The sequence below is a fragment of the Streptomyces sp. NPDC000594 genome (genome assembly GCF_040299965.1).
GTDB lineage: Bacteria > Actinomycetota > Actinomycetes > Streptomycetales > Streptomycetaceae > Streptomyces.
On sequence record NZ_JBEPCY010000007.1, the window covers coordinates 1 to 115,343 of the forward strand.

82 protein-coding genes and 1 pseudogene (1 of these 83 running past the window's edge) are annotated in these 115,343 nt (G+C 73.3%); 44 read left to right on the plus strand and 39 right to left on the minus strand.

Features of this window, described 5'->3' with window-relative positions; genetic code table 11:
• Positions 1 to 71 precede the first annotated feature (71 nt).
• The 7 genes from ABT354_RS12835 (at position 72) to ABT354_RS12865 (ending at position 11,816) form a co-directional block, all read left to right on the plus strand.
• The gene (locus ABT354_RS12835) at positions 72 to 2,030 is read left to right on the plus strand and encodes a phage tail protein (RefSeq protein WP_351492640.1); all 1,959 of its coding nucleotides are present in this window, start codon (positions 72 to 74) and stop codon (positions 2,028 to 2,030) included.
• A 12-nt stretch (positions 2,031 to 2,042) separates the two neighbouring features.
• Positions 2,043 to 3,404 (plus strand): hypothetical protein, encoded by a 1,362-nt coding sequence (locus ABT354_RS12840; protein WP_351492642.1) that lies wholly within the window; start codon positions 2,043 to 2,045, stop codon positions 3,402 to 3,404.
• Positions 3,405 to 3,406: 2 nt separating this feature from the next.
• Positions 3,407 to 5,437 (plus strand): hypothetical protein, encoded by a 2,031-nt coding sequence (locus ABT354_RS12845; RefSeq protein ID WP_351492644.1) that lies wholly within the window; start codon positions 3,407 to 3,409, stop codon positions 5,435 to 5,437.
• Positions 5,434 to 6,594, plus strand: a complete 1,161-nt coding sequence (locus tag ABT354_RS12850; protein WP_351492646.1) for a hypothetical protein — start codon at positions 5,434 to 5,436, stop codon at positions 6,592 to 6,594. Before ABT354_RS12845 ends, ABT354_RS12850 begins: the two co-directional genes overlap by 4 nt.
• Positions 6,591 to 7,148 carry a hypothetical protein gene (locus ABT354_RS12855; protein ID WP_351492648.1) on the plus strand — a complete coding sequence of 186 codons (558 nt, stop codon included), beginning with the start codon at positions 6,591 to 6,593 and terminating at the stop codon, positions 7,146 to 7,148. The genes ABT354_RS12850 and ABT354_RS12855 overlap by 4 nt, the downstream gene beginning before the upstream one ends.
• Before the next feature lie 20 nt (positions 7,149 to 7,168).
• Positions 7,169 to 9,115 (plus strand): hypothetical protein, encoded by a 1,947-nt coding sequence (locus ABT354_RS12860; RefSeq protein WP_351492650.1) that lies wholly within the window; start codon positions 7,169 to 7,171, stop codon positions 9,113 to 9,115.
• Between the two features lie 562 nt (positions 9,116 to 9,677).
• Complete coding sequence (locus ABT354_RS12865; protein WP_351492652.1) at positions 9,678 to 11,816, plus strand: ATP-binding protein; 2,139 nt, start codon at positions 9,678 to 9,680, stop codon at positions 11,814 to 11,816.
• A gap of 21 nt (positions 11,817 to 11,837) precedes the next feature.
• Here the strand turns inward: ABT354_RS12865 and ABT354_RS12870 are convergent, their stop codons facing one another.
• Complete coding sequence (locus ABT354_RS12870) at positions 11,838 to 12,776, minus strand: WD40 repeat domain-containing protein (RefSeq protein ID WP_351492654.1); 939 nt, start codon at positions 12,774 to 12,776, stop codon at positions 11,838 to 11,840.
• Positions 12,776 to 16,426 (minus strand): hypothetical protein, encoded by a 3,651-nt coding sequence (locus tag ABT354_RS12875; RefSeq protein ID WP_351492656.1) that lies wholly within the window; start codon positions 16,424 to 16,426, stop codon positions 12,776 to 12,778. Before ABT354_RS12875 ends, ABT354_RS12870 begins: the two co-directional genes overlap by 1 nt.
• Before the next feature lie 283 nt (positions 16,427 to 16,709).
• Here ABT354_RS12875 and ABT354_RS12880 point away from each other — a divergent pair, with 283 nt between their 5' ends.
• The gene (locus ABT354_RS12880; RefSeq protein WP_351492658.1) at positions 16,710 to 16,973 is read left to right on the plus strand and encodes a DUF6225 family protein; all 264 of its coding nucleotides are present in this window, start codon (positions 16,710 to 16,712) and stop codon (positions 16,971 to 16,973) included.
• Positions 16,974 to 17,108: 135 nt separating this feature from the next.
• Here ABT354_RS12880 and ABT354_RS12885 read toward each other — a convergent pair whose 3' ends face one another.
• Positions 17,109 to 18,311, minus strand: a complete 1,203-nt coding sequence (locus tag ABT354_RS12885) for a cytochrome P450 (protein WP_351492660.1) — start codon at positions 18,309 to 18,311, stop codon at positions 17,109 to 17,111.
• A 231-nt stretch (positions 18,312 to 18,542) separates the two neighbouring features.
• Between ABT354_RS12885 and ABT354_RS12890 the strand changes: the two genes are divergently transcribed.
• Complete coding sequence (locus ABT354_RS12890) at positions 18,543 to 20,453, plus strand: ABC transporter ATP-binding protein (protein WP_351492662.1); 1,911 nt, start codon at positions 18,543 to 18,545, stop codon at positions 20,451 to 20,453.
• Positions 20,454 to 20,581: 128 nt separating this feature from the next.
• Here ABT354_RS12890 and ABT354_RS12895 read toward each other — a convergent pair whose 3' ends face one another.
• The 3 genes from ABT354_RS12895 to ABT354_RS12905 form a co-directional block, all read right to left on the minus strand.
• The gene (locus ABT354_RS12895; protein WP_351492664.1) at positions 20,582 to 21,628 is read right to left on the minus strand and encodes a hypothetical protein; all 1,047 of its coding nucleotides are present in this window, start codon (positions 21,626 to 21,628) and stop codon (positions 20,582 to 20,584) included.
• 238 nt (positions 21,629 to 21,866) lie between these two features.
• Complete coding sequence (locus tag ABT354_RS12900; protein ID WP_351492666.1) at positions 21,867 to 22,874, minus strand: terpene synthase family protein; 1,008 nt, start codon at positions 22,872 to 22,874, stop codon at positions 21,867 to 21,869.
• A 60-nt stretch (positions 22,875 to 22,934) separates the two neighbouring features.
• A complete protein-coding gene (locus tag ABT354_RS12905) occupies positions 22,935 to 24,143 on the minus strand; it encodes a polyprenyl synthetase family protein (protein ID WP_351492668.1) in 1,209 nt (402 codons plus the stop codon).
• A gap of 408 nt (positions 24,144 to 24,551) precedes the next feature.
• On the opposite strand from ABT354_RS12905, the gene ABT354_RS12910 reads away from it, so the two are divergent.
• Entirely contained in the window at positions 24,552 to 25,343 is a 792-nt protein-coding gene (locus ABT354_RS12910) for an SAM-dependent methyltransferase (protein WP_351492670.1), read from the plus strand.
• 121 nt (positions 25,344 to 25,464) lie between these two features.
• Here the strand turns inward: ABT354_RS12910 and ABT354_RS12915 are convergent, their stop codons facing one another.
• Positions 25,465 to 25,932 carry a hypothetical protein gene (locus ABT354_RS12915; RefSeq protein ID WP_351492672.1) on the minus strand — a complete coding sequence of 156 codons (468 nt, stop codon included), beginning with the start codon at positions 25,930 to 25,932 and terminating at the stop codon, positions 25,465 to 25,467.
• A gap of 238 nt (positions 25,933 to 26,170) precedes the next feature.
• Entirely contained in the window at positions 26,171 to 28,807 is a 2,637-nt protein-coding gene (locus ABT354_RS12920; protein WP_351492674.1) for a hypothetical protein, read from the minus strand.
• 226 nt (positions 28,808 to 29,033) lie between these two features.
• On the opposite strand from ABT354_RS12920, the gene ABT354_RS12925 reads away from it, so the two are divergent.
• Positions 29,034 to 29,225 carry a hypothetical protein gene (locus ABT354_RS12925; protein WP_351492676.1) on the plus strand — a complete coding sequence of 64 codons (192 nt, stop codon included), beginning with the start codon at positions 29,034 to 29,036 and terminating at the stop codon, positions 29,223 to 29,225.
• A 148-nt stretch (positions 29,226 to 29,373) separates the two neighbouring features.
• Here the strand turns inward: ABT354_RS12925 and ABT354_RS12930 are convergent, their stop codons facing one another.
• Entirely contained in the window at positions 29,374 to 29,859 is a 486-nt protein-coding gene (locus tag ABT354_RS12930) for a hypothetical protein (RefSeq protein ID WP_351492678.1), read from the minus strand.
• A 248-nt stretch (positions 29,860 to 30,107) separates the two neighbouring features.
• Positions 30,108 to 31,154: a chymotrypsin family serine protease gene (locus tag ABT354_RS12935; protein WP_351492680.1), complete on the minus strand. Its 1,047-nt coding sequence runs from the start codon at positions 31,152 to 31,154 to the stop codon at positions 30,108 to 30,110.
• A gap of 345 nt (positions 31,155 to 31,499) precedes the next feature.
• On the opposite strand from ABT354_RS12935, the gene ABT354_RS12940 reads away from it, so the two are divergent.
• On the plus strand, positions 31,500 to 32,678 hold the full coding sequence (locus ABT354_RS12940) for a DUF418 domain-containing protein (RefSeq protein ID WP_351492682.1): 1,179 nt from the start codon (positions 31,500 to 31,502) through the stop codon (positions 32,676 to 32,678).
• 77 nt (positions 32,679 to 32,755) lie between these two features.
• On the opposite strand, the gene ABT354_RS12945 is transcribed toward ABT354_RS12940, so the two are convergent.
• The 3 genes from ABT354_RS12945 to ABT354_RS12955 form a co-directional block, all read right to left on the minus strand.
• Positions 32,756 to 35,719 (minus strand): NACHT domain-containing protein, encoded by a 2,964-nt coding sequence (locus ABT354_RS12945; protein WP_351492683.1) that lies wholly within the window; start codon positions 35,717 to 35,719, stop codon positions 32,756 to 32,758.
• Positions 35,720 to 35,898: 179 nt separating this feature from the next.
• Positions 35,899 to 36,480 carry a DoxX family protein gene (locus ABT354_RS12950; protein WP_351492685.1) on the minus strand — a complete coding sequence of 194 codons (582 nt, stop codon included), beginning with the start codon at positions 36,478 to 36,480 and terminating at the stop codon, positions 35,899 to 35,901.
• A 922-nt stretch (positions 36,481 to 37,402) separates the two neighbouring features.
• The gene (locus ABT354_RS12955; protein ID WP_351492687.1) at positions 37,403 to 37,936 is read right to left on the minus strand and encodes a hypothetical protein; all 534 of its coding nucleotides are present in this window, start codon (positions 37,934 to 37,936) and stop codon (positions 37,403 to 37,405) included.
• 358 nt (positions 37,937 to 38,294) lie between these two features.
• On the opposite strand from ABT354_RS12955, the gene ABT354_RS12960 reads away from it, so the two are divergent.
• On the plus strand, positions 38,295 to 39,185 hold the full coding sequence (locus ABT354_RS12960; protein WP_351492689.1) for an SGNH/GDSL hydrolase family protein: 891 nt from the start codon (positions 38,295 to 38,297) through the stop codon (positions 39,183 to 39,185).
• Between the two features lie 100 nt (positions 39,186 to 39,285).
• Here the strand turns inward: ABT354_RS12960 and ABT354_RS12965 are convergent, their stop codons facing one another.
• Both ABT354_RS12965 and ABT354_RS12970 read right to left on the minus strand, forming a co-directional pair.
• A complete protein-coding gene (locus ABT354_RS12965) occupies positions 39,286 to 40,047 on the minus strand; it encodes a hypothetical protein (RefSeq protein ID WP_351492691.1) in 762 nt (253 codons plus the stop codon).
• Between the two features lie 260 nt (positions 40,048 to 40,307).
• Positions 40,308 to 42,734 carry an ATP-binding cassette domain-containing protein gene (locus ABT354_RS12970; protein WP_351492693.1) on the minus strand — a complete coding sequence of 809 codons (2,427 nt, stop codon included), beginning with the start codon at positions 42,732 to 42,734 and terminating at the stop codon, positions 40,308 to 40,310.
• Positions 42,735 to 43,070: 336 nt separating this feature from the next.
• On the opposite strand from ABT354_RS12970, the gene ABT354_RS12975 reads away from it, so the two are divergent.
• Positions 43,071 to 45,416: a chitinase C-terminal domain-containing protein gene (locus ABT354_RS12975; RefSeq protein WP_351492695.1), complete on the plus strand. Its 2,346-nt coding sequence runs from the start codon at positions 43,071 to 43,073 to the stop codon at positions 45,414 to 45,416.
• 254 nt (positions 45,417 to 45,670) lie between these two features.
• Positions 45,671 to 46,912, plus strand: coding sequence for an alpha/beta hydrolase family protein (locus tag ABT354_RS12980; RefSeq protein WP_351492697.1), 1,242 nt, complete (start codon positions 45,671 to 45,673; stop codon positions 46,910 to 46,912).
• A 140-nt stretch (positions 46,913 to 47,052) separates the two neighbouring features.
• On the opposite strand, the gene ABT354_RS12985 is transcribed toward ABT354_RS12980, so the two are convergent.
• Both ABT354_RS12985 and ABT354_RS12990 read right to left on the minus strand, forming a co-directional pair.
• Positions 47,053 to 48,000, minus strand: coding sequence for an N-acetyltransferase (locus tag ABT354_RS12985; protein ID WP_351492699.1), 948 nt, complete (start codon positions 47,998 to 48,000; stop codon positions 47,053 to 47,055).
• A 140-nt stretch (positions 48,001 to 48,140) separates the two neighbouring features.
• On the minus strand, positions 48,141 to 49,310 hold the full coding sequence (locus ABT354_RS12990; RefSeq protein ID WP_351492701.1) for an alpha/beta hydrolase: 1,170 nt from the start codon (positions 49,308 to 49,310) through the stop codon (positions 48,141 to 48,143).
• A 352-nt stretch (positions 49,311 to 49,662) separates the two neighbouring features.
• Here ABT354_RS12990 and ABT354_RS12995 point away from each other — a divergent pair, with 352 nt between their 5' ends.
• Positions 49,663 to 51,348, plus strand: coding sequence for an ATP-binding cassette domain-containing protein (locus ABT354_RS12995; protein WP_351492704.1), 1,686 nt, complete (start codon positions 49,663 to 49,665; stop codon positions 51,346 to 51,348).
• A 70-nt stretch (positions 51,349 to 51,418) separates the two neighbouring features.
• On the opposite strand, the gene ABT354_RS13000 is transcribed toward ABT354_RS12995, so the two are convergent.
• The 3 genes from ABT354_RS13000 to ABT354_RS13010 all read right to left on the minus strand — a co-directional run bounded on the left by ABT354_RS13000 (position 51,419) and on the right by ABT354_RS13010 (position 56,082).
• On the minus strand, positions 51,419 to 52,873 hold the full coding sequence (locus ABT354_RS13000; protein ID WP_351492706.1) for an aminotransferase class V-fold PLP-dependent enzyme: 1,455 nt from the start codon (positions 52,871 to 52,873) through the stop codon (positions 51,419 to 51,421).
• A 165-nt stretch (positions 52,874 to 53,038) separates the two neighbouring features.
• The gene (locus tag ABT354_RS13005; protein ID WP_351492708.1) at positions 53,039 to 54,388 is read right to left on the minus strand and encodes a cytochrome P450; all 1,350 of its coding nucleotides are present in this window, start codon (positions 54,386 to 54,388) and stop codon (positions 53,039 to 53,041) included.
• Between the two features lie 281 nt (positions 54,389 to 54,669).
• Positions 54,670 to 56,082, minus strand: a complete 1,413-nt coding sequence (locus ABT354_RS13010; RefSeq protein WP_351492710.1) for a cytochrome P450 — start codon at positions 56,080 to 56,082, stop codon at positions 54,670 to 54,672.
• Positions 56,083 to 56,589: 507 nt separating this feature from the next.
• Here ABT354_RS13010 and ABT354_RS13015 point away from each other — a divergent pair.
• Together ABT354_RS13015 and ABT354_RS13020 are read left to right on the plus strand one after the other, a co-directional pair.
• The gene (locus ABT354_RS13015) at positions 56,590 to 57,171 is read left to right on the plus strand and encodes an RNA polymerase sigma factor (RefSeq protein WP_351492712.1); all 582 of its coding nucleotides are present in this window, start codon (positions 56,590 to 56,592) and stop codon (positions 57,169 to 57,171) included.
• Positions 57,168 to 58,184 carry a hypothetical protein gene (locus tag ABT354_RS13020; RefSeq protein WP_351492714.1) on the plus strand — a complete coding sequence of 339 codons (1,017 nt, stop codon included), beginning with the start codon at positions 57,168 to 57,170 and terminating at the stop codon, positions 58,182 to 58,184. The genes ABT354_RS13015 and ABT354_RS13020 overlap by 4 nt, the downstream gene beginning before the upstream one ends.
• A gap of 80 nt (positions 58,185 to 58,264) precedes the next feature.
• Here ABT354_RS13020 and ABT354_RS13025 read toward each other — a convergent pair whose 3' ends face one another.
• On the minus strand, positions 58,265 to 58,858 hold the full coding sequence (locus ABT354_RS13025) for a sigma-70 family RNA polymerase sigma factor (RefSeq protein ID WP_351492716.1): 594 nt from the start codon (positions 58,856 to 58,858) through the stop codon (positions 58,265 to 58,267).
• Between the two features lie 248 nt (positions 58,859 to 59,106).
• On the opposite strand from ABT354_RS13025, the gene ABT354_RS13030 reads away from it, so the two are divergent.
• Together ABT354_RS13030 and ABT354_RS13035 are read left to right on the plus strand one after the other, a co-directional pair.
• A complete protein-coding gene (locus ABT354_RS13030) occupies positions 59,107 to 61,236 on the plus strand; it encodes a carbon starvation CstA family protein (protein ID WP_351492719.1) in 2,130 nt (709 codons plus the stop codon).
• Positions 61,233 to 61,484: a YbdD/YjiX family protein gene (locus ABT354_RS13035; RefSeq protein ID WP_351492721.1), complete on the plus strand. Its 252-nt coding sequence runs from the start codon at positions 61,233 to 61,235 to the stop codon at positions 61,482 to 61,484. Before ABT354_RS13030 ends, ABT354_RS13035 begins: the two co-directional genes overlap by 4 nt.
• A gap of 337 nt (positions 61,485 to 61,821) precedes the next feature.
• Here ABT354_RS13035 and tgmB read toward each other — a convergent pair whose 3' ends face one another.
• The 8 genes from tgmB to ABT354_RS13075 form a co-directional block, all read right to left on the minus strand.
• A complete protein-coding gene (tgmB, locus tag ABT354_RS13040; RefSeq protein ID WP_351492724.1) occupies positions 61,822 to 62,757 on the minus strand; it encodes an ATP-grasp ribosomal peptide maturase in 936 nt (311 codons plus the stop codon).
• A gap of 13 nt (positions 62,758 to 62,770) precedes the next feature.
• The gene (gene tgmA, locus ABT354_RS13045) at positions 62,771 to 62,962 is read right to left on the minus strand and encodes a putative ATP-grasp-modified RiPP (protein ID WP_351492726.1); all 192 of its coding nucleotides are present in this window, start codon (positions 62,960 to 62,962) and stop codon (positions 62,771 to 62,773) included.
• 912 nt (positions 62,963 to 63,874) lie between these two features.
• The gene (locus tag ABT354_RS13050) at positions 63,875 to 64,858 is read right to left on the minus strand and encodes a phosphotransferase enzyme family protein (RefSeq protein WP_351492728.1); all 984 of its coding nucleotides are present in this window, start codon (positions 64,856 to 64,858) and stop codon (positions 63,875 to 63,877) included.
• An 11-nt stretch (positions 64,859 to 64,869) separates the two neighbouring features.
• Entirely contained in the window at positions 64,870 to 65,592 is a 723-nt protein-coding gene (locus tag ABT354_RS13055) for a YoaK family protein (protein WP_351492730.1), read from the minus strand.
• 81 nt (positions 65,593 to 65,673) lie between these two features.
• Positions 65,674 to 67,005, minus strand: coding sequence for a type III PLP-dependent enzyme (locus ABT354_RS13060; protein WP_351492732.1), 1,332 nt, complete (start codon positions 67,003 to 67,005; stop codon positions 65,674 to 65,676).
• Positions 67,002 to 68,753 (minus strand): IucA/IucC family protein, encoded by a 1,752-nt coding sequence (locus tag ABT354_RS13065; RefSeq protein WP_351492734.1) that lies wholly within the window; start codon positions 68,751 to 68,753, stop codon positions 67,002 to 67,004. Before ABT354_RS13065 ends, ABT354_RS13060 begins: the two co-directional genes overlap by 4 nt.
• On the minus strand, positions 68,750 to 70,498 hold the full coding sequence (locus ABT354_RS13070; RefSeq protein WP_502983407.1) for an IucA/IucC family protein: 1,749 nt from the start codon (positions 70,496 to 70,498) through the stop codon (positions 68,750 to 68,752). The genes ABT354_RS13065 and ABT354_RS13070 overlap by 4 nt, the downstream gene beginning before the upstream one ends.
• Positions 70,499 to 70,569: 71 nt before the next feature.
• Entirely contained in the window at positions 70,570 to 71,763 is a 1,194-nt protein-coding gene (locus ABT354_RS13075) for an ATP-grasp domain-containing protein (protein WP_351492736.1), read from the minus strand.
• 405 nt (positions 71,764 to 72,168) lie between these two features.
• Between ABT354_RS13075 and ABT354_RS13080 the strand changes: the two genes are divergently transcribed.
• The 4 genes from ABT354_RS13080 (at position 72,169) to ABT354_RS13095 (ending at position 75,624) form a co-directional block, all read left to right on the plus strand.
• Positions 72,169 to 73,029: a (2Fe-2S)-binding protein gene (locus ABT354_RS13080; RefSeq protein ID WP_351492738.1), complete on the plus strand. Its 861-nt coding sequence runs from the start codon at positions 72,169 to 72,171 to the stop codon at positions 73,027 to 73,029.
• 24 nt (positions 73,030 to 73,053) lie between these two features.
• Positions 73,054 to 74,244, plus strand: coding sequence for a cation:proton antiporter (locus tag ABT354_RS13085; protein WP_351492740.1), 1,191 nt, complete (start codon positions 73,054 to 73,056; stop codon positions 74,242 to 74,244).
• 182 nt (positions 74,245 to 74,426) lie between these two features.
• Positions 74,427 to 74,672: a DUF6296 family protein gene (locus ABT354_RS13090; protein ID WP_351492742.1), complete on the plus strand. Its 246-nt coding sequence runs from the start codon at positions 74,427 to 74,429 to the stop codon at positions 74,670 to 74,672.
• Between the two features lie 220 nt (positions 74,673 to 74,892).
• On the plus strand, positions 74,893 to 75,624 hold the full coding sequence (locus ABT354_RS13095; protein ID WP_351492744.1) for a DUF2470 domain-containing protein: 732 nt from the start codon (positions 74,893 to 74,895) through the stop codon (positions 75,622 to 75,624).
• Between the two features lie 124 nt (positions 75,625 to 75,748).
• Here the strand turns inward: ABT354_RS13095 and ABT354_RS13100 are convergent, their stop codons facing one another.
• On the minus strand, positions 75,749 to 76,198 hold the full coding sequence (locus tag ABT354_RS13100) for an SPW repeat protein (RefSeq protein WP_351492746.1): 450 nt from the start codon (positions 76,196 to 76,198) through the stop codon (positions 75,749 to 75,751).
• A 348-nt stretch (positions 76,199 to 76,546) separates the two neighbouring features.
• Between ABT354_RS13100 and ABT354_RS13105 the strand changes: the two genes are divergently transcribed.
• Positions 76,547 to 77,401 (plus strand): hypothetical protein, encoded by an 855-nt coding sequence (locus tag ABT354_RS13105; protein ID WP_351492748.1) that lies wholly within the window; start codon positions 76,547 to 76,549, stop codon positions 77,399 to 77,401.
• Positions 77,402 to 77,505: 104 nt separating this feature from the next.
• On the opposite strand, the gene ABT354_RS13110 is transcribed toward ABT354_RS13105, so the two are convergent.
• Positions 77,506 to 78,717: an MFS transporter gene (locus ABT354_RS13110; protein ID WP_351492751.1), complete on the minus strand. Its 1,212-nt coding sequence runs from the start codon at positions 78,715 to 78,717 to the stop codon at positions 77,506 to 77,508.
• A gap of 313 nt (positions 78,718 to 79,030) precedes the next feature.
• Here ABT354_RS13110 and ABT354_RS13115 point away from each other — a divergent pair, with 313 nt between their 5' ends.
• Together ABT354_RS13115 and ABT354_RS13120 are read left to right on the plus strand one after the other, a co-directional pair.
• Positions 79,031 to 79,543: an SRPBCC family protein gene (locus ABT354_RS13115; protein WP_351492753.1), complete on the plus strand. Its 513-nt coding sequence runs from the start codon at positions 79,031 to 79,033 to the stop codon at positions 79,541 to 79,543.
• Between the two features lie 108 nt (positions 79,544 to 79,651).
• Positions 79,652 to 81,727, plus strand: a complete 2,076-nt coding sequence (locus ABT354_RS13120; RefSeq protein ID WP_351492756.1) for an ATP-binding protein — start codon at positions 79,652 to 79,654, stop codon at positions 81,725 to 81,727.
• 148 nt (positions 81,728 to 81,875) lie between these two features.
• Here ABT354_RS13120 and ABT354_RS13125 read toward each other — a convergent pair whose 3' ends face one another.
• Both ABT354_RS13125 and ABT354_RS13130 read right to left on the minus strand, forming a co-directional pair.
• Positions 81,876 to 82,790 (minus strand): LysR family transcriptional regulator, encoded by a 915-nt coding sequence (locus ABT354_RS13125; RefSeq protein ID WP_351492758.1) that lies wholly within the window; start codon positions 82,788 to 82,790, stop codon positions 81,876 to 81,878.
• A gap of 103 nt (positions 82,791 to 82,893) precedes the next feature.
• Complete coding sequence (locus tag ABT354_RS13130) at positions 82,894 to 83,184, minus strand: hypothetical protein (protein WP_351492761.1); 291 nt, start codon at positions 83,182 to 83,184, stop codon at positions 82,894 to 82,896.
• Positions 83,185 to 83,592: 408 nt separating this feature from the next.
• Here ABT354_RS13130 and tdh point away from each other — a divergent pair, with 408 nt between their 5' ends.
• Both tdh and ABT354_RS13140 read left to right on the plus strand, forming a co-directional pair.
• The gene (gene tdh, locus ABT354_RS13135; RefSeq protein WP_351492763.1) at positions 83,593 to 84,621 is read left to right on the plus strand and encodes an L-threonine 3-dehydrogenase; all 1,029 of its coding nucleotides are present in this window, start codon (positions 83,593 to 83,595) and stop codon (positions 84,619 to 84,621) included.
• 66 nt (positions 84,622 to 84,687) lie between these two features.
• Positions 84,688 to 85,869: a glycine C-acetyltransferase gene (locus ABT354_RS13140; protein ID WP_351492765.1), complete on the plus strand. Its 1,182-nt coding sequence runs from the start codon at positions 84,688 to 84,690 to the stop codon at positions 85,867 to 85,869.
• A gap of 233 nt (positions 85,870 to 86,102) precedes the next feature.
• Here the strand turns inward: ABT354_RS13140 and ABT354_RS13145 are convergent, their stop codons facing one another.
• Positions 86,103 to 87,308 (minus strand): DUF6397 family protein, encoded by a 1,206-nt coding sequence (locus ABT354_RS13145; protein WP_351492767.1) that lies wholly within the window; start codon positions 87,306 to 87,308, stop codon positions 86,103 to 86,105.
• Between the two features lie 182 nt (positions 87,309 to 87,490).
• Positions 87,491 to 87,895, minus strand: a complete 405-nt coding sequence (locus ABT354_RS13150; protein ID WP_351492770.1) for a roadblock/LC7 domain-containing protein — start codon at positions 87,893 to 87,895, stop codon at positions 87,491 to 87,493.
• Positions 87,896 to 88,176: 281 nt separating this feature from the next.
• On the opposite strand from ABT354_RS13150, the gene ABT354_RS13155 reads away from it, so the two are divergent.
• Positions 88,177 to 88,755: a GNAT family N-acetyltransferase gene (locus ABT354_RS13155; protein WP_351492772.1), complete on the plus strand. Its 579-nt coding sequence runs from the start codon at positions 88,177 to 88,179 to the stop codon at positions 88,753 to 88,755.
• A 244-nt stretch (positions 88,756 to 88,999) separates the two neighbouring features.
• Entirely contained in the window at positions 89,000 to 89,800 is an 801-nt protein-coding gene (locus ABT354_RS13160) for a hypothetical protein (RefSeq protein WP_351493175.1), read from the plus strand.
• A gap of 49 nt (positions 89,801 to 89,849) precedes the next feature.
• Here ABT354_RS13160 and ABT354_RS13165 read toward each other — a convergent pair whose 3' ends face one another.
• On the minus strand, positions 89,850 to 90,032 hold the full coding sequence (locus tag ABT354_RS13165) for a tail-anchor membrane protein (RefSeq protein WP_351492775.1): 183 nt from the start codon (positions 90,030 to 90,032) through the stop codon (positions 89,850 to 89,852).
• A 242-nt stretch (positions 90,033 to 90,274) separates the two neighbouring features.
• Between ABT354_RS13165 and ABT354_RS13170 the strand changes: the two genes are divergently transcribed.
• From ABT354_RS13170 to exaC, 9 genes are all read left to right on the plus strand, one after another.
• On the plus strand, positions 90,275 to 93,304 hold the full coding sequence (locus tag ABT354_RS13170) for an SCO1167/SCO6262 family helicase (protein ID WP_351492777.1): 3,030 nt from the start codon (positions 90,275 to 90,277) through the stop codon (positions 93,302 to 93,304).
• Positions 93,301 to 94,692: an SWF or SNF family helicase gene (locus ABT354_RS13175; RefSeq protein WP_351492779.1), complete on the plus strand. Its 1,392-nt coding sequence runs from the start codon at positions 93,301 to 93,303 to the stop codon at positions 94,690 to 94,692. The genes ABT354_RS13170 and ABT354_RS13175 overlap by 4 nt, the downstream gene beginning before the upstream one ends.
• A gap of 351 nt (positions 94,693 to 95,043) precedes the next feature.
• On the plus strand, positions 95,044 to 96,360 hold the full coding sequence (locus ABT354_RS13180; protein WP_351492781.1) for an esterase-like activity of phytase family protein: 1,317 nt from the start codon (positions 95,044 to 95,046) through the stop codon (positions 96,358 to 96,360).
• A gap of 330 nt (positions 96,361 to 96,690) precedes the next feature.
• The gene (locus ABT354_RS13185) at positions 96,691 to 97,305 is read left to right on the plus strand and encodes an N-acetylmuramoyl-L-alanine amidase (protein ID WP_351492783.1); all 615 of its coding nucleotides are present in this window, start codon (positions 96,691 to 96,693) and stop codon (positions 97,303 to 97,305) included.
• Between the two features lie 225 nt (positions 97,306 to 97,530).
• Positions 97,531 to 98,787 carry a GAF domain-containing protein gene (locus tag ABT354_RS13190; protein ID WP_351492785.1) on the plus strand — a complete coding sequence of 419 codons (1,257 nt, stop codon included), beginning with the start codon at positions 97,531 to 97,533 and terminating at the stop codon, positions 98,785 to 98,787.
• 331 nt (positions 98,788 to 99,118) lie between these two features.
• Complete coding sequence (locus ABT354_RS13195; RefSeq protein WP_351492787.1) at positions 99,119 to 100,588, plus strand: aldehyde dehydrogenase family protein; 1,470 nt, start codon at positions 99,119 to 99,121, stop codon at positions 100,586 to 100,588.
• The gene (locus ABT354_RS13200) at positions 100,585 to 102,144 is read left to right on the plus strand and encodes an APC family permease (RefSeq protein WP_351492791.1); all 1,560 of its coding nucleotides are present in this window, start codon (positions 100,585 to 100,587) and stop codon (positions 102,142 to 102,144) included. Before ABT354_RS13195 ends, ABT354_RS13200 begins: the two co-directional genes overlap by 4 nt.
• Positions 102,145 to 102,174: 30 nt before the next feature.
• Positions 102,175 to 103,740 carry a GMC family oxidoreductase gene (locus ABT354_RS13205; RefSeq protein WP_351492793.1) on the plus strand — a complete coding sequence of 522 codons (1,566 nt, stop codon included), beginning with the start codon at positions 102,175 to 102,177 and terminating at the stop codon, positions 103,738 to 103,740.
• 250 nt (positions 103,741 to 103,990) lie between these two features.
• On the plus strand, positions 103,991 to 105,514 hold the full coding sequence (gene exaC, locus ABT354_RS13210) for an acetaldehyde dehydrogenase ExaC (RefSeq protein ID WP_351492795.1): 1,524 nt from the start codon (positions 103,991 to 103,993) through the stop codon (positions 105,512 to 105,514).
• Between the two features lie 368 nt (positions 105,515 to 105,882).
• Here the strand turns inward: exaC and ABT354_RS13215 are convergent, their stop codons facing one another.
• Positions 105,883 to 107,169: a glutaminase gene (locus ABT354_RS13215; RefSeq protein ID WP_351492797.1), complete on the minus strand. Its 1,287-nt coding sequence runs from the start codon at positions 107,167 to 107,169 to the stop codon at positions 105,883 to 105,885.
• A gap of 265 nt (positions 107,170 to 107,434) precedes the next feature.
• Positions 107,435 to 111,298 carry an nSTAND1 domain-containing NTPase gene (locus ABT354_RS13220; protein WP_351492799.1) on the minus strand — a complete coding sequence of 1,288 codons (3,864 nt, stop codon included), beginning with the start codon at positions 111,296 to 111,298 and terminating at the stop codon, positions 107,435 to 107,437.
• A gap of 450 nt (positions 111,299 to 111,748) precedes the next feature.
• Here ABT354_RS13220 and ABT354_RS13225 point away from each other — a divergent pair.
• A pseudogene (locus tag ABT354_RS13225) lies at positions 111,749 to 112,272 on the plus strand (transposase).
• 496 nt (positions 112,273 to 112,768) lie between these two features.
• On the opposite strand, the gene ABT354_RS13230 reads toward ABT354_RS13225, so the two are convergent.
• Entirely contained in the window at positions 112,769 to 113,353 is a 585-nt protein-coding gene (locus ABT354_RS13230; RefSeq protein WP_351492801.1) for a TetR/AcrR family transcriptional regulator, read from the minus strand.
• Positions 113,354 to 113,373: 20 nt separating this feature from the next.
• On the opposite strand from ABT354_RS13230, the gene ABT354_RS13235 reads away from it, so the two are divergent.
• The 3 genes from ABT354_RS13235 to ABT354_RS13240 all read left to right on the plus strand — a co-directional run.
• Positions 113,374 to 114,072 (plus strand): nitroreductase/quinone reductase family protein, encoded by a 699-nt coding sequence (locus ABT354_RS13235; RefSeq protein WP_502983404.1) that lies wholly within the window; start codon positions 113,374 to 113,376, stop codon positions 114,070 to 114,072.
• Between the two features lie 154 nt (positions 114,073 to 114,226).
• Complete coding sequence (locus tag ABT354_RS38050) at positions 114,227 to 114,598, plus strand: DUF8825 domain-containing protein (protein WP_502983408.1); 372 nt, start codon at positions 114,227 to 114,229, stop codon at positions 114,596 to 114,598.
• Positions 114,599 to 114,821: 223 nt separating this feature from the next.
• A protein-coding gene (locus ABT354_RS13240; protein WP_351492803.1) for a hypothetical protein crosses the window boundary here: on the plus strand, positions 114,822 to 115,343 show its 5' portion. It continues 243 nt past the right edge of the window; the window shows 522 of its 765 coding nt (coding positions 1-522); it begins with the start codon at positions 114,822 to 114,824; its stop codon lies off the right edge, out of view.

The window sequence follows — 115,343 nt, forward strand, 5'->3', positions numbered from 1 at the left end:
GTCGGGTGCGGGGGCGCGGCGGCCGGGTTCCGGCGGGTGCCGGGGACGGTCGGCGGGGCGGGAGGGCGGGGATGAGCTGCACACCGGGGCCCGGGACCTTTCGGCTGCTCGACGCGTGGATCGGATGGGACCCCGACACCGGCGGGGATGTGCCGGGGACCCGGGACATCACCGGCTTCGACGACCCCGAGGGGATCCGGCTGGCCCACCGGGACGTACCGGAGGGGCCCACCAGGAGCAGCCTGCTGCCCTGGTTCCCGGACCGGCGGCTGGCCCCCGGGTGCCGGCCCGGCAGCTGGTACTTGCTGGTCCCGGGGCGGAACCCGCGGCTGTTGCGGCGCGACGGCTGCGGCGACTGGCTGCCGGTCTGGCCACCGGAGTGCGGCCCGTCCCCGCTGCGCCGCCCGGTGTCGGTCGCCGCGCGCGGGAACCGGATCGCCGTGGTGGAGCCCGGCCGGGTGCTGGTGTGGGACCGGGCCGGGGAGCGGCTCACCTCGGTCGTCGTCCTCCCGGGTGCCCGCCGGGCGGCCCTCGCCCCCGGGGGCGAACTGCTGGTCGCCCGCCGGGGCCGTACCGATCTGCGCCGCTACGGCCCGGACGGGCGGCCGCGCGGCACGGTGCGCACCGGGGCCACCGGTGAGGTGATCGGCGTCCGGGCGGGCCCGGACGGCACGGTGTGGCTGCTCACCGAGGACCGGTCCCGGCTGTGGCTCCACCGGGGCGGCCGGGGTGGCCCCTTCCACCCCGCCACCGTGGCGGAGTTGGCCGCCGCGCTGCCCCCGAGCACCCTGGTGTCGGCCGGCGCGGACGGCTTCTGTCTGCGGGAGCCTGGCCCGGAGTCCCCCGTCACCTCCTGCTTCACCTGGTGCGGCGCGCCCCGTGCCACCCCGCCGCCCCCGGGCGGCACCTACCCGACCTCGGGGGTGCTGCTGACCCGGCCGATCGACAGCGGGATCGCGCGCTGCCGCTGGCACCGGGTGCGGGTGGAGGCGACGGTGCCACCGGGTACCTCCGTCGCCGTGGAGGTCGTGGTCTCCGAGGACGACCAGTACGAGGAGAGCGACTGGCAGCGGATGCCGCCGGGCCTTCCCGATGTCCTGGTCGACCAGCCCCCGGGCCGCTTCCTGCGGCTGCGGCTGCGGCTTGCGAGCGATGGTTCGGCCACCCCGGTGATCCGCCGGGTGCGGCTGGACTTCCCCCGGGTGACCAGCGCGGATCTTCTGCCGCCCGCCTTCCGGGAGGATCCCGCCGCCGATGACTTCACCGAGCGGTTCCTGTCGCTGTTCGACGCGACCCTGTCCGGTCTCGACCGGACCATCGAGCGGATGCCCGCCCTGCTGGACCCCGACGGGGTCCCGGACCGGGCGCTGCCCTGGCTCGCGGGGCTGCTGGGGCTCGCCTACGAGTCCGGCTGGTCCGCCGCGATCCGCCGGGAGCTGCTGGCCGCCGCGCCGGAGCTGTACCGCCGCCGGGGCACCCCCTGGGCGCTGCGCGAGGCGGTCCGCATCGTGTTCGGGGTCGCGCCGGTGATCGACGAGTCGGCGGCGGACCGGCGCTGGGCGCAGATCCGGGCGGCCGGGGCGCCGGGGGGCGAGGGGCTGGGCACGGTACGGCTGTTCGGCCGGTCGGCCGGCCGGTTCCGGGTGGGTGGTTCGGCCCTGGGCACGGCACCGCTGCGCGCCTTCGGCGACCCGGACGCCGATCCGCTCACCGCGCACGCGTTCCGGTTCCGGCTGCTGCTGCCCGCGGGCTCGGTGGACGAGCGGGCGCTGGCCCGGCTGGTGCGGCGTCAGGCGCCCGCCCACACGGTCGGATCGGTCCGTACCGGCGGTGGCGGATTCGTGGTCGGCCCGCGCTCCACGGTCGGGGTGGACACCGCGTTCGTCCCGCTGCCGCCGCCGGTCCTGGGCGGTGCCCGGCCGCCGCGGCTCAACCGTGACGCGGTGTTGCGGCCGGGACCGCGCGGAACGCGGTGCGGTGTGGGTGTGGGTGTCGTGTCCGCCGTCGGTGTGCACACGTGGATGTCTTGAGAGGACGGGGCGATGAGCGGGAACGAGAGCGGATCGGCGGCGGGTTTCGAGGCTCCGCCACTGCGCAGGCTGCGGTACTTCCACGGCCAGATGCTGGGGGCCCGGGACTTCCAGCGGGAGCAGGACTACCTCCGCGAGAAGCTGAAGCTGCGGATGCGCTGTCTGCTGGGGTACGGGGTGGTGTGCGGGCTGCACGTCCGGCCGGTGCGGCCCCCGGGCGGCGACTGCGCGGACGGCGAGGACACCCCTCCCCCGGTGGAGACCGGGGTGGAGACGGGGGTGGATCCGGCGGCGGAACCCGGGGCCGCCGGGGAGACCGCGGAGACGGCGGACAGCTCCGGCGGCGGTGACGGCGCGGACCGTACCCGGCGCCGGGCGCTGGTGCGGATCACCCCCGGCCTCGCGGTGGACTGCGACGGCCACGAGGTGGTGGTCCGGGACGGCTGCACCATCGACCTCTGGAAGGCGCTGCCGCCGGACGAGCGCGACACGGACACCGTCTGGATCGGCGTCGAGTACGCGGAGCGGCCGGTCGAGCCCACCCGGGCGGTCTACAACGACGGCTGCGCCGAGGCCCCCGACTGCGAGTTCGGCTGGACCGAGGAGTGCTGGACGGTCCGGGTCACCGGCTGTGAGCCGCCCCGCGACCGGCGCTGCGACAGCTGCTGCTCGCGCTGCTCGCACCGGGTGCTGTGGCTGGCCCGGATCGACCGGGTGAACTGGCACCGGCCGGTACGCCCGGAGCAGATCCGGATGGATGTCCGGCGCCCCTTCGGCCGCCGGGTCCCGACGGTGATCACCGGGGTGAACTGGATCCACGGCCACACCTACAGCGTCGAGGAGGCCCGCGCGCTGCTGGGCACCCAGGACGAGAGCGGCGGGCTGGTGGTGCGGTTCTCCGACGGGGTACGGGTGGACACCCTGCGCCCCGGGGTGGTGGAGATGCAGGTGATCGAGGGCGGCGCCGGGCGCTCCGCCTCCACCTGGTACATGGGCGGTGACTTCCGGGAACCCTGCGGGGACGAGGAGGAGTTCACCGACACCTTCCGGTACCGGCAGACCACCCGCGAGACCCTCCAGGACGGCGACCGGGTGCTGATCACGGTCCGTACCGCCTTTCTGCTGGACCGCTGCTGCCATCCGGTCGACGGGACCCATGTCGGCGGGAAGGTGCCGCTGATCGAGGAGGGACACCCGCACGACGGCGCGGCGGACGCGGCGGACGGAGCGGACTCGTCGGACGGGACGGACCCGGCGGGCGGTGGGGGACGGGGCGGCTGTGTGCTGCCGCCGTCCGGTGTCGGCCCCTGGACCTCGGGCTCCGGGGCGGGCGGCGACACGTTCGAGAGCTGGTTCTTCGTGAAGGAGCGCTGATCATGGGAACAGGTTGCGGTTGCGGCTGCGACGGCGCCCCCGCCGGGGGGACGGCGACGGTCCCCGACGGCTCCGGGGCGCTGGGGACCTCCCCCTTCGTCCGGCCCCGCTTCTTCGCCGGTCAGCTGCTGACGGAGGACGATCTCGGGCTGCTGGTCGACTACATGACGGCGAAGAGCCGTCTGCACCACCGTTCGCTGTACGGGCCGGGGGTGGTCCGGGGCCTGGATGTCGCCTGTGACCCCTGCGGCGGCGGCAGTGTCACGGTGACCCCCGGGCACGCGCTGGACTGCGCGGGCCGCGACATCGTGCTGGCGTGCTCGCTGCGGGTCGATGTGCGGGCCCTGGTGCGGGAGCGGCGGATCGCCTCGCTCGGGGTGGACTGCGGCGAGCCGTGCGAGGAGGACGGGGCGCGCCGTTACGGCCTGTATGTGCGGTACGAGGAGCTGCCGGTGGACCCGGTGGCCCCGTACGCGACCGAGGAGCCCTGTCCCTCGCCGGGGTGTGTGCCCTCGCGGGTACGGGAGGGGTTCCGCTTCGTCGTCGGCCCGGAGTGCGCCGAGGACCACGGCCACAACCCGGGCACCCGGCTGCTCGCGGTCCTCGGGGACCGGTCGGCGGCGGAGACCGTCCGGGAGCGGGACCGGCGGCTGGGCCGGTATCTGGACGCGCTGTACACCGCGGTCCTGGCGCCGAACCGGCCCTTCCTCCTCACCGGGGCGGACGCCCAGCGGTACGCGGTGTCCCTGGCCTATCTGCGGGAGCGGACCACGGGCGGCACCCCGCCGCCGGAGCAGGCACGGGAGCTGACCGAGCGGGTCCGGGCGCTGGCGGCGTCGGTGGCCCGGTTCGACACCTATGACCGGGCCGGTCAGGAGGGTCTGGTGCGCGACCATCCGGATCTCTCCTCGGTGGCGGAGGCGCGGACCGTGCTGGGCGCCGTGTGCGACCGGCTCACCGGCACCGACACGGACGCGGTCTGGCCCGAGGCGGCCCGCCGGTCCCTGGCGCGGGCGGTCGTCACCGAGACCCGGGCCCGGCTTGTGCCGGGGCAGGGCGGCGGGGACGCCCCCCTGGAGCTGCGGATGCTGGCCCAGGGGACACCGCTGAGCCATGCGCTGCGGGTGGAGTTCCGGGGCGATCTCACCCTGGTACGGGAGTGGCTGCTGGGCCGCTTCGACCGGACGGCCGCCCTCACCGACTGCGCGCTGCGCGGGGATGTCACCCGGGTGGAGGTCCCCACGCCGCTGCCGCCGCCACCGCCGGGCAGCACCCTGCCCTCGACCGTGGCGGAGCTGCGGGCGCTCGCGGACGCGGCGGCCGATCTGACCTGGGCGGTGCGCCGGTTCGTCACGGGCGCCGCCTGTGCGACGCTGAGCCCGCCGTGCGGGGAGTGCGGGGACACCGATGTGCTGCTGGCCCGCTTCCGGCTGGAGGGCTGCGATGTGGTGGAGATCTGCGGCGCCACCCGGGAGCAGGTCCTGCCCGGCGGCTCCGCGTACGGCGAGTGGCTGCCGAAGCTGCCCCGGCTGAGGGAGCTGGCGCGCCGGCTGTGCTGTGTGCCGGTGCCCCGGTACGAACCGCCGCGGATCCCGCCGGAGGGCCCGGTGGACCGCCCCTATCCGGCCGGGCTGCTGGACCCCTGGGCACGGACCGGGGAGCTGGAGGAGATGCTGGCCCTGCTGCTGACCCCGGCCCCCGGGGAGACGCCGCCGAAGGGGCTGCGGGACCAGTTCTCGCCGCCGGAGCCCGTGGTGTCGGAACTGAGCACCCGGGTGGACGAGCTGACGGCGACCCTGGCGGGGCTGCGGTCCGCCCTGGAGGGGACCCGGCGGGAGCTGGACGAGGCACGGGAGGGGCTGCGGCTGGTGACCCAGCGGGTGCCGCAACGGCTCGGGCCCCGGCTGGAGGCGCTGGAGAAGGCCCCGGGGGCGTCCCCGCAGCCGCCCGCGAAGCCTCCGGTCAAGCCTCCGGTGAAGCGGACGCGCGCGCCCAGGGCCCCGAAGACGCCGAAGGCCGGTGAGACCTCATGACGGGCCCGCTGCGCCCCGCGTTCCACGAGGGCCAGATCCTCGCCGCCGCGGATCTGTCGGCGGCGGTGGCGCACGCCCGGGGGCAGACGGCCCGGCATGCGGCGCAGCTGCACGACTGGGGCATCGCCGAGGGGCTCGGCCTGGTGACCCGGCCCCGTACCGACCCGCTCACCAACGACCGGTTCGTCGAGGTGAGCGTGGCCCCGGGGATCGCGGTCGACGGCACCGGGCGGGAGGTGGTGGTCGCCGCCCCGGTGGTGCTGCGGGAGAGCGACTTCGAGGAGGTCAACGGCGCCGACCGGATCGGCGGCGAGCTGTATCCGGTCTTTCTGACCGCCGCCGATCTGACCCCGGCGGCCGACCCCCGGCCGGATGTCTGCGGCGTCACCGCCGGGCGGACCCGGGTGGAGGAGGGGTACCGGATCGTCTACGGGCGGCTCGGTGACGAGCGTACGGTCGCGGAGCAGGAGCCGCCGCCGATCGGCGCGGACCCGGCCGAGCCGCCCCGGCGCTGGCTGCTGCTGCTCGGCTATGTCCGCTGGGAGAACGGGCACTTCACCGGGGTGGAGACCACGGCGCGCGGGGTCGCTCCGCGCGGTGCCGGGGTCCGTGCGGACACCGTGTCGAGCCGGTCCGGCTCGCTGGCGCTGCGCACCGGCCGGGAGCCGCAGGAGGGCAAACCGGTCCTGACCCTCTCCGGCGAGGATCCACCGAGCCTGGTCTTCGGGCTGTACGGGGGCGCGGGCACGGTCACCGAGCTGATGACGGTGGCGGCCAACGGGAATCTGTCGATCGCGGGCAGTTTCAGCGGGCGGATGTCGGTCGGGAGCACCCTGGTGGCGTCGGGGACGGCGACCGACGGGATGCTGCTGCCGCTGCCTTCGGGGGTCACCCCCGAACAGGTCGCCGACGGGCGGGTGGTGGTGCATGTGCGGCTGACGCCCCGGGTGCCACCGCTGGCCACGGAGGAGACGCTGTACTGCCCGGTGGCGGCGGAGGTGGACGCCGACGGCCGGGTCCGCTGCCGGATCCGGCTGTACACCCCGGCGGGTCCGGAGCGGTTCGCGGATGTGCCGGGGGCGGTGGACTTCCTGGTCCTGGCGACGGTCCCGGCGACGGCCCCGGCGGCCCGGGCGGCGGGAGGTGACGGGGCATGAGCCTCTCCCCCACGACCCTGTCCGCTCTGTACTGGCGGGAGACCGGCCATGTGGTGGGCGCGCTGTCGCTCACCGGGGCGGGTCCGGTGACGGATGTCGCCGCGCTCACCGGGCGGGTGCTGCCGCTGGGCGTCGGCGTCGCCGGGGCGCTGCCCCTCGCGGTCGCGCTCCCCGCCGACCGGCTGGGCGCGGTCGCGGCCGACGAGGAGCCGGGGGCGCTGGCCGAGCCGCTCTCCTACGGTGTCGAGACGGCCGAGGGGCGGGCGCGGCCCACCCTGGTACGGCTGACCCGCTGGACGGGCGGGATCACCCTGGCCCATGACGGGATCACGGTACGGCTGCCCCAGCCGGTGCTGGCGGCCACCACGGTGGTGGCGCTGGTCGGGGACGCGCAGGAGACCCTTTCGGCACGGGGGGTGATCGGCGAGGGCCGGACCTCGCTGACGCTGCCCCTGTCGGTGGACGACGGTGCCTACGGGGTGCTGGTGCTGGCCGCGGGATGGGCCGGGCGGCTCCACCGGGAGGAGCTGACGACCCGGGCCCCGGGCCCGTGATCACCGTACGGCGGTGCACGGTGACGGTCGTCCGGCGCGGCGGCTGGAGCTGGGGAGAGGATCCCCAGGCGCTGGTGGACCGGGTCATCGACGCTCTTCCGGAGCTGCTGGCGGAGCATTTCGCCGAGGTGCTGGCGGGGGACGGGCCCGATGTGGAGGTCACCGGGCCGCTGACGGTGACGGTCCGGGCGGCCCGTCACCCGGCGGCGGGCGGCCCGGGGCAGCCGGTCGAGATCTCCTTCGGCTCCGCGGAGCCGGCGGTGGTCCCCGTCGGCCCCGGTCCGGCGGACGGTCCCGGGGCCCCGGCGTGGGAGCCGTCCGGGGCGGTGGACCGTCCCGGGTCCCCGCCGGTGGCCGGGGCGCTCTTCGAGGAGCTGGCCGCCCGGGGTGAAGCGGGCGCCCTGCTGGCACTGTTGCCGGACGACACCCTGCGGCTGTGGCTGCGGGCGCTGCTCCCCGGCGGACGGGCGGGGGAACCGGTCGGAGCGGTCCTCGCCGAACTGGCCCGCCGGGGCCCGGCCGTGCCCTCGGCGGCGCCCACGGAACCCGCGGCCGGTGCCCCGGATGCGGCGGGCACCGGCCGGGGCGGCGGCGGGGCCCCGGCGGAGGCCACCGCCTTCGCCGGGGCCCTCGCGGCCGGTGACACCGACGGTGCCGCGCGGGCGCTCGCCGCCGTTCTGGCGGGGCCCGGGGCCGCGGCGGGCGTCCCGCTGCTGCGGGGAGCCGTCGGGCGGCTGGGCGCGGAGGAGTCCGTCCGGCTCTGCTCCGCGCTGACCGCCGTCGCGGAGCCGGGCGCCCTCACGGTCCTCGCGGACCTCCTCGGAAGCGGCAGCGGAACGGCAGCGGAGGCGGCCGGTCCGGTGGCACCGCAGGACCGGGGCGCACCCGGGGAGCCGGATGCCCCCGGGCACCCCGCTCCCCCGGCCCGGCCCGTCCCCCGTACACCCGGCCCGCCCGCCGCGCGGACGGGCGGCGAGGCGGCGGTACGGTCCGTCCTGCCCTATCTGCTGGTGGGGCCGCTGGCCCGGATCGGCTATCTGGACGCGGTGGGCCCGGCCCTCGCCGCCGCCGAACTGGAAGCGGAGGCTCCGCTGTTCGCCATGGCGCTGGCGTACAAGGTGCTGGGCCCCACCGCGCGCGGCTGGCGGCGGGAGCCCGGGGACCGGGAGACGGCGGCGGTCTTCGCGGGGCTCGCGGCACCGCCGCCCGAGGAGGAGCTGACGGACTTCGCCCGCCGGGCGCGTCCCGTCCTCCCCACCCTCGACGCGGTGCTCGCGCTCGCGGTGTGCCGGGGCCATGACCCGGCCGACCCGCTGCTGCTCGCGGGGGCCGGGGGCGGGCTGCTGCTGGTCGACGCCCAGGGCCTGTTCCCCATCGCCTGGTCGGCGCGGGCCGCCGGTCTGCTGCCGCACTGGCGCGCCTGCGGTGCCCCGCCCCTGCTGGTCTGCGGGGAGCCGCCCGCCCCCGGTGAGCTGGGCACCCTCGTCGCCGCCGGGGTACGGACGCTGACCTCGATCCGGCCGCTGCGCGGGGACCCGCTGGTGCGGATCCCGGGGCGGACACCGCTGTGGGCCTCCCCCGGCCCCCCGCCGGACCCCTCGCTCCGCCGGGCCCTGCCCGGGTACGGGGAACGCCTCGTGGAGCTGGTCGGGGCGCTGGTCACCGAGCGGCTCGCGGTACCGCTGGAGGCCCGGGGCGAACTGGAGCGCACGGTGACCCTGGCGGCGGCGCTGGGACTCGCCACGCTCGCCTGGACCCTCTGGCGGGAACGGGAGGTCCCGGACCCGGTGTCGGCCCTGACCCGCTTCGCCGACCTGGACGCCTCCGTCCGCTTCGGCCCGGACACCGTCCGGGTCCGGATCCCGCTGGGCGCGCGCCACGCGGATCTGCTCCGGCGCGGTCTGCTGGCGGATGTCCGCGACGTCCCCTGGCTCGGCGGACGCACCCTGACCTTCTCCGGCGGCTGACCCGATGAGCACCGGGGCGGCCCGCGCCGCACAGGGCCCGGCACCCCGCCGGCCGGGAGCCGGGCGGGCCGGGTCGGGCCGTGGTCAGCCGGCCCGCCTTCCCAGCTGGCGGGATCGGCGCCGGGAGGTGCGCCGTACCCCGGCCCGCGCGGTGGGTCGGCGGCGGATCCGGACCCCCGTCCGGACCGCGACGCGGCGCGAACGCCGCCCGCCGATGACCCCCGTACCCGTAAAGGCCCCCGCGCACCACCCCCCGACCGGACAGGACAGGACCGGGGAGAACACCGGAGGACGGCCTCCGGCACCACCGCGCGGAGGGGGAGGAGATCCGCGGTCCGTACGGCCGCGCGGGTTGCGGCGGGGCGGGTCCACCCGGCCGGCCGCGACGCTCCCCCGCCTGACGGGTCCGGCACACACGGCGAGGCATCGATGGACCCGGCCCGCCGGACCGCGCGGCGCCGCACGGGTCCGCCCCCACGGCCGCACCGGACCATGACCCGATGGAACAGGGGCTCCCCCTCCGCCCGCGCGAGAGGCGCCCGGCACACCCCAGGAGGCGAACATGACCGCGTACGCGGTGGAACATCTGCGGATCCGGCTCGCCGGAGTGCATGAGGCGCTGCGCGAGGCCGTGGCGGAGCGGGCCGCGCTGTCGGCGCGGCTGGCGCGGCCGGATCTGGTGCCGTACTGCGTGACGGATGATCAGGTCGGGGTGCTGCTGGAGGAGGTGGACGCGCTGGCCGGGGCGGCGGAGGTGAGCGCCCCGCACGGGCCGGCCGAGGACGGCGGGGGCGGGGAGCGGGAGCTGCGGCGGCTGGCCGCGGCCGAGGGCGCGGTCCTGCCGCTGGACGCGCTGGCCACCCGGTTCGGGCTGGACCGGGTGGCCCAGGATCTGCTGCTGCTGGCGCTCGCGCCCGAGCTGGACCAGGGGTACGAGCGGATCTACGCGTATGTCGTGGACAGTCTGGAGCGGCGGCTGCCCTCCGTGGAGCTGCTCATCACCGTCGGCTCCCCCGCCGGGGCCCCGGGCGCACGGCTGCTGCGGCGCCGGGCGCTGTCACCGGAGGCACCGCTGCGCCGGTACGGTCTGCTCCGGGCCCATGGCCGGGCCCCGGTGGAGCTGGCCCAGGAACTCCTGCCCGGCCCGGGGGTGTTCGGCTTTCTGCTGGGCTGGGGCGGCGAGGCGGGGCTGCTCGGCCACGACCCCGGCGAGCTGCCCGGCACCGGTCCGCAGGGCGTCCCCCCGTACCCCTCGTCCCGGGCACTGACCCGGCTGGGCCATGCGCTGGGCACCGGCTCCATCGATCTGGCCGGGCTGTGGGGGTGTGCCCCCGGCGGTCAGCTGGACGCGGTCCGGGCGCTGGCCCATGCCTCGGGGCGGCCGGTGCGGCGGCTGACGGACGACCCGGAGGCGGATGTCCGTACGGCGGCGGCGCTGGGCGCGGTGCTGTGGATCCCCACCGATGTGCTGCGCGAGGGACGGCCGGAGCCGGAGCCGGGCGCGGGACCGTCCTTCCCGCCGCCGGGCGACGCGGTCGCCGCCGTGCTGATGCGTTCCCGTACACCGGTCTGTCTCACCGGGGTACGGCCCTGGCGGCCCGCCGGGCTGCTGGCGGGCCGGGCCTACGCGGAGCTGACCATCCCGTCGCCGGGGCTGCCGGACCGGCGGGCGATGTGGTCGGCGGCCCTGCCCGGTCTGGACGGGGAGCTGCTGGAGGATCTGGCGGCCCGTTACCGGATGAGCACCGGTGAGCTGCGCGCGGTCGCCTCGGTCGCGGACGCCGGGGCGCGGCTGGCGGGCAACGGCCGTCCGGAGCCGGTGGCCGGGCATGTGGCGCCCGCGGTCGCCACCGTGACCCGGGGCCGGGGCGGCGGCGCCGTCCAGGCGATCACCCCCCGGCGCACCCTGGAGGACCTGGTGCTGCCCCGGGCCCAGGCACGGCAGCTCCAGGAGATCGTCTCGGCCTCCCGGGCGTGGCCCCGGGTGGCGGAGAGCTGGGGCTTCGCCCGGCGTTCGGCGCATGGCGGGGTGAAGGCGCTCTTCACCGGGGAGCCCGGGACCGGCAAGACGCTCTCCGCCGAGATCGTCACCGGTCTGCTCGGGCTCGAACTGCTGCGGGTGGATCTGGCGCAGCTGGTCTCCAAGTGGGTGGGCGAGACCGAGAAGAATCTGGAGGCGGCGTTCCGGCAGGCCGAGGAGAGCCATGCGGTGCTGCTGTTCGACGAGGCGGACGCGGTCTTCGGCAAGCGCGGCGAGGTCCGGCAGGGTACGGACCGGTACGCCAATGTGGAGGTCGGCTATCTGCTCCAGCGGCTGGAGGCCAGTGACGGTCTGGTGATCCTCACCAGCAACCTCAAGGACAACATCGACCCGGCGTTCACCCGGCGGTTCCACTTCGTGGTGCACTTCCCCCGCCCCGCCGTCCCCGAGCGCCACCGGCTCTGGCGCCTGGCCTTCCCGCCGGAGGCGCCGCTCGCCCCCGATGTGGACCTCGACGCCGTCGCCCGGCTGGACCTGACGGGCGCGGGCATCGCCTCCGCCGCCCGTACCGCGGCCCTGGCGGCGGCGGACGGCGGTGGCTCGACGATCACGATGCGGCATGTCGTCCGGGGGGTGGCGCGCCAGTTCCAGCGGGAGGCCCGGCTGTTGCGCCCGTCGGAGCTGGCCCAGTACGCGGAGCTGCTCGCGGAGGACGCCTGAGGTATCGACCGGGCCCGCCGCTCAGGGCTCGACCCGGTGGACGAGCGCGGCGCCGTCGTCGCCTCCGCTCAGCAGCAGGGTGCCGTCGGGGGTGAAGGCGAGGGACTTGATCCGGCTCCGGTGGCACTGCCGGGCGTCGAGCAGGACACCGTCGCCGAGTCGCAGCACGAGCAGGTAGCCGGAGAAGGTGCCGAGGACGCAGTGTTCGCCGTCGGGGTGGAAGGCGGCGGAGAGCGTGCCCCCGGAGCCGGCGCCGAAGGTGTCGGGACAGTGCGGCTCGTTCCGGCCGGTACGCCAGAGCACGGCGGAACGCTCATGGGCATCGAGGGCGAGCAGATACTCCCCGGTGGGCCCGTAGCCGAGCCAGTGGAGGCGCTCGGGTGCCCCGTCGAGGACGGTGGGCGGCGTACCGGCGGGCAGGGGGTGGACCCGTACGGTCGGTTCACCGGAGCCGCCGACGGCGAACGCGGCCCGGTCGGGGTGGATCGCGGTCAGCGGGGAGAGGAGGGAGAGGACGGGGTCACGGGAGCCCGGGGGGTCCTGCTCCCACAGGGTGCGGCCCGTCCCCAGATCGAGGATCCGGGCGCGCTCGCCTCCGGTGGCGAGGAGGGGTCCGGTGACGGACGCCCAGACCACCTCCCCGTCGACGGGTTCGGTCCACCGGCCGGTGGTGCCGTCCCGCAGGAAGAGGCGCTTCCGGGTGATTCCGGCCACGGCGAGCGTCCCGTTCCCCGCGCGGACCAGGACCTGGCAGGTGTCCCCGCCGTCCGCCAGGGGGCAGGGTCCGGGGCCGAGCAGCGGGACCCCCGAGGGGAGGCTCCAACGGCTGAGCGCCGGGTGCCCGTCGTCGGTGGCCCACTGTCCGACGACCACATCCGTGCCGTCGGGGGCTATCGCGAGCCGGGTGACGAGCGAAGGGTTGGTCAGTGGCAGAGGTCGGGGTGGCTGGGTGAGTCTCATCAGACGATCGGCTTCCCTGTCTTGTCGACAAAGGGGCGGCCGTCGATGCGCTTGGCGCCCGGTGCCCCGCCGTCGGCGATTTCACTGGTGAAGGACGTTCCGAGTTCGCGTTGCTGACCGTACTGGTCTCCGCCCGCCTGGAGCTTGGTGTTGTGGGCCGCGGTGATGAGCCTCCAGTTGGTCTGGTCGACATTGTGGGCCCGGCGCTCCGCGTCACCCTGCTTGTGTCCGTCACTCTTCCACTGCGTGGCGAGCGCCTTCTTGTGGTCGACGTGGTACGCGGTGGCGGTGATGTCGGAGACCTTGAGCTTGCCCTGGTCGAAGTGGAGGAGTGCGTCCTTGGGGAGTTGCAAGGCGACGTCGAGCAGGACGAGCGCGGCCCTGCCGGCGGGTTTGGCCAGCTTGAGGGCATCCCCCACGGCCTGGGCCACCGCCTTCTTCTGGGCGGTCCGCCAGGACCCGGACTTCGACTTCCAGCCACTGCCCAGGACATAGAGCCGGGTGCGCACGGGGTAGCCGGGCGGCAGCAGCCGTTCCTTCGGAGGGTCGACGAACTGCTTCATCGCGGGCAGTTTGCTCAGGGCGGGAATCTGATCGGCGAGCAGCTTCTCGACCGGCTGGTAGACCGCCTGTTCCTTCTCGGCGAGCCACTTCTTGCCGAGCGCGTCCATCTCGGCCTGGGTCATGGGCTTCTTCTTCGGATCTGCCTGGAGCCTCGCCTGTCGCTTGTTGACCCTCTTGGTGACCGCCGCCTCGACCTTGCTCTTGTTGGCGAGCCAGCTCTTCTGTGCGTCGGTCATCCTGACGAGGTGGGTCTCGACATTCTTGATGGCGGCGAGGGCCGCGTTCTTGTCGGGTCCTGGGGCCATCGCGGTCGCCTCCTTCTTCAGCTGGGTCATCACGGCCCGGATCTCGCCCGCGAAGGCGCTGGCGACGGTGATGCGCAGCGCGGTGTCCGAGGCGTGGGCGGTCAGGGTGTGGCGCTCCCCGCCGGCCATGGTGAAGGGCCGGGCGACGGTCCTTCCGGCGATCTTCCCGCCGATCCAGGTGAGGGCGGCGGTCACCGCACCCCTGACGCGCTGTCCGGCCCGGACGGTCGCCCGGCCGACCCGGGTGCCCATCAGCCGTGCGCCCAGGCGGCGGACCAGGCCCACGATCTTGTCGATGACCCAGTCGATCGCCCGGTTCACCGGCCGGGCCACCGCCTCGATCAGCTGTTTGACGCGGTTGGCGATGCCTCCGAGACCGAGGAGCGAGGCGAGGAAGCCGAGGAGGACCGGGATGGAGCGGGCCAGGGCCCGTTCGATCAGGCCGGGGACGGCTCCGGTGGCGCCCCGGGCGATGGCGATCACGGAGTCCAGGACGGCGTTGACGAAGTCGATGATCTGCCGTGCGCGGGTGACAACGAAGGTGACCACGTCGATGATGAGTTTGACCGCGCGGACAAAGGCGGACGCCGGGTTGAGCAGGGAGAGGATCCACATGATCCCCGCGGTGACGATCGTGGGGGTGACATAGCCGATGACCTTGTCCAGCAGGTTCTTGCGCAGATCCCCGACGCGGGCCCGCAGCTCGTCCCACATGCCCTCGACACCCCGCTTGCGCACCTCGGCGACGAGGGGGACGGCCGTCTCGGCGGCGGCGACCAGCCGTTCGGGGACCTTGCGGACCAGCCGGGAGCGGATATTGGCCCAGGTCAGCCCGAGGAGTGAGGCGATCATCGTCAGCACGCCCCGGGTGTCGAAGGTCGCGGGGAGCTGGAGTCCGGCCTCGGTGGCGCGGCCCATCAGCCAGGAGATGACGCCCCGCTGGAGATGGGTGCCGATGTTCCGCAGGAAGAGCTTCAGCCCGGCGCCCACGGCGGAGACCAGGTTGCGGAGGAAGCCGATGGGGTCCTTGAGGATGAGCATGACGGCGGTCGCGGCCTTGGCGAGGACGCCCAGGAGCAGCCGCTTGAGTTCGAGGACGGTCTCGATGACGCCCTTGACCGCCGCGACGGCCTTGTCGACCAGGCCCTTGTTGGCCTCCCGTTCGGCGGCGATCTCGTCGTCCACGCTCTTGAGGGCGTCGGTGTACTTGGTGGCGAGGGTGTCGACGAGTTCGGTGCCCTTGTCGTCGACCGTACGGGCGAGGTCGTCGAGGCGGTCGGTGAACTCCGCCGCCGCCTCGCGGCCGATCGTACGAAGCCCTGCGGGCAGGCGCTCCACCTCGGCCCGCAGCTCGCCGCGGCCCTCCGCGATGCGGCGCTTGGCCCGGTTCAGCTCATCGGCGATCAGGGTGGCGACGTCGCCGATGACCTGTCGCATCCGGGCGAGGTATCCGGCGCGGGCGTCGTCGAAGATCCGGTCCGCCTCGGCGGGCAGCCCGACGAACTTGTCCTTGACCCAGCGGAGTTTGCCGACGGCCCCTGAGTAGCGGCGGTCCTTGTACTCGTCCATCCGGCGCCGGTGTTCGGCGGTGAAGGCGTCACGGGCGGCCTTCTCGCCGTCGCCGAAGCTCCGGTCGACCTTGGTGTCGAGCTCCTTGAGGATGGACTCGACATCCTTCTTCATCGCGTCGAAGACGGTCTGGAGCCGGGCGGTGACCTCGGTGCGCTTCTCCTCGTCGCGGCCCTTCGCGCCCTGTTTGCCCGCGCCCATCTGCTGCCCGGCGAGGGTACGGCGGCCGGCCATGCCCGCCATGGCTCCGGTGCCGAGGCGCCGGGCACCGGCGGTGGCGGTGTTCAGCTCCCCGGCCTCATGGGCGCGCATCCGGCGGGGGGCGCTCGCGGAGTGCTGTTCGGCGGTCTTCTTCTGCTGGAGCGCCCGGGTGAAGGCGGGTTCATTGGCGCGGCGCAGCTGGCTTTCGGTGAGCCGTGCGTCGGTGAGGTCGCGGCCGACCCGGGCGGGCCCGGCGGAGAGATCGGTCGCCGAGGGGGGCAGCCGGTCGGGGACGGCCCCGGCCGGGTCGGGGCCCGCGGGGGGCGGCGGGGGCCGGTCCCCGGCCAGGGGGGTGACGGGCTTGGGGACGGCGGCGGAGGTGTCGGGCGGGTCGGCGGTCGTGGTGGCGATCTGCTCGGCGGAGTCCGCCGTACCCGCGCCCACCTGGCCCTGGACCTCGGCCTGTACCTCTTCGGCCTTGCCGGAGTCGGCGAACTTGTCGGCCTCGTCCAGGTTCTTGGGCGCCTTGTCGGCGATGGCCTTCTCCACGGCGCGGATGAAGGCGTCCCGGTCGAAGGTGCCGGGCCGGGCCTCGTTCATCCGTTCCGCGTTGGCCGCCTTGCCCTGGGCGACGGTGTCGTCCCGGGGCGGCACGGCGGCGGCCTGGGCGGCGGCGGCCTCGGTCCGGGCGGGCGGATGGGAGGTGGCGACCGCGCGCTTCTTGCGGGTGACGTCCTGCTTGAGCGCGGCGAACTTGGGGTCGGCGTGCGGGCCGGGGCGGCGGCGGGCGGGCGGTGCGGGCGCGGCGCCCCGGGCGGCGGCGACCGCCGCGTTGCCGGCGGTGCCCTGTCCGGGCGCGGGCGGTGCCCCGGCGGTGAAGGCCGTGGCCAGGGCGGCGTTGGAGACGGTTCCCCGCACCGGGGCGGCGGGGGCCCGCCCCGGGCGGCGTTCGGTTCCCGCGGCGGCCCGGGGGCGCGGGGCGGGTGACTTCCGCGGTGCCGGCGGTGCCATCGGACGGTGACCTCCCAGGTGCCCCGTCGGGGCGCCGGACGGAAAGCTGCGCCCCACGGTCCCATGCGGGGCGTGACGGGGCCGTCGCCATCCGGCCACCGGATCGTCCCCCGGCCATGGCGGGGGCGTGACGGGGGCGTTCCCCGGGCGGTGGCGGAGCGGCCGACGCGGCGCCCCCGGGGAGGCCGGGAGCGGGGGCACGAGGGCCACACGGGGGACGACTTGTCCGTCTTGTCCGGCGCGGTGACCGGGCGGGCGGGGTGGGCGCGAGTAGCCTCGCGCCATGGCTGAAACTATTGACCACACTCCACTGGTGTGGACCGCTGGGCAGCTCCGGCAGGCACTCGACGGGCTGCCCGAAGACACCCCGCTCCATGTCGCGGTCGCGGACGGTCCCGGTGACTTCGCCGGGTACAGCGAGTACGCCCTGGTGAGCCTCGACCAGGTGGAGAAGGACGCTCCGGAAACCGGGACTCCGACCACCCTGGTCGAGTACACCCTCTTCGCCGACTACAAGGCGGGGCTGTACGATCCCGATCCGTTCTGACCCGTCCCGCACCCCGCACGTCGCCCCTTCGCGCACGGCGCCGCCCGCCGGGAGTCCCGGCGGGCGGCGCCGTCGTGCCGTACCTTCGTACGGCCGTACTGTCGTACGGTCATAGGGACTTCGGGCCCACCGGCCTCAGCGCAGAAAGACCGGGAGCCGTACGGGCCCCCGCAGCAGCGCCCCCTTCTTCCACTCGACCGCACCGGGGGCGACGGCCAGCCGGGCGTCGGGGAAGCGGCGGGTCAGCTCCCCGATCGCGAGCCGCATCTCGGTCCGGGCGAGGTGCGCGCCGGCGCAGAAGTGCGCGCCCGCCCCGAAGGAGAGATGGCGGGAGGCGTCGCCCCGGGTGAGGTCCAGGACCCCGGGGTCGTCCTGGAAGGCGCCCGGGTCGTGGTTGGCCACCGGCAGCAGGGCGGTCACCCCCTCCCCCGCCCGGATCGGGCAGCCTCCCAGCTCGGTGTCCTCGGTCGCCACCCGTACCATGCCGCCGACCGGGAAGAGCAGGACATGGCGGAGGAGTTCCTCGACCGCGTTGTCCACCAGCTCCGGTTCACGGCAGAGCAGGGCATAGTGCTCCCGCTCGGCGAGCAGCGCATAGAGGGAGTGTCCGAGCTGTTCGACGCTGGTCTCGTACCCCGCCCCCAGCAGCATCAGCACATTGTTGATCAGATGGTCGTGGTCGAGTCCGCCCTCCTCGTCCGAGACCCGGGTCAGTTCACTGGTGAGATCGTTCCCGGGAGCCCGGCGCTTGGCGGTGACAAAGGCGTCGATATAGGCATGGAACTCGGCGAACGCCTCCGCCGCACCCCCGCGTCCGGCGGTGGAGGACAGCAGACCGGTCCATACGCCGAAGCGGTCCCGGTCGGCGAGGGGGACGCCGAGCAGCCGGCAGATCACCCCTATCGGCAGGGGTCTGGTCAGCCCTTCGACCAGATCCACCGGCTGGGGCGCCCGCTCCAGCGCGTCGAGGAGTTCGTCCATCAGCGCGGCCACCCAGGGCAGCATCCCCTCCACCATCCTCGGGGTGAACGCCTTGGCGATCAGGCGCCGCATCCGGGTGTGCTCGGGGCCCTCCATGCTGCTGATCATGAAGGGGAGCGAGGTCCCCTCACCGGTACGGGGCGCACCGGGCTCCACCGCCGCGCTCCGGCTGAAGACGGGATCGGTCAGCACCCGGCGGGCCTCCTGGTGGCCGAGCGCCACCCACAGGGAGTCCCCCTCGGCCAGCCGGGTGCGGACGACCGGTGCGCTCCGCCGCAGTTCCTCGCCCTGAAGATCACGCGGTCCGTTCGCCGAGTCGGTGAAGGGAAAGAGCGGCAGTTCCTCTGAGCGGGCCACGGGGACTCCTCATCCACAGCGGACAGTTGGGCGCACTCTCCCGCCGTGTCCGCGGACCGACAAGCGGGTGGTACGACCTATCACGGGGGGATTCCGGCTCCGGTTCACCCCGGCCGACCCGCCCAGCCGAAGGCCGGCCCCGCCGACGCCCCGCCGGTGCCCCGGCCGGGTCGCCGTCCGCCATCGCTTGACCTCAACCTTGGTCGAGCTTCTACGGTCACCGTCATGAGCATGGAAACCACAGCCTGGATACAGCTTCAGTCCGTCATCAGCGCCCAGGGGGACCGCCGGGCCGACGCCCGCGCCACCCTGCGCCGCATCCTGGTCTTCGCCCGTCCGCACCGCCGCCGGCTGCTCTGGTTCGTCCTGCTCAGTGTGGCGACGGCGCTGCTCGCGGTGGCGACCCCGGTCCTGGCCGGCCGCATCGTGGACACCATCGTCTCCGGGGGCGGGGAGGGCATCGTCATCCGGCTCGCCCTGCTGATCGCCGTGATCGCGGTGGCGGAGGCGGGACTCGGTCTGCTGGAACGCCGGCTCTCCGCGGGGCTCGGCGAGAACCTCATCCTCGATCTGCGGCAGGCCGTCTTCGACCATGTCCAGCGGATGCCGGTCGCCTTCTTCACCCGGACCCGTACCGGCGCCCTCGTCAGCAGGCTCAACAACGATGTGATCGGCGCCCAGCGGGCCTTCAGCTCCACCCTCTCCTCCGTGGTGAGCGATGTGGTGACCCTGGCGCTGACCCTGGCCGTGATGCTCACCCTGTCGTGGCGGATCACCCTGCTGGCGCTGGTGCTGCTGCCGGTGTTCGTGGTGCCCGCCCGGCGGATGGGCCGCCGGATGGCGGTCCTCCAGCGGGAGGCGGCGACGCTCAACGCGGCGATGGGCACGCGGATGACGGAGCGCTTCTCCGCACCCGGGGCCACCCTGGTCAAGCTGTTCGGCAGGCCGGAAGAGGAGTCGGCGGCGTTCGCCGCACGCGCCCGCCGGGTCCGGGACATCGGGGTGCGCACCGCGATGGCCCAGACCGTCTTCATCACCGCGCTCACCCTGGTCTCCGCGCTGGCCCTGGCGCTGGTGTACGGACTCGGCGGCTGGTACGCGCTGCGGGGCGGCCTGGAGCCCGGCGCGGTGGTCTCGCTCGCCCTGCTGCTGACCCGGCTGTACGCGCCGCTGACCTCGCTGGCGGGGGCCCGGGTGGAGGTCATGAGCGCCCTGGTGAGCTTCGAGCGGGTCTTCGAGGTGCTGGACCTGGAGCCGCTGATCACCGAGAAGCCGCAGGCCCGGAAGGTGCCGGAGGGCCCGGTGGCCATCGAGTTCCAGGATGTGCGCTTCGGCTACCCCGCCGCCGACCGGGTCTCCCTGGCCTCGCTGGAGGAGGTGGCCGCGCTGGACACCCGGGGCGGCGAGGAGGTGCTGCACGGGATCTCCTTCCGCGCCGAACCCGGCCAGACCATCGCCCTGGTCGGCTCCTCCGGGGCGGGCAAGTCGACCGTCGCCTCGCTGCTGCCCCGGCTGTACGACGCCGACGCGGGCACGGTCCGCGTCGGCGGGGTCGACGTACGGGAGCTGTCCGCCGAATCGCTGCGCGGGACCCTGGGGATGGTCACCCAGGACGGCCATCTGTTCCATGAGTCGGTACGGGAGAATCTGCTGCTCGCCCGGCCCGGAGCCACGGAGGAGGAGCTGTGGGAGGTCCTGGGCCGGGCCAGGCTGGACGCCCTGGTAAGCGCCCTGCCGGACGGGCTGGACACCGTCGTCGGCGAGCGGGGCTACCGGCTGTCGGGAGGTGAGCGGCAGCGGATGACCATCGCCCGGCTGCTGCTGGCCCGTCAGCGGGTGGTGATCCTGGACGAGGCGACCGCCCATCTCGACAACACCTCGGAGGCGGCCGTACAGGCGGCGCTGGCGGAGGCGCTGGAGGGAAGGACCGCGGTGGTCATCGCCCACCGGCTGTCGACCGTGCGCACGGCCGACCAGATCCTGGTGGTGGAGGGGGGCACGGTGGTGGAGCGGGGCACCCATGGGGAGCTGCTCGCCGCCGGGGGACGGTACGCGGAGCTGTACCGGACCCAGTTCGCGGCCCAGGAGCAGGCCCCGGAGGAGGCCGACCCGGCGGTGGCGCGGGTCACCGCGCCCGTCTGAACCACCGGGCGGGGACCGCTGTGGACACGGCCACCGGCCCGGTCGCGCGCACTGCGCGGCCGGGCCGGTGGTCGTCGGCGTCACGGTGCCGGTGTCCGGCCGCGCGGAGCGGTCCGGGCACCGAGGGGTCAGGCGGTCTCCTCGAAGGAGAAGCCCTCCGACGGGGCCTCGTCCAGGCCGGCGCCGGACAGCTCGTCCGCGCCCATGCCCCCGAACATGCCCTCGAAGACCTCGTCCATGGAGAGCGGGGCGGCACCGGCCGGGGCGGTGACCTTCTCACCCTTGCCGAAGGTGACCTTCAGGCCGAACTTCTTGACCTTGGGGTCCTCGGTCAGCTTGGCCAGGTCCACGTTCAGCTCGGTCAGCGTGCCGTCCTTGAGCAGGAACTCGGCCTTCACCTTCTCGTTGGGAGCCTCCTTCAGCTCCTTGTCCGAGGGCAGGTTGGAGTCCCACTTCATCTCCTTGGCCAGCGGACGGAACTCCTTGACCAGCTCGGTGGCGAGGGTACGGAAGGGAGCCGTCGCGGTGATGCGCTCGGCGCCGTCCTTGCCGTCGGCGGTCTCGAAGTCGACCTCGCGGGTGATGACGTCCTGGAGCAGCTTGGTGTACTTCTTCTGCTGCGCCGCGTCCAGCGTCGGGACCGGCTTCGGCTTGGCACCCGGCTCGGTGGCCATCTGGTTCTGGGCCTCCCGCAGCTCCTGGGAGGGGATCTTGATCCACTTGCCCTCCAGAGCGTCCTTGAAGGCACCGGCCTCCTCGGGCAGCTCGTCGGCGCCGGGCATCGGGTAGCCCACCAGCTCGCCGAAGCCCTTGACGTTGGCCCGGACATAGGCGGTCTCGTCGACGACCCGGAACTCGATCAGGTCGTCGTCCTTGCCGCTGACCTTGATCGCCATTCCGGCGAAGTCCTTCTCGCCGGAGTCCTTCAGCGGCTTCTTGGAGTCCAGGGTGATCGAGACCCGCCCGTCGCTGAACAGGTCGGCGATCCCCTGGGGCATCTTGTCCTCGGGCGCGGAGTCCGCGTCGAGGGCCTTCAGGGTGGCCGCGTCGACGTCAAGACCGAACTCCACGGTGAGGGAGTTCTCCTTGCCCAGCTTGTCGAAGGCCCGGTCGATCTTCTGGCCGGCCGACAGGTTCTCCACCGTGCCACAGGCGGCGGAGCCGGTCACGATCATGGTGACGACGGCGGTTGCGGTCAGGGTCTTGCGTATGGCGGTAATGACGGTCTCCTCATGAACACGACCACGATTGTGATCGCTGGTTTGACCGCCGACCCTGCCCGATGGTTGTACATCACGCGAGAGGTTTTCCCGGTGATGCCCTGCTCGACGAGATTCTCCTCAGCGGGGTTCCGCTCGACGGAGTTCCGCTCAGCGGGTTCCGCTCGGCGGGTTCCGCTCGACGAGGACGGTCTCAGCCGGGCAGCGCGGCGCCTCGGGGGACCTCCTGGGCGAAGCCGTCGGGACGGTAGCGGCCGGTGCCCGGCGAACGGTACCAGCGGTCGATACCGGTGATGATCAGTGTGGTCTGTTCCACATAGGGGCGGGCGGCGGCCAGCCGGGGATCGAGGTCGCTCAGATGCCGCAGCAGGGAGTCCAGCTCCCGGACATAGCGGTCGTGGTGGGCGACGACCTCGGTGATGGCCTCCGTCAGGGAGCCGCCCCGCTCCCGCTGGAGCAGCAGAACCGCGTTGAAGAGGTCGGAGGTGGGGGCGTCCAGCTCCTTGCGGAGCGAGTAGAGGTCGTTCTGGAGGGTGCAGATCCGGCAGAGCAGCGCCAGGGAGCGCTGGACGGCGGGGTGGTGGTAGAGGTCGTCCGGCAGCACCCGCCCCCGGGCGGCGTCGGTCATGTGGAAGAACGGGTAGAGACCGATGGAGTACTCGCGGATCAGCTCCAGCCCGGCCAGCGCGGGCATCCGGCGCAGCCCCTGCCGGAAGGGGGCCTCCGCGAGGAGTCCATGGGTCGCACAGGCCCGGAAGGAGGCGATCCAGCGATCGGTCCAGAAGCCGGGGAGGTCGCCCAGCTCCCGGCGGAGGACGGCGAGCAGCCGCAGGGGACCCGCCTCGTCCGCCGCCGGTTCCGCACCGCGCATGATCTCCACGGCCCGGTCGCACACGGCGGTCAGTTCGGCGGCGGTACCGCTCTCGTGGTGGTCGTCCCAGATCGCCAGCCAGAGCATGTAGCGGGCGATGGGGCGCATCCGGGCGAGGTCGCCGACGTACGGGAACATGGCCGCCGCTCCCAGGCTCAGCCCCTGGCGTCCATAGCGCTCCCGGTCGGCGGCGGGCAGCTCGGCGTAGAACTCGGCGAGCCAGGACAGTTCCTCCCGCCGGAGGGCCTCGTCGTGCTCCAGCGGGCTGACCGCCTCGGGCCAGGGATAGCTCAGGACGGGAACGGTCCATGGTGCGGAGGGTGCGGTCATGGGGCGGTCCTCTCGGGGCAGCGGGCGGGGGCGGGCGGGCGTACGGGCGCGGCGGGGGCGTCACCCGGTTCTGTCGGTGAGGGAGTCGGTGAGCGCGCGCAGACACTCCGTCACGGCGGGCGGGAATCCGGCCGACCGGAGGGCGGACAGGGCCTGGGCGCGGCGGGTGCGGATCATCTTCTCGACGCCGGCCCGTGCCCCGGCCGCGACCAGGAGGGCGCGGACCCGGGCGGCCCCCTCCTCGTCCAGCTCCGGGTCGCCGACGAGGTGTCGCAGCTCGGCCCGGTGGCCGGGGGCGGAGCGGCGCAGGGCGAGCGCCAGCAGCACCGTGTGCTTGCCCTCGCGGAGGTCGTCGAGGGAGGACTTGCCGGTGGCGTCGGGGTCGCCGAAGACCCCGAGGAGGTCGTCGCGGAGCTGGAAGGCCTCGCCGAGGGGGAGGGCGAAGGCGGTGCAGGCGTCCAGGAGCGGCCGGCCCGCCCCGGCGAGCACGGCACCGGCGTGCAGGGGGCGTTCACAGGTGTAGGTGGCGGTCTTATAGCGGATGATCTTGAGCGGGACATCCAGGTCATCGGTCGGGCCGCCGGTGGCGACGAGGTCGAGGTACTGCCCGAACATGACCTCGGTGCGCATGGCGTGGACGACCCGCAGCAGGGCGTCGGCCCGGGGGCCGGACGGCTCGGCGGCGTGCAGGAGTTCACAGGACCAGCCGAAGGCGAGATCGCCGATGAGGATGGCGGAGCCGGCGCCCACCCGTTCGGCGGCCTCGGGGGTACGGGTGCGGCCGTGGAGTTCGGCCAGGGCCCGGTGGACGGTGGGGCGGCCGCGGCGGGTGGCGCTGCCGTCCATGAGGTCGTCGTGGATGAGGGCGAAGGCATGGAAGAGTTCGAGCGCCGCCCCCAGCCGGACCACGGCGGCCGGGTCGCCCGAGCCCCCGGCCGCGTACCAGCCGCAGGCGGAGAGCAGGGGGCGCAGCCGCTTGCCGCCCCGGAGGACGAAGTCCCGCAGGACGGCGATGACCTCGGGGGGCATGCCGTCGCGCTCGGCCGAGCGGGCCTTGCCGGCCAGGAAGTCGTCCAGGACCCGGTCGACGGCGCCCCGGATGCCCGGGAGGTCGGGTCCCGGTCCGGTCGGCGCGGAGAGCGCCGGGGACAGCGGTGCGAGCGGGGAAGCCGGTGGAGCCGGGGGCAGCGGTGCGAGCGGTGGAGCCGGGGAAGGGGGCGAAGGCGGGGATGCCGGTGAGGGCGGGGACAGACGGACAGGGTCGGCCATGGGGAACATCGCGCTCCTCGGGAGACGGGTGAGCGGGGTGGACGGTCCGGGTAGGGGGATGTCCGTAACCAAAGAAACGTTCCGCTGTACCGTCCGGGTCATTTGATGGCCCAAGGATCAGAGGCGCACCCGGTCTGCCGCCCAACCCGTCCTCCCCAGAAGGCTCGCCCACCTCCGGAGCACCGAACGGCCCCGCGGGTCCCCTGCACCGCCCGGGAAACTACAAGCACTGACGGGTGAGCAGAAGTCACCCTTCGGGCGACCATTGTCATGAACTGGCCATTCATGCCCGCTCTCCGGGACCGCTCCCGCTCCGGTGCGAGGGGGTGCTGTCGGCCGGTTCGGGACGCATGGTGACAATGGGCGTGCCCCTGGCGAACCGTGCGGGGCCGACGCGAGGAGAACGTGATGAACGCAGGGCAGGAAGCCGCCACCCAGATCGACACCAGCATTCCCCACTCGGCCCGGGTGTGGAACTACTGGCTGGGCGGCAAGGACAACTACCCCGTGGACCGCGAACTCGGGGCGCAGCTCGCCGAGTCGTACCCCCAGATCATCGATATCGCACGGGCCTCGCGCCGGTTCCAGGCGCGGGCGGTCCGTCATCTGGCCCTGGAGCGGGGCATACGCCAGTTCCTCGACCTCGGCACCGGGCTGCCGACCGCGAACTCCACCCATGAGGTCGCCCAGAGCGCCGCCCCGGAGGCGCGGATCGTCTATGTCGACAACGACCCGATCGTGCTGGCCCATGCCCGTGCGCTGATGGTCGGCCGGCCCGAGGGCGCCACCAACTACATCCACGCCGACCTCACGGACGCCGCGACCGTGCTGAGCGAGGCGGCGAAGACCCTGGACCTGTCCCGGCCGGTGGCGCTGATGCTGCTCTCCACCCTCGGCCATGTGGTGGAGGACGCGGACGCGGCCGGGCTGATCCGCTCGTACCTCGACGCCCTTCCCTCGGGCAGCTGCCTGATCCTGTGCGACACGATCGAGACGCCGGAGTCCCTCGCCGCCTCGGACGACTACGCCGAGGGCGGCGCCCATCCCTACATCTCCCGCCCCGCGGCGACGGTGCTCTCCTTCTCCGAGGGACTCGACCTGGTCGAGCCGGGCTTCGGGTCGATCTCCCTGTGGCGTCCGGAGGGCGAGGAGGAGGGCGAGCCGGTGGAGCAGTGGGGCTTTGTGGGCGTCAAGCCGTAGCCGTGTCCGCGGTGCCCGGGCCCAGCCGTCCCGCCCCCGCGCTCGCCCGCTGCCCCGCCGACCGGCAGCGGGCGGGCGCGACCGGGGGACGGCCGGGCCCACAGGCCCCGGCGTCCCGGGGTCAGATGCCCGCCGACGCCATCTCGATGATGGAGCGGTAGTAGGCGGCGGTGGAGACCACACAGGCACGGTAGGTGCGGTTGTCCTTCACCACGAGGAAGTAGTCCTTGAGGTTCTTCCAGTACTTCACCAGATAGCTCAGACCCGGCATCCACGGCGCGGGCCGGGGCACCAGGGCGAACGCCTCGGAACAGGTGAGGATGCGTTCGGTGGCCTCCGAAAGGACAGTGGCCACCTCGGCGTTCATGTTCCACCCCGCGGCCAGCTGCGGGGTCCAGATCGCTCCGGCGATCTCCCGCAGCCGCTCCTGCTCCTCCGGGGTCGGGTCGGCCTGGAGCGGCGCCGCCGCGACGGAGGCCGCGGCGCGGGGCTCGGCGGCCTGGGCCGTGGTGACGGTGCCGACGGTGAGCAGCGCCCCGGCGGCGACGAGCGCGACGGACGAGACAAGCCGGTTCCTGCGCCTGGTCATGACATTCCCCTCCCTGTCCCCCGCCCCGGTGGCGGGAGCGACGGCACGCGTCTGCGCGACTTGACGCTGACATGACGATCTCCGTGCGTCAACGGTGCCTCGCGCCGGTACGCGCGCCGGGCGGGCGCCCCTCACGCGCCCCCGTCCCCCGGTGACCGCGCACCCCTGTCCCCGTGATCGCGTGACCGCGTGTCCCCGTACCCGTACCCGTTCCCCGTGATCGTCCCGGGTCGGTCGCTCAGCGCAGACACCGGTACTCGTCCTCCCGTTTCACCAGGTGATGGGCGAGACCGTCATGGCGGACCCGATAGAAGTTGCCGGTCTGGCGCAGGATCTCGCGCTGGTGCAGTGCGCCGAGGAAGGTGCCCAGGCGCCAGGGCAGCCGGCCCCGGAACACCAGCCAGACATGGGCGACCAGGGTCCTCGGGGTCGCGGTGTAACAGGCCCCCAGGATCAGCCCGAGGGCCAGCCCGAAGAGGGTGCCGTGCTGGATCCGCAGCTCCAGCGGGGCCTCGCCGCTGCGGCGTTCCAGCTCGATCTGGAATCCGAGGTCGAGCACGGCCATGACGGCGGTGCACAGCAGGGTCAGCCCGAGGACACAGCAGAGCAGGACGAGCCGGTCGTTGCGGAGCGATCCCCGGGCGCTGGCGGCCCGGCCGAGGGGTTTGGCCCTGCGATACCAGAACAGCAGCCCGGCGACGGTCCCCACGGGCACCCCCAGGACCAGCCCGAAGCCCCAGACCAGGGCGGCGGCGTACGCGGGCGGGAACTGGAAGGCCAGGGAGGCCCCCGCCGACGCCCCGATGGCGAAGGCGGGCAGGATGCCCCGGACCAGCGCGGCGGGAAGCCGCTCCACCCCGGGGGTGTCGGAGAAGTTGACCCGGGTCGGCTCCGGCGGGGCGCCGAAGGGGGCGGCCAGCGTCCGGCAGGCGAGCGTGGCCAGGCCCACTCCGGTGAGCATGGAGAGAAAGACATTGACCCCCTGGCCGCCCTCGGGGAGTTCGGCCCCCAGCAGCAGGGGCACCGTCATCACCCCGCCGGTCGCGGCGCACACTCCCACCGCCGTGAGCAGGGCGGTACGGGCCGGCTCCCCGGTCAGCCCGGCGCGGAAACGGAGCACCAGCAGCAGGACCGTACCGAGCTGGAGTCCGTCCAGGACCCCGGCGGGTCCATAGCGTGCCAGCCCCAGAGCCGCGACGGCGGTGCCCGCGAGAAGGGCGGTGAGCCGCTCGGCGGCCCGGTGCGGACCCCGGTACCGCAGCAGTTCGAGGGTGACGACGGTGGTGCAGCCGATGGCGAGCCCCCGGGTGACGCCGACCGGCATGAAGAGCGCCAGGACATAGGTGAGGACGAGCAGGACACCGCAGGCGGCCACCGGGACGGCGGTGTTGACCAGACCGTCCAGCCGCCACCAGGCGATGGCTCCGGCCGCCGGGTCCTGCCCCGCCGTACGGCCGACCAGCCAGGCGGTCCGGTACGGGGCCGAGCGGCCCCCGGGCAGGGGCACGGGATGGCGTACGGAGCGCCGCGCCCGGCCGTCGCGCGGCCGGGCCCGGAGACCGGGGCGGCCGGGAGGGCGGAGGGCGAAGGCCGCGTCGAGGAAGGCGGCCATCAGCTCCTCCCGCAACCCCGGGAGGTCGGTGTCGGCACGGGCCACCAGATCGGCCGGGGTCGGGGGGAGCCCCGCACGGAGCACCCCGGGTGCGCGGTCCCCGTACTGCCGCCAGGCGAGGTCGAGATGGAGCGGGGTACGGAGCAGCTCACCGATGCCGCCGGGGTCCGCGCTCTCCAGCCGCTCGATCACCGGGCCCCACTCCCCGGCCGGGGGATGCCCCGGGCGCACCGTCAGCTCGCGCAGATAGCGGGCGACCCGGGCGGGTTCGCAGGGCTCGATGCGGAACTCGGGAAGCTCGGGCACGGCGGGGGCGGGGGTGCGGTGGACCGCCTCCAGGAACCCGGGCCGGGTGAGCACCAGCAGGGGGTGCTCGACCCCGAAGGCGCCGAGCCGGATCCAGGCCTCCTCCCACTGGGTCTCCGGGAGTTCCTCCGGCCCGTCCAGGACGGTCCACACCGAGGGGTGGCCCACCAGCAGCCGGGGGAAGTCCTCGCCCGCCTCGGCCTCGACGGGGCGCAGGCTCGGGAAGAGCCGGAGCGCCTGCTCGGCGACCCAGTGGGAGAGGTCCTTCCGCTGGTCCTCCGGGTTCCAGGAGGCCGCCTGGAGCAGCAGGGGGAAGAGGGTGCCCCCCGGCTCCCGCAGGGCGCCGAGGGTGAGCAGCAGGGCCAGGGTGGACTTGCCGGAGCCGGGGTCCCCGGTGACGACGGCGCGCAGGGGGCCCCGGGTGGCGCGGCGCGCCTGGTCGAGGTAGAAGGCGCCCAGCTCCTGGGGGGTGTGCCCGGCCGGGGGCAGGGCGGTGCTCCGGGGCTCCGGGCGCAGGGGGTCCACCTGGATCCGGTCATGGGTGATCCTCAGCCCCAGCAGGACACGGGTGGGCAGGCCGCGCAGGCTCTCGTCCTCGCCCCACAGGGCGAGAGCGGTGCCGCGTTCGTCGTCGAGTGCGGTGGCGAGCATCCTGTTCAGCCGGTGTTCGCGGTCCTCGGGCCGCTGCCGGCCCGGCCCTTGGGCGGGGGCTCCATCGGCCGGGGCGCCGTCCCCGGGGGCGGCCGCGACCGGGGCGGCGGACTCCCCGCCCGCGCCGGACGGCGGCGACGGGGGGCCGAGCAGGGGCAGATAGGCGAGCACCGTCGCACAGACCGCGACGCCCAGCTCCCACCCCGCGACCAGGACCACCGGAGCGGTGATCGCGGCGGGCAGGAGCAGCAGCGTGGCCCGCCGTCCGTACCGCGCCCACCCCAGGGACAGTCTGCTCCCCGACACGACGTTTCCCCCGTTCCGCCCGAGAAGACCAGGATGGTGAGGAAAACGCTCTCTGTACAAGGAACCGGAGAGAGGATTATCCGGAGGCCGCGCTTCAGGGATAACGGGCGCCGAGCAGGTGTTCTGACCGTCCGTATGCCGGACCGGTTGCGGTGGGCCGGGGCACCGACCGTAGACTCGACTGCTGTCTCCGCCCATGGAGGCAGAGCGCCGCCAAGGGAAGAGGATGACCGCCGTGCAGGAAGCGCCGATCTATGACCGGCTCGTCGCGGAGTTCGGCGATATCCCCACGGAGGTCCGCCGGGAGGCGGAGCGCACGCTGCGCGACCTCGACCGGATCATCCGGCCGGGAGGGCCGCAGGGTCCCGTGGTCCGCCCGTACTCCGCGGGTTCGCTGCCCCCGGCGGGGCCGCGCTGACCGGTCGGCCTCCGCAGGAACGTGTCTGCGGTACGGGGGCGGCTGACCCTCCTTCACCAGGGCGGCCCGGCCCCATCGGGCCCCGGGAGGGGCGACCCGGCGGCGGTCGGGGTGATACTCCCCCGGCTCCCCCGCCGGGGTGGCCCGTTCAGCGGTAGGCGCCCCGGCAGGCGCTGGTGACGACGGGCGCGGCGATGCCCGCGGAGGCGTCGCACAGGATCCGCATGTCATAGGTGGCGGACGAGGAGCGGACCGGTCCGGGCCGCACGCTCGGCCGGGGCTGCCCGGCGGGTCGCGGGGTGTGCCGGGCCGGCAGGTCGTTCGCGATCCGGGGGATCTCCGCCACGGGCCGCTCGGGCAGGGGCATCGGCAGCGGCCTCGGCGGGTGGGGACCGGCCGTCGTACCCGCTCCCGCACCGGGGCTCCGGTCGGGGGCGACGGCGGGCTCCGGGGTGTGCGAGGGCACGGAGGCCGCGAGGCGGTCCGGGGCGCCGGGCAGCTCCGAGTGGTGCCCGGCGGGATACGGCCGGGGGGCCCTGGGTCTCTCCACGGACGACGGTGTCACCGACACACACCCCGTCAGGGTGAGCACGGCGGCGGCGAGAACGGCGAGAAGGGTGTCGCGCTGGCGCATTGACCCACCGTCCCGCGCCCGGACGGCGGTGGACCACCGCACACACCGAGGGTCACCGTCATGAGTGATAACGCCGATTGGCTACGTTCAGTTGGTGTGACAGCATCTTCGGCGACTCCGCGTGACCGGAGACGGGCCGGGGACCCATAGGACCGGCGGCGGCCCCGGGACCCGCGTGCCCTGCGGCGGGCCCCGGGCAGCGGACCGGCCCGGCCCCTGGGCGGGACCGGGCCGGCCGACCGACCGTGCTAGCCGGTCACGATATTCACCCCGAGGGTGCTGGCGACCACCGTCCAGGGCTGGACGAAGCCGGTGGTGGTGCTGCCCGCGATGACATGGCCGCGGATCCAGGCCCCGGAGGCGTCCTTGGCGTAGAAGGAGCCGCCCGAGTCACCGCCCTGCGAGATATTGCCGCCGGTGTAGGAGATGACCGGGCTCTTGCATCCGGTCTGGGTGCAGACCTGGGCCGTGATGCTGTTGGCCGTGTGACCGCAGTTCTCCCCGGTGGTCCGGCCGCTGTGACAGTAGTTGTTGAAGCCGACGACCGCGCCGCCCGCCGCGACCACGGGGATGCTGGTGTTGCTCACCACTCCGCCGGTGAAGACCCGGGGCGCGTAGGACTGACCGCCGAGCAGCTCCATGTCCACCGGCTCATTGGTGACGGTGGGCAGCCGCCGGTTGGAGACGGTGCCATAGGGGAAACGGCCGGACTCGGTGGTGACGGCCGCGCCGTTGGCGTAGCAGTGGCCCGCGGTCACCATGAAGCGGGTGCCCGCCGAGTTGGTGACGGCGTAGCCGGAGGAGCAGAGGCTGTTGCCGGAGAGCAGCCCGCCGCCGCCGTAGAAGGGCGGTGAGTCGTCACGGCGGTCGAAGCTGTCGGTGGGCGCGGTGCGCCGCAGCTCGATCGCCTCGGCGGCGTCGAGGACGGCGGCGGATCCACCGGAGAGGTCGGTGAGTTCGGCGACCAGCTGGTCGGGGGCGTCCGTTTCGAGGACGATCCGGCCGGTGGTGCCGTCCACATAGCTGGCGAAGCCGTAGGCGGTGCCCTCGGTGGAGACATAGTCGGCGATCCGGCCCTGGATCGTCTCCAGCGCGTCGGAGGCGCCCGGCGCGGCGAGCACGGTCGCGGCGGCACCCGCGTCGGGGGCGGCGCCGATGCTTCTCGCGGCGCTCACGCCGGGCTGCTCGCGTTTCTCCTCACCGCCGGACCCCTGGGCCTGGGCGGCGCCCAGCGTGGCCAGGGTGAGGGCGAGAGCGGCGAAGGTGCCGACCAATGTTTTTCTTGCCTTGAACATGACAATCCCTTCTGATGACCGCCGCTCCGGCGACCGGGGCGGGGCCATGGACCATGTGACGACCTACCGACATCCGACGGTGGACACCTCCGCACCGGATGCTCACTCACCGGACGGAAGGGATACCAAGGGCATTCTGGTCAGCATCCGGAAGGGCACGGAAGGCGTGAAGGCCCGGTCCGGGCGGTGGCGGCAGCACTCGGGGAGCGCCCGGCCACGCCACGAGCCGGGGCCGCGCTTCCACCCGCCCCACCCCGGCGGGCACCGGCGGTACATCTTTCGGTGTACCGGGGTTTCGTCTTGGGTCATGAGGTGCAGGGGCGAGGGCGCCGGGACGATGAAGAAGTGACACAGACCCTTCCCTCCTCCGCCTCCTCTCCCGCCCCGGCGGGACGCGGCCGGCTGCCCCTCCTCGACGTCCTGCGCGGAGCGGCGATCCTCGGCACCCTGATGACCAATGTCTGGATCTTCACCGCCCCCGGCGCGGAGTGGGGCGTCCTGACCGGTGCCAGCGGCTCTCCCTCCTTCGCCTCCTTCCCGGACGGGGTCGAGACGGTGATGCGGCTGCTGGCCAACGGCAAGTTCCTGGCCCTGCTGACGATCCTGTTCGGTGTGGGCCTGGCCATCCAGTACGGGTCCGCCGCCCGGCGCGGCGAGCCCTGGCCGGGCCGCTACCCCCGGCGGGCGCTCTTCCTCTTCGCCGAGGGGACGGTGCACTTCGTCCTGGTCTTCGCCTGGGACGTCCTGATGGGGTACGCGGTCACCGCGCTCCTGGTGGCCTGGCTGCTGACCCGCTCCCGGCGCGCCCGGGACCGGGTGATGTGGTGGGCGCTGGGCCTGCATCTGGCGCTGATGACCGTGTTCACCGTCGCCCTGGTCGCCGCGGGTGAGCAGGAGCCCACCCTCTCCCGGAAGGTGGCCGACCTGTACGCCCACGGCGGCTACGGGGAACAGATCGCCTTCCGCCTGGAGAACGCCCTGGCGCTGCGGCTCGAACCGCTGCTCACCTTCGGTCTGCTGCTCTTCCTCTTCCTGCTCGGCGTCCGGCTCTTCCGGGCCGGCGCCTTCGGGGACGACGCCACCGGGCGGCGCATCCGGTCCCGGCTGCTGCGCTGGGGCCTGGGCCCCGGCCTGGCCATCAGTGTCGGCGCCTCGCTCGCCGGCCCGGAGCTGTTCCTCCTCGACCGGTATGTGGGCGGCCCGCTCACCGCACTCGGCTACCTCGGGCTGATCGGCTTCCTGGTGGACCGGGTGCGTCGGCCCGGCCCGCTGATGAACGGCCTCACCGCCGTCGGCCGCGCGGCACTGTCGAACTACGTCTTCCAGAACGTGCTCTGCATGCTCGCCGCGTACGGGATAGGGCTCGGCCTCGCCGACCGCCTCGGGGACGCCTGGCGGCCCTGGTGGGTGATCGGGCTGTGGGTGGTGGTGTGCGCGATCCTGACGACCGGCTCGGCGTGGTGGCTGCGGCGCTTCCGGACCGGACCGCTGGAGTCGGTGCAGCGCTGGGCCCTGCGCCGCTGAACGGCCCCGCGGCGGAACCCGGCCCGGGGACACCGTGGACGGAACCCGGCCCGGGGACACGGCGGGCGGTCCCGGGCTCAGGGCCCGCCCACCGTGTCCCTGCGGCGGTCACGGCCGTGGCCGTCGCGGGAGGGCGGCAGCCGCCGGATCCCCTCCGGGGACGGCCGCGCGCCGGCGGGGGTCTCCGCCAGCCGCTCCTGGAGCCGGGCGTGCCGGAACTGGTAGACGGCACCGGCCTGGCGCAGCACCCCCCGCTCATGGGCGTCGGCGAGAAAGCTCATCAGCCGCCAGGGCAGCCGCCCGGTGACGGCGAGCCAGGCCCGCATCGTGGTGAACCGGCCCCATGCGGTGACATAGAGACAGATGGGTCCGGCGGGGAGGGCGACCGCGAAGGCGACACCCGGGTCGAAGAAGCCGAGGACCGGGGGGACATAGCCGGACTGGAGCCGCCCGTAGTGCCAGAGATGCCAGAGCAGGAACGCCACCGCGAGTATGGCGACGACCAGGCTGCGGATGAGGGCGGCCCGGCGGTCGCTCTGCAGACTGCCGAGGGGTCCGGCGGCACGGGTGACGTCCACGGGGGCGGAGAGCCAGCGGCGGATGCCCGCCGCCAGTCCGACGACCAGTCCGACGGTCAGGTCGCCCAGGATCGCGTTGCGCAGGGTGTCGGCGGCGAGCACCCGGCGCGGGGCGCGCTCCTGCCAGTCCCGTACGAGGGTGCCGGGGGCGAAGCGCACCGGGACCGGGGTGAGCGCCGGATCCGCGCGGGGCCCGCCCGTGTCCGTCACCGCGGGCAGGCCCAGGTACCACTCGACGGCCGGGGACTCGGTGCCGGTGGTCGCCGGCGGCCGGACCATCCGGTCGGCCTGGAAGCCCTGGGAGAAGAGCAGCAGCCGGACATGGGAGAGATAGCGGGTGCACCCCGTCGAGGGGACCCGCGGACAGTCCACCGCACGGGTGGCCAGGCGCTTCTCCCACCCGGCGACCGGACCGGCCAGCACCGTTCCGTCCCAGAGCCGGGCTCGGCCGCCGGCGTCCCGGAGCAGGGCGCCCGCGACGGGTCTCGGGAACTCGACATAGCGGGTGCCGTCCGGCTGCCGCCCGTACCGCCAGCCGTCCGCGCGTTCGGAGTAGCGGGAGCCGTCGGTGTCGGTACGGAGGGTGCCGCCCCCGGGCAGCCCCTCGTGGGCGGAGGCGCGGACGACCGTGACCGCCGCCTGGACGGTGCCGAAGACGGTGCCCGAGGTGAGTCCCGCGGTCAGGCCGACGGCGAGCGCCATGGGCACGATCCGCACCAGCCGCCGCAGCTGGGCGGAGGTCGCGCGGTGCGGACGGAAGGGCGAGAGGGAGGTGGGGCTGTGGGAGACGCCCATGGCGCGGGCGAGGATGGCGCTGGAGGCGCCGAGCAGGGCGAGCTGGAGGACCAGATTGGCCGGGTGGGTCTCGGCGTTCCAGTAACCCGACCGGCCCGCCTCGTAGGTGAGCGGCCTCAGGGCCCCGCTGACGGCGCCGAGCGCCGCCAGGGCCGCACAGCACGCCAGGACGCGTGGGACCAGTCCACGGGCCCCCGCCGCCGCCTGGGGCACCACCACATAGCCGAGCAGCCGGTGCACCAGGCCCATGCCGCCGAGGAAGGCCAGCGCCTCCACCCAGATCAGCCGTCCGTCGGCGTTGGGGCTCACCAGCCAGGAGACCAGCAGCGCGACCAGCAGGGTGGGCATCGTCCGGGCGGCCCGGTCCAGTCCGAGGCGGGAGCCGGAGGGCAGATCCCACCAGGCGAGGTCGCGGGTGCCCTTGCGCTGGAGGTGGCGGGCGACGAAGGCGAGCCGGCCGATGGCCCCGGGCGGCGCGCCGGCCGCCCCGTAGGCGGCGGGGACGAAGGCGTCGAGCAGATGCTCCTCCAGCTCCGCCCGGTCCGCGAAGGTCGGGGCGAGCAGGGCCCGCGGGTCGTCGGCGGTGTCGCTGTAGACGGCACGCGCCAGGCCGACCATCAGCGGGCTGCCGAGCACGGTGCGCAGGGTGCGGCAGACGGGGTCGTCGGGGGTGGCCTCGATCTGCCGCAGCAGGGGGGTCCAGCGGGTCTCCTGGGCCGAGCCGGGGCGCAGCCGGGCGGTGCGGCCGAGGTAGTCGCCGACGGTACGCCAGCTGAGCGGGCTGAGTTCGACCACGGCGGCCGAGGTGAGGACGTCGGCCGCCTCCACCACGGCGGCCCAGTCGCGCAGCCGGCAGGTGAGGACGACCGGATGGCGGTGGTCGAGCGAGCGGTTGAGGGTGTGGACGGCCTGGTGGCAGAGGGGGTCGGGGAGTTCGTCCAGGCCGTCGAGGAGGGGCAGCACCATCCCCCGGTCGAGCAGTTTGCGGGCCCGGCTCACCCCCGAGGGATCCCGGGAGGCGGTGGCGGGGTAGCCGACGATCAGCCGCTGCTCCAGCCAGTCGGTGAAGCCCTGTTGCTCGGGGTTCCAGGAGGCCAGTTCGACGATGACCGGAACCGGGTCGTCCGGGGCGCGCACGGCGATCAGGTCCAGGGTGAGCTGGAGCAGCAGCACCGTCTTGCCCGCGCCGGGCTCGCCGAGGACGACCAGCCGGCGGGAGGGGATCCGGGCGTACATCCCGGCGACCTCGTCCAGCTGACCGGTGAGGACCTCGGCCCGGTCGGGGAGATGGCCGAGACGGTCCGGGTCGGTCGCGATATTGACCCAGTGGTCGGAGAGATGGGCCTCGGACGGGGTCCAGCGCAGCGGCAGCGGCTCGGGGTCCTGGAGCCGGCGGGAGCGGGCCTCCTCCTGCCACTGCTCGGTCACCGCCTCGGCCAGTCCGGCGGCGGTGCGGCGCATGTCCTCGGGGCTCTCGCGCAGGGCCTGGGCGGCACGGGCTCCGCGCACCACCTCGATGCCGAGTCCGGCGAGGGAGACCAACAGCGCGAGGATCGACGCCACTTGGTTCCCGAATTCCAGGCTGCGGGCGGTCACCAGGGCGGCGAAGACCCCTCCCGTGATCACCACCGCTCCGGTCCACCACCAGCGACGCCGGTTCACTGTCACGCTCCGCCCTGTGTACCCGCTCCCGGCGGAGCGGGTTCAGCGAACGCTCCGTGGGCTGTCATCCGGTCCAACGACAGGTACGGGGAGGCGTCACGTGTCAGTTGGCCTCCCCCGGCGCGTACCGGAAGGTACGCGCCGGGGGAGGCCAGCCGGTCCTCAGGGGCGTGCGGGTGCCGCGCTCACTGGGGTGCGGACCCCCGCCGGTGGCGCCGTCCCGCCGTGGTGGCACGACGGGCCGGCCCGCCACACCATTCATCCACCGCGACCGCGAGGCAGGCGGCGATGAGGACGACATTCTTGATGATGTACTGCCCTTCCAGCGTGGGGGTGCCGGTCTGGCCGTCCCACATTTCCGCCGGCAGCACGACCAGCGCGGAGAAGACCCCGATCATATGGAGGAAGAAGGCGATCAGGACGGGGCGGAGCAGGATCCCGGTGACCAGCCCGAGACCGATACCGGTCTCGAAGAGCGCCAGAAGCGGTCGGGAGACCTCCGCCGGGACAAAGCCGAAGGTGAGCGCCTTCATGGTACGGGTGGCGACATCCTCGGCGGGGCTGGCACCGGGCACGAATTTCATCAGTCCGAAGAAGATGAAGACGAGCCCGATGGAAACCCGCTGAACGGTGGTGCTGTGGGGCCGGTAGCGAATGAGTGCGGAGGTGAGGACGTCCCTGCCCCGAGCGGGCAGAGCGGGCCGAGGGGGTGAAGTGGCGGTGGAGGTGGAGAGGCCGCCGCGGTGTCCGCCGATGGGTCCGGTCATCGTCAGTCCTTCCTGATCGGATGCCGTCCGGTCCGCAGGTGAGGCTTCCCGGCCGGAGCCGGGGTGCGGAGCGGGGCGCCGCCGTCGCGAGTCGTTCCCGTGGGGTGGGAACGGCCGGTCCATGGCACGGCTTCCGCTGCCCGCGTCCGCGTGGGGGCGGGTGTGCGGGTGCTGCCGTACCGACGTGCCGGACGGAACGCATCCGATGTGGGGGGTCGGGCCTCCGCGTGGGGAGCGGGGGCCGAGTGGTGGCAGAGGGACCGATTGACCCATGGCCGGTGCGCCTGGGCTCTTGTCCGCTGTCCAGGGCCGGACAAGAAATGGCCCCTCTGTAATGCTGTGGGGGGTAGGGGTCGGCCCCGGACCTGATCAGGCCCGGCTTCTCCCCCTGAGTGTGCCCTCGCGGGCAGTGGCCTCGGCCCGGGTCAGTGGGCCGGTGGCGGCGGTTGCCTCCTCCCTCCATGGCGATGCCCCGGCCCCGGTCACGGCCCCAGTGATGGCGGGAAGTGCGCGGGGAGGGCACCGCGCGCCGTCCGTTCCGGTGCTGTGCCATACGGTTCGGAATGCGCCGGAAGGTTTCCGTTCATGGGCACAACTCCTCACCGCGGGCTGCCGGAACGGCGGTGGACGTGGTGAACTCGGCAACACGTTATAAGTTCTTGTCCGTCCAGTAAAGGTCTGGACCAATACCCGGTAATGCGACTTTCGGGCCGTCATCCGACCCTCGGGCCAGGGGAGTTGACCCGCCGGGGGCTTCAGGGAACAGCGCGGGGGCGCCGCCGGGGGTCCGGTACGGGCCTTCCGCCGAAGCGGAGACGGGAACGCGTTATCACCACGTGAGCGAAACCACAGCGGCCAGGGGACACCACAGCACCGTGCCGCCCGCCCCGGAGGACCGGGGCGGGCGGCACGGAGGACAGGCTCAGCTCCAGGGGTTGGACGCCTGGTCGTTGATCGCCGTCCAGAAACGGACCCCCAGGGGCACATCCCCGTACGCGTAGTAGCTCCAGCCACCGGAGTACTCCAGGTTCGGCCCATGACGGCCGTCATGGAACTCCGCCATCCGCCAGCCCGTACCGAAGGTGTTCGCACAGACCTGGTCGGCGACGGCACGACTGGTCAGCCGATTGCCCCGGATGGGCCGGGTGGCGGCGACCTCACCGCGCGCCCAGCCCGCGTAGAAGTCGGGCACCAGCCCGGCGGGGACCGGGCTGTTGTTGATCCTCAGACAGAGCAACGGCAGCACGGAGGTGGTCGGGGTGTCCCCCACATAGGGATCGCTGAGCGGTCCGCCGCCGACATGGACCGTGCCGCTCGGACCGTCACCGAGCAGGGTCCAGGTCATCGCCACCGGGGCCTTCGGGGCGGGCGGCGCCGCGACGGCGGGGGCGGTCGAGGTCCCGAGGGCCGCCAGAACGGCGGCACCGAGGGCGATACGGGATACGAACCTGCGCACGGAGGTCTCCTCAATGATGTGACTCACGACACGTACCGCGACATCCGTGAATTCTTCACGTTCTCCACGTTTCCCCCCAAGAACAGAACCGGCCAGCTCGCTCGATGACCGGACGGGACGCCACCGGTGAACGTCACCGGACCCCGATCGGTACCTGACCAAGGGCACCGCCCCCGGCCGGTGGTGTCCCTGGTGCCCAAGGGGCGGAAGTGGTCCGCGGCGGAGCGTCGGGATCCGGGCAAGGTGGCGACCGTACTGAACGAAGGCACAGGCCGGGCCCGTTCAACCGGTCACCGTTCGGGGCCGAACAGACGGTTCGACCCCCCAGCGCCACCTTTCTCGGAGGAGAGATCTCTCGATGCGCAGCCGCAGACCGCTTGTGCTCCTCGCCATCGCCGCCCTGACGACCGGACTGATGATCGGCGGCCCGGCGGGTGCCTCGGCGGAGCCGGCCGGGGCCGGGAACACCGCGGCCCAGGCGGAACCGACCTACTACGTCTCCCTCGGCGACTCGCTCGCCAGCGGCTTCCAGCCGGACGCCCAGGCGGACACCAACCAGTCGTACACCGACAAGCTCTTCACCCAGCTGAAGCGGACCGACGCGAATCTGCGCCACATCAAGCTCGGCTGCACGGGCGAGACCACCGTCACCCTGATCAACGGTGGTATCTGCACCTACAAGGACAGCGCCGGGAAGACCGTCTCGCAGCTGGCGAAGGCGGTGGACTTCCTCAAGGTCAACGGCGTCCAGGTGAAGTTCCTGTCGCTGAACATCGGCGGCAATGACATCGGGGCCTGCTTCATCAACAACGCCATCGACATCCCCTGCACCCTGCGGGCGCTGAGGACGGTGGACACCAATGTCGGCCGGATCACCTCGGGGCTGAACGCCGCGGCGAGCAACCAGACGCATCTGGCGGGCGCCAACTCCTTCAACCCCTTCCTGGTGACCTTCCTCAATGGCGCGGAGGGCCAGAGGACGGCCCTCCAGTCGGCCGGCGGACAGCAGTCCTTCAACGAGATCGTGGCCAAGCACTACCGGGCCAACCACTTCTCGCTGGCCGACTTCGCGACCGCGTACGCCTCCTTCTCCTTCACCCCGGAGGTCGATGTGCCGGGCTTCGGCAGGATCCCGGCGAATGTGGCCAAGCTCTGCCAGCTGACCTTCGTCTGCGGGGCGCTCCAGGACATCCACCCCAACCCGGCGGGCCACCAGGTCCTGGCCGACGCGGTGCGGCCCGCTCTGTAATCCCCTCCCCGGGACCGGCGGCCCGGGGCCCGGCCACCCCTCACCGCGCCCGGTGAGGGGTGGTTCCGCGCGGCCGTGGCACCCGGCCGGGCCCGCCGGATCAGACCCGGTGGCCCCGCACCCCGGAGAGCAGCCCGCCCCAGGAGGTGTGGCCGGAGAAGACATCCCGCTCCCAGGTGTGGGCGAGCAGCCGCAGACTGCGGCAGCCGCCGGGGAAGGGGATGGTGAGATCGAGGATATGGGGGCGGCGCCCGTCCGGCCCACCGAAGGCGGGCAGGGCGCCGCGCCCCTGCGCGGGGGTGTACTGGGCGGCGAACGGCCGGACCGAGGAGATGTCCAGCCTGCCCCGGCGGCCGTCGTGGTCCATCACCCAGACACCGGGCCAGTCGGCGGCGGTGAAGCCCTGGGCGGGCGGACCGGGCCGGGCGGAGCGGCTCAGGCTGAGCCCGAAGGGGGTCCCCCTCCAGTCGGTCCAGCCGGCCGCGCGGGCCGCGTCACCGCCGCAGAGATAGGCCTGGAACTCCTGGTCCTGGGTCTGGTCGACCCGGAAGCGCAGCCCCCGGCCGTGCTGCACGGTGAAGCCGTGCACCGCATAGCGGCGCCCGGCGCGGCGATAACAGCCCAGCCTGACGGGCACATCCGGGGCGGTGCCCGCGCCACCGCCGGGCAGGGGGTCGAGGACCAGCTCGCCGTGCCAGCCGTCATGGTCCATCTGCCAGCGCCCGGACCAGATCCCGTCCGCCCGGGGCAGCTCCCGCTCCGGGCCCGGCGGTCCGGGCGGCGGCGCCGGTGGCGGCAGGGGCGGGGGCGGCAGGGGCGGGGCTGCGGCGGTACGGTGGTCGGCGCGCGGGCGGTCCGGCACGGCGGCTCTCCCTCCGGTCCCTGGGACGCCGCCCGGTGGACGGACGGCGGAATGCCGCGGGGGCGGCACGAGGAGGACACCCAGACGGCCAGGTTAGCCGCGGCTCTCCTCGGTCAAACGGTTCTCCACCGCCACCCGAAAGCGTGGTTTACCGGCGTGGCGCGGCGGGCCCGGCGGACGGCCCTCGTCCGCCGAGCCGCCGGGCCTCCAGGCCGCCGGGCCTCCGGGCCGTCGGGCCTCCAGGCCGTCGGGCCTCCGGGTCAGACTCCGGCTCCGGCTCCGGCGGTGTAGCGGCGCAGATGCTCCGCCGTCCGGGTGTCCGCGCCCGCGACCAGATCGGCGGGGGTACCGGTGAAGACCACCCGCCCGCCGTCGTGTCCGCCGCCCGGACCGATGTCGATCAGCCAGTCGGCGTGGGCCATCACCGCCAGATGGTGCTCGATGACGACGACCGTGTTCCCCTCCTCGACCAGCCGGTCGAGAAGGGCGAGCAGCTGGTCCACATCGGCCAGGTGCAGTCCGGTGGTGGGCTCGTCGAGGACATAGACGGAGGACTTCTCCGCCATGTGGATGGCGAGCTTCAGCCGCTGGCGCTCGCCCCCGGAGAGGGTGTTCAGCGGCTGGCCGAGCCGCAGATAGCCGAGCCCCACGTCCTGGAGCCGGCCGAGCAGGGTGTGGGGCTGTCCGGTGGGGAAGAAGGCGTACGCCTCGGTCACCGACAGGGCGAGCACCTCACTGATGTTCTTGCCGCGCAGCCGGTAGGAGAGCACCTCCGGGGTGAACCGCCGGCCCTCGCACTCCTCGCAGACGGAGGCGGTGGGGGCCATCATCGCCAGCTCGGTATGGATGAGTCCGAGCCCGTTGCAGGTGGGGCAGGCCCCCTCGGAGTTGGCGCTGAAGAGCGCGGGCCGGACTCCATTGGCCTTGGCGAAGGCGTTGCGGATCGGGCCGAGCAGCCCGGTGTAGGTGGCGGGGTTGGAGCGGCGCGAGCCGCGGATCGGGGACTGGTCGGCGACGACGACTCCCTCGCGCGGCGCGAGATAGCCATGGATCAGGGAGCTTTTGCCGGAGCCCGCGACGCCGGTCACCACCGTGAGCACCCCGGTGGGGATGTCGACGGAGACATCCTGGAGGTTGTGGAGGTCGGCGCCCCGGATGGCGAGGTGGCCCCGCGGGGTGCGCACCCGCTCGCGCAGCCGGGCCCGGTGGCCGAGATGGCGTCCGGTGAGGGTGCCGGAGGCGCGCAGTCCGGCGACATCGCCGCTGTAGCAGAGGGTGCCGCCCGCCTCGCCCGCGCCGGGGCCGATGTCCACGACATGGTCGGCGATGGCGATGACCTCGGGCTTGTGCTCCACCACCAGCACGGTGTTGCCCTTGTCCCGCAGCCTCAGCAGCAGATCGTTCATCCGCTGGACGTCATGCGGGTGGAGCCCTGTCGTCGGCTCGTCGAAGACATAGGTGACATCGGTGAGGCTGGAGCCGAGATGACGGACCATCTTCACCCGCTGCGCCTCACCGCCGGAGAGGGTGGAGGCGGCGCGGTCCAGGCTCAGATAGCCGAGGCCGATCTCCACCAGGGAGTCCAGCAGCTCGCGGAGGCCGGTGAGCAGCGGGGCGACGGAGGGCTCGTCGAGGGTGCGGACAAAGGCGACGAGATCGCTGATCTGCATCGCCGAGCACTCGGCGATGTTGACCCCGCCGATCCGGCAGGAGAGCGCGGCGCGGGTGAGCCTGCTGCCCTCGCACTCGGGGCAGCGGGTGAAGACCACGGCCCGGTCCACAAAGGCGCGGATGTGCGGCTGGAGGGCCTCGCGGTCCTTGGCGAGCCAGGTCCGCCGCAACCGGGTGACCAGTCCTTCGTAGGTGAAGTTGTTCGTGCCCACCTTCACCTTGACGGGCTCCTTGTGGAGGAGGTCGGCCCACTCCCGCTCGGTGAAGTCGGCGACCTTGCGGGCCGGGTCGTAGAAGCCGGAGGAGACCATGATCGACCAGGGCCAGGAGTCCACCGTGAAGCCGGGTACGGTGATCGCCCCGTCGTTGAGCGACCGGTCCCGGTCGATCAGCTGGTCGATGTCGATGTCGGGGACCTCGCCGAGGCCTTCGCACCGGGGGCACATGCCCTCGGGCACATTGAAGCTGAAGGCGCCGGAGGTGCCGATGTGCGGGGTGCCGAGGCGGCTGAAGACGATCCGCAGCATGGTGGAGGCGTCGGTGGCGGTGCCCACGGTGGAGCGGGAGTTGGCGCCCATCCGCTCCTGGTCCACGACGATGGCGGCGCTGAGGTTGTGGAGTCCGTCGACCTCGGGGCGGCCGAGGCTGGGCATGAAGGACTGGACGAACGCGGTGTAGGTCTCGTTGATCAGTCGCTGGGACTCGGCCGCGATGGTGCCGAAGACCAGGCTGGACTTGCCGGATCCGGAGACTCCGGTGAAGACGGTGAGGCGGCGTTTGGGGAGGTCGACGTCTATCCCGCGGAGATTGTTCTCGCGGGCTCCCCGTACCTGGATCACGGCGTGGGAGTCGGCGGGCGCACCGGCGTACGGAGTCCGTTCCGCCGTCGGGACGTTCTCCGCGGTCGGGGTCCGTTCCACGGTCGGGGCACTGTCCGCGGTCGGGGTCCGTTCCGCGGTCGGAACGGTGTCCGCGGTGGGGATGGGGCCTGCCAACGGGGTCCGGTCTGCGGTCATCTGAGGGTCCTTGTCCATGGTCCGTGCTGAGCTGCGATGTACTGGTTGCGGGGCCCGGCCCCGCGCCTTCGGGGCGCCGGCCGGAACGGGCGACCGGGGGTCGGACTCCGCACACCGGAGGAAATCATCGCCGACCGCATCACTCCACCCCGTTTAAATGGTCCAGACCTATTGACGGGCTGGTCTAGTCCTTTTAGTCTCTGCTCACCTCCGCGGATCCGGTTCCGGGCGTGCGCACGCCCGGCTCCAACAACGCTCCACCCCCACGTTTGTTGAGCGATACCGATCACCCGAGCCCCTCGCCGGGCACGGTCCCCCCACCAGGAGGATCAGAACGTGCTGTCCCCCACCCGTACCCGAGCGTCGCTGCTCGCAGCCGGCACCGCCGTCGCCGCGCTGCTGACCGGCTCGCTCTCGGCGGGAGCCGCTCAGGCAGCTCCCGCCCCCGAGGCGGGAACCACCGCCTCCGCCCATGAGTCCTGTCGCCCGGAGGGGCTGTACAAGACGCCCGGCGTCGATGTCCCGTACTGCTCGGTCTACGACAACCAGGGCCGCGAGAAGATGGGCGCCGACCACCAGCGCCGCATCATCGGGTACTTCACCAACTGGCGTACCGGCAAGGACGGCAGGCCCGCCTACCTCGCCAACAACATTCCGTGGAACAAGATCACGCACATCAACTACGCGTTCGCGGCGATCGACTCCACCAACAAGATCACTGTCGGCACCGACGGACCGAACAACGCGAACACCGGGATGACCTGGCCGGGCGTCGCGGGTGCCGAGATGGACCCGGCGGTTCCGTACAAGGGCCACTTCAACCAGCTGACCAAGTTCAAGAAGCAGCACCCGGATGTGAAGACGCTGATCTCGGTCGGCGGCTGGACGGACACCGGCGGCTACACCAACGACGCGGGCCAGCGGGTCGGCTCCGGCGGCTTCTACTCGATGACGACCAACGCCGACGGCTCGGTGAACCAGGCGGGCATCAACACCTTCGCCGACTCGGCCGTCGCCTTCATCAAGAAGTACGGCTTCAACGGCGTCGACATCGACTACGAGTACCCGACCACGATGAAGGACGCGGGTCACCCCGCGGACTGGGCGCTCGCCAACGGCCGCCGCGCCGGTCTGGTCAAGAGCTACGCCGCGCTGATGAAGACCCTGCGCGAGAAGCTGGACCGCGCGGGCGCCACCGACGGCAAGCACTACATGCTGACCGTGGCCGCCCCCTCCTCCGGCTATCTGCTGCGCGGCATGGAGACCTTCCAGGTCCAGAAGTACCTGGACTACGTCAACATCATGTCGTACGACCTGCACGGCACCTGGAACGAGCACGTCGGTCCGCAGGCCTCGCTCTTCGACGACGGCAAGGACACCGAGCTGGCCGGGGCGGGTGTCTACTCCACGTCCCAGTACGGCGGCATCGGCTACCTCAACACCGACTGGGCCTACCACTACTTCCGCGGCTCCATGCCGGCCGGCCGTATCAACATCGGTCTGCCGTCCTACTCCCGCGGCTGGAAGAACGTCCAGGGCGGCACCGACGGCCTGTGGGGCAAGGCGGCATCGACCAACTGCCCGGCCGGCACCGGGCTGACCAAGTGCGGTGACGGCGCGGTCGGCGTCGACAACCTCTGGCACGAGACCGACAGCAACGGTGTCGAGGCCCCCGCGGGCTTCAACCCGATGTGGCACGCCAAGAACCTGGAGCGGGGCATCGTCCCCGACTACCTCCCCCAGTTCGGTCTGCCCGCCAACACCTCGCTGACCGGCACCTACACCCGTAAGTACGACTCGACGCTGGTCGCGCCGTGGCTGTGGAACGCCCAGAAGAAGGTCTTCCTCTCCACCGAGGACGAGCAGTCCATCGCCGCCAAGGCCGACTATGTGGTGCGCAAGGGCATCGGCGGCACCATGATGTGGGAGCTGGCCGGCGACTACGGCTGGAACGCCGGCAAGGGCCAGTTCGAGGCCGGTGACACCCTCACCACCACGATGTACGACAAGTTCAAGGCGGCCACCCCGTACGGCAGCAAGAAGGCCGCCGCGGCGCCCGCCATGCCCACCGACGTGATCAACGTGGACGCGGAGTTCGGCCAGTTCGCCCTGGGTGACTCCAACTACCCGATCAGCCCCAAGCTGAAGATCACCAACAACACCACGGTGGCGCTGCCCGGCGGTACGGAGTTCCAGTTCGACTACGCGACCTCCGCCCCGAACAACGCCAAGGACCAGTCCGGCTTCGGCACCACGATCATCCGCAGCGACCACACCGGTAACAATGTGGGCGGTCTGAAGGGCGACTTCCACCGGGTCTCGCTGAAGCTCCCGGCCTGGCAGACGGTGGCCCCGGGTGCCTCGGTGGAGCTGGACTTCGTCTACTACTCCCCCGTGTCGACCCCGTCCAACTGGACGGTGACCTTCGGCGGCAAGACCTACGGCATCGCCGGTGACCTGGCCCGCGGAGTGACCCTGGTCCAGCCCACCGACGGCTCGGGCCCCGGCGGACCGGGCGGCGGCACCTGCACCGCCCCGGCGTGGACCGCGACCGGTGAGTACGGAACCAACGCGACCGTGTCCCACAAGGGCCGCACCTACAAGGCCAAGTGGTGGAACAAGGGCGACGAGCCCGGCACCACCGGCCAGTGGGGGGTGTGGACGGACCAGGGTGCCTGCTGACCCGGTACGTCCCACCTGCTGAACTCGAAGGCCCCCGGCGGCGGTGTCCCTGGCCCATCCGCCACCGGGGGCCTTCGTCCTGCCCCGCCCGGTACGCGCCACGGCCGTACCGGGCGGGGCATCCTGGCATGGGGCGGGTCCCGCGTCATCCTCCTGGGGAAGGCTCCGGACACCCGACCACCGTGGGATCCGCCCTTCCCGGACGGTACGTGAGGCTGACGCGCACCGCCGCCCGGACCTCTAGCCTTCGCCCCATGATCCACTCGATCCGAACGTTCCGATGGACGCGCGCGGCCACGACCGCCGCGCTCGCCCTCACCCTCGTCCTGCCCCTGGCCGGTACCGCCCCGGCCACGGCCGCCCCCGCCGGCCCGGTGGGCCCGGCCGCCGCGAGCGCCCCCGCCGCCTTACCCGCCGCCTCCTCCGTCCCCGCCGTCCCCGCCGGGCGGATCACCCTGCCCCGGCCCACCGGACGGCACTCCATCGGCAGCGAGATCCTCCATCTCGTCGACCGCTCCCGCGAGGACCCCTGGGTGCCCACCGCCGACGGCCGCGAGCTGATGCTCACCCTGCACTACCCGGCACGCCCGGGGTCCGGCCGGACCGCCCCCTATGCCACCCCCGGGGAGGCCGCGGCCCTCGTCAAGGGGCTGAACATCGACACGGCGGTGGACGCCGACCGGCTGAGCGCGATGCGCACCCACAGCCGACCGGGAGCCCGGCCCGTCCGGGGCAAGCACCCCCTGGTGGTGCTCTCCCCCGGCTTCAGCGTCTCCCGCTACACCCTCACCTCCCTCGCGGAGGAGCTGGCGAGCCGGGGGTATGTGGTCGTGTCGCTGGACCATGCCCATGAGTCCTTCGGTATCGCCGTGCCCGGCGGACGGCAGCTGGACTGTGTCGCCTGTGCGCCGATCTTCAGCGGTGAGGCGCATCCCGGGATCGTCACCGCGGCCCGCGCCGCGGACACCTCCTTCGTCCTGGACCGGCTCCTGGGGACCCGCTCCCCCTGGCGCCACTCGGGGATGATCGACCGGAGGCGCGTCGGGATGGGCGGCCACTCCATCGGCGGGGCGAGCGCTCTCTCCACGATGGTCGCGGACACCCGGGTGCGCGCCGGGTTCAACATGGACGGCGCCTTCTGGGACACCCTGCCCGCCGAAGGGCTGCGCGGACGCCCGTTCCTGATGCTGGGGACCCATGACGAGGTCCATCTGCCCGGTGGACGGGACACCACCTGGGACACCACCTGGCCCACCCTCGACGGCTGGAAGCGATGGCTGACCGTCGCGGGCTCACACCACCTGACCTTCTCCGACTATCCGGTCATCGTCCGCAACTTCGGTCTGCCCGAGCCCGGAATCCCCCATGACCGGGCCGTCATCGTCACCCGGCGCTATGTCACCGCTTTCCTCGACCGGCATCTGCGCGGCCGGGCGGCGCCCCTGCTGAACGGGCCCTCGACGGCCCATCCCGAGGTGTTCTTCCAGCACCACTGAGCAGCCACCACCGAACAGGACCGCTGACCAGGACCGCCGAGCAGCACTGCTGAGCGGCACGGCCGGGACACCGGGCGGGGCGGCACCGGGGGGGGAAGACCGGTGCCGCCCCCTTCCGGGACCGCCGTGGCGGTGGCGGCTCAGCTCCGCGCGGGGCGGTGCTCCCAGCCGCGTGCGGTACGGGTCAACTCGCCGAACCCGGCGGCGGTGAGGGCCGCCGTCTCCCCGGGCTCGTCCTCGTCCGGATAGGCGAGGACCCGGTCGACACCGCACAGCTCCAGCCAGCGGCGGGCCTCGCCGAGGAGCCAGGGCAGCAGCGCGGGGGCGGGGTCGTCGGGCAGCTCCAGGGCCGAGATGTCGGCGGTGCCGCCGGAGCGGGCGTGGCGCTCGGGACGTTCGAGGTTGGTGTCGAGTTCCAGGTACGCCACCTCCCCGTCCCCGTCCCGGAGGGTCAGCCGGGTGGTGCCGAGGTCACCGAGGGTGCGGTGGAGGGTGTGGCCCGGCAGGGGCGCCCCCGACGGGGCGGGCAGCGCGGTCACCGGGGCGATGAGCAGGATCTCGGTGTCCCCGGTGTGGACGAAGCCCGCGCGCTCCAGGGTGGCGCGGATGTGCGGCCACTGGGCGGGGACGCCGTAGACCCCGGGGACGGGCAGGGTGCCGTCGCCCAGCCGGGAGCGGACCTGCCAGCGGGTGAGCCGGGCGAGGCAGGCGGCGGCCAGCAGATCGGCCGGGTGCGCGGCGCCGGGGTCCGCCGGCGCCCCGGGCTCCGGCCCCTCCTCCGGGTAGTGGAGCAGCCAGGAGATCTGGCCGGTGTCGCGGTAGTCGGGGCCGACTTCGGCGTCGTCGCGGTAGCGCAGCAGATGGGCGGCGGCGACGATGCGCCGCTCCCGCTCGACGACCAGGGTGGCGCGCTCGGCGACCCAGGGGTCGGTGATGTACTCGTCCGGGCAGCGCTCCAGGCTGCTGAGGACGGTGTTCACCGAGGCGGCGGCGCCGGGGACGACGGCGGCGGCGTGCGCGTTGACCAGCGCGGTCAGTTGATCGCGGTCCTCGCGGTGGAAGGGGCGCACCAAGGGCGAAGAGGGCATGACTGGGCCTCCGTGGGTGATCGTTCGGGGAGGCCGCCATGCGATGCGGTACGTGGATCACCCTAGCATTCGCGCCGGCGCGGGTGCCGGTCCCCGGGCTCCGGGGACCGGCGGCGGTTCAGCGGGCGCGGCGGCCGGGGTCAGTGGTCGCGGAGCCAGTGGAAGGCGAGGTCCGGGTGGCGGGGGGACGGCCGGTCCAGGAGCGGGGCGGGGCGGCCGGCGAGGAAGCGGCCGAAGAAGGCGACCGCGCAGGCCCGGACCGTCCGGGTGGCCCGGTCGGCGGGGAGGGTGCCGAAGAATTCGCGCCAGAGCGGCTCGGGCCAGGTGGTCCGCAGCCCGAGGGGCTCGGCGTACCCGGTGAGGTCGGTGGCGCTGAGATGGCCGCCGCCCGTGAGCAGGAGATGGCGGCCCCATCCCCGGTGGGCGGCGCGCCACCGGGTCCAGCTCTCGTGCTCGGGCGAGGAGGTCAGCAGCAGGAAGGGGCGGTCGAGGCCGGTGTCGGGGACGGTGGTGCCGAAGAGCCCGCCGTCCAGGTCGAGCCCGGCGGCGAACCGCCGGTCCTGGCGCATCGCCTCGGCCGCGGCGGCACCGCCCATCGAGTGGCCGAGGATCCCGATCCGGGACGGTACGAGTCCCCGCGCCGCGAGGGTGTCCGCGACGCTCCGCAGATCGGCGGCGCGTACCCCCGTCTCCAGCCGGTCCTGGGTGTCCCAGTCGGCGGGGGCGTCGGGGAGGTTGCCGAGGATCAGCCGCCCGTCGGGGAAGCGGACCGCCGCGGCGTCGTGGGTGTGGTCCACCGCCGCCACCAGATGGCCGTGCGAGGCGAGTTCGGTGGCGAGGGATGTGGTCATCCAGCGGGTGGCGCCCCGGCCGTGGCTGACCAGGATCAGGGTGGGCCGGCGGGGGACCCGGCGGGCCGCCCGTACCCCGGTGCGGATCCGGGCGAGGGACCCCCGGGGGACCGCCCAGGAGTCCTCCAGGACCGCGGCGGTCCCCCGGTCGGTGTACGGAACGGAACCGGTCCCGGTGGTGCCGTACCCCGCCCTGTCGTCGTCGCCCCCGCCGCCGTCGCCGTCGCACAGGGGGAACCAGAGCTGCACCATCAGCTCCCGGGGCCCCGGCCGCTCCGCGAAGGGGTCGGTGCGGGAGGCGTCCACCACGGGGAACGAGCGGGTGCCGACGGGGCGGCCACCGGTCGGCGGCGGCAGCCGGAGCGCCCCCGGCCCGGTCGCCGCGGCGGAGGGGGCGGACAGCGCGGCCAGGGCGGCGGCCCCGCCGGCTCCCAGCAGCAGTGAACGGCGAGCGAGCACCCGTACCTCCCGGTCCGGGGGCGCGGGTTGCGCCCGGATCACCGGCCACCCTATGGGTCTGGACCAATCCAGGGGAGAGGCCGGAACGATCTCCTCGCACCGGATCGCGGGAACGTGTACGGGACGGCCGGGACGCGCGGCGGCTCCCCGGGAAGTCCCGCCGGAATCCCGGGAAATCCCACCGGAGTCCCCGGGAGGTCCCGCCGGCCCCCGGCCGCCCCGGGGAGCCGGCCCCGCACGGGTGATCCGCGCGGCGCCGGGGTGACCCACAGGTGTGCCCCGCCACCACCCGGGGCAGGGCTGGGGAGTCGGCGGGACCCGTACGGTGGTCCGGGCCGGAGCGCACGGGACGGTGAGGGCACTGACAGAGACCGGATGCACGGTGGCGCGGGGCGCACGGATCCAGGCCACCGGGGCCGGGGTACGGCTGCGCGACGGACGGGAGGTCCTGCACGGGATCACCCTGGACATCGCCCCCGGCCGGATCACCGGGATCGCGGGCGGCAGCGGCACGGGCAAGACCCTCCTCCTGGAGACCCTCGCGGGGATCCGCCGGCCCACCCGGGGCCGGGTGGGCCACGACGGACGCGAACCGGCCGCCGCGGCCGTGCCCTTCGGCTTCGTCCCCCAGGACGATCTGCTCCACCGGGGGCTCGGCCTCCGCCGCAGCCTGGTGTACGCGGCCCGGCTGCGCGGCGCCGCCCCGGACGCCGTCGACCGGGTCCTCGGCGAGCTGGGGCTGGCGGCACGGGCCGGTCAGCGGCTCGCCACCCTCAGCGGCGGCGAGCGCAAACGGGCCGGTATCGCGGTGGAGTTGCTGACCCGCCCCCGGGTGCTCTTCCTGGACGAACCCACCTCGGGCCTCGACCCGGCCACCGGCACCCGGCTCCTGGACACCCTCGCCGCCCTCGCCGCCGAGGGCGTCACCATCGTCCTCACCACCCACTCCCCCGCCGATCTGAGCCGCTGCGACCAGGTCGTCCTGCTCGCCCCCGACGGCTCCGCCGCCCATACCGGCACCCCGGAGGAGCTGCTGAGCCGGTACGGGACACGGGACTTGGGCGAGGTCTGGACCGCCGTCGCCGAGTCCCCGCCCCCGGCCATGACCCCCGGGGCGCCGGAGCCACCCGCCGAGCCCGATCCGTCGTCCTCCGGCGCCCGGGGCCGGTCACCCGGGCGGACCGGCCCCGGCCCGTTCGCCCAGTGGCTGCTGCTCACCCGGCGCGGCGGCGAACTGCTGCTCGGCGACCGGCCCGCCGCCGCGATCGTGGTGGGCTCCCCCCTCATGATCGTGGCGATGTTCGCGCTGCTCTTCCGGCCCGGGGTCTTCGACCCGGCGCACCCCAGCCCGTCGGCCACCGCCATGGTGCTCTTCTGGATCGCGTTCGGCGGCTTCTTCTTCGGTCTCGCCTATGGACTGCTCCAGATCTGCGCGGAGCTGGCCGTGGTCCGCCGCGAACGCCTCACCGTGCTGCGCCTCGGCCCCTATATCGCCTCCAAGGTCACCCTGCTGCTGCCGCTGCTGGCCCTCGCCGACGCGCTGCTGCTGGCCGTCCTGCGGGCCGGGGACCGGCTGCCGCCCGCCGGGGCCGGGGTGTACGGCTCGCTCTTCGTCAGCACCGCCCTCGGCTCGGCGGCGGGGCTCGCCCTCGGGCTGCTCACCTCGGCGGTGGTGGCGGACCCGGCCCGTGCGGCGCTGGCCCTGCCGCTGCTCTGCTTCCCGCAGGTGCTCTTCTCCGGGGCGTTCGTGCCCGTACCGCTGATGGCGGGGGCGGGACAGGTACTCAGTGCCGCCATGAGCAACCGCTGGGCCTTCGAGGCACTGGGGGCGGGCGCCGGGGTGGAGGAGCTGTGGGCGCGGGGGGCCTCCGCGCTCGGACCGCCGCTGCTCGCCTCGTACGGGGACACCTTCGCGCACGCGCCCTGGACCCGCTGGCTGCTGCTGACCGCCTTCACCCTGGTGCTGCTGGTGCTCGCCGGATGGGTGCTGCACCGCCGCTGTGCCACGCTCGCCCGGCCGCTCGGCGCCCGCCGCTGAACGGACCACCGGGAGCCGGCGGCCCAGTTCAACCGCCCAGCAGCTCAACCGCCCCCGGCAGCTCAACCGCTCAGCAGCTCAGCCGTGGCGGCAGCCCCTCCGCCGCCGGGGTGCGGTCGCGATAGGTCCGCTCCAGGAAGCGCAGCAGGGTGTCCACGTCCCCCGGCCCCGACGGGATACCGAGCGAGACCCGGACGGCGCCCGCCGACGGCAGTCCGAGCCGGGTCAGATACTCCTCCAGGTCCGCGCTTCCGCCGCGCCGCCCCACCCGTCCCAGCAGCCGCCTGCCGATCCCGAAGGCCGCCTCACCCGCCCCCGGGTTGCAGAAGCACCCCGTCCGCAGGGAGATCCGGGCCCGTGAGCTGTCCCGGGCCACGATCCGCTCGTCCACCACCCGGCCGAGCGGGTCGAGGACATTGAATGCCACCGTGCCGCCCCGGCAGTGCGTGGTGCGCGGCCCGTACAGCCGTATCAGCGGGCGGGTGTCGCTGTGCCGCAGCCCGGTCAGGCCCGACAGCAACCGGTCGGTGAGCGCGGCGACATGGTCGTGGACGGCGTCGATACCGAGGGACTCGATCCAGTCGAGGCCGGTGCACACCTCGGGGATGGCATGGAAGTCGAGCGTGCCGTCCTCGAAGGCGGCCGGGCCCGGGGCGAGCCGGTGCCACTGGCCGAGCGCGCTGGCCACCTGGATGGTGCCGCCGGAGAACCAGGGGCGCCGCAGCAACTCCAGCGCGCGGTTGCGCGCTATCAGACAGCCGACCCCGGTCGGATAGCCGAACACCTTGTACCAGCTCAGTACGGTGAAGTCGGCGGGCCAGCAGTCCAGCCGCAGCCTGCTGGACCCGGCGAAGGCGGCGGCGTCGAGCAGGACATGCCAGCCGCGCTCGCGGGCGTACGGGATCCAGTCCAGGGGGTGGCGCACCCCGCTGAAGTTGCTCTGCGCCGGGAAGGCGAAGAGTCCGCGCCCCCGCCGGGCCAGCGCCTTCCGCAGGACGGGTTCCGACACCCGCAGCCCGGATCCGGCGAGCGGCACATAGGCGGTCCGCGCGTGCCGGGCCCGCGCGAACTCCCGCAGCCCGTTGACGGAGTTGTGGTTGTCGGCGGTGAGCAGCAGCCCGGTCCGGCGGCGGAAGGGGTAGCTCTCGCCGACGAGCCGGCAGGCGGCGGTGGCGTTGGCGGTGAAGATCACCGTGAACTCGGCGGGGTCGGCCCCGGCGAAGTCGAGGATCCGCTCCCGCGCCCGCTCCACCAGCGCGGTGCTGGGGGCCGATGCCGGGCTGTCGGTGTGCGGATTGCCGAAGACGCCCCGGGTGAGGCGTTCGGTCTGGGCGTGGAGCTGGCGGCGGGCGGGCAGGGCCGCGCCGGTGTGGTCGAGATAGATATGGCGGGTCTCGTCGAGATAGCCGTACTCGGCTGCCCGGACCCGGGCGAAGCGGGCGAACGGGTCGAGCGGGTCGGAACCTCCCGGCTCGGATCTTCCCCTGGATCGTCGGCCGTCGGTCCCGGTGACGTTCTCGGTCATGCCATCCCCTGTCCGGCTCCCCGGTTCCCAGGATGCGTCGGGGCGGGCGCGGCGGCAAGAACGCCGACCGGCACCGCTGGAGCCGACGGTGGTGCCCCGGACCGGCGGCGGGCCCGCCGGTCCGCCGGAGCGGCGGCACCCGCCGGGGCCCATGGCGTACCGCCCTCAGGGGGTACGGGCCCGTACGGTCATGGGGACATGGTCGGGGTGGGCCATCGCGGAGGCCGCCTCACGGGTGGTGTGGCCGCCGGTGGGCCGCAGCCGCCAGCGGGCGAGAACGGTGGCGAGGGCGATGGTGGCCTCGGTCCAGGAGAAGGCGTCCCCGATGCACTTGCGGCTGCCCGCGCCGAAGGGGACGAACGCCTCCCGGGGCACCGACTCCCGGCGTCCGGGGAGCCAGCGGTCCGGGTCGAAGCGGTCGGGGTTCTCGTAGAGCGCCGGGTCGCGGTGGACGGCGTACAGGCTGAAGGCGATCTCCATGCCGGCCGGCAGCCGGTGGCCCGCCAGCTCCACGGGCTCGGTGGTCCGGCGCATCAGCAGGGTGACCCCGTGCAGCCGGATCGTCTCGTCCAGGACCCGGCGCACATGCTCCAGCCGGGGGATGTCCGCGACGGTGACCGGGCGCCGCCCCACCACCGCGTCCACCTCGGCCAGGACCCGTTCCTCGGCCTCGGGGTGGTGGGCGAGTTCATGGAAGGCCCAGGCGAGGGTGGAGGCGGTGGTCTCGGTCCCGGCGAAGAGGATGGTGACCAGCTCGTCCCGGACCTCCTCGTCGGTGAGCCCGGCGCCGGTCTCCTCGTCGCGCGCGTCCAGCAGCAGCGAGAGCAGATCGGGCGCCCCGGTGCGGCCGGCCTCCCGGGTGGAGGCCACCACCGTGTCGATGACGGACCGCAGACTCGCCGTGGCCCGGTCGAAGTCCCGGTTGGAGCGGACCGGGAGATGGTCGAGGAGCCGGGGCGAGGCCGCCCGCAGCAGCATGTTCTTCAGGATGACGGGCAGATCGCGCCGGACGGCGGCGACGGCGGGCCGGCCGATGTCGGTGGAGAACATCGTCTCGGCGAGGGTCTCGATGGCGTACTCGCCCATGACCTGTTCCACGGCGATCTCCCGGCCGTCCGTCCAGGAGTCGGCGAGTTCGACCGCGCGCCGGCTCATCACCTCGGCGTATCCGTCGATCCGGGAGCGGTGGAACACCGGCTGGATCAGCCTGCGGTGGGTACGGTGCAGCTCGCCGCCCGCGTTGGCCAGGCCATTGCCGACCAGGGGGCGCACCCGGTCGTAGAGACGGCCCTTCTCGAAGGAGCGCGCCTGGGCCACGGTGATCTGGTGGATCAGGCCGGCGCTGGTGGCGACGCAGACGGGCAGGGTGCCGATCCGTACCCGGACCAGCTCCCCGGTCTCGCGCAGCGAGCGGAGGAAGCCGAGGGGGTCCCGGGCGAGTCTGAGGGTGTGGCCGAGCAGGGGCAGGGCGCCGGGGGCGGTGGGGATGCGGTCCAGTGCGACGGACGACGCCACGGGGGAACTCCTCGTTCAGGGGATCGTTCGGGAGACCACTCAAAGAAACGTATCTTCAGCCACATCCGGGCGGTTGTCCCTCGGCTGCCCCGCACCTCCCGCCGCCCCCTCCCTTCCCAGGAAGGCACACGGGCATGCGCTGCCCGGGAAGGCACATGGACAGGGAGCACCCGGGAAGGCACACGGGCGAGGGGGCACCCCGCAGGATCCCGCAGGACGGGTCCGCCGCCGGGGGCGGACCCGGCGGCGGGGGCGGACCCGGCGGCGGGGGCGGGGACGGGTCAGCCGCGCCGCGACTTCCACCAGGAGCGCGGCCCCTGCTCCGCGGGGTGTGCCCCGGCCGGACCGGGCTCCGCCGGAACGGGCGCCGGACCCGGCGGCCGGCTGCCCTCCACGGACCCGGGGGGCGACGTCAGCTCCGGCCGGGGGGCGAACCGTACCGGCAGGGTGTCCACCCGCTGCGTCATCCAGGCGGCGCTGGTGGAGAGTTCGGCGGCCGAGACCGACAGTTCGAGCCCCGGCAGCAGGGTCAGCAGGGTGTCGATGCCGGTATCGGCGATGGCCCGGCCGATGTCCCGCCCCGGGCACTCGTGCGGCCCGCTGCTGAAGGACAGGTGGGAGCGGTTGCCGTGCACCGGGGCCGCGAGATCGGGCCGGATCCGGGGGTCGACATTCCCCGCCGCGACCCCGAGCAGCAGCATGTCCCCCTCCTTGATCTGGTAACCGCCGAGGACGGTGTCCCCGGTCGCCCAGCGCCCCGGGACCACCGAGAGCGGCGGGGCGTCCCACAGGACCTGCTCCAGCGCGTCGGGCAGGGTCATCTGACCACCCGACAGACTGGCCCGGAACCGGCGGTCGGTGAGGACCAGGCGCAGGGTGTTGGCGATCAGATTGACCGTGGTCTCGTTGGAGGCGATCAGCACCAGCCGCAGATGCTCGACGATCTCCTCCTCGGTCAGGGCCGACCCATGGGCGATCAGCGAGCTGGCGAGGTCCCGGCCGGGGCGCTCCCGCTTGCGCCGTACCAGCGCCCGCAGGGTAGTGACCACGAAGTCATTGCTGGCCAGGGCGGTCTCGCTGCCCTTCATCAGATCGATGCAGGCGGCGACCAGCCGGGGGCCGTTCTCCTCCGGCATCCCCAGCAGCTGGGTCATCACCAGCATCGGCAGCCGCTCGGCGTAGTCCCGTATCAGATCGGCCTCGCCCCGGTCGGCGAAGGCGGCGACCAGCTGCCGGGTGTGCCGGGTGACATGGCGGCGTACCCCATGGCGGTTGAAGTGGGTGAGGCCGTCGGTGACCGCGCCGCGCAGCCGGGCGTGGTCGTCGCCGTCGGAGAAGACACAGAGCGGCTGCCAGCCGATCATCGGATGCAGCGGGGAGTCGGCGGACACCCGCCGCTGCCGGAACATCGACCAGCGGCGGGAGTCCCGTGAGTAGAGCGACGGGGTCCGCATGACCTCCAGGTTCTCCCGGTGGCCGAGCACCAGCCAGGCGGGGAGATCACCGTGGAGCAGCACCGGTGCCACCGGCCCGTACTCCCGGCGCAGCCGCTCGTACAGCGCCGGGGGGTCGGCCTCCGCCGCCGGTCCGTAGAGCCGGTGCAGTCCGTCCGGGCCCAGGTCGTGGGCGGGGCAGCCGGGCGGCGGCACGGGTACGGAGACGTCCTGGGGGACGTCGGGGCGCGGGGTGGTCACAGGGCCTCCGAAGCCAGGGTGGGGAGCGCCCGGCGGGCGGACCGGACCGCACGGGCTCCCGGCGGGGCGCTCACGAACATCACTGCCGGCCCGGGTGCTGCCGGGCCACGGCCCCCGCCGCGGTCGTACAAGATCCCGAACCGCTGGCAGCATATCCCTGTTCGGTCAGGGCCGGACAAGCCGTCAGACGCCCCGGTGCGGGGCATGGTTCGCCCGGACCCGGCGGGTGCGGGACCGGGGCGGCGGTACGGGACCGGGGCGGCGATCGTGGTACGGGACCGGGCGGCGAGGGAGCGGGATCCGGACGGCGGTGGTACGGGATCCGGACGGCGCACCCCCGCGCCGCCGGGGCGATGTCACACTCCGGGCTCCCGGGCGCACCAGTAGTCCCCGGCGCCGTGCGGGAGCGGCGCCGCCAGGGTCTCAGGAGGTCTCCATGGAACCGGTGGTCCCCACACTGCGGCGGCGGGCGCGCCCGGCACGGGCCGTTGTCTCACCGGACGGGGTGTGAGCGCTGTGGCGGAGGAGGTGGCGGGGACGGAGCTGAGGGCCACCCGGGCCGTGGCGCAGCCGCAGCCCGGCCGGGAGCTGGCACAGGAGCTGCACGAGGCCGAGTATCCGGGGCTGGTGCGGTTCCTGCTGCTGAACGGGGCTTCGTGGGCCGAGGCCCAGGACGCGGCCCAGGACGCCTTCACCCAGATGTGCCGTCCTGGTGTACGGGTCTCCCATCCCAAGTCCTGGCTGCGGACGGTGGCCTGGCGCTCGTGGTTACGGCAGCAGGTGCGGCACGAGGAACCGTACGACCGGCTGCCGGAGACGCCCACGGCCCACTGGCAGACCCCGGCGTACGCGGTCGAACTCGGCACGGAGGAGCGCCGGGTGGTCGAGCTGCTGCTGCGGCTGCCCGCCAAGCAGCGGTCCGCGCTGGCGTGGAATCTGGACGGGTTCACCACCCAGGAGAGCGCCCGTGCGATGGGGATCAGTCCGGAGGCGGTCCGGCAGAACCTCTCCCGGGCGCGGGCCACGCTGAAGGAGTGGCTGGGGCTCGCGGAACCGCAGGGTGCCCGGGGCCGGGAGACGGACCGATGAGCGGCCCCGGGCGCGGCGGATCCGGGCCCCGGGACGGCACGGCCGCCGGGGCGGGTACGGGAGCGGCGGATACGGGTCTCACGGGTACGGGCGTCGCGGGTACGGGTCTGGACGAGGTGCTGGCGCGGGCGCACCGGGCGCTCGGGATCGCGGTCCAGGACGCGCTGACGGGCCGGGGCGGGCCGCCGGAGCCCCGGGATCCCGACCGTGCGCTGGCGCGGCTGCTGGCCTCGGCGCACCGGCAGACCCTGGCGGCGGTGGAGCAGCGCACCGACCGGCTGCGCCAGCGGGAGCGGGCGCGCCGTCCGGCCCGGGACGGCGGGCTGATGAGCCGTCCGGCGGCGGTCCGGCTCAAGTATCGCGAGGAGGCGCTGCGCATCGCGCGGGAGCACCGTCCGCAGGGGCTGCTGACGGCGGTGGGGCGGGCCCAACTGGCGGTGCAGTGGCTGATCGGGCTGTTGGAGGAGGGGCGGCCGGCCGGCCGGGCCCGGGGGGCGCTGGCACGGGCGGGCGAGGAGCTGGAGCGGGCGCTGGTGCTGCCCCGGGTGCCCCGGCTGCCGCCCGCGCTGACGGGCTACGCGTTCCTGGAGACGGCGCGGGAGCGGCTGGGGGTGCGGTCGGGGCGGCTGACGGAGCGGGCGAGCGGTTCGCTGGGGCTGCTGGAGACGGAGTTGCTGCCCCGGCTGGACGACAGCGGCAGCTGTGGGGCGGGGGCGCTGGAGGTGGCGCTGGACCTGGCCGACGATCTGGATCTGGTGCAGCGGGCGGGGATGGCGCTGCTGCGGGCGGTCCGCGAGGCGGAGGAGGCGGGGAACGACTTCCGGGGGGCGGATCTGCGGGATGTGTCCCTGGAGGGGCTGCCGCTGGAGGGGATCCGCTGGGACGCGCGGACGCTGTGGCCGCCGGGGTGGGAGTCACGGGTGCGGCGTGCCTCGCTGGCCATCGGGGAGGTGCCCGGCGTGCTGGTGGTGGGGCGCGAGCCGGGCGACCGTACCGTACGGGTGGACCGCTGAGCGGCGGGGGCGGTTCCGGCGCGGCCGCCGTGACCACGGCTGAGCGTCACCGCGCGGGGTGACGGCGCGGGTGGCGGTGCTCACGGCGGCCGGCGGTTCCCCAGGACCTGGGTGAGCGCGGCGATGCCGCGTGCGGTGTGGGTCTTGACCGAGCCGGGCGAGATGCCCATGGCCTTGGCTATCTCCCCCTCCTTGAGGCCCATCCAGTGCCTCAGGACCAGGGCCTCGCGCTGACGGGCCGGGAGCCGCTGGAGCGCGGTGACCAGCGCCCGCTGGTCGTCGTGGCGGAGTGCGGTGGACTCGGCGGAGACCACGGGGGGTTCGGCGAGCGCGGCCCCGCTGTGCTTGCGGACGATCTGGAGGTGGCGGATCCGCATCCGCGTCAGATTGCAGACGACGGAGCGCAGATAGGAGGCGGCCCGCTCGGCGTCGCGCAGTCTGCGCCAGCCCCGGTAGGTCTCGTAGTACGCCTCGGCGACGATGTTCTCCGGGTCGTCGGCGCCGAGCAGCGCGGCGAGCCGGAGCAGCGCCGGGTAGTGGTCCTCGAAGAGCCGGGCGAGCGCGGTGTCCCGCTCCTCCCCCGGCCGTCCGGCGGTACGGGTGGGACACCGGGGGTCGGCGGGGGGCCGGGCTCCCCTGGGGGCGGTCGGGGCATGCTCGGTCGAGGTCCTCATCGTCCTCCCTCCGTACCGGCCCGATCGTCCCGGATCTCCCTTCGCCACCTGCCACGACGTCGGCCGGTCGATCCCCTGACAGGCGCTCATGGAAGTCGGCCGGACACTCCGTGTCAACCAAAACCCGCTGATCGGCAACTCTTCCACGATCCCCGAACCCCGACCCTCGACCTTGACCCTTCGACCTTGACCTTCGACCCCGATCCCTGATCCCTGATCCCTGATCCCTGATCCCTGAAGGAGCATGTGTGTCCGGTTCATCCGCGCCCCCGTCCCGCTTCCGCCCGAGGACCGTTCTGATCTGGACCGCCGTCTCGGCCGTCGGCGCGCTCTGCTGGGGTGTCCTGGCCCTCGCCCGAGGTGAGGAGATCTCCGCGGTCTGGCTGGTGGGCGCCGCCCTCGGCACCTATGCCATCGCCTATCGCTTCTACTCCCGGTTCCTGGTCACCCGGGTGCTCCGCCCCGACGACACCCGGGCCACCCCCGCCGAACGGCTGGACGACGGGGTCGACTACCAGCCCACCGACCGCCGGGTGCTGCTGGGCCATCACTTCGCGGCCATCGCGGGCGCGGGTCCCCTGGTGGGCCCGGTCCTCGCGGTGCAGATGGGCTATCTGCCGGGCACCATCTGGATCGTCTTCGGTGTGATCTTCGCCGGGGCGGTGCAGGACATGGTGGTCCTCTTCCTCTCCATGCGGCGCGACGGCAAGAGCCTCGGCCAGATGGCCCGGGAGGAGATCGGCAAGGTCGGCGGGGCGGCGGCGCTGATCGCCGTCTTCATCATCATGATCATCCTGCTGGCGGTGCTGGCGCTGGTCGTCGTCAACGCGCTGGCCCACTCGCCCTGGGGCACCTTCTCGGTGGCGATGACCATCCCGATCGCCCTGTTCATGGGCTTCTATCTGCAAATGATGCGGCCGGGGCGGGTCCTGGAGACCAGTCTGATCGGTGTGGTCCTGCTGCTGCTCGCCATCGTGGGCGGCGGCTGGGTCGAGAACTCCTCCCTCGCGGACACCTTCACCCTCAGCCCCACCACCCTGGTCTTCTGTCTGGTGGGTTACGGCTTTGTCGCCTCGGTGCTGCCGGTGTGGATGCTGCTGGCGCCCCGTGACTATCTCTCCACCTTTATGAAGATCGGCACCATCGCGCTGCTCGCCCTCGGGGTGGTGATCGCCGCGCCCACGCTCCAGGCCGACGCGGTGACGGACTTCGCCTCCTCCGGCGCGGGGCCGGTCTTCGCCGGCTCGCTCTTCCCCTTCCTCTTCATCACCATCGCCTGTGGTGCCCTCTCCGGCTTCCACTCCCTCGTCGCCTCCGGCACCACGCCGAAGCTGATCGAGAAGGAGTCTCAGGTGCGGATGATCGGCTACGGGGCCATGCTCATGGAGTCCTTCGTCGCCGTGATGGCGCTGATCGCCGCCTCCGTGCTGGACCCGGGGCTGTACTACGCGATGAACGCGCCCGCGGGGCTGCTCGGGGACTCCGTGGAGTCCGCCTCGCAGGCGGTGGCCAACCTCGGCTTCACCATCTCGCCCGAGGAGCTGGCGGCGGCGGCCAAGGCGGTCGAGGAGAGCACCCTGGTGGCCCGAACCGGCGGTGCCCCGACGCTGGCGGTCGGGATGTCGCAGATCTTCTCCGACGTCATCGGCGGCGAGGGGATGAAGGCGTTCTGGTACCACTTCGCGATCATGTTCGAGGCGCTCTTCATCCTGACCACCGTGGACGCGGGAACCCGGGTGGGGCGTTTCATGCTCCAGGACATGCTCGGCAATGTGTGGAAGCCGCTCGGCCGGGTGCAGTGGAAGCCGGGCATCTGGCTGGCGAGCGCGGTGGTGGTGGCCGGGTGGGGGTACTTCCTCTACGCCGGGGCCACCGACCCGCTCGGCGGGATCAACCAGCTCTTCCCGCTCTTCGGCATCGCCAACCAGCTGCTGGCGGCCATCGCGCTGACCGTGGCGACCACCCTGCTCATCAAGACCGGGCGGTTCCGCTGGGCATGGGTGACCGGGGTGCCCCTCGCCTTCACGGTCGCGGTCACCTTCACGGCGAGCTGGCAGAAGGTCTTCTCGCCCGATCCCCGGGTCGGCTTCTTCGCCCAGCGGGACCGGTTCGCCGACGCCATCGACGCGGGGAAGGTGCTGGCACCCGCGAAGGACATGGACGACATGCACACCATCGTCACCAACTCCACCGTCGACGGGGCACTGATCGTGGTCTTCGTGGTCCTGGTGACCACCGTGATCGTCAACGCGGCGCTGGTCTGTGTCCGGACACTGCGGTCGCCGGAGCCGCCGCCGACCAGCGAGGCTCCCTATGTGGCCTCGACCATCGGCACCGGCCCGGACCTGGCGAAGACCCCGGTGGGAGCCCGCGAGTGAGCGCCACGGTCCCGCGCCGGGAGGGACCGGCCGGACAGGGCGCGCTCGGCGCCGTGCGGGCGGCACTCGGCCGGGGGGCCCGGGCGGTCCACTGGTATCTGCGGGAGCTGACCGGGGAGTCGGCGTACGACCGGCACTGCGAGCGCCATCGCCGGCTGAGCCCGGGGAGCGAGCCGCCGACCCGGCGGGAGTTCCAGCGGATGCGCACCCGCCACCAGGAGGGGGCCGCGGCCTCGCGCTGCTGCTGAGACCCCCGGGTGCGGGGCGGAGCCGTCGCGACGGCTCCGCCCCGCCCCGTGTCAGCGGGTCCTGGCGTCGCCCCGGGTGGAGTCGTCCGCACGGGGGTCCGGCGCGGAAGGATCACCGGAGAATCGCCGCGCGGGGTGTGCGGAAGTTTCGCGGAATGTGGACGACCTGAGGAGACGACCGCATCCGGCAGGGCGCGGGGGGCATACACCTTTGTCCGAAAACAGCCGCCCACCCCTCTCCGGTATCCGATCTCCGCCCTCCGGGGAGGGCGTCCGGATCCGCGCCGGCCCCGGGAGAACCGGGGAGCGGCACGGCCCCGGCGGGCCGCGGCGACCGTCAGAGCGGCTCCCCGGGCGCGCCGAGCCAGCCCGCGACCGCGTCCGCGATCGGCTGTTCGGTCTCCAGCTCGATGAACCCGAACTGGCCGCCCTGATTGCACTCCAGGAACCACCAGGTGCCCTCGCCGTCCTCGGCGAAGTCGAACGCCCCGTAGGCGAGGCCGGCCAGCCGCAGATACCGGTCGACGGCCCGCTGGACCCGGGGGGACACCTCGACCGGCCGCCAGAGGTGGCCGGTGTCGCCGAACCTCCCGTCCACCTGGCCCGGCTCGGCCGTCTTGCGCGCGGCGAAGATCTCCTCTCCCACGGCGGTGAGCCGGATGTCCGCCTTCTTGGCGATGTACCGCTGGAGCAGGGTGGGCCCGGCGGCGACCTCGGCGAAGTCGGTACCGGGCGGGACAAGGGTGGTGGGCAGCGCCATCGGAGGGTCGTCCGGCGGCTTGCCCGAGATCGCCTTCACCACCACATGCCGGTACTGATCGGCGAACTGCCGGGCCACCCGCGGATAGGTCGTGACGACCGTCGCGGGCACGGGGAAACCGCTGCGGTGCGCCACCCGCAGCTGCCAGGGTTTCAGCCGTGCCCGTGCGGCGGCGGCACGCTCGTTCATCCAGCGGGCCGCCGTGCAGTCCAGCATGCCGTACAGCGCCTGGCCGCTCTCGGCGGTCAGCCACGCGGACGGCTCGGCGGCATGCGCCGCCGGTTCGCTGGGCCTGCGCACCCAGATGGAGCGCAGGCCGTCCATGCTCACCACGCGCCCACCGGTCGAGAGATACCCGCGGAATTCCCCGCGGACATATTCCGCGGAGAGCGCGCCCTCGCCCGGGAGGTCGCCCGGATCGAACCTGACGAGCGGGACGCCCCGTTTGTGGAGCTGCGCCACCACCATGTCGGCGGTGACGTCCTGCTCGCAGGTCAGGATCAGTACCGTCATCGTGTGTGTGGGGTCAGTCGTCGAAGTGGGTGGCGGATCCCGCCGTGGAGGTAGTGGTGCCGACCGCAGCCAGCAACGCCCGGTCCAGGATGGCGGGCCGCCCGTCGGGCAGCACATTCAGCTGAAGGGTTGCGTCGTACGAGTACTGGTCGACCACAGGCGCCAGCTCGGCCGGACGTGCGTAGTTCCACGCGAACGGTTTCATGCTTTCTCCCTGCCCACACGGGACTGTCCGGGGCCACGGTGTGGCCACTGAGGCAATACGTCGAGTTGATGTAGTCGATTCATCACGTACCGTCATATTGCAGAAACTACTTGCCGATCCGGAGTCCACCGATCCACGCAGCCGCATATTCACTCCGTGAACATCTCGGCACACACGGGTGGTTGACGCTTTCCCGGCACTTATGAAGACGCTTGAGGCGTCAATTTCGTGCACCCATCAGGGGAGTGATGTCGGTCACCATCAGCCCCAGGAGTCCCACTGGTCACATTCGTTACCAATGTTCGCTCACACTGCCCCTCGCATGATGAACACAGCGTGATACCGCGTTCCCTTTTCGGTGATCACCGCCGGCGCCCGGTGCGCGGACGCGGAAGCCCCGTTTCGCGGGCCGCCCCCGGAAGCCCGGCAGGGTCGGCACACTCAACCGCAATCGTACGAGTAAAGGTCCGGTTTACCCATGCCGGGTACCCTATCCCCGGCATCGAGTGCAGCCGTTTCCGGACACCGAGTGCCCACCCCGACCGGAACCGCTGTCACCCGTAAGCAGGGTGCCCCCCGGTATTCCCGTGTTGACGGAGCCGCACGTGACTCCGGTCACCGAAGGTGTCGGGTTCGACTGCGGGGGTAACTGTTTACCGATCACCGAAACACGGCGCACACGGAACGTGCGGGAATCGTCACCCGAAAGAGCGCCCGGGCATTCGGCATTGGGCGTACGGAACATCCGCGGGGCGCCCGGAGCGATTCCCTCGTACGGTGAATTCCCACAGGAATCGGCCCGGTTCACCCTGGTCGGATTCAACGAGCCGGGTACGCGGGCGCGTTGGGCCATTCATACGACCGGAGGCGGACGTACGGCCCCGCGCGGGGCGCGGGGCCGTACCCCCGGGGTCAGCCGTCCGCGAGACGCCGTGCGGCGCGGGCGAAGCCCTCCCAGGCGAGCTCGGTGTCGGCGCTCCGGGTGTGCGGCCCGCGGAACCATTCGAGATAGGCGGCCAGATCCTCCAGATCCCAGCGCAGCTCGTACAGGGCGAGCGCGGCGGCGTCCGGCGTACGGCCCGTCAGCTCCGTGTAGCGGTCGAACTCGGCGGGCTCCCGCGCGACATGCCACAGATCCCGCTCGGGGAACGCCACGGCGACGGTGTCCCAGTCGATGAGGACGGAGCGGTCGCCCTGCCGGAGGACATTGCCCGGGTGGGGCTCACCATGGGTGAGCACCGGGGCGGCGCCCCGCTCGCGCAGCGCGCGGCAGCGGCGGTCGTACTCCTCCAGCCACTCTCCGAGCCGGACGTCGGCCAACGCCTCCCTGGCCGGTTCAGCGAAGGGACCGCCGCTCCAGGGGCGGGCCGCGTCGGCGATGGCCCGGTGCAGCTCGGCACGGCGCGCGGGACCGTCGGGCAGGACGGGGGCCACCGCTGGGACGGGGGCGCGGTGAAGGGCGGCGAGCATCTCCACCGTCCGCAGCCGGACCGCCGGGTCGTCCTCCCGTTCGTACTCCCCCGCTATGCCGTCCAGCCAGGGGAAGACCGCGACGGCGTACCGCTCGCCGAGGGGGCGCAGGATGGCGCCGTCCCGGTCGGGCAGCGAAGCGACGACGAAGTCGAGCCCGGCGCGCGCCCGGAGGAGGCGGGCGGTCTCCAGGGCCCGGCCGACCACCTCCCGGACGGTGCCGGGGTCCGGGTCGGCGTGGCCCTTCTGGGTCAGATCGAAGACCGTGACGAACCAGCGGGTGCCGTCGGCGGCGGTGGCGCTCCAGTGGTGGTCACCGAAGCCGACCGGCAGATGCCGGGGCCGCGCGTCGATGTCCCAGGCGCGCAGGGCCGCACGGATCGCGTCGTCGTCGGGGGCACCGGGACCGTTCGGGCGTTCCTTCATGGCACCGCACGCTAGCCTCCGCCCCGGCGGGGTCGCATCCGGTTATCCGCGCGGCGGTTGGCGAGGGTGTGCCCCGCAGCGGTGAGCAGGACCGCCGCGGCCACCGTGAGCAGGACGGCGTACGGGGGGACGGTCGCGTGCAGCAGGGCGGCGCCCAGCAGCCCGCCCGCGAACATGGCGCCGACGGCGAAGAGACGGTGGCGGATCCGCCAGGGCTCGGTGGGGTGGGGGTCGCCCGGGGCGGGCAGGGTGAACAGGGCGGTGAGGGAGCGGGTGGCGACGGTCGTGGAGAGGTCGGGCACCCGGGCGCGCAGGGTGGTGACATTGCGCAGCCCCATGGCGGTGCCGACGATGGCGGTGACGGCGTGGTGGGTGGCGGTCCGGGTCGGATCGCCCGTCTCCACCGCACGGGCGACCAGGGCGGCGGCGGTGAGCAGCGCGGCCTCGGTGAGCAGCGCCGGCGGGAACCAGCGGACGCCGTGGCGGTCCGCGTCCCGGGTGAGGCGGGCGCCGAGCAGCGCGCCCGCGGTGAAGCCGCCGAGGGAGGCGACGGAGGCCGCCGGGGAGAGGCCGCCCTCCCCGGCGACGGCGAAGCCGAGCAGCAGGAGGTTGCCGGTCTGGACGGCGGTGAAGACCGGGCCGAGGACAAGGAAACTGACCGCCTCCACCATGCCGGTGGTGACGGTCAGTACGGTCAGGGCGGTCGTCAGCGCGGTCCCGGGGGTGGGCTGCATCGCCGGTCTCCTTCCCGGGGCCGCGGGTCGGGGAGTCCGGTCGGCGACGACGATAGCGGGGGGCGGCCCTGTTTGCCGGGCTTACCCGCCTTTGCCCGCCTGTGTCGCGGCCGGATCACCCGGGGTGCCGTCCGGGCCGATGCCATCCGGGCCGGTGCCGGTATCGGTCTCGACTGCGGCTGCGGTCTCGGCTGCGGCTGCGGCTTCGGTGAGGAAGTGGAAGCCGGGCCGGGGGTGCATCAGGAAGTCATGGTGGGAGATGTTCCAGGCGTAGGCACCGGCCAGGGCGAAGACCACCCTGTCCCCGGCGCGCAGCGGCGCGGAGAGCGGGACGGAGCGGGCGAGGAGGTCCTTCGGGGTGCACAGCTGTCCGACGAGGGTGACCGGCCCGGTGCCGGGGGTCGTGGGGCGGGGCCAGGGGTGCGGCCAGGCGTCGGCGGGCAGGACCGTGCAGGGCTGGTCGTGTCCCTTGGTGGCGGGGGTGCGCAGATGGTGGGTCCCGCCGCGCAGCACGGCGAAGTCCTCGCCATGGCTGCGCTTCACATCGAGGACGTCGGTGGCGTACCAGCCGCAGTAGACGGTCAGGGCGCGGCCGGGCTCGATCCGCAGCACGGTGTCGGGGTGGGCGTCGGCGATCTCGGCGAGCCCTCGCCCGTACCGCTCCCAGTCGAAGCGTTCGCCGGGGCGGGCGTAGTCGACGGCCATGCCGCCCCCGACATTGACCTCGCGCAGCGGCAGGCCGTGGCGGGCGGTGAGTTCGGCGGCCCACGCGGTGACGGAGGCGGCGACGGCGAGTTGGGCGTCGGCGTCGAGTCCGCTGGCGAGATGGGCGTGGACGCCGAGGAACTCCAGGGGGGATTCCCGGTCGCCCGCCCGGGCGGTGAGGGCGCTCAGGACGGTGTCGGCGTCGGCCGGGTCGATACCGAAGGGGGCCGGGCGGCCGCCCATGGTGAGGGCGGAGCCGTCCAGCACGGTGCCGGGGACGTCGAGGTTGACGCGGAGCAGCACCCCGGCGCGGGTCTTCGAGCGGGTGGCGAGATCGGCGAGGACGGTGAGTTCATGGGCGCTCTCCACATGGAAGCGCTGGACGCCGAGGTCGAGGGCGGCCCGGAGTTCGGCCGGGGTCTTGCCGGGTCCGCCGAAGGCGAGCGGGTGGCCGGGGACGGCCGCCGCCACATGGGCCAGTTCGCCGCCGGAGGCGACCTCGTAGCCGTCGACATGGGGGGCGAGCGCGGCCAGGATCTCCGGTTCGGGGTTGGCCTTGGCGGCGTAGTACAGCTCCACCCGGTCGGGGAGGGCGGCGCGGACGGCGGCGGCGTGGGCGCGCAGGGCGCCGAGGTCGTAGACATAGGCGGGCAGCCGGTCGGGGCCGAGGGCGTGGACGTGGTCGCGCACGGCGCTGGTGGTGGTCATCGGGGGCTCCAGTGGGCGTGGGCGCGAAGGGCCTGGGTGAGCACATCCTCGGCGAGCGGGGACGGCAGCCGGACATATCCGGCGTCCCGGTCGGCGGCCCGTTCCCAGCGGGCGAGCAGATTGGCCTTGGCGGGCAGCGGCACTCCCGCGAGCAGGGCCCGCAGCCGGGGCGGGTTCCCCGCGCTCGCGGCGTACTCCTCGACGGTGCGGCGCACCTCGGCCCAGAGGGCGGCCTCGGCCGGGGGGTGGAGATCGGCGAGGGCGGCGAGGAGTTCGGCGATGTGGTTGACGAGGAGGCAGTAGACGACCCGGTCCCAGCCGCGCCGGGCGTCGTAGGTGAGCGGTCCCGCGACCTCCGGGGGCAGTGCGGCGAGGGTGCGCTCATGGTGGTCGGGCAGGAGCTTGGTGCCCTCCAGGTCGCGGAAGAGCAGCTGTTCGGGGGTGCCGTCGGCGCCGACGCAGACGATCACGTTCTGGAGGTGGGGTTCGAGGACCAGGCCGTGGTCGAAGTAGGCGGCGAGCACCGGGGGGACGAGAAGTCCGAGGTATCCGCGCCACCAGCGCAGGATCCGGTCGGGGTCGCGGCCGGTGAGCCGGGAGACATGGCCGGGTCCGGTGGGGTACTCGTCGGCGACGGCGGCGGCGAGCAGGGGGGTGACACCGGGCCGCAGCCGGGGTCCGAGCCCTTCGCGGACGATGACGCCGAAGCCTTCGAGGAGGGCCCGGTCGGGGCGGCCGTCGGCGCCGGGGAGGGCGAGGCTGCGATAGGCGGGTTCGCGGAGCATGCCGGTGCCGGGGAAGCGGGCGGCGAGATCGGCGAGAACGGGGTCGAGGACGCGGGTGAGGGCGACCGCTCCGCTCAGCTCGTAGTGGGCGTTCTTCCGCAGACAGTTGGTGATACGGACGTTGAGGCTGAATTTCAGGAAGGTGTCGCCGTCGTAGAGGGTGCGGACGGAGGCGGTGGGGGTGAAGAGGCGGTCGCCGGGGCCGAGGTCGAGCAGGTCGCCCCGGTCGAGGGCGGCGGCGAGGGCGGGTGCGGTGCGCAGCTGCTCGTACTGCCAGGGGTGGGCGGGGAGCAGCCGGTATCCGGGGGGTACGGGCCCCAGCCGGTCCAGGGGCGCGGTGGCGCCGGGGACGGCGCTCTCCTCGGCGATCAGATGGTCCCGTACGGCGAGATGGCGCAGCGGGAAGGCGGCGCGGGCCTCGGGCGCGTAGGCGGACCAGGTGTCGGGGTCGGAGCCATGGGCCTTGGGGGTGGGGTGGAAGCGGTGGCCGAGGACGAGGGACTGTTCGGAGGCGAGATAGGCGCCGAGCGGGTCGGCGGGTTCGTCGGCGGGCCGGGCGTGGGCGGCGAGGGCGGCGGTGACGCCGCGGTGGCTGGCGGCGACCTGGGGCAGGAACTCGTCGTTGCGGGCGCCGGTGCGCTGGGAGAGTTCGGCGTGGGTGTGGGCGGCGAGGCGGCGCCAGTCGACCTCGGCCCAGCCGTCGGCGCCCTGTTCGGCGACGGGTCCGGTGAAGCGGTGGGCGCCCAGCAGCGAGGTGCGGCGGAGCGCGACCCGCAGCAGGACACCGCGGCGGGGCAGGCGCAGCAGCAGATGGCCGTCGCTGACGGCGGTCTGGTGCTCGGGGGCGGAGACCTCCCGCAGCAGACAGTTGAGGAGGGTGTGGGCGACGGCTTCGTCGGGGGTCGGCAGCCGGGACGGCGGGCCCGCCCAGGCGGCGGCGCGGTCGGGGGTGGTACTGGTCATCGGGTTGCCCTTCCCCAGGTCAGATAGTTGGGGCCGGTGGTGTAGTGCTTGTTGATGTCCGCCGCCCCTGATCGCTCCTTGGCGAGCAGTGTGCCCGCCGTGACCATGGCCTTGACGGGCAGGTGGGGGGCGTGGAGGACATGGGCGCGCAGCAGGTCCGCCCGCGGGGTCTCCAGGCGGTCGACGGCTTCGGTGAGCCGGTCGCGTACCAGGGTGAGCAGTCGTTCCAGCGGCGCGTGTCCCCGGCGGGCGAGCCCGAAGGCGTAGGCGCCCGCGCAGAGGTGGACCGTGATGGTGGTGAACAGGTCGAGTATCGGGCCGTCGTTGTCGACGGTGATGCGGGGGTCGGCGAAGTCGGCCGGATCCTGTCCGAGGCCCGCCGCCGTCCGGGCGGCGTGGACGCGGGGTCCGTCGTTGTCCTTGAGGAGCAGCCGCAGCCGGGTGGGGCCGTGGTCCGTGTCCAGCAGCAGGGAGATGTTCTGCTGGTGGGACTCCAGGGCGATGCCATGGCCGAAGAGGGTGGTCTGCCAGTCGAAGAGGAGGGTGAGGAGGGCGTCGAGGAGGGCGAGCGGGTCGCCGCCGTAGAAGCGGTCGGCGAGGTGGTCGAGGAGGAGCCGTTCGCCGGGGCCGGGGGCGAGCAGGGCGGCGAGGGGCACGATGGTGGTCCGGTCGAGACCGGGCGGCAGGGTGCGGACGAGAACGGCGAGGAGTTCATGGCCGGCGTGGGCCCAGCGGGTCTCGTCGGCGTGGAGCACGGTGTCGCGGAAGCGGGGCTCGCGGGCGATGACCCGTTCCAGGAGCCGTTGTCCGGCGGTGCCGTCGATCAGGGTGCCGGGCTTGATGGTGCGCCGGTTGAGGCGGCCCAGGGTCGCGGTGGCGAGGGGCAGTTTGAGGTGGACGGTGGGGTCGGCGGTGAGGGCGACGGTCCGGAGGGAGAGGGTGGGGACGGCTTCGGCGTAGGGTTCGCCGTCGAGTTCGGCGTGGCGGTCGAGGCCGGTGGCGGCGAGTACGGCGGCGAGGGGTCCGGCGGCGGTGAGCGGGTGGACGGGGAGGGCGATCCGGTCGCCGTCGGTCCAGGGCAGCGGGGGTGGGGTGCCGTGGACGGTGACCCGGTCCAGGGGGAGCAGCAGTCTGCGGAGGGTGATCCGGGGGTGGAACTCCGGTGCGCAGGCGCGCAGTTCCTTCTCGCCGAGGCCGATCCGGGCGCGTCCGGTGGGGTGGACGGGGTGGTCGGTGCGGGCGGCGAGGGTGTCGAAGGCGAGGGCGGCGGCGGGTCCGGTCCACTCCTCGGGCCGGGGACCGTAGCGGCTGGTGAGGTCGTCGGTGACGGCCTGCCGGGTGGCGGTGTGGAGGCGGGCGGCGGCGAGCGCGTGGCGGTGCTCGTCGGCGAAGGCGGTGAAGCCGTCCCGGTCGCGGGGGTCGGCGAGGGCGGCGAGCGCGGTGAGGACGGCGTCGGCGGTGGTGAGCTCCCGGCCGTCGGAGGCGCGGCGCAGCAGCGGCAGCCGGGTCTCGACGGCGCTCTGGAAGCCGGGTTCGGCGGGGTGTACGGGGAGCAGCCAGGCGTCGTGGGCGCCGTCGTCCAGCCGGAGCCAGCGGCCGTCGGGGTGTTCCTCGGGGGTGGTACGGGTGCGCAGTCCGGCGACGTCCTCGCGGAGCAGGGCGTCCAGGACGGCGAGGAGCAGCCGGCGCTCGTCGGGGTCGCCGGCGCCCTCGGGAGCGGTGGCCCCGGGGGCCGCAGGCTCCAGGGCGGTGGCGGTGGTCCCGGGGGCAGTGGGGGTCGGGACCGTGGCCCCGGGGGCGGCCTCAGGGTTCTGGATCACGGAGTGATCTCCCAGCTCAGTCCGGCGGTGAACTCGTCCACGACCCGGTCGACGCGCTCCCGGCCGGGGCCGATGGCGCGGACGATGCCCAGGAAGTCGCGGTTGGTGCCGTACAGCTCATGGCGCTCACCGATCTCGCGGGCGGGACGGTAGGTCAGCCGGACGCCGTCGATGGTGAGGTCGGCGGGGCCGGGCGCCGCGGTGAGGGTGCCCGCCCGCTCGGCGAGCGGATAGGCGAGCCGGGCGGCGCGGTCGTGGCGCAGGCCGAGGCTGTCGGGGAGCGGTTCACCGAGGTGGGTGCGGAGGATGTGCTCGAAGAGCGGTATGCCGAGGAGTTCGGCGAGCAGCAGGTCGCACTGGTCGCCGATGGCCCGGTAGTTGACCTCGATGATCCGGGCGCGTCCCGCGTGGACGACGAATTCGGTGTGGCAGGCGCCGAATCCGGCGCCGAGGGCGGTGAGCGCTTCGAGGACCTGGGTGACGACGGGTTCGGGGAGGGCGGGCACAAAGGCCATCCGCTCCTCGATGAAGTACGGGAGCGGGGAGAGTTCGGTGTGGAAGCCGCCGAGGACATGGAGCCGGCTGCCGTCGCCGAGGGTCTCCAGGGTGTGCAGCTCACCCGGGAGGTACTCCTCGGCGACCAGGGCGGCGCCGGGGCGGCGGGCGCGGATCGCGGCGGCGTGCCGGAGGTAGTCGTCGGGGCCCTCGACCCAGATGACGTCCTCGCTGGCGACTCCTTCGCGCGGCTTGAGGACCCAGGGGAAGGGGAGGGTGGAGTCGAGGAGGTCGGCGGGGTCCTGGCGGGCGGCCAGTTCGAGGGAGCGCACGGCGTCGGCGGTGAGCAGTCGGCGGGTCTGGGCCTTGTCCTTGGCGGCGAGCGCCGCCCGCCAGCTCTTGCCGGGGAGGCCGAACCACTCGGCGGCCAGCGCGGTCTGGGTCTGGAGGTGGTCGCTGTTGCTGAAGACGGCGTCCGGGCGGCGGTGGCCGGAGATCCTGCTGATGACGGCGTGGAAGTCGCGTACGTCGCAGTCGAGGATCTCGACGCCGGGATGTCTCTCGCGGTAGCGGTCCCGGTGTGCGCCGGGCTGATCGGTCAGCAGGGTGACATCGAGTCCCAGCCGATCCGCGGCCGGAAGGAACCCTTCGGTGACCGAGTCGGTGGGGTTGTGGGCGAGCACATACATCTGCATGGGTGAAATACTTCCGCGCGCACATTCGCCGGGCAGGGGGACAGGCAGGAAAGCTACAGGGCCACTGCGGGCGGCCCCGACCGCGCCCCCGGGGTGAACTCCCAGGTCGCGGCGGACCGGTCACGGGGGATCAGCCACGGCGGAGCTTAGGTTAGGCATCCCTAAGAAAGCCAATTCGCCGCACCATGAGCCCCGTTGGTGTTCCTATCCGATCATGTGGTTAAGGTGAGCCTTACCTTCACGCGTTACGGTCCTGGTGTCCTCGACCGGACTCTGGTCCCCCTGTGTCTCGGCAGCCACCGCTGCCCGTTCCTTCCCACCCTGCCCGCCCGGCACTCCTGACGACCGCTCACGCTGTCGACGGGGCCACCGGGCACCGCGCTTCCCCCTCCCTGAGGAGTTCCCGTGACCCTGGCCCCGGCGCTCGCACCTGCCGGAGCTGCCCTCAGCTGCTCCACCCTGATCGCCTCCGCGTACCGCCGGCTCGCCGGTGTGTGCGAGGCCCTGCCGCTGGAGATCGCCGAACCGTGTACCGCCACGGCCCAGGGGTGGATCGACGGAGCGGAACTGGCCGCCCGTACCGACCTGCTCGACGCCTTCCTGGACGGGGAGGACCGCCGCATCCGGGAGCGGTACGCCCTCACGGCCCGCCCCGATGTGGTCGCGTCCAGGGCCCTGCACGGCTTCCTCTGGTCCTCCGCCCTGCTGATCAGCGGACCCTGGTACCTGGAACGCCGGGTCCCCCGGCTGCTGCCCGCACAGGTGCGGATCAGCCGGGCGGGCGACCGCTGCGCGGTGGTGCCCGGCGCCTTCTCCTGTCTGCCCGACGACCCGGCGGCCGGACTCCCGGGGGTACGGGTGGTCTCCGGCGAGGAGTCGCTGCGGGACACCCTGCGCGCCGCCGTCGCCGACCATGTCCGGCCCCTGCTGGCCGCGATCGGCCCCCGGGTACGCCGGGGCCCGAGGGCGCTGTGGGGCATGGTCACCGACGACCTGGTCTCCGGGATCTGGTACCTGGGACGGATGCTGGGCGACGAGGAGCGGGCGGTACGGGAGGCCGAGGCCCTGCTGCCGGGCGCCGTGGGCCCGTACCCCGGCGGCGCCGCCTTCCGCAGGCTGACGGGGCGCGAGGGGGACTCGTACCCCACCCGTACCCGCATGGGCTGCTGTCTCTTTTACGCCATCCGCCCGGCCGAGGCGTGCTCCACCTGCCCCCGGACGGATGACACCGAGCGGCTGCGCCGCCTGGAGGAGCCCGCCGGCTGACACCGGGTGCGGTAGACACGGCGCATGGCCCACCCGGGAACCCTTCTCCTGATCATGGCCGTCGCCGTGCTCGCCCCGCTGCTGGCCCATGCCGCCGGGCGCTGGATCCGCGTCCCGCTGGTGATCTTCGAGATCGCGCTGGGCATCGCCGTCGGACCGGACGTCCTGGGCTGGGCGCACACCGACACGGTCATCGACACCCTCTCCCGGCTGGGCCTGGCGATGCTCATCTTCCTCGCCGGGTACGAGATCGACTTCACCGCCGTCGGGGGGACGGTCCTGCGCCGGGCGGCCGGGGCCTGGCTGGCCGCCCTGGCGCTGGGGCTCGGGGCCGCGGCCACCCTGGCCCCCCGGGACGCCGCCGTGGTCATCGGCACCGCCCTCACCAGTACCGCGCTGGGGACCGTCCTGCCGATCCTGCGGGACAGCGGCGATCTGCGCGGACGGTTCGGCACGGTGATGCTGGCCTTCGGCGCCGTCGGCGAGTTCGGCCCCATCATCGCCATGGCGCTCCTGCTGAGCGGGCGGGCGCCGGCCCAGGCGGCGGTGCTGCTGGTCGCCTTCGCGGTGGTGACGGCGCTCGCGGTGGTGTGGGCGGCACGGCCCCGGCCCCCGTGGTTCTCCCGGGTGGTCGCGGAGACCCTGCACAGCAGCGCGCAGTTCGCGGTGCGCTGGGTGATGCTGCTGCTGGTGTCGATGCTGGCCCTGGCGGCGGCCTTCGGTCTCGACACACTGCTCGGGGCGTTCGCCGCCGGAGTCCTCACCCGGCTGGTCCTCGCCGGTGCCGCCCCCGGCGACAGCGCCGAGATCCTGGGCAAGGTCGAGGCCATGGGGTTCGGCTTCCTCGTCCCCGTCTTCTTCGTGGTGACCGGGATCGAGTTCGATCTGCGGGCCCTGCTCGACGGCGGGCGGGAACTGCTGCTGCTCCCCCTCTTCCTGCTGCTCTTCCTGGTGGTGCGGGGCGGGCCGGTGTATCTGCTGGCCCCGCGCGACCTCGGCCGCGCCGACCGGGGGGCGCTGACGCTCTACTGCGCCACCTGTCTGCCGCTGGTGGTGGCGATCACCACGATCGGGCGCGGCGAGGGGGTCATCGGGTCGGGCGAGGCGGCGGCGCTGGTGGGGGCGGCGATGCTGTCGGTCCTGATCTTCCCGCTGTCGGCGCTGCGGCTGCGGGCCGGGCGGAGCACGGCCGGGGCCGAGGACGAGGCATGGTGAACCCGGCCCCGGGGGCGGGGACGAGGCACAGCGGGCCCGGCCCCGAGCGGGCCCGCCGGGCACTCCCCAGGCGCGCGCATCGCGTCTGGGTCACGATGGGGAGGGACCGTGCGCACAGGTGCGGGAGCGGACGGACCGCTCACCCGGGGCGGCCCGTGCCGGAGGTCCGCGCAGGAGGGCGCATGGGGTACGCGGAGCGGTACGAACTGGTCTTCACGGTCTCCGGCGCGGAGGACGACACCGTCGTCGTCACCCGCACCGAGCGGAGCGGAGCGGGCGGACATCCCGTGTACGAGGACGAGACCGGCATCGTCCGCGCGGAGATCACCGAACACGGCGAGGTGCGGATGGTGGCGAGCGGCGCCCATCAGGCACCGGGTCTGCCCGTGACGGTACGCCCGCTGGACCGACGCGACGGACCGGACTGATCCGATCCGCACCGCCCGTACCACCCGTACTGCCCGTACCACCCGTACCGGACCGCCGCACGGGGGCGCGCGGGGGCGGGAAGACGGAGTCCGGACGTGGGACGGGGGCGCACCGAAGACAGCTTCGGGCTTGGCGATCGACCCCATCGGGGCTTAGGTTAGGCATACCTAAGTGCACGGGCGTGAGTTGCGCCGTCGCGCGGAGATGTGGAGACCCCGGATGCGCCGTCTGTTCAACACCCCGCCCGCAGAGCCGTGCAGCGCCGAGCGCGTACGGTCCATCCTCACGGCGGCCGACTCGATGACCGTGGTCACCGACGAGGGGCGGACCGAGGTCTCCCGTCTGGACGGCACCGGAGGCCCCGAGAGAGTCCATCTCCACCCCGCCCCGGACCGGGAGTGGGACGCGGCGCCGGACCCGGACGACTCCACCGTCCGCGCGACCCTGGAGTTCACGGATGTCGCCCCCACCCCGGTGCGCGACCGGATCCGGGCCCGGCTCTCCCTCTCCGGGTGGCTCCTGGAGCCGCCCGGACACGCCGTGCCCGAGGGCAGCCGCTGCATGGAGTTCTCCCACGCCGTCCTGGAGACGGCGGACCGGCGGACCATCACCGTCGAGCTGGAGGAGCTGATGGCCGCGGAGACCGATCCGCTGGCCGTGTGCGAGGCGGGCATGCTCACCCATCTCGTCGACGACCACGCCGATGTGGTGGGCCTGCTGCTGCGGCTGCTCAAACCCCGCACCACGCCCGGGGTACGGCGGGTGCTGCCGCTCGCCATCGACCGCTACGGGATCACCCTGCGACTGGAGCACGACAGCGGCCACGAGGACGCGCGGCTGGCCTTCCCGCACCCGGTCGAGGACGCGGACGAGGCCGGGGAGCGCATCCACGCCCTGCTCAGCTCGGCCCGGCTCCGCTCCCCCCGGAACTGGCTGCTGAGCGACTCCTGACCCCGCGTCGGGCGCGCCCACCGGGGGCGGCCCGGCCCTCACACCCGGCCCTCACGCATGGCACGGGCCGTCCCGGGGTACGGGACGGCCCGTGCGGTGCGTGGTGCCGCTTCCGGCCATCCGGTCATCCGGCGCCATGGCGTCCGCGCCCGCTGCGCATGGCCACGGCGGTGCAGACCAGCCCCAGCACAAAGGTCAGGCCGCCCAGCACGGCGTTGGTCCAGATGACACCCGCGTCCGGGTTGCTCCCCACGATCCAGGGCGCGATGACCAGCCAGGCACCCATCGCGCACATGGCCCAGCTCAGCCCGTACATCCGTTCGGGAGTGACGGTGAAGCCCAGGGCGAGCACCACGATCGCGATGCCCATGATCAGATTGTGGGTCGCCAGCGCGGGCTGTGTGCTCGCGAAGTGGACGATCCACGGGGTCACTGCGCAGGCGAGCCCGACCAGGAAGACCGGACCGTCGACGAGCGCCACATCGCGCCCGCCGAGCACGCGGGCATAGCGGTCCCGCATCTCGGTGATGTCGGGATGCCCCGCGAGATCCCCCCTGTGTGAGACGCCGGCCATACGACTCGCCTCCTTCGGCACGATGTCCGTCCGACCGAACCGCGCTGCGGATCAGCGCACTTCCAGTGTGCGCTTATCTGTTCTTTATGGACAATCAAATCAGTTGAATTCTCACTTTTTCGCTTGAGGAGACCGGGGGCGGACCCGGGCGGACCGTCACCCGGACGCAGCACCCGGGCGCACGGATGCAGCACCCGGACCCAGGACCGGAGTTCCCGGGGAATCCGCTGGTCACGGCCGGGTTCCCGGACGGGTGCGGGCGGGCGGGAGCCGGGGTGCGGTTGCCGTACGTGAGGAGTCGTCCACACCGTGAGGGCGAGTCCGCACCCTTCCGAAGGAGCTCCACCCATGCGTTTCGCAGCACCGCTTTCCCGGGCGCTGGTGCCCTCCGCGCTCTGCGCCACGGTCGTCCTCGGGGTGACCGGTCCCGCGGTCGCCGCCGCCTCCGCCCTCCCGCCGGACACCGGGTCCGGGCGGGCCGCGACGGCGGTCGCCGCCGCCGACGATGTCGTACCGGCCCATGTCCGGGAACTGCTCGCCCATATCGCGGCGGTCCAGAGCGCCGGTACGTCGACCGCGTCGGATACGACGGACCTGGCGGACCTGGCGGGAGCGGCGGGGATCCCGACCGGTGGGCAGCCGGACGCCGCGCCCGGCCGGACGGACAGCACGGACGACGCCCTCGCCGACTACCGGGGCGAGGTGGCCCGGCTGGTCCTCGACGCGATCGGCCGGGCGACGGGGGCGACCGGGGCGGCGGCGCCCCAGACCGCCACGGACCTGCCGGGCTCCCAGGACGCCCTCGCCGCGGCCCTGGCCGGCGTGACCGATGGCGGGTCGCCCACGGGCGCCGCCCCGGCCTCGCCGTCGGACCTCTCCTCCCTCTCCCAGCTGGGCGGCCTCCTCGGACAGTCGGCTCCGGCCTCCCCCAGCCAGTCCGCACCGGCCGGCCTGGACGCCCTCCTCGGCCAGCTCTCCCCCGCCTCCCCCACCCAGAACTCACCCGCCGGACTCGACTCCCTCCTCGGACAACTCTCGCCCGCCGCACCGGCCCAGAACTCACCGGCGGGGCTCGGCTCCTTCCCGCTGCTGGGGCAGCCGGCCGCCGCACCGCAGGCGCAGTCCGCGCCCTCGGGCCTGGCCTCCGTACCGCTCCTGGGACAGATCACCGAGCTGATCCAGGCGGCCTCGGCCACTTCCTGAACCGGCGGCAGGGGCGGGCCCGGTGCGGGCCCGCCCCTGTCCATCCTCCGCCCCCGCCGCCGCGCTGACCCCGGGCGGTGCCCCGGGCGGTCCCTCGGCCCGGGTCAGCCGAGGCGGCCCGCCGGCGCCGGGCTCGGGGTTGCAGCCGGGCCACCGACCGCCACCACGGCCCGCTCCCGCCGCTCCAGCAGCCGGGCGAGGAGCGCGAGCCCCAGCGCGGCGGTGGCCAGCAGGGCGCCGACCCAGTTGGGCGCGGTGTAACCCCAGCCCGCCGCGATCACCAGACCGCCCAGCCAGGCGGCGAGCGCGTTGCCCAGGTTGAAGGCCCCGATATTGACGGCGGAGGCCAGGGTGGGGGCGCCCGCGGCACGGTCGAGCACCCGCTTCTGGAGCGGCGGTACGGTCGCGAAACCGAGCCCGCCGATCAGGGTGACGGTCACCGCCGCGGCGGCCTTGTCCTGGGCGGTGAGGGTGAACAGGCCCAGCACCAGGGCGAGCCCCGCCAGGGAGATCAGCAGCAGGGGCATCAGCGCGCGATCCGCGTACCGGCCCCCGATGAGGTTCCCGGCCATCATGCCGAGGCCGAAGAGGACCAGCAGCCAGGTGACGGAGGTGTCGGCGTACCCCGTGACATCGGTCATCATCGGGGCGATGTAGGTGAGGGCGGCGAAGACACCGCCGAAGCCGAGCACGGTCATGGCCATGGCGAGCAGCACCTGGACATCGCGCAGGGCGGCCAGTTCATGGCGGAGCCGCACCCCTTCCGGCCGGGGCAGCTCGGGCACCAGCCGGGCCACCCCCAGCAGTCCGAGCACACCGAGGGCCGCCACCGCCAGGAAGGTGACCCGCCAGCCCGCGGTCTGTCCGACGAAGGTGCCGAGCGGCACGCCGATGACATTGGCGAGGGTCAGCCCGGTGAACATCAGCGCGATGGCACCGGCCCGCTTCTCCGGCGCGACCAGCCCCGCCGCGACGACCGAGCCGATGCCGAAGAACGCGCCGTGGTTGAGCGAGGCGACGATCCGCCCCGCGAGCATCACCTCGTACCCGGGAGCCAGCGCCGAGAGCAGATTGCCCACGATGAAGAGCGCCATGAGCAGCATGAGCATGCGGCGCCGGGGCAGCCGGGCGCCGAGGAGTGCCATCAGGGGCGCCCCCACGACCACCCCCAGCGCGTACCCGGTGACCAGGAAGCCGGCGGTCGGTATGGAGACCCCGAAGTCGGCGGCGACCTCGGGGAGCAGCCCCATGATCACAAATTCGGTCATCCCGATGCCGAAAGCTCCGAGAGCCAGGGCGAACAGGGCGAGGGGCACGGAGACCTCCGGATGATTGCACGGGCGGCTTATTTGCACACACATTAATTGCATGCACATTTACTTGCAAGCGCGCACTGGTTGCTCCCGTACGGCTCCGGGCTCCGTCAACCCGGTACGACCGGCCGCCCGTTCCGTTCATGCGACAATGCCCGCTGGCCCTACCGACGGGTCATGTCCGTCGTCCCCCGGGGCCGTCCTCCGCCCGGCCGGGCGGCCCGGGGACCGGTGATGGCCCCCGAGGGGAGTCGACGCCCGCTCCGGGGGCAAGGGCACCGCACAGCCCCCGTTCTCGACGGATCGGAGTCCCCCCGTGCCACGCTCTCTCGCGGTCTCGGACAGCATCGTCATCCAGGCCGCCCCGGCGGCCATCTACGCCCAGGTGAGCAACCCCGCCCTGATGGGCCGCTGGAGCCCGGAGAATCTGGGCGCGACCGTACGCGGCGGAACCTCCGACGCCTATGTGGGCATGGAGTTCGACGGGCACAACCGGCGCGGGCCACTGCGCTGGACCACCCGCTGCACCGTGACGGCGGCCGTCCCCGGCCAGCGCTTCGCCTTCCGGGTGCACGCCATCGGCAGAAGGCGCCCGCTGCTGCGCGGGCGCATAGCCACCTGGGAGTACCGCTTCGACCCGGTCGACGGCGGCACCCGGGTGACCGAGACCTGGCGGGACGACCGGCGGGCCTGGCCGGACCCCGTCGCCAACGCGTTCGACCGGCTGGCGACCCGGGGGCACACCTTCGCCGAGTTCCAGCGCGGCAACATCCGCCGCACCCTGCGCAATCTCAAGGAGGCGATGGAGTCCGCGCCCCGGCCCTCCTGACCCAGGGGCGCGAAGGCGGCGCCGAGGAGGGGCGCGGGGCGGTACGGGGTGGCGCGATTCGGACCACGGGCGCGTCCGCCCGCTCCCGAAGTGCGGGACACTGCACCGGTGTTGGGCAATCTCCCCGAGGACACCACCGGTTTCGTCGGCCGGAACAGCGAGCTGGCGGGGCTGGACCGGGCGCTGCGGGACCACCGGCTGATCACTCTCTCCGGCTGCGGCGGTGTGGGCAAGTCACGGCTGGCGCTACGGGCCGCGCGCCGCGGGCGCCCGGCCTTCCCCGACGGTGTGGCCTGGGCCGACCTCTCCCCCCTCCAGGGCGAACGGCTGCTGGTGGCCACCGTCTCGGACGCCTGCGACCTGTCGGACCACACCCCGCGCACCCCGGTGGACGCGCTGTGCGAATGGCTGGCGGACAAGCGGCTGCTGCTGGTCCTCGACTCCTGTGAGCATCTGCTCGCGCCCTGTCGCACCCTGGTGGCCGATCTGCTGACCACCGTGCCCGGACTGACCGTGCTGACCACCGCGCGCCGTCCGCTGGGCATGACCCCGGAACGGGTGATCGAGATCGAGCCGCTCCGGGAGGACGGGCCGGAGGCGCTGGAGCTGTTCCGCCGGCGGATGACCGCGGCCCCGCCGGGCTCCGGGGCCGCGGGCGCCCCGGAGCCGGCCGGGGACGGCTGGTTCGACACCGCCGACGCCGAACGGATCTGCCGCCGGGTCGAGGGCATCCCGCTGGCGCTGGAACTGGCCGCCGCGCAGGCGGCACGCACCGGAACCGCCGCCGTCGCCGACCGTCTGGCCTCCCGTTTCGAGGTGCTCAGGGCCGACGACGGCGTCCCGGTGCGGCCGGAGCGGCACCGGACGATGATCACCACCATCGGCTGGAGCCATGAGCTGTGCGCCCCGCACGAGCGGCTGCTGTGGGCCCGGCTGACCGTCTTCCGGGACGACTTCGACGAGACGGCGGCACGGGAGGTGTGTACGGGTGGACCGCTCGGCGCCGAGATGGTCGGGCCGCTGCTCGACGGGCTCGCCGACGCCTCGGTGATCTGCGTCCGCACCTCCGCCGGCGGGGGCGTCCGCTACCGGATGCTGGACACCATCCGGGACTACGGACGGATGTGGCTGCGGGAACTCGCCGAGGACGGCGCCGTGTCCGACCGGCACGCCGACCGCTTCCTCGGGCTCGCGGAGGTGGCGCACACGGCCTGGCTCGGGCCCGAGCAGGCGCACTGGTACCGCGCCGTCGGCGACGCCCACACCGATCTCTGCACCGCCCTGGACCATCTCCTGGCCACCGCTCCGGAACGGGCGCTGCGTCTGGTGGGCCTGGTCGGCTTCTTCTGGAGCTGCTGCGGCCATCTCCATGAGGCCCGGGGGTATCTGGAGCAGACGCTCGCCGCCCACCCGGGGGGCGGCCCGGACCGCACCCGGGCGCTGTGGGCGCTCGGCGTTGCGACGACCCTCCAGGGGGAGTACGGGACCGCCCTGCGGGTCAGTGACGCCTGCACCCGCTCCGCCCGGCGGGCCGGGCAGGCCGAGGGGATTCTGGCCGCGGCCTATCTGGCCGGGCTGATCGCCCTGCTGACGGGCCGTGCGCTGGACGCCGACCGGATCGCGGCCACGGCGCTGACGGAGACCGGGTGCGAACCCTTCGACTCGGCGGACGGGCTCCGCTGCCATCTGGTACGGGTCTTCGCGCTGACCGGCCTGGGGCGGCTGCCCGAGGCCCGGGAGAGGGCGCTGTGGCTGCGCCGGGGGTGCGTGGCGCGCGGTGAGTCCTGGACCCGGGCCTATCTCGACTACCAGCTCAGTCTGATCGCGCTGTTCGACGAGGAGCCGCACGGGGCGGCCGAGCACGCGCGGGCGATGCTCGCCGGGAAGCAGGGCATCGGCGACAGCTTCGGGATCGCGCTGGGGCTCGATCTGCTCGCCGCCGCCATCGCGGCGGGCGGGGACGGCGAACGCGCGGGCCTGGTGTACGGCACGGGACAGGCGTTCTGGAGCACCGTCGGCCACCCCCAGCGCGGCACCCCGGAGCTGGCCGCCGTGCGCGCCCAGTGCGAACAGGCCGCACGGGCCGTGGCCGGGGACGCCGTCTACGAACGCGCCTTCCGGCGGGGCGCCCGGTCCGACCGGGAGTCCGGCCTCAAGGCCGCCCTGATACCTCCGCCGCACTGACCTCCGCCCCCGGCCGGGACGGCCGACGACGGCGCTCGGACCCCGGCCGGGTCGGTGGGGCCGCCGAGGTTCTCGGGCCGCCCGGGCCGGAGCCGTCGGCGGGGTGCGGGCCGTCGGCGGGTGCGGGGTGGGCCCGGGAGCGGGGTGGTCAGCCGGCCGGGAGCTGTCCCGCGGCCCGGGAGAGGGAGTCGAGCACCGGGCTGATCAGAGGGTGCCGCTCGGCACCGCGCCGTACGGCGGCGAAGACCCGGCGGGTGGGCGCGGTGCCCGACACCGGCCGGACGACCGCATGGGTCAGCTCCATGCCGCGCAGCGCGGAACGCGGTACCAGGGCCACCCCGGCACCCGCCCCGGCGAGGGCGACCACGGCCCGGAAGTCGTCGGAGGAGTGGACCAGCCGGGGCTGGAATCCGGCCAGCTCACAGGCGAAGACGATCATGTCGTGGCAGGGGTTTCCGGGGTAGGGGCCGATCCACTCGCTCTCCGCCAGCTCCGCCAGGGCGACCGGCCCCGCGGTGCCCAGCGGATGATCGGCGCGGAGCACGGCGTCGAAGGGCTCGGCATAGAGCGGCACCCGGGCGAGGCGGGGGTCGTCCGCACCGGGAGCGCCCCGGTACTCGACCGCGACCGCGAGATCGGCCTCGCCGTCCAGGACCAGCGGCAGGCTCTCGTCGCCCTCGGCGTCCCGGACGCGGACCCGGATACCGGGGTGGTCGGCGGCGAGCAGCCCCAGGGCGGGAGCGACGACCTCGGCGATACCGGTGGCGAACGCGGCGGCCGTGACCTCCCCGGCCACACCGCCCGCGTAGGCGGCCAGCTCGGCCTCGGCACGCTCCAGCTGGGCGAGGACGGCATGGGTGTGGCCGAGCAGGATCTCCCCCGCTGCGGTCGGCCGGACGCCCCTGCCGTTACGGATCAGCAGGGTGTGGCCTGTCTCCTGCTCCAACGCGCTGAGCTGCTGGGAGACGGCCGAGGGGGTGAGGTACAGGGCCGCTGCCGCGGCGGTCACCGTACGGTGGTCCGCCACAGCCCGCAGAACGCGCAGCCGTCGGGGGTCGATCACCTGGCCATTCTGTCAGCAGCGCCGTGCGGGCCCCGCCACCGGCCGTCCGGTGGCCGGACACACCCTCCCGCCGCCCGGCCCGGCGCGGGCCCTCGGGCGGGTGTCAGGCGGCCTGGTGCGGCAGGGGCGGAACGGTGGCGCCACCGCCACTCCGCACCGCCTGCACCACGGCCTGGTGCAGGGTCCTGCTCTTCTCCTCCGAAGGACACGGCAGGGGGCTGCCCGCCATGGTGAACCAGTCCGACGCCCCGCTGTACTGGATGGCGACGCGCGCCTCGCCGTCGGCCCAGGTGGTGTGCACGGTGAGATCCCCGGTCAGTACGCCGACCTCGTCGGTGAGCACCCCGCCGCGCCCGGAGTACACACCCGTGGTCGTCCACGATGCCCAGCTCATCCTCCCAGGCTCGCACCCGGGGGCCGGATGTGCGAACCATGCCCTCCCGGGCGGCGCGCGGGCCCCTCGGAGGTGGCGGGTCGGGGCCGGATCCGCCCGCATCGGATCCGGCCCCCGCACCGGCGGCCCTGCCACCATCGCCCTCCTGGGCTCCGGCCGTACGGCCCGGAACGCACCCGCAGGTGTGCGCCCCGGCTCCCGGCCCCTCCGGTGCTGCCCTGCGGACACCGTATGAAGCTCCGCTTTGGGCCCGCTTAAGAAATCCTCGATGGACTCCCGGGGCCACCCTGGGCAGATTGGTGGAGGTCCGACGGCCGGGAGCCGTTGTGTCCGATCGCCCCGGGCGGCGCGTGCCGCCGTCCGTCCGTCGCCCCCTCCCCGCCCGCGACCATGCCTGGAGCCGCACCCATGAAGGCACTTGTCAAGCAGTACGCCGAGCCCGGCCTGTGGCTCATGGACGTGCCGGAGCCGGAGTACGGGCCGGGTGATGTCCTGATCAAGGTCCTGCGCACCGGGATCTGCGGCACCGATCTCCATATCCGCTCCTGGGACGCCTGGGCCCGGCAGGCCGTGGACACCCCCCGGGTCCTCGGGCACGAGTTCGTGGGCGAGGTGGCGGCCGTGGGCGCCGATGTGCGCGATATCGCCGTCGGTGACACGGTCAGCGGCGAGGGCCATCTGGTCTGCGGAAAGTGCCGCAACTGCCTCGCCGGGCGCCGTCATCTCTGCCGCAGCACGATCGGCCTGGGCGTGGGCCGCGACGGCGCCTTCGCGGAGTATGTGGCGCTGCCCGCCTCCAATGTGTGGGTGCACCGGACCCAGGTCGACCTGGACATCGCGGCGATCTTCGACCCGTTCGGGAACGCCGTGCACACCGCGCTCTCCTTCCCGCTCGTCGGCGAGGACGTCCTGATCACCGGGGCCGGTCCGATCGGCATCATGGCGGCGGCCGTCGCCCGGCACGCCGGGGCCCGCAATGTGGTCATCACCGACATCAGCGAGGCCCGGCTGGACCTCGCCCGCAAGGCGGGGGCCACCCTCGCCCTGAACGTCGCCGAGCACCCCATCGCCGAGGCACAGCGGCGCCTCGGCCTGAAGGAGGGCTTCGACATCGGTCTGGAGATGTCGGGCCGCCCCGAGGCCATGCGGGACATGGTCGACAACATGACCCATGGCGGGCGGATCGCCATGCTCGGTCTGCCCGCGGACGAGTTCGCCGTCGACTGGGCGAGGATCGTCACCTCGATGATCACGATCAAGGGCATCTACGGCCGGGAGATGTTCGAGACCTGGTACGCCATGACCGTGCTGCTGGAGGCCGGGCTCGATCTGACCCCGGTCATCACCGGAAGCTACGGGTATCAGGAGTTCGACGCCGCGTTCGACGAGGCGGCGACGGCCCGGAGCGGCAAGATCATTCTTGACTGGACCCGCTGACCGCCCGCCTGCCCTCTCCGCCCTTCCCGCCGCCCTCCGCCCACCACACCCAGGGAGCCCCCGCCGATGTACGCCTCCGTCCGCGACGAACTGCGCAGCACGCTCGACGAGATCCGCCAGGCCGGACTGTTCAAGCCCGAGCGGGTGATCGCCACCCCGCAGAGCGCGACCGTCTCCGTCGCCTCCGGGGAGGTGCTGAACTTCTGTGCCAACAACTACCTGGGCCTGGCGGACCACCCCCAGGTCGTCGCCTCGGCCAAGGAGGCCCTGGACCGCTGGGGCTACGGCATGGCCTCGGTCCGCTTCATCTGCGGCACCCAGGACGTCCACAAGGAGCTGGAGGCCCGGCTCTCCGCCTTCCTCGGCCAGGAGGACACGATCCTCTACTCCTCCTGCTTCGACGCCAACGGCGGGGTCTTCGAGACCCTGCTCGGCCCCGAGGACGCGGTGATCTCCGACGCCCTCAACCACGCCTCGATCATCGACGGCATCCGGCTCTGCAAGGCGGCCCGGCACCGCTATGCCAACCGTGACCTCGCCGAGCTGGAGCAGCGGCTGAAGGAGACCCAGGACGCCCGCCGCAGGCTGATCGTCACCGACGGCGTCTTCTCCATGGACGGCTATGTCGCCCCGCTCGCGGAGATCTGCGACCTGGCCGACCGCTATGACGCGATGGTCATGGTGGACGACTCCCACGCGGTCGGCTTTGTCGGCCCCGGCGGACGGGGCACGCCCGAGCTGGCGGGGGTCATGGACCGGGTGGACATCATCACCGGCACCCTGGGCAAGGCGCTCGGCGGCGCCTCCGGGGGCTATGTCGCGGCCCGCGCCGAGATCGTGGCACTGCTGCGGCAGCGCTCCCGTCCGTACCTCTTCTCCAACTCCCTCGCCCCGGTGATCGCCGCCGCCTCGCTCACCGTGCTCGATCTGCTGGAGACGGCCGGGGACCTGCGGGAGCGGCTGGCCGCGAACACCGCCCTCTTCCGGAGCCGGATGACCGAGGAGGGCTTCGCGATCCTGCCCGGCGACCACCCGATCGCCCCGGTGATGATCGGTGACGCCTCCGAGGCGGGGCGGATGGCGGAACTCCTGCTGGAGCGCGGGGTCTATGTCATCGGTTTCTCCTACCCGGTGGTGCCGATGGGCCAGGCCCGGATCCGGGTGCAGCTGTCCGCCGCGCACTCGACCGAGGATGTGGAGCGAGCCGTGGCCGCCTTCGTCGACGCGCGCCGGGAGCTGAAGGGCTGAGACCCGCCCTGCGGCGGGCGCCGTCCGGGCTGGTCTCCCGGACGGCCGCCCCGGGCCGGAGCCCGCGCCCGGAGCCCGGTCCGAGCGCGGTGCCCGGCGTGGTCCGGGCAGCGGGCGCGGTGCGGGACCCGGTCGCGGCACCGGGCTCCGGGGCGGGCCCGGGGTGGCCCACAGCGCCCTCCACAGCCGTGATCCGAGGTCGAGGGCCCGGCCGAGCAGGCCGCCGCCCGGCCTCATCCGGGCAGCTCCGTCCGGTCGGCCCCGGGGCGCCGCAGAAGCCGTCCGAGCAGCGCCCGTCCGGGAAAACGACGGCCGGAGCGGCGAGGTGGCCGCCGCGGGTCCGTACGGCCAGGGACGGTATGTGGCGCGGGTGAGGGCGCGGGAGCCGGGAAGCGGCGCCGTGCTCCGGGCGCACCGCCCGATGGGTGCGGCCGGGAGGGCTCGGGGGCAGCGGCCCCGGGCCGGTCCGTCGCACACACCGGTACCGTCCGGGCGATCCGTGCCACCGGGGCCCCGGAGGGACCCGCTCCGAGCGGCACGACGGGTGCCCGCACACCCGGGGACCGGCCCTCGCCGACCCGATACACACGCCGGACCAGGAGCCCGCCCATCGCGGCAGGGGCACCCGGGCTCCCCTCCCCAGCACCCGGAACCCGGGGCGGCCCGGCCGAGGGGCGGACGACGCAGGGCCCCGACGGCGGAACCGGCCCGGCCGCGCGGGCCCGGACCAGCTCCAGCGCGAGCCGCTCCCGGAGCGCCCGGATCTCATCCGGCCGGTCCGCACGGGCCAGCCGCTCCGCCATGTCCCGCGCACCGGCCGTGCGGAACCGAAGACTCTCCGGGGCGGGGCCCAGCGAGCCCAGACGGGCACGGTCGGCGGCATCCGGGACCAGCTCGGCGACCGTCCCGGGATCGAGCGCCGCGGCGATGGCCGCCACCCTGGCCCAGGGGTCCTCGGTGCCGCGCAGCAGCAGGGCGAGCCGCCGGGCCCGCCAGCCCCGGGGACGGCGGTCCTCCTCCTGCTCCGGGCCCGCTCGCAGCCATGGCGGTGTCCTGCCGGTGAGCAGCTCCGGATGGTCCCGGGCGAACTCCTCCAGCTCATCGACGAGATAGAGCCAGACCACGACGTGGTAGCGGTTGAGGGTGAAGCCGGCCGGGGCGATCCGGCCCGTGCGGGCGAGGCGGGTGAAGCGCGCACGGCCGATGCCGAGCAGGCCCGCTCCCTCCGCGGTGGCCACCGTCCTCACCCGTGCGCGCAGTTCGCCGGGGAATCCCTCCTCCCCGCGCAGCCGCAGGATCTCCTCGCGCGGGACCCGCACGCCGGGAGCCCCCGGCGCGGTGCGGATCCGCCCGAGCAGCACCGCCAGATCGAACTCGGTCCTCCGCAGCTCCAGCAGCCTGGCGGCCTGTGCCGGAGTCAGCGCGTTCTCCACGGTCATGGTCGTCTCCCCCGTGAGCGTTCCGTGCTCCTGGAAGGACCATAGCCCCGTGTCGCCCCGACCGTCGGGGCCTGTGGATAACTCCGATCGCGTTGATGTTCACGCAGGTCAGGGCGTGTACATCGGATCCGTCTCCGGATCCTTCGGCGCGATCGGCGGCGGTCAGCGGCGGTCAGCGGCGGTCAGCGGCGGTCGACGACGGGCTGTCTCACGGCGACGCTCAGATGTTCGCCGACCCGGTTGACCATCAGTGTCATCTCGTAGGCGATCTGGCCGACATCGGCCTCGGCCTCGCTGAGGACACAGAGGCAACTGCCGTCGCCCGCCGCGGTGACAAAGAGCAGTGCCTCGTCGAACTCGACCATCGTCTGGCGCGCCCGGCCGGCCCGGAAGTGCCGTCCGGATCCCCGGGCGAGGGAGTGCAGCCCGGAGGAGACCGCCGCGAGATGTTCGGCGTCCTCCCGCGCGAGCCCCGCGCTCGCCCCGGTCACCAGACCGTCGTTGGAGAGCACCAGCGCGTGTTTGATGTGCTCGATCCGCTTGGTCAAGTCGTCGAGCAGCCAGTCGAGTCCTTTGCTCAGCGGCATGGTCGGTCCTCCCCGCTCATACGTTCCCCGTGTTGCGGTAAGCCTTTCGTACCGGCGACGGCAGAGCAAGGCGCAACGGGAGCACGGAATCGCGCACACGGGGAGCGTACATTCGAGCGGCATATTCAGAACGACGGATGACATCGCCCGTCGCGCCAGGAGCCCGGCTTCTCCCGGGAATTCACAGAACGGGAAATCCCCGGACACCTGTGCGGTTCGGCCGGGCCCGCCGCCGGAATATCCGATGGCCCGTCCGCCCGGGATACCGAAAGATAGTGATCATGGATGTCTTCCTGACCACCGAGCGGCTGTCGCTGCGCGCCCTCACCCCGGCGGACCTGCCCCAGGTGTACGCACTCGACAGTGATCCCGAGGTGATGCGCCATCTCAACGGGGGTCGGCCCACCACCCCGCAAGCGGTCCGCGAAGAGGTGCTGCCGCTGCTGACACGAACGGTCCCGTGCCTCGGCCACCCCGGCTTCTGGGCGGCCGAGGAACGGGCGACCGGGTCCTTTCTGGGGTGGTTCGAGTTCCGCCCGCCGAGCGACGAGGACGCCACCGTCGTGGAACTGGGATACCGCCTCAACCGGTCCGCGTGGGGCCGTGGTTACGCCACCGAGGGATCCCGCGCGCTCGTGCGCAAGGGATTCACGGAACTGCGGGTGGAGCGGGTCTTCGCCACCACCATGACGGTGAACTCCCGCTCGCGACGGGTCATGGAGAAAGCCGGACTCCGCCATGTCCGCACCTTCTTCGACGACTGGCCGGACCCGGTCGAAGGGGCCGAACACGGGGATGTCCAATACGCCCTGACCAGGGAGGAGTGGCAGCGCGACCACCTCGGCCCCGGGGTCGGGTGACACCCGCGCCGCCGCACGGCCCGGGGCCCGGGGCCCCGCCCGAGCCCGGCGCAGGCGCCCTCCGTGCCCGACCGGGAAACCGCCCGGCACTCTCGACGGCGAGGTTACCGACTGGTTAGGGTGCGCCCGCCGATGCTTCCACCGTCGGGCGGGCGGACAGGCGCGGGGCGTACCGGCGGGCGTACCGGGGCAGGCGTCAACAGGCGGTTCCCCGGACGCGGTGGCGATCACACGGGAGGGCACCATGGCCGGACCGGACGACATCGGCGAGGAGGACGCCCTCGCCGTGCTCACGGCGGTCCTGCTCACCCCCGCCCGCTTCCCCGCCGTGCTCGGGGACGACTTCCCGGCCGCCTGCGCGGCCCTGGGGCTCCCGCCCCGCTCCGTGGGTTACGGGCTGGTGCTCGGCCAGGACTCCGCCGGCGCCCGCTGGACCGTGGCGGTGGACGATGTCTCGCTCGTCGCCGTCGCGGTCGCCGCCTGGGACTGCGGTCTGGAGCATGGACTCTCCCCCGGACCGGACACGGTGGTGACGGCCCTGCCCGGCTGGCCGCTGCCGCTGGCGCTCGCGGCCCCGGGCCGCCCGGCGCCCCATGATCCCGCCGGGACCGGCGGGGCACCCCTTCTCAGGGCACCCGACGCCAGGGGCTGGAGCCCCGCGCGCCGACGACTGGGCGCCGACGAGATCGCCTTGAGGTGGGCCGAGTGGCGAGGCCGGATCCAGGAGGCGCCGTTACGGCCGGACCCCGGGACGGCGGCACGACGCCCCCCGCTCTCCCATCCGGGCCTGCGGCGGGCGCTGGAGGAGGCCGACGGCTACACACGGTCGATGCCTCCAGCGGGCAGGGTGCGCTCCGCTTTCGCGCCCGGCGGGGCGCGCATGCTGCGGGCCGACGGACCGGGATGGTCCCTGGTCGCCAGAACCGATGACATGGCCTTGGTCCTGCTGGACGAGGAACCGGGCGAGGTGCTTCCGGTGCCCAGGGGCCCTCGGCTGCCCGCACTGCTGGCCGCTCTCGACGCCATGGCCACACACCCGGACTGAGCCACGCCGACCGGGCACGCCGGCCCGGCACGCCGTCAGCCAACAGCGGTCAGCGACCCAGCTCCTTGCGTGAGACCCGGCGCAGCCTGCGCCGCTGCCCGGGGTCGAGCATCAGATAGGCCACGGCGGGCACCCCCACCACGACGAGCAGCGAGAACCAGAAGCCGATGAAGGGCATCAGCAGCAGGCCGACGGCCACTCCCCCAATGATGATCTTCGTACGTGGCGTCACAGCGGTGCCTCCTTGCCTGGTGGACCGCCCCCCTGCGGGCCACTCCTGCATCGGAGAACGCCCGAAGGCCGTGCGAAGTTCCCCGAACCCCCGACCCACCCCCCTCCCGGCCCTCACACCCGGCCCCCCACAGGGGCGAGTGGCGTACATCACGCCACCACTCCCCACTCACGAGGCCTCCCTCGGGTATCCTCGGCGACTCCCGCTCGGAACTAGTCAAGTTTGAGGAATGCATCATCGCTGTGCACACACCCCTCTCTCCGGCATCCCTCGGCCCCGTCGCCCGCGCCGGCGCGGTCTTCCTCCCCGGCGAACCCTTCCGCACCGGCAGGATCGCCCTCTGGCACCCCGGTGGCACCCCCGCCCCGGAGGCGCCCCGTACCCCCGGTTCCGACCGGTCCCCCGGCACGGCCGGACCGCTGACCGTCGTCGGTGAGGATCTGCTTCCGCACACCGTGAACGCGCTGTTCCTGCCCCTGGAGACGGCGCTTCCGCTGCTCACCCGGGCACGCACGGCCCCCGGCGCCTCCCCCTCCCTGGCGTTCTGGGGTGCCGCGGCGATCCTGGCCCTCCAGTTCACCGCGCGCGGACTGCTGCTGCCCGGGCTCTCCCCGAACGGCCACGACTGCTGGCGGATGGGCCCGGCGACCGCCGAGGACCTGGAGCGGATCCGGGCGCTCGCCGCCGCGATGCCGCCCGCCGCCCATGCCGTCCCCCTGGACCCGGCCGCGCCCGGGGGCCAGGACACCCAAGCGCTGGGCATCCCCCTGCTCCCGGAGCCGGAGCCGCTGGTGCGCGCCTTCCTCGACGCGGTCGCCGATATGCTGCCGCGCACCCCGGCCGCCCCCTGGGCCGCGGGCGGCCCGGCGTTCACCGCCACCGCACCCCAGCGCCTCCCCGAGCTGCGGGCCTGGGCCGCGGATGTGGCGGCGGGCCATGACGCGGGCGTCCGGCTCTCCCTGCGGATGGAGCTGACCGCCGACGGCGGCGCGATGGGCCGGGAGCCCGGCTTCCGGGCCGTACTCCAGCTCCACAGCGCGAGCGACCCGTCCGCCGTCGCGGACGCCGTCACCGTCTGGGCGGGCGGGGACGGCACCGACGGAGGGCACGGCGACGGAACGCACCCCGCCTTCGGCCCCCGGACCCGGACGGACACCCTGCTCGCACTGCGCCGGGCGGTACGGGCCTGGCCCGCGCTGACCCCGCTGTTGCAGGCGGCGGTCCCCGACGCGCTGACCCTCGCCGACGAGGACGTGGTCGATCTGCTCGGCGGAGCCGCCGAGGCGCTCGCGGCGAGCGGGATGCGGGTCCACTGGCCCCGGGAGCTGTCCCAGCGGCTCACTACCCGGGCCGTCGTCGGACTGCCCGGCGACCACACCGACCCCGAGGCCGCAGGCGCCCCCGACCCGACCGAAGCCGCCGCCGATCCCGTACACCCCACCGATCCCGGGAGTGCGGGCCGCGCGTCGGGCTCCTCCGGGATGCCCTCCCTCCTCGGCGCGGGCGCCCCCTTCACCCTCCGCCGCCATCTGGCCCTGGGCGACCAGCCGCTGACCCGTGCCGAGCTGGACCGGCTCACCGAGGCCAAGAGGCCGCTCGTCCGGCTGCGCGACCAGTGGGTGCTCGTGGACCCCGAGGAGGTCCGGCTGTCCGGGACGGCCAAGGACCGGTCCCTCTCCCCGGCGGACGCCCTGCACGCGGCGCTGACCGGCAGCTTCGACCTGGACGGCCGCACCGTGCGGACGACCGCCTCGGGCGCGCTCGCCCGGCTGCGCGACCATCTCACCACTCCCGTGGAACCCACCGGTCACACCGCACCCGGCAGCGCCATCGACCCCGTGGAGGCACCAGCCGCCCTCGCCGCGACCCTTCGCGACTACCAGCTGCGCGGCCTCAACTGGCTGCACCGGATGACCTCGGTGGGCCTCGGCGGCTGTCTCGCCGACGACATGGGCCTCGGCAAGACGATCACCCTGATCGCGCTCCATCTGCACCGGCAGACCCAGGAGTCGACCGCGGGCCCCACCCTGGTCGTCTGTCCCGCCTCCCTCCTGGGCAACTGGCAGCGGGAGATCGAGCGGTTCGCGCCCGGCACCCCCGTCCACCGCTTCCACGGCGCCGCCCGGACACTGGACGCCCCCGCCGCCGGAACGGTCGTCCTCACCACCTACGGGACCATGCGGCTGGACGCCCAACGGCTCGGCTCCGTCCCCTGGGGGCTGGTCGTCGCCGACGAGGCCCAGCATGTCAAGAACCCGTACTCGGCGACCGCCCGGCAGCTGCGCACCATCGGGACCAAGGCCCGGATCGCACTGACCGGCACCCCCATCGAGAACAACCTCTCGGAGCTGTGGGCCATCCTCGACTGGACGACCCCGGGGTTGCTGGGACGGCTCGGCACCTTCCGGCGCCAGTGCGCCCAAGCGGCCGAGGGCGGCGACCCGGAGGCGGCCCGCAGACTGGCGGCGCTGGTCGGACCGTTTCTGCTGCGTCGGCGCAAGTCCGACCCGGGGATCGCGCCGGAACTGCCGCCGAAGACCGAGACCGACCGGACCGTCATCCTCACCCCCGAACAGGCGGGGCTGTACGAGGCGGTGGTGCAGGAGACCCTGGAGGCGATCTCCGACGCCCAGGGGATGGAGCGGCGCGGTCTGGTGGTCCGTCTGCTGACCTCCCTCAAGCAGATCTGCAACCACCCCGCGCAGTACCTCAAGGAGGAGGATCCCGTCCTCGGCGGACGCTCGGGCAAGCTGGAGCTGCTGGACGAGCTCCTCGACACGATCCTCGCCGAGGGATCGAGCGTGCTGATCTTCACTCAGTACGTCCGGATGGCCCGGCTGCTGGAGCGGCATCTCGCGGCACGGGGCACCACGGCGCAACTCCTGCACGGCGGGACGCCGGTGGCCGCGCGCGACGCCATGGTGGCCCGCTTCCAGAACGGCGAGGTCCCGGTCTTCCTGCTGTCCCTCAAGGCGGCGGGCACCGGCCTCAACCTCACCCGCGCCGAGCATGTCGTCCATCTGGACCGCTGGTGGAACCCGGCGGTGGAGGCACAGGCGACGGACCGGGCGTACCGCATCGGCCAGACCCGCCCCGTCCAGGTCCACCGGCTGATCGCGGAGGGGACCGTGGAGGACCGTATCGCCGCACTCCTGGCGCGCAAACAGCGGCTCGCGGAGTCCGTCCTGGGCTCCGGCGAGGGCGCGTTGACCGAGTTGAGCGACGCCGAACTGGCGGATCTGGTGCGACTGCGAGAGGACGGCGCTCGATGAACGACCACGGCCACGAGCACGAGAACGACAGCCACGACGACGACCGCGCGTACGACGTGTACGACGACCACGACGGGGAGGGCCACGAGGACGGCGGCAGCGGGCGGGGCCCGGAGCCGGCGGCCCGGCCGGTGGAGCGGACCTTCGCCGCGCTCCCGCCCGTCGCGGGTGGCGGTTTCGCCCGGAGCTGGTGGGGCAGGGCGTGGGTCGGCGCCCTGGAGGGGACGGCGCTGGACTCCGCGCAGCTCACCCGGGGGCGCCGGATCGCCCGCTCCGGCGCGGTCGGCGCGATGTCCGTCCGCCCCGGCCGGATCACCGCCGTCGTACGCGACCGGGACGGGACCGGCCACCGCGCCGATGTGCTGCTGACGGAACTGACCGCTCCGGCCTGGGAGCGGTTCCTGGACATGGCCGTGGAGAGCGCGGGGCACATCGCCGCGCTGCTCGACCACGAGATGCCCCCGCACCTGGTGGAGGACGCCGCCACGGCCGGTGTCGACCTGCTCCCCGGGGTCGGCGATCTGGAGGGCGAGTGCGGCTGCGGCGCCTGGGACGTGTGCCCGCACACGGCCGCCCTCGCCTACCAGGTGGCACGGCTGCTCGACCGGGACCCCTGGGTCCTGCTGCTGGTACGGGGCCGGGACGAGCGGCGGCTGGTCGATGAGCTCCAGGCCCGCAGCGCCGCCCGTGCGACCCCGTCCCGCGCGGACGGGGCGGCGGAGGTCCGGACGCCCCGGGGTGTTCCGGCCGACCGGGCGTACGCGGCGCGGGTGCCCGGCCTGCCGCCGCTGCCCCCGGTGCCCACCGTCGCGGGGAGCTCTCCGGCGCTGGACACCGAGACGGCCCCGCCGGCCGGGGTCGATCCGCGGGCGCTGGAGTTCCTGGCCGCGGACGCGGCGGCACGGGCCCGCCGGATGCTGCTGGCGGCCCTGGCACCGGACCACGGCGACCGGCCGCTCGACCCGCCGCTGACGCCCGATCAGGACGCGGTACGGCTCGCCGCCGCCGCGCCGGGCGCCGCGGTCCTGGGCCGCCTCGCCACCGGCGGCGGTCGGCAGCGGGCCGGTCTGGAGACGGCGGCACGGGCCTGGCGGGCCGGGGGCACGGAGGCACTCGCGGTCCTCGACGGGACGGACGCGCCCGGCCCGGCGGTGCTGGAGCGGGCGGCCGCCGCGCTGGAGTCGGCATGGGAGGCGGCGGAGCGGCCCCGGCTGCGGGCCGCCGGACCCGGCCGCTGGACCGTGGTGGGCCATGACGCGCAGCTGCGGACCGGGGCGGACGGCCGCTGGTGGCCCTTCCGCCGGGAGGCCGGCCGGTGGGTGCCCGCGGGGCCCGCCGCCGCCGACCCGGAGTCGGCCCTCGCGGACGCCCTGGGCGAGACCGGCTGACCCGTCCGTTCCGGAGGCGGGCACACACCGGGGCGGGCCTCCCCGCCTGTTCAGGCGATCCCGGTGCGCCGGAATCCGGGAAACGGCCCCCTGGCTGCGGAAAGGTGCGGCAGTGTTCATCCGGACGCCTTACGGCGTCCGGACCCACCGCACCAGGGGCCCCGGTACGGTCGCTCTCCGCAGGGGGCGCCCGTACCGCCCGGCCCATCGGCCGGCCCCCCGGTCGGCGGGTCCGCCATCCGTACCGGCCCGACCCGCAGGAGGCCCCCCTTGGTCACCCGTACCCCTCTGGTCACTCGCACCCGCCCGGTCACCCGTACCCGTAGTCATCCGTTCCGTATCCGTGCCGGGGTGCTCCCCGTCGCCCTGATCACCGCAGCCGCCGTCGCGGGCGGCTCGGCGCTGGTTCCCGCGCCCGCCACGGCCGCCCCGGGCGGGGCGCCCCGGGTGACCCACAGCGCCGTCCTGGACGAGATACCTCTCGGCGCGTTCAGCAACGCACTGCTGCCGGGTTCCGTCGCCGACGACCGGGGGGTCCGTCTCGGCGGTATCGGCAGCGCGATCTACCCGGCGGGCCGGAAGGGCGAATTCTGGACCGTCACCGACCGGGGCCCGAACGGCCGGATCCGCGTGGACGGAGTCCAGCGCCGCACCTTCGCGGTGCCGGGGTTCGATCCCGCGCTGGTGCGCATCCGGGTCGAGGAGGAGCGGGTGCGCGTACTGACCGCGATCCCGCTGACGACCTCCTCCGGGCGAGCGGTCACCGGACTGCCGAACCAGGCGCCCCGGGACGAGGCACCGTACACGTACGACGCTCAGCGGCCTCTCGCGTACAACCCGGACGGGCTGGACACCGAGGGCATGGTGCGCGCCCCGGACGGCTCGTTCTGGCTGGCCGACGAGTACGGGCCGTCGCTGGTGCATGTCTCCCGGCAGGGGCGGGTACTGGCGCGTTACGTTCCCGAGGGGCTGCGGCTGCGCGGTGCGGACTATCCGGTGATCGAGGCGCTGCCGTCGATCCTGCTCCACCGCAAGCAGAACCGCGGATTCGAGGGGCTGGCCCTGCTGCCCGGCGGGGACCTGGTCGCCGCAGTCCAGAGTCCGCTGTCGGTCCCGGACACGGACGCGGGCGAGTCGTCGCGCAATGTCCGGCTGCTGCGTTTCTCGCCGCACAAGCGGGCCGTGACCGCCGAGTACGCGTACCGCTTCGACGCGGTGGACGTGGTCGACCCGGGTGAGACGGACACCTCCGAGCTGAAGATCTCCGCCCTGGTGGCGGTGGGCCGCGACACCCTGCTGGTGCAGGAGCGCACCGACCGGGCGGCGCGGCTGCACCGGGTCGTCCTGCCGCGGGGCGCGGGCATCCTGGGCAGCGGCTGGGACGACCCGGCGACCTCGCCGAGTTACGAACAGCTCGGCGACCCGGCGGGTGCGGGTGTGCCGGTGCTGAGGAAGAGCCTGGTGGTGGATCTCGGGCCGGTCGCCGGGGTGCCGGGGAAGATCGAGGGCGTCGCGGTGACGGGCCGTCGCGAACTGACCGTGATCAATGACAACGACTTCGGGATGAGCGACGGTCCCGGGGCGTTCGACCCGGACGGACGGCTGGTGGACAGCGGCGTCGACACCCATGTCGTACGGGTACGGCTGCCGCGCCCGCTGACCGGCTGATCCGGGGGCGCCGACCGACACAGGCAGGGGAGGCCGCCCGGGACACCGTCCCGGGCGGCTTCTCCCTGTGCCGCGCGCCGAACTCCCCTAGCACAGAAGAGGTCGATGCACAGGGAGTCGGGATGAACTCCTTCACGGTGCCATGGCGCCGCCGTACCGTGGTCCCGCCCCGACGCGCTCCGACCCGACCCGGAATCCGCCGACACGGTGGAGTACCGACATCCCCGGCGAACCACCACCGACAGGAGATCCTGCTGGCGACCTCCCCGGTGTCGCACAGCGGGGAGGCCACCGTCCCCCTCCCCGCCCACAACCGTCTGGAGAGGTCCCATGGACCGAAGAGCACTGTTCAGGGCCGCGACGGCGGTATCCGCCGGCCTCACCCTGACGCCCCTGGCCGACGCCCGCGCGGCCGGTGCGCAGCAGCCGGGCGGGCATCGCGCACCGGCGTCGACCGACTATCCCACCGCCGTCTGGACCCCTGCGGCGGCCTCCAACCGCACCGCGTCCGAACGCCCGTCCGCGTACCCGATCACCCATGTGGTCATCCATGTCACCCAGGAGACCTTCGAGGACACCCTCGCCATCTTCCGGAACACGGCGCGAAGGGTGTCGGCCCACTATGTGGTGCGCTCATCGGACGGGGCGGTCGCCCAGTGCGTACGGGAGCGGGACATCGCCTGGCACGCGGGCAACTGGACCAGCAACACCCGCAGCGTCGGCATCGAGCACGAGGGCTGGGTCGACCGTCCCGAGTGGTTCACCGCGGCCCTCTACGAACGTTCGGCGGCGCTCACCGCATGGGTGTGCGACCGCTACGGGATCCCCAAGGACCGCACCCATATCATCGGCCACCACGAGGTCCCCGGAGCCACCCACTCCGACCCGGGACCCCACTGGGACTGGACCCGCTATGTCCGGCTGGTCAACGCCGCCCGCCTCTGACCGGATGACCCGGATGACCTGTATGGCCCGCATGGCCCGCATGGCCCGTACGCATCGTGTGGTCCGTACGGTCCGCGTGGTTCCGTCGTCGGAGCCATCGGGGTGGCCCGGCGTGTCCGGATCCCCGCGCGCCCCGGGCGACCGGGGGCGGCGCGCGCCCGGGTACGGTCCCGTGCGCCGGTACGGTGACGGATGCGCGGGCGTCCCCCGGGTAAGGCTCCCGCTGTGAGCGACACATGGGTGGCTCTGGAGCCCGGCGCGGACCCGGCCGTGCGCGGCGCCGAACTGCGCCGGGCGTATGACATCTACCGGACCGCGGGCCGCGTCGAGCATCCCGTGCGCCCCGTGGTGGCCGAGTCCTGGCGCCGCTCCGCGCGCGCCCGGGTGAGCCCCGAGGGGATCGTCGGCGTCGACCTGGACGACGACGCCCTCCTGGCCTGCCGCGAGGAGCATCCGCTGGGCCGGGCGATGCCGCTGATCCGCGAACTGACCGGTGGTTACGCACGGGATGGCGACCATCTGGTGGCCGTCTGCGACGCCCATGGGCGACTGCTGTGGGTGGAGGGTCCGGCGGCCACCCGGCGCAGGGCCGATCTGATGAACTTCGTCCCCGGTGCCCGCTGGGCCGAGTCCACCGCCGGGACCAACGCCCCCGGGACCGCGCTCGCCGTCGACCGCCCGGTACAGGTCTTCGCCGCCGAACACTTCCGCCGTCCGGTCCACCCCTGGACCTGCGCGGCGGCCCCCATCCACGATCCCGCCAGCGGCCGGCTCCTCGGCGCGGTCGACATCACCGGCGGGGACCGGCTGGCGCATCCGCACAGTCTGGCCTTTGTCGCGGCGGTGGCGCGGGCCGCCGAGTCCCAACTCGCCCTGCTGGCGCCACCGCCGGACCCGGGGAGCGTCCGGCTGCGCGCCCTCGGCCGGGACGAAGCCCTGCTCAGCACCGGTGGGCGGGTCGTCCGGCTGAGCCGCCGGCACAGCGAGATCCTGGTTCTGCTGGCCCACCGCCCCGAGGGAATCGGCGGGGACGAACTCCTGGTGGAGCTGTACGAGAACGAGTCGGTCACCCCGGTCACCCTGCGGGCCGAACTCCACCGGCTACGGGCCCTTCTCGGCCCCGACACCCTCCGTTCCCGGCCGTACCGGCTCACCCAGCGGGTCGAGACCGACTTCGGCGCGGTCGGCAGACGGCTGGCGTCGGGCGCGCTGACGGCGGCGGTCGGCGCCTACACCGGGCCGTTGCTGCCCGCGTCCCGGGCCCCCGCGGTGGTACGGCTGCGGCGGCGGCTCGCGGACCAGTTGCGGGCGGCCCTGATCGCCCGTGGGGACCCGGGGTTGTTGCGGGAGTGGGCGTACAGCCCCTGGGGCGAGGAGGACCTCCCGGTCTGGCGGGCCCTCGCGTCCGCGCTTCCCGCGCCCCAGCGGCCCTCCGCGCTGGCCCGGGTCCGGGAGCTGGACGGCGGGCTGCGCCGGGCCTGACCCCGGGGGTCGGCAGCGGGCGCACCCGTACCCACTCGGTCCCCCTCGGAAAACCCGAACGGCCCGAACAGCCCGGACGGTCGGCGCGATCCGGCCCGCACTCCGCACCACAGCCGGTCCCGCACCACGGTCGGTCCCGCACGGACAACCGGCCCCGTACGGACGGCAGATCCCGAGCGGGCGGCCGGGACGCCGACCACCGGTGCCCGGCGTGTCTCCCGTGGGCGGACCGGACCGGCCATGACGGCTTCCGCACGGGCCGGGGGGAGTAGGGCGGCCCCGCCAGGGTACGAGCCGGGTGCTTGGCTGTCCCCCGACCGGAGGAGCACCGATGCCGGATCTGTTCATCGGCGGTACCTGGACCGGCGCGCACGGCGGACGGACCCGGGAGATCCGCTGCCCGGCGGACGGCACTCCTGTCGGCACCGTGGACGAGGCGGGCCCCGAGGATGTCGCAGCGGCCGTCGGTGCCGCCCGCGACGCCTTCGACCGGGGCCCCTGGCCACGGACCCCGGCCGCCGAGCGGGGCCGGCTGCTGCTGCGGGTGGCCCGGCTGCTGGAACGCGACCGGGCCGCCCTCGCCCGCGCCGAGTCCCTGGACACGGGCAAACGGCTGGTGGAGAGCGAGTACGACCTCGATGACATCGCCGCCTGCTTCCGCTGGTTCGGCACGCTCGTCGCCTCGGGCGACGGCGGCCGGGTGGTGGACACCGGGACGGCGGAGGTGGACAGCCGGGTGGTGAGGGAGCCGGTCGGGGTCTGCGCCCTGATCACCCCGTGGAACTATCCGCTGCTCCAGACCGCTTGGAAGGTCGCTCCGGCGCTGGCCGCCGGGAGCACCTTCGTCCTCAAGCCGAGCGAGCTGACCCCGCACACCGCCATCGGGCTGATGAGACTGCTGGCGGAGGCCGGGTTGCCGGACGGGGCGGCCAATCTGGTCCTGGGCAGCGGACCCGGGACGGGTGCCCCGCTCACCGAGGACCCCCGGGTCGACCTGGTGTCCTTCACCGGCGGACTCGCCACCGGCCGTCGGGTGATGGCCGCGGCGGCCCCGACCGTCAAGAAGGTCGCCCTGGAGCTGGGCGGCAAGAACCCCAACATCGTCTTCGCGGACGCCGACTTCGACGCCGCGGTCGACCACGCCCTCACCGCCGCCTTCCTCCACTCCGGCCAGGTCTGCTCCGCCGGGACCCGGCTGCTCGTCCAGGACCGGCTGCACCAGCGGTTCACGGAGGCGGTGGTGGCCGGGGCGCGGCGGATCCGGATGGGCGGCCCCTTCGACCCGGACGCCCGTACCGGACCGCTGATATCGGCGGCCCACCGGGAGAAGGTGGAACGGTATGTGGCCGCCGGGATCGCCGAGGGCGCCCGGCTGCGCTGCGGCGGACACCGGCCCGACGACCCCGCCCTGCGGGACGGCCACTTCTATCCACCGACCGTGCTCGACGCTTGTACGGCCGCGATGTCGGTGGTACGGGAGGAGTCGTTCGGGCCGGTGCTGACCGTCGAGCGGTTCACCACCGAGGAGGAGGCGGTCGCCCTCGCCAATGACACGGAGTACGGCCTCGCGGGGGCGGTCTGGACCGGCGACGGAGAGCGGGCCCGGCGGGTGGCCTCCCGGGTGCGCGCCGGAACGGTCTGGATCAATGACTTCCACCCCTATGTGCCGCAGGCCGAGTGGGGTGGGATGAAACAGTCCGGAGTGGGCAGGGAGCTCGGCCCCTCAGGGCTGGCGGAGTACCAGGAGACCAAGCACATCTGGCACCGTCTCACACCGCGCCCCGGGGGGTGGTTCTCATGAGCCCGCGCAAGGACCGCGACCGGGACGGGACAACCGCCGAGGACGACAACGCCGCCCTCGCCCTGCTGGGTTACCGCTCCTCCGGGCTGCGCCGCACCCTGGGTGGCTTCCACACCTTCGCCGCCGGGATCAGCTATCTCTCCGTTCTCACCGGCACCTTCCAGCTCTTCTACTTCGGGGTGGCCTTCGGCGGCCCCGCCTACTGGTGGTCCTGGCCGCTGGTCTTCCTGGGTCAGCTGGCGGTCGCCCTCTGCTTCTGCGAGCTGGCGTCCCGCTATCCGGTGGCCGGTTCCGTCTACAACTGGGCGAAGGCCCTGGGCGGTCCCCATATCGGCTGGCTGGGCGGATGGATGATGCTGACGGCGACCATGGTCACCCTCGCCGCCGTCGCCCTCGCCTATCAGCTGACCCTGCCGATGATCGACCAGCGGTTTCTGATCGTGGAGGACACCGCCGTCAACGCGGTCCTGCTCGGTTCCGCGCTGATCGTCTTCGCCACCCTGGTGAACGCCTTCGGGGTCCGGCTGATGGCCCGGATCAACTCGGCGGGCGTCTTCATCGAACTGATCGCCGCGGTGGTGCTGATCGTGCTGCTCGCCACCGAGGTCACCCGGGGCCCCGGGGCCGTGCTCACCGAGACCCATGGCCTCGGCGACGGCGGGACACTCGGCTGGTTCGGTGCCTTTCTGACGGCGTCACTCGCCTCCGCGTATGTCATGTACGGCTTCGACACCGCCTCCTCGCTGGGCGAGGAGTCCCGCGATCCCAGCCGTAACGCGCCCCGGGCCATTCTGCGCGCACTGGTCGCCACCTTTGTCCTCGGTGGCTCGATCCTGCTGCTCGCCCTGATGGCGGTGCCGGATCTCGCGGCGGACGAACTCTCCGCCCAGGGGCTCCAGTACGTGGTCCTCACGGTCCTCGGTCCGACGGCGGGCGAGGCGGTGCTGTGGTGCGTGGTGATCGCGATCACGGTCTGTGTACTGGCCGTACAGGCGGCGGGCATCCGGCTGATGTTCGCGATGGCCCGGGACAACAATCTGCCGGCCGGACGGGTGCTCTCACACATCAGCCCCCGCTTCGGGACACCGGTCGTCCCGGCGGTGGCGATCGGGGTGGTGGGGGTGGCCGTCCTGGTGCTCAATGTCGGGCAGCCCCAGATCTTCTCGGTGCTCACCAGTATCGCCATCATCATGATCTATCTGGCGTATCTGCTGGTCACCGCCCCTCAGCTGATGCAGCGCCTCCGGGACCGCCGGAACGGTCAGGACGGCCCGCAGCCCGCCCCGGGGTCCTTCTCCCTGGGCCGCTGGGGGCTTCCCGTCAACATCGTCGCGGTGGTATGGGGGGCGGCGATGGCACTGAACCTCGCCTGGCCGCGCGCCGAGGTCTACAACGCCACCGGCCCGCAGCACTGGTATCTGCGCTGGGGCGCCTTCCTGTTCGTGGGGGCGGTGGCCCTGGGCGGCTTCGCCTACTACTGGTTCGTCCAGCGTCACCGTACGGGTGTACGGGAGGAGCACCGCGCCCCGCAGCAGCCGCCCGCCGCACCACGCTGATCCCACCCGTACGCCCCCGGAGGTCGCACCATGCCCCTGCCGAACGACTCCGTTCCCGAGTACGACTATGTGGTGGTCGGTGGTGGCACGGCCGGTGCCGTCGTCGCCGCGCGGCTCTCGGAGGACCCCCGGGTCCGGGTCTGTGTCCTGGAGGCGGGCCCGTCCGACGCGGGCGACGAGAACATCCTGCGGCTGGACCGCTGGATGACCCTGCTGGAGTCGGGGTACGACTGGGACTACCCGGTGGAGCCACAGCCCCAGGGGAACGGCTATCTGCGCCATGCGCGGGCGAAGGTGCTGGGCGGCTGCTCCTCGCACAACTCCTGTATCGCCTTCTGGGCCCCCGCGGAGGATCTGGACGAGTGGGCGTCGCTGGGGGCCGAGGGGTGGAGCGCCCGTGACTGCTTCCCGCTCTTCCGGCGGCTGGAGAGCAACGACGCCCCGGGTGACCACCACGGCCGCTCCGGTCCGGTGACCATCCGTACCGTCCCCCCGGCCGACCCCTGTGGCCGGGCGCTGCTGGCGGCCTGCGCGGAAGCGGGCATTCCGACGACACCGTTCAATACCGGGAGCACGGTGGTCCGGGGCGCCGACTGGTTCCAGATCAACGCCCGCCCGGACGGCACCCGGGCCTCCTCCTCGGTGGCGTACCTCCATCCGGCCCTCGGCCGGCCCGGTCTCGACATCCGTACCGGTGTCCAGGCCCGGAAGCTGCTCCTCGATGCCTCGGGACGGTGTACGGGCGTCTCCTTCCTGCGCCCGGACGCCCGGGGCCACGAGGAGGTACGGGCCCGCCGGGAAGTGATCGTCTGCTGTGGGGCGATCGACTCTCCGAAGCTGCTGATGCTGTCGGGCATCGGCCCGGCGGAGCATCTGCGGGCGGTCGGGATAGAACCCCGGGTGGACTCCCCCGGGGTCGGTTCCCGGCTCCAGGACCACCCCGAGGGGGTGATCATGTGGGAGGCCCGCCGGCCGATGGTGACCACATCGACCCAGTGGTGGGAGATAGGGATCTTCGCCGATACGGAACCGGGCCTGGACCGGCCCGATCTGATGTTCCACTACGGCTCGGTCCCCTTCGACCTGAACACCTACCGCCGGGGCTATCCCACCGCGGAGAACGCCTTCTGTCTCACCCCGAATGTCACCCGGTCCCGCTCCCTGGGCACGGTACGGCTGCGCACCCGGGACTTCCGCGACAAACCGAGGGTGGACCCCCGGTACTTCACCCATGACCACGACATCCGGGTGATGACCCGGGGGCTGCGGCTCGCCCGGGAGATCGTGGCGCGGTCGCCGATGGCGGGCTGGGCGGGCCGGGAGCTGGCCCCCGGGCCCTCGACCGTCACGGACGACGAGCTGGTCGCGTATGTCCGGCAGACCCACAACACGGTCTACCACCCGGCGGGCACCGTACGGATGGGCGCGGTGGACGACCGGCACGCACCGCTCGACCCCCGGCTGCGGGTAAAGGGCGTCCGGGGGCTGCGGGTCGCGGACGCGTCCGTGATGCCGGTACTGACCACGGTCAATCCCTGCATCACCACGATGATGATCGGTGAGAAGTGCGCCGATCTGATCCGCACGGATGCCTGACCGCCGGAACCGGCAGGACCGACGTACCCGGCAGGACCGACGTGCCCGGCAGAACCCCGCAGCACCCCGCAGGCCCCGGAAGGACGGACGGGTCCTGCGGGCCGCGCGGGACCGCTGATACATACGAAGCGGGCCGTACGGGGGGCGCGGCCCCCTCGCAACCCGCTTGCAACGTAACGGCTCCTAGCCTCGCCGTGAGCGCCGTCCAATGGCGGACGGCGCACGGTTCCGTCTCCGGGAGGCCCCGTACATGACCCGCTTCGCAAGCCCCGGCAGTGAGGGCGCGATCGTCTCGTACCAGCCCCGTTACGACCACTGGATCGGCGGGGCGTACGTTCCCCCGGCCCAGGGCCGGTACTTCGAGAACCCGAGTCCGGTCAACGGCCGGCCGTTCACCGAGATCGCCCGGGGCACCGCCGAGGACGTGGAACGCGCCCTGGACGCGGCCCACGCGGCGGCCCCGGCATGGGGCCGCACGGCGCCCGGGGAGCGCGCGAACGTCCTGCTGCGCATCGCCGACCGGATGGAACAGCACCTCCAGGAGCTGGCGGTCGCGGAGAGCTGGGAGAACGGCAAGCCGGTACGGGAGACCCTGGCGGCCGACATCCCCCTGGCGATCGACCACTTCCGCTACTTCGCGGGCGCGCTCCGGGCCCAGGAGGGCACCCTGAGCGAACTGGACGACGACACCGTCGCCTATCACTTCCATGAGCCACTGGGAGTGGTCGCCCAGATCATCCCGTGGAACTTCCCCATCCTGATGGCCACCTGGAAGCTCGCCCCGGCGCTGGCGGCGGGCAATGCCGTGGTCCTCAAGCCCGCCGAGCAGACCCCGGCCTCGATCCACCTCTGGCTGGGCCTGGTCGCCGATCTCCTCCCCGACGGTGTCCTCAACATCGTCAACGGCTTCGGCGTGGAGGCGGGCAAGCCGCTGGCCTCCAGCCCCCGGGTGGCGAAGATCGCCTTCACCGGCGAGACCACCACCGGGCGGCTGATCATGCAGTACGCCTCCGAGAACATCAAACCGGTCACCCTGGAGCTGGGCGGCAAGTCGCCGAACATCTTCTTCGACGACATCTGGGCCGCCGACGACGACCTGCGGGACAAGGCGCTCGAAGGCTTCACCATGTTCGCCCTCAACCAGGGCGAGGTGTGCACCTGTCCCTCACGGGCACTGATCCAGAGCGGCCACTACCGCGAGTTCCTGGAGGCGGGCATCGCCCGTACCGAGCGGATCGTCCCCGGACATCCCCTCGACACCGACACGATGATCGGCGCCCAGGCCTCCAACGACCAGCTCCAGAAGATCCTCTCCTATCTGGACATCGGGCGTCAGGAGGGCGCCAAGATCCTCACGGGTGGTGAGCGCGTCGAGCACGGCGGCGAACTGGCGGGCGGCTACTACGTCCAGCCGACCATCTTCGAGGGCGACAACCGCATGCGCGTCTTCCAGGAGGAGATCTTCGGACCGGTCGTCGCGGTGACCTCCTTCTCCGACTTCGACGACGCCATCAAGACGGCGAACGACTCCCTCTACGGCCTGGGCGCCGGCGTCTGGACGCGTGACATCTCCACCGCCTACCGCGCGGGCCGTGCGATCCAGGCCGGGCGGGTCTGGACCAACTGCTACCACGCGTACCCCGCGCACGCGGCCTTCGGCGGCTACAAGCAGTCGGGCATCGGGCGGGAGACCCACCGGATGATGCTGGACCACTATCAGCAGACGAAAAACTTGCTCGTGTCGTATTCGCCGAAGAAGCTGGGCTTCTTCTAGGCAGGGAAAAGGGCGCCTGAGCAGGGAGTTTCCCTGTCAGGCGCCCTTCGTGGCGCACTTCTGTGCGGTAAGTCGAAATCCGATGTTGCCCCCGATTTCTCCCACCTGGATCCCACCTCTGACCAGCCGTTCCGGGGTATTTCCGGGCCAGTAGCCGGTTAGGCCGGTTCTTTCCGATCATCGGATCGCTGGTTGGTGTGTGTCGTCGACTGACGCGCAGTGGGCGCGGATCGAGTCCACTGCCGCCGGACCGGACGCCGGGGCGGGGTGGGCGGTGACGCTCTCTGGTGCACGAGCGCAGGCGAAAGACTCGCCGTTCACGCGTCAATTCCCGCTCTTCGCTGGAGGGGCTCCCGCGCTGGGCCACCTTAGTGCGGTGAAGCCACGACTTGTTCGATATCTCGGACGACGGTGACTCGGCCACCATCGCCGGGATGGGGATCGGGCATGATCGCTTCCGGGTCGACGAGGTAAACCTCGTGACCGTCCAGTGTGAGTCGACGCACGACCTCCAGCAACATGCGCCGCGCCACGTCATCGATCAAATAGACCATGGTGAGGTCCAAAGCTACCCTGACTTCTTCGGGAGCAGTGTTCACAGCTTCCCGGACAACTCTCTCGGCTCCGGCGAAACCAATCCCACCTTGCAGTTGGAGGACCCGGACCGCATTCGGTCCGTCGCCGCCGACGACGTGGTTGGACCGCACGATGGCACGCGCAGCGGCTGGGACCTCCATCACATGCAGGCCCATATCGGAGGAGAACCGTTCGAATAGCGACACTCCGCGAACGCTGTTCCCGTGGGCGTCCAGTCGTGGTGAGAAGGTGGCGATGCCGATCTGGCCGGGGAGCGCACCGATCAGGCCCCCGGCCACGCCACTCTTCGCCGGAATGCCGACCTGGGTCGCCCAGTCACCGGCCGCGTCATACATTCCGCAGGTGGACATGACGCTCAGCACCTGACGCACCACCGGTTCGCGAATCACCCGCTCACCTGAGAGAGGATTTACGCCGCGATTGGCCAACGTCGCGGCCATCATGGCCAGATCCCGCGCGGTGACGAGCACAGAGCACTGGCGGGTGTAGCCCTCGACGATGGCCCTGGGGTCCTCGGTGAGAATGCCGTAGCTGCGGAGCATGTACGCGATGGCGAGGTTGCGGTGCGCGTGCTCCATCTCCGACACGCACACCGCCTCATCAATCCTCAGCCTGCGACCGGCAAACGCCGAAAGGCCGCGGACCACGCGCTCCACGCGCTCCGGCGGATTCATGCCCTCCGCACCTGCCAGCGAGTGGGCGGTGATCGCACCGGCGTTGATCATGGGATTGAAAGGGCGCCCAGTATCGCTTTCGAGAGAGATCTGGTTGAACGCCTCTCCTGATGGCTCGACACCGACTTTGGCGAGCACCGGGTCGAAGCCACGATCAGCCAGTGCCAGCGCGTACGCGAACGGCTTGGAGATCGATTGGATCGTAAACTCGGTATCGATGTCGCCGGCACCGTAGACCTCGCCGTCTACGGTGGCAAAGACCGCGCCGAGGCGATCGGGGTCCGCTGCCGCAAGCTCAGGGATGTAGTCCGCCAGCTGTCCAGAAGTGTCCGACTCGACGCCTCCGAGGGCCTCGGCCAGATAGTCGGGAATGACCGACCGCATGCGTCCTCCTCCATACCTTTCGGGCGATGAATATGCTGCGGCGTCAGCGCCGAGGCCACCGTAGTGCATGTGCCTTCCTCACACGCGCCGGTGCCTCACCGAATCACCATGCCGATGCGTGAACCGTAGCCGCAGCCCTCGTAAGGCCGCTCCAGCGGCGCACCGAGCCCTTGGGCCGGATCCGGGACGGCGGCTTGGGCGGGTGGGGTCGGGCCGTCGTGGCGCAGGTCGCCGGTGCCGGTGCCGGCAGAGTGCGCGTTCCGGCTCAGGGGCACGTGGGGGTGGAGTCGTGGCCGGGCAGGTACTGTGCGCGTTCGTCGGCGGTGAGGTTCCGCTGGAAGGCCCGGCAGATCTTGTGCAGGGCGTCGGCCGGCTTGGTCATGGCGATCCTGCGCAGCCTCACCTTCTTGTCGTCGCTGCCCATGGCGAGAGTCCGGCCGTCGGGGCTGAAGGCCACGGAGAAGACCTCGTCGGTGTGGGGCGGGAGGGTGGTCCGGACGGTGCGGGTGGCCACATCCCAGAGCTGGATCTCCCAGTCCGCGCCGGCCGTCGCGAGGGTACGGCCGTCCGGGCTGAAGACGACATCCCCGTTACCGCCGGGAAGGGTGGCCTCGATGTCCCCCGTCGTCGCGTCCCAGAGCCGCACCTTGTCGTCGAGGCTCGCGCTCGCGAGGGTCCGGCCGTCCGGGCTGAACGTGACGTCCATGACCGTCTCGGAGTGGGCGCTGAGGACGGCCCGGATCCTTCCGGTGCTCACGTTCCAGAGTCTGACCTTCCGGTCGTCGCCCCCGGTGGCGAGGGTGCGGCCGTCCGGGCTGAAGGCGACGGCCATCATGGACTGGGCGCCGCTCTTCGGGAGGGTCCGGGCTCTGCCCGTGTCCGCGGCCCACAGCCGGACCGTTCCGTCATCGCCCGCGCTCGCGAGGGTCCGGCCGTCCGGACTGAACGCGATCTTCATCACCGGCTGGGTGTGGCCGGTGAGGGTCGCACGTACCTTCCCCGTGCCCACGTCCCACAACCGCACCCGCCGGTCGTTCCCGCCCGTGGCGAGGGTGCGGCCGTCCGGACTGAATGCCACGGTGTGGGTGCCGTCCGGGTCTCCGGTGAGCGCTGCCCGGGCTCCGCCCGTGCCGGTGTCCCACAGCCGTACGGTCCTGTCGCCGCCGACGCTCGCGAGAGTGCCGCCGTCCGGACTGAACGCCACGGCCGAGACGGGCTTCCCATGGCCGGTGAGGGTCATGTCGCCACGGCCCGTTCTCGCCTGCCACCAGCGCACCGTTCCCTCGGATCCGACGCTCATCAGCGTTCGGCCGTTCCGGCTGAACTTCATGGTGTGCACCATGCCCGTGTGACCGGTGAGGACCACGAGGGATCGGCCCGACGGGAGGTCCGACAGCTGGATCCTCCCGTCGAAACCCGCCATCGCCACGGTCCGGCCATCAGGACTGAACTCCACCTTCGCCACCCCGTCCCGGTGACCGGCCAGTTCGACACGGAGCCTCCCCGTACGCACATTCCACAACCGCACCTTCCCTTCACCAGGGGCAGCGGTCGCGAAGAGCCGTCCGTCCGGGCTGAATCCATGTGCCCTCGCCCCTTCGCTCCTGCCGACGGGAAGCACGAGGGTTCGGTCCGACGCGATGTCCGTCAGCCGGACGCTCCCGTCGAAACCCGCCACCGCCACGGTCCGGCCATCAGGACTGAACTCCACCTTCGCCACCCCGTCCCGGTGACCGGCCAGTTCGACGCCGAGCCTCCCCGTACGCACATCCCACAACCGCACCTTCCCTTCACCAGGGGCAGCGGTCGCGAAGAACCGTCCGTCCGGGGTGAACGCTTCACCCGACCCTCCGGAACGCTCCTCATCGCGGGTGGTGAGGTCGGCGCGGAGCTTTCCCGTACCCGCGTCCCACAATCGCACCGTGCCGCCCAGGTCGCCCGTGGCCAGAGTCCGGCCGTCCGGGCTGAAGAGCAGCAATCGTGTCAGTTCGCGGTGGTCGGTGCGGATCGTGCGAACTCTGTTCGATTCGACATCCCTCAGACGCAACGTCCCATGGCGACTGAGACTCGCGAGGGTCCGGCCATCCGGGCTGAGCCCGGCCATGGTCCCCGCGTCGTTCCCGACGACCCTGCGGTTCCTGCCCGACGCTGTGTCCCACAGCAGCGTTCCACCGGTCGCGTCAACGGTTACCAGGCGCCGTCCGTCCCGGCTGAACGTGGCCTCCCACACCTCCCTGGAATGGCCGGTGGAGCTTCTGATCAGAGGGCGGTCAGCGGCCTTGTTCAGGCTGACGATCGCCTCGGTCGTGGGGCTGGTCCGGTAGGCGTGGACCGCCAGCAGCGAGGCGAGGTCGGGATCCTTGGGGAACAGCGCCGCCGAATGTGCGGCGGCCTGCCGGGACTCGGCCGTCCGCTGTGCGGTGAGGGCCCGCTGTTCCGCGGTACGGGCGTTCTGTCTCTGCCACAGGGCGATCCCGGCGGTGAGCAGCGCCAGGACGAGCACGCAGGCGAGGACCGAGTTGAGGAGCCGGGCGCGGCGGATGGTGGTCAGGCGGTGGTTCCGGCTGGCGGTGAGGAAGGTGTGCTCGAGGGCGGTGAGGTCGGAGGGGTGATCGGTGGTGGGGAAGGCCTCCCGGGCTTCGGCCAGGCGGATGCCGCGGTAGAGGGCTCCGGTGTCCTGGCCGAGGTCCTGCCAGTTCTGGGCGTCGCGGGTGAGTCTGCGGTGGACGCGCAGGCGGTGGCGGTCGTCCTGGATCCAGGTGGCCAGGCGGGGCCAGGCGGTGATGAGGGCTTCATGGGCCAGATCGGCGGTGTCGCCGTCGAGGGTGACAAGGCGGGCGCGGGTGAGGTTTTCGAGGACCTTCGCGGTCTCGTCGGGGGTGTCGGCTTCGAGTTCGGCGCGGGGGGTGGGGCGGCGGGTGTCGGGAGTGCCCTGACCCGGGGTGATGAGGCGGAGCAGAAGACGACGGGCGTGGGCCGCCTGGGTGGGGGTGAGCCGGCCGTAGGTGTGCTCCGCGGTGTCGGCGACGGCTCCGTGGATCCCGCCGATGCTCTCGTACGCGGCGAGGGTGAGGGTCCGGCCGCGGCGCCGGCGCCAGACCTCCAGGAGGGCGTGGGACATCAGGGGGAGGCCGCCGGGTTCAACGGCTGTCTCCGCGACGATCCTCGCGGTGAGTTCGCGCTCCACGATGAGTCCGGCGGCGCGGGCGGGGCCGACGACGGCCTGGCGCAGTTCGGCCGGGGTCATCGGGCCCAGGGCGAGATGCGCGGTGCGCAGGACCTCGACCAGGCCGGGGTGCTCGGTGCAGTGCGCGTAGAAGTCGGCCCGCACGGCGATCACGACCCGCAGACCGCTGTCCGGGGTACGGGCGGCGAGCAGCAGTTCGAGAAAGCGGGCCCGCTCGGTCTGCTCCTGGCAGAGGGTGAAGAGTTCCTCGAACTGGTCCACCACCAGGACCGTGTCCTTCCGGGCACGGTCCCCGTCCGTTACTTCGGGGGTCTCCCCTCGGTCGCCTCCGGCAGCCTCCGGCGGCTGCGGGAAGGCGGTGAGGACCGGTGTGTGGGTGGCGGCGGGGCGCGCGCCGGGGGTCAGCACCCGGATCCCCGCACACCTCACCGGTGCGTTCGACGGGTGGCGGAGGGCGGGGATCAGGCCGGCCCGCAGGAGTGATGACTTGCCGCTGCCGGAGGCCCCGGCGACGATCACCACCCGGTGGCCTCGGACCAGCTCGATCAGTCGGGTGAGCAGGTGGTCGCGGCCGAAGAAGAGTTCACGGTCGCCCGGCTCATAGCGCGCGAGCCCTCGGTACGGGGGGTCCGTGCCGTCGTCGTCCCGGACCGCGGACCCCGTGGTCTGTTCCTCCAGGGCGTGGGCCGTCTCGTGCCACCGTGCCTCCCACTCCTCCGGATCACCTCCGCAGAGCGTGACATAGGCGAGGGTCACCGGGAGGGACGGCAGCTCGTCCCCCCGCGCCGCCGCGGCGAGCGTGCTCACCGAGTAGCCCGCCCGCGCGGCCATGGCCCGGTACGTCGGACCTCCTGCCGATGCCCGCAACTCCCGCAGCCCGTGGGCGAGCCGCTCCAGCGGGCCCGCCTCCGGATCCAGCGGCCGTTCCCGACGCCCCGCCATCCCGTCCCACCCCGTTTCCATCGGACCGCGCATCTCGCCGGGCGCGGTGTCCGGCACATCCGCCCATCGAACCGGCCCCGGCATTGTGCGACCAGCACGAAATCAGCTGTCCGCACAATCACCGGGGGTGTGGAATCAGGGACAGACCCCAGCGCCGGGGAGGGATCCCGGGCGCCGGGGCCGGGGGCGGCCGCGCCACGACCGGACGGTGTCCGCCCCCGGGGAGAGCGCCGGCGTCGACGCGGTACGGGGGTACGCGTCGGCGCCGGATCCCGCCACCGGGCACCGGGCCGGGCGGTACGGGCACCGGGCCGGGCGTACGGGTGCGGCGGAGCCACGGCAGGGGCGAGCCCAGGTCACGCGCGGGCCCTCCGCGTCGCGGGGCCGAGCGTCCGGGGCGCGGATGCGCTTAGGACGTTTCCCTTGGATCATCTGATCCTTGGTCGATGTGTGTCGTTGACTGATGCCCAGTGGGCGAGGATCGAGTCGTTGCTGCCGGACCGGACACCTCGGAGGGGTGGACGGTGGCGTGACCACCGGCAGATGATCGACGCGATCGCGTTCAGATACCGCACCGGCACACCGTGGACGGCCCTGCCTGAGCACGGCGGCCCGGGGAAGGGTGCCCACAACCGGCCGCGGAAATGGGCTGCCGACGGCACCTGCGAGAAGGCCTTCACCACCCCTGCTCGCCCAGGCACCGACGCCGAAGGCGATCTCGACTGGATCGTCGCGGCCGACTCCACGATCGTCCGCGCCCACCAGCACGCCGCCGGGCCCGTCAAAAGCGAGGCCGATCCAGCGGCCGCCCGCCGGCTTTCGACCGCGAGGCTTACAAGCAGCGCAGTACCGTCGAGCGGTGCAGCAACAAGCTCCAGCAGTGGCGCGGCCCGGCCACCCGCTACGACAGGACCGCCACCGTCTACCTCGCCGGACTCCACGTCGCCGCCATTTTCATCTGGTCAGCCGGGTGATTCGAGGGAACCGACCCAGTCCCGGCCGAACCGACCTAGTCCTGGACGAACCGACCTCCGCCCTCGACAGCCGTGCCGAGGCCGCCCTGATGACCCGCAGGCTCACCCGAGGGAGAACCCAGCCAAGAGGGCGAGGAAGATGCTGCAAGCGACGCGGAACTCTTCTTGTCGGGGCCAGCTCTGGCGAGTGCAGGAGTGACCAGAGGTACTGGCAGCATTGGCCTTGGCCACGGCCTTGGTGACCTGTCCTGATGCGCGCCGCCCTTCTTGAAACTGAGGCGCCATGGCAGCTCGTGTGATCACCCGCAACCCGCCGACCCTCTGCCGGAGAAACGGCTCAGGAGCGAATGTGCCGGTAGACCGGCCGTGAGGGTTCCATCCGACGCTCGGCGGGAGATTCCCAACGGGCACTGACACGCCCCCTGGGGGGCGCCCGGCCCCCTGCCCCGCGCTGTGACCGTCCGTGTCGTCCAGGTTGGGCCGGAAGCGGATGCGGTCAGTGACTGCCCGGCAGGAGCCGCTCCAGGTAGAGGTCCAGGGTTTTGGCCGCGATCACCGGGGGCAGCGCGGTGGGGGCGGTGACCGCGTCGAACATGAGGCCGTCGACCAGGGCGAGCAGCAGCCGGGCGTCCCGGGCCGGGTGGAGGACGGGGTGACCGGAGGGTGGGGCGGGGAGGGAGGCGAGTGTCTGCCGCAGCTCTTCGTGGATGGCCGCCAGGGTCGCGTTCTGGATGGCGGCCAGCGTGGGCGAGGTGGTGGCGCGGGCCGCGAAGGCGAGATAGACGCGGCATTCCGCGAGGCGCCGCGCATCCAGCGGCAGCAGCTGCCGCAGGGCGGCGGCCAGCGTCTGCCGGGGCCCTGCGACGGGCTCCAGGCCGGAGACACGGGCGCGCGTGCGGTCCACCACCTGCCGGAAGGCAAAAGCGAGCATCTCGTCCTTGGTCGAGAAGTAGTACTGCACCGCTCCGATGGACACCCCCGCGGCGGAGGCGACCTCCCGCACACTGACCCGGTCGAGCCCGCGATCGGCGGCGATACGCAGCAGGGCATCGACGAGCTCCACCTGACGCAATTCACTCATAACGACTACAATACGACTGTATGGGACGTAATCGATTCCATCCGCAGAGAGCATTCGGACTGCTCACCGCCACCGCGATCGCGGTCGGCCTGGTATGGATCTGGTGGCTCATCGACCCCACCGCACCGCGTGGCGCCGTACTGCCCGCCGTCCTCACCGCCGTCCTCGCGGCCAATATCGCTCTGACGCTGGCCAGCGCGCGGTTCAAGCGCGCCCTGGTCACCCCGGTACAGCGATACCTCATCAACCCGCCCATCCGCCTGCTGCTGCGCATCGGGCTGATGCCGCTGGGCTACGCCCTGCTGGAAACCCGCGGACGCGTCAGCGGCCGGCGCCGCACGACCCCCGTCGGCAACGGGCGGCGGGGAGACACCTTCTGGGTCATCGCCGAGCACGGCCGACGAGCCGGATACGTACGCAACATCCAGAAGAATCCGCAAGTCCGCGTCAGACTCCGCCAGGGCTGGCACTTCGTCTGGAGAAACGGCACAGCCCACCTGCTCGCCGACGACGACCCCTACGCACGGCAACGACAACTCGGCCGCTTCCACCCCCTGCGCGCCCTCAACGCCGTCGTCGTACGCGTCATGGGAACCACCGAAATGATGACCGTCCGCATCGACCTGCACGACATCTCCCAGCGCGATGCAGGGAGCCCGAACGCACCGGCAGACCGGGCATACGAGACCGCGGCGGCTCGGCACGCACCTGTCGCATGAACCCACCTGGCGGCCCCGGCTGTTGAGCGCCGCGAGCATCCCCGCCCGGGGTGCGGCGATCCGCGCCCTTCCGCACCCCCAAGCGACGCCGCCCCGTACATCGAAGCCTCCGAGCCACGCCCGTGAGCACCCGAGCATGACCCTGTGCGAGTGGATGCCCGTGGCCCGGGTCCGGCACCGCCACCAGCACCCCGCGGGCGGTCACCGACTCCCGGTACCGGCCCCACTCCTTGACCTCGTCCTCTCCCCACAGGTTCCTCCAGCGCCGCCAGTTGCTCCTCCCCCCTGCCGCAGCCGGTCCGCCCATGCAGCGCACCGAACAGCACGTTCACCTTCGACACTCGCGCCAGGATCGCCGCGAGCAGCGCATCCCCCCGGCTGCACCGACCACCAGAAGACCGAGACGGCGCGGCTGCGCGCGCAGCTGGTGAAGCTGTCGGCCATGGTCTCGACACATCCGTACCGGCAGACCCTGAAGCGGGGCGCGGCGGTGGTGGAGGCGCGCATGGCGCTCAAGCGCGCGTAGAGACAGGCGGCGGCTGGGTTTCGGGGCGGAGGCCGTCCCGGGGCCGCCCAGCCTGTCGTTCGGCTACGGGGGTGCGGGGCCGTGTTCGCAGCCGACGAGAATGCGCGCCAGGTTTTTCTCCATGGTGATTCGCGGGTGTACAACCTTGTGCGGATGCCGTCTGTCTGTAAGCGCGTTGGAGGAATGAGCCTTCGGTGCCTTTCGTGCAGAGATCGGGGATCAGGTGGGGAAGCAGGTCTGGAGAGTCGTCGTGGCCGGTGGTGCGGCGGCGGTGTTCACGGCTGTGGCCGCGGTGCCGGCAGGGGCGGCCGAGGGCGGGGTCTCGTTCAGCCGTGTCCAGGTGAACGGCGGCAAGCCGATCGTGATCGGGGCGTCGAAGGAGGTCGCGGTGCCCGCCTCCTTCCGGATGGCGACCACTCACCAGTGGAAGTTTCCGGCGGTGTTCCTGTACCGCGATGGAACGCGGGATCAGCTGTGGCACGCCATCGAGACGAGCGACTGCATCGCGGCGGGCCGGGACGTCTGCGATTTCAACGAGACGATGTTCTTCGACCCGAGCGTGTGGAGCATGCGCAACAGTGAGGCCGGGGCCTGGAAGGTCGCGGCCGAGGTGCACTTCACGGGCGGCGGCGGTGACACCGACGCCAAGGGTCTGACGGTCTACGTCAAGCGCGACTCCCGCCTGACCGTCAACGCCTCGCCCGAACCGGTGTCCGAGGGCAGGACCATCACCGTGACCGGCAAG

Excerpts from the sequence above, each read along its gene's own strand:
- ABT354_RS13140 (WP_351492765.1), top strand. The coding sequence starts at position 84,688 with ATGTACGCCTCCGTCCGCGACGAACTGCGCAGCACGCTCGACGAGATC.
- ABT354_RS13060 (WP_351492732.1), bottom strand. The coding sequence starts at position 67,005 with ATGACCACCACCAGCGCCGTGCGCGACCACGTCCACGCCCTCGGCCCC.
- ABT354_RS13175 (WP_351492779.1), top strand. The coding sequence starts at position 93,301 with ATGAACGACCACGGCCACGAGCACGAGAACGACAGCCACGACGACGAC.
- ABT354_RS13095 (WP_351492744.1), top strand. The coding sequence starts at position 74,893 with ATGCGCCGTCTGTTCAACACCCCGCCCGCAGAGCCGTGCAGCGCCGAG.
- ABT354_RS12870 (WP_351492654.1), bottom strand. The coding sequence starts at position 12,776 with ATGAGACTCACCCAGCCACCCCGACCTCTGCCACTGACCAACCCTTCG.
- ABT354_RS12890 (WP_351492662.1), top strand. The coding sequence starts at position 18,543 with ATGGAAACCACAGCCTGGATACAGCTTCAGTCCGTCATCAGCGCCCAG.
- ABT354_RS12880 (WP_351492658.1), top strand. The coding sequence starts at position 16,710 with ATGGCTGAAACTATTGACCACACTCCACTGGTGTGGACCGCTGGGCAG.
- ABT354_RS13100 (WP_351492746.1), bottom strand. The coding sequence starts at position 76,198 with ATGGCCGGCGTCTCACACAGGGGGGATCTCGCGGGGCATCCCGACATC.
- ABT354_RS12840 (WP_351492642.1), top strand. The coding sequence starts at position 2,043 with ATGAGCGGGAACGAGAGCGGATCGGCGGCGGGTTTCGAGGCTCCGCCA.
- ABT354_RS13050 (WP_351492728.1), bottom strand. The coding sequence starts at position 64,858 with ATGAAGGAACGCCCGAACGGTCCCGGTGCCCCCGACGACGACGCGATC.
- ABT354_RS13055 (WP_351492730.1), bottom strand. The coding sequence starts at position 65,592 with ATGCAGCCCACCCCCGGGACCGCGCTGACGACCGCCCTGACCGTACTG.
- ABT354_RS13215 (WP_351492797.1), bottom strand. The coding sequence starts at position 107,169 with ATGCGGTCGGTCATTCCCGACTATCTGGCCGAGGCCCTCGGAGGCGTC.
- exaC (WP_351492795.1), top strand. The coding sequence starts at position 103,991 with ATGACCCGCTTCGCAAGCCCCGGCAGTGAGGGCGCGATCGTCTCGTAC.
- tdh (WP_351492763.1), top strand. The coding sequence starts at position 83,593 with ATGAAGGCACTTGTCAAGCAGTACGCCGAGCCCGGCCTGTGGCTCATG.
- ABT354_RS13235 (WP_502983404.1), top strand. The coding sequence starts at position 113,374 with ATGGGACGTAATCGATTCCATCCGCAGAGAGCATTCGGACTGCTCACC.
- ABT354_RS12835 (WP_351492640.1), top strand. The coding sequence starts at position 72 with ATGAGCTGCACACCGGGGCCCGGGACCTTTCGGCTGCTCGACGCGTGG.
- ABT354_RS13020 (WP_351492714.1), top strand. The coding sequence starts at position 57,168 with ATGAGCGGCCCCGGGCGCGGCGGATCCGGGCCCCGGGACGGCACGGCC.
- ABT354_RS12875 (WP_351492656.1), bottom strand. The coding sequence starts at position 16,426 with ATGGCACCGCCGGCACCGCGGAAGTCACCCGCCCCGCGCCCCCGGGCC.
- ABT354_RS13220 (WP_351492799.1), bottom strand. The coding sequence starts at position 111,298 with ATGGCGGGGCGTCGGGAACGGCCGCTGGATCCGGAGGCGGGCCCGCTG.
- ABT354_RS12915 (WP_351492672.1), bottom strand. The coding sequence starts at position 25,932 with ATGACCAGGCGCAGGAACCGGCTTGTCTCGTCCGTCGCGCTCGTCGCC.
- ABT354_RS12950 (WP_351492685.1), bottom strand. The coding sequence starts at position 36,480 with ATGACCGGACCCATCGGCGGACACCGCGGCGGCCTCTCCACCTCCACC.
- ABT354_RS13205 (WP_351492793.1), top strand. The coding sequence starts at position 102,175 with ATGCCCCTGCCGAACGACTCCGTTCCCGAGTACGACTATGTGGTGGTC.
- ABT354_RS12960 (WP_351492689.1), top strand. The coding sequence starts at position 38,295 with ATGCGCAGCCGCAGACCGCTTGTGCTCCTCGCCATCGCCGCCCTGACG.
- ABT354_RS12900 (WP_351492666.1), bottom strand. The coding sequence starts at position 22,874 with ATGACCGCACCCTCCGCACCATGGACCGTTCCCGTCCTGAGCTATCCC.
- ABT354_RS12850 (WP_351492646.1), top strand. The coding sequence starts at position 5,434 with ATGACGGGCCCGCTGCGCCCCGCGTTCCACGAGGGCCAGATCCTCGCC.
- ABT354_RS13025 (WP_351492716.1), bottom strand. The coding sequence starts at position 58,858 with ATGAGGACCTCGACCGAGCATGCCCCGACCGCCCCCAGGGGAGCCCGG.
- ABT354_RS12970 (WP_351492693.1), bottom strand. The coding sequence starts at position 42,734 with ATGACCGCAGACCGGACCCCGTTGGCAGGCCCCATCCCCACCGCGGAC.
- ABT354_RS13160 (WP_351493175.1), top strand. The coding sequence starts at position 89,000 with ATGGCCGGACCGGACGACATCGGCGAGGAGGACGCCCTCGCCGTGCTC.
- ABT354_RS13000 (WP_351492706.1), bottom strand. The coding sequence starts at position 52,873 with ATGACCGAGAACGTCACCGGGACCGACGGCCGACGATCCAGGGGAAGA.
- ABT354_RS13075 (WP_351492736.1), bottom strand. The coding sequence starts at position 71,763 with ATGCAGATGTATGTGCTCGCCCACAACCCCACCGACTCGGTCACCGAA.
- ABT354_RS12855 (WP_351492648.1), top strand. The coding sequence starts at position 6,591 with ATGAGCCTCTCCCCCACGACCCTGTCCGCTCTGTACTGGCGGGAGACC.
- ABT354_RS13085 (WP_351492740.1), top strand. The coding sequence starts at position 73,054 with ATGGCCCACCCGGGAACCCTTCTCCTGATCATGGCCGTCGCCGTGCTC.
- ABT354_RS13090 (WP_351492742.1), top strand. The coding sequence starts at position 74,427 with ATGGGGTACGCGGAGCGGTACGAACTGGTCTTCACGGTCTCCGGCGCG.
- ABT354_RS12930 (WP_351492678.1), bottom strand. The coding sequence starts at position 29,859 with ATGCGCCAGCGCGACACCCTTCTCGCCGTTCTCGCCGCCGCCGTGCTC.
- ABT354_RS13200 (WP_351492791.1), top strand. The coding sequence starts at position 100,585 with ATGAGCCCGCGCAAGGACCGCGACCGGGACGGGACAACCGCCGAGGAC.
- ABT354_RS12905 (WP_351492668.1), bottom strand. The coding sequence starts at position 24,143 with ATGGCCGACCCTGTCCGTCTGTCCCCGCCCTCACCGGCATCCCCGCCT.
- ABT354_RS13150 (WP_351492770.1), bottom strand. The coding sequence starts at position 87,895 with ATGCCGCTGAGCAAAGGACTCGACTGGCTGCTCGACGACTTGACCAAG.
- ABT354_RS13065 (WP_351492734.1), bottom strand. The coding sequence starts at position 68,753 with ATGACCAGTACCACCCCCGACCGCGCCGCCGCCTGGGCGGGCCCGCCG.
- ABT354_RS13155 (WP_351492772.1), top strand. The coding sequence starts at position 88,177 with ATGGATGTCTTCCTGACCACCGAGCGGCTGTCGCTGCGCGCCCTCACC.
- ABT354_RS12925 (WP_351492676.1), top strand. The coding sequence starts at position 29,034 with ATGACCGCCGTGCAGGAAGCGCCGATCTATGACCGGCTCGTCGCGGAG.
- tgmB (WP_351492724.1), bottom strand. The coding sequence starts at position 62,757 with ATGACGGTACTGATCCTGACCTGCGAGCAGGACGTCACCGCCGACATG.
- ABT354_RS12895 (WP_351492664.1), bottom strand. The coding sequence starts at position 21,628 with ATGATCGTGACCGGCTCCGCCGCCTGTGGCACGGTGGAGAACCTGTCG.
- ABT354_RS12980 (WP_351492697.1), top strand. The coding sequence starts at position 45,671 with ATGATCCACTCGATCCGAACGTTCCGATGGACGCGCGCGGCCACGACC.
- ABT354_RS38050 (WP_502983408.1), top strand. The coding sequence starts at position 114,227 with ATGCCCGTGGCCCGGGTCCGGCACCGCCACCAGCACCCCGCGGGCGGT.
- ABT354_RS12935 (WP_351492680.1), bottom strand. The coding sequence starts at position 31,154 with ATGTTCAAGGCAAGAAAAACATTGGTCGGCACCTTCGCCGCTCTCGCC.
- ABT354_RS13130 (WP_351492761.1), bottom strand. The coding sequence starts at position 83,184 with ATGAGCTGGGCATCGTGGACGACCACGGGTGTGTACTCCGGGCGCGGC.
- ABT354_RS12845 (WP_351492644.1), top strand. The coding sequence starts at position 3,407 with ATGGGAACAGGTTGCGGTTGCGGCTGCGACGGCGCCCCCGCCGGGGGG.
- ABT354_RS13105 (WP_351492748.1), top strand. The coding sequence starts at position 76,547 with ATGCGTTTCGCAGCACCGCTTTCCCGGGCGCTGGTGCCCTCCGCGCTC.
- ABT354_RS12985 (WP_351492699.1), bottom strand. The coding sequence starts at position 48,000 with ATGCCCTCTTCGCCCTTGGTGCGCCCCTTCCACCGCGAGGACCGCGAT.
- tgmA (WP_351492726.1), bottom strand. The coding sequence starts at position 62,962 with ATGAAACCGTTCGCGTGGAACTACGCACGTCCGGCCGAGCTGGCGCCT.
- ABT354_RS13185 (WP_351492783.1), top strand. The coding sequence starts at position 96,691 with ATGGACCGAAGAGCACTGTTCAGGGCCGCGACGGCGGTATCCGCCGGC.
- ABT354_RS12865 (WP_351492652.1), top strand. The coding sequence starts at position 9,678 with ATGACCGCGTACGCGGTGGAACATCTGCGGATCCGGCTCGCCGGAGTG.
- ABT354_RS13230 (WP_351492801.1), bottom strand. The coding sequence starts at position 113,353 with ATGAGTGAATTGCGTCAGGTGGAGCTCGTCGATGCCCTGCTGCGTATC.
- ABT354_RS13195 (WP_351492787.1), top strand. The coding sequence starts at position 99,119 with ATGCCGGATCTGTTCATCGGCGGTACCTGGACCGGCGCGCACGGCGGA.
- ABT354_RS12910 (WP_351492670.1), top strand. The coding sequence starts at position 24,552 with ATGAACGCAGGGCAGGAAGCCGCCACCCAGATCGACACCAGCATTCCC.
- ABT354_RS13145 (WP_351492767.1), bottom strand. The coding sequence starts at position 87,308 with ATGACCGTGGAGAACGCGCTGACTCCGGCACAGGCCGCCAGGCTGCTG.